We start from the raw sequence: 115,343 nt of genomic DNA, 5'->3' as shown, positions 1-115,343 counted from the left end.
CCCTCGCTTATCTGCGGGGTTATGGAGAGCCTTATGCCGACGGGCTCGCGCTGAATGGTCTGGACGGTGACGCCGCTGTCGCCGACGGTGCTCCCCGTCGGGAACGGGATGACGTCCGCGACGATGATTTCCGCGGGCTCGTTGTCCGTGGTGATGATGCTCGGCGTCGAGAGGACGTTCACGTCCGTGAGCGACGTCAGGGCCTGGAAGAGCGCGCTGAAGGACGGTATGGGCGGTATCGGGCCCGAGCCGTCCGGATCGACCTCTTCGCCCACGACGCCGAGGAAAAGCCCGGAGAGGCTTCCGAGGACGTTTATCGACGCCTCGGGGTCGGCCGCCACGCCGAGGAGGCTCGGGACGCCCGGAAGCACAGTGCCCCCGAAGCCGAGCGTGTCGTCGTTTACCGTGAACCCTATGCTGAGGTTCGTTCCGAAGGACCTCAGCTTGTCGAGGCTGACCTCGAGGATCGCGGCTTCGACGAATACCTGTTTTCTCCTGACGTCGAGCTCTTTTATGACTTCTTTTATGGTTTCGTAGTCTCTCCTGGAGCCTATTATTATCAGGGAGTTCGTTGACGGGTCGGCCGTGACGCGTATGGTCTCCGTCTCGGCGACTATGCCCGAGGTCCTTATGGCGCCCCTTTCTATCGCCTGCCGCGACTGCGCGGTGCCGGTGCCGTATGAGCCGGTACCGCCGAGCCCGCCCGTCGTCCCGGCGAGGCCGCCCGTACGCGACATCCTGTTGTCTACCCCCGTGCCGCCATATCCGCCGGCATAGCCCGAGCCGCCGAAGAGGCTGGCGAGCACCGCCACAATCTGCTCGGCGTCGGCGTTGAGGACCCTTACGACGTATATGCCCTCTTCGGGTTCGTCCGTTTCGACGTCCAGTATTTCGATGACTGCCTTGATCTTTGCCATGTCGTCGGGGTAGGCGATTACGATGAGCGAGTTCGTCCTCTCGTCCGTTATGACCTTGAACCCGACGGGGGAGGACTCGCCCGTAGACTGGGCTATTATGTTGGATGTGTCCCCGGGCTGATCGCTGCCGGGGAGGTTCCTGCTTCTCTGGGCGGTCCGCGACTGGCCGCGTGTCTGGGCGGGCTGCTGACCACCCTGGGGACGCGAGGAAGTGGTGGACGCCGTGCCCCCGAATATCTCGACCAGCTTGGCGGCGACCTCGGCCGCGTCGGTGTTGTGTATCTTTATGAATTCGATTTCCGTCTCGACGTCCAGGTTCTCGATTATAGAGAGTATCCTGTTGAGGTTGTCCGTCGTTTCGATGATTATGAGCATGTTCAGCGCTGGGTAGACGACGACGTCGCCTTCACGCGAAACGAGGGGCTTCAGTATGGCGGCGACCTCGTCGGCCTTCGTGTTCTTGAGCTGAACGAGCCTTGTCGTGAAGCTGTCGGAGGATACGCCGTAGGACGTTCCGACCTCGGTCGGTATGCTCGTTATCTTGATGTCGCGCTTGGGGACGATGATATTGACCCCGTCCTTCTTCACCACCGAAAAGCCGTTCAGGCTCAGGATCGTTTCGAAGAGCCTCATGGCGTTTTCCCTTTTGAAACCGCCCGGGGCTATAACGGTGATTTTCTTTCCCTTTACCGTTTCGTCCAGTATGAAATTCTGGCCCGTTATCTCGCTTATGGTTTGAATCAGGTCCTGGATGTCCATTTCGGACTGGAGGTTGACTATTTCGCCGTCCGTGATTACCACCTCGGGCTCCTGAACCTCGACTTCGACCTCCTGCCCGTTCTGTGGCTCCTGCTGCTGCGGCTGTTGTTGCGGCCTTTGAATCTGCTGCTGCTGCGGCTGCTGGAACTCCTTTCTCCCGCCGGTCGAGCGCTGCTGCTGTATTCCCTGCCGTCTTTTCTCTATCTCTTCCTGGCGCTCCTTTCTCCTTTGCTCGAGCTCCGTCGTGTCGAACTGCTGGGCGACTTCCCTGCCGAGCGCGCCTTCGGCGCCCGCGGCCTGGGTCATTATCACGGAGCCGTCCGAAAAACCGTCGGGGAAGCCGCCGGCCACGGAGTACGAGCCCCGGGGAGGGATCCCTATGATGTCGCCTTCAACCAGGATGTCCCTCGTAAGGCCGTTGTGCAGCTTTATGTCGGCTACCGACACGCCGAACTTCTCTCCGAGCGCGGAGAGTGTGTCGCCTTCTTTTATCGTGTACGTGATTTCACCGGCGAGGGGGTTGCCCGCGCCTTCGCCGGGCGGGAGCTCGGACGTTTCAGCGGAATTCTCCATTATGACGGGCTTTTCGTGATTCGTATTCACGTATACGTACAGCGTGAGAAGAAATCCCAGTATGACGATGTTAATGAGTAAGCCTTTAATCATGAAATCCTCGCTGTCGCGGCCCGCTGTCGTCCGTCCCGTTCATAGAAGGTCTTATCCCACGCGGGCGTGAAAGTCAATAACGAGACCACCATGCGCTCCCGCTTCTATTTAACGACGTACTGATACGAGTACTGTTTGCCCGCCCTCGTAAAATCTATCGTGAAGCTGCTCTGGGACCTCAGCTCTTCGAAAATCCCGAGCGCCCTTTCGACGTCGTTAAGCTCAACGTTGTTTATCCTGTGTAGCGTGTCTCCGTTTTTTATCCCTATTTTCCAGAATATGCTGTTCGACCGAATGCCGAAGAACCTGAGCCCGTCCTGCTGGGGTATGACGCGCGCCTGCTGGACGATGTTGGTCGGGTCGCTGAGGACGTCTTCGAGGAGCTCGCGGCTTATTTCGTATTCGTTATCGGAGATCTTGTTTATCCCTTCTTCGGTTTGCTCGCCGCCTTTCCCGGCCGGCTGAACCGTCCTGTTCGCGTTGGTCGCCATCGGCTTCGAAGATGCCACCTCTTCCCCGATGTTCTTGCACTTGATGGTTTCGTGGCCTTTCTGGCGCTGTATGACGGCCTTGCAGCCCATGACCTGGACGAGGTTCACCCTTTCGGTGTCGATTATTTTTATCTGCTCGCCGCTCGTGTAGCCCTGGACCTTGTTGTTGCCCGGGTTCTTGATTATGGCTACGGACGGGGCGTCCGGATTTATGATCGTACCGAGAAGGACTATGTTTAAAGTCGAGTCGGGAAGCGCTTCGTCGCTGCCGGGGCCCGGGCCGCCATCGGCGGGGGCGGAAGCGTCGGAAAGGTTGCTGATTCCGAATATATTTCTCGTAAGTATGAGGTCGTAGTACGAGCGCGGCCGGCGGACGCTGGTGTCTCTCTGCCTGCCCGGGTTGCCCTGATCGAGCTTCTGGGACGCTATCGCGCCGGGGGACGAAACCACGCCCTCCAGCTTTTGATTCACCGTGAGGGCCGCAAGGTATGCAAGCCCCGTGAGGAGGAGCAGGTTAATCACCCATACATATTTCTTTAGAAGCGTTACAAGCATTTAAGTAGAATGGTTAAATTTACCCTAAAAAATAAAGTTTTTTACTTTACCTGTCAAGCTAAATATCTCCCGGGGCCGGTATTTGCCCCGAGCTTCGCCGTGAAAGCCTTCTGCTTCTATATTACGATTGACTAAAAAAGCCGGATGGGCGCGATGCAATCTGACGCCGATCGAAAAAACGGTACTGTGGAACACCCCCACCTTTTCGCCTGAAAAAAGGCCCGGTTCCCCGGGATTACGTTTAATTGACTCTTCTGTTCGTTCCATTAGCCGCCCCGCAGCATTCAACCAGCTCGGTCAGAAGGCTACTCTGAAACTCCTTGGTCTTCCATCCGATCCCATTGTCGAGTATGGAAAAGACGAGCACGTCTCCCTGCTTGGTGAAAACGTAGCCGGACAGCGCCCTCACGTTGTTGAGGTATCCTGTCTTGGCCATGACCCTTCCCTGTACGCTCGATGCCTTGAATCTTTTTTTCAAAGTCCCGTCGACCCCCGCTATGGGCAGGGAATCGATGAAATCGGACGCGATGATCCTGTTCGTATATGCGTAGCTTAGAACGTCTGCGAGTGTTTCGGGGGAGACCCTGTTAAGGAGCGAGAGCCCCGAGCCGTCGACTACCCTGAACCCGTTCTTGATGCCTATGCCGTTCAGGAACTCGGATATGACCTGTGAGCCGTTGTCCCAGGAACCCGGGGCGCCTTTGAATTCGGCGCCCAGGGTTTTGATAAGGTTCTCGCCGATTATATTGACACTGTTCTTGTTGTATTCGGTGATGACCGAGGAAAGGGGGTCGGAATAGTGGGTGTAAAACACCGTGGCCCACCTCGGCGTTTCGCCCGCGACCACCGGGCCGCTGACCTTTATGCCCGCTTCCTCGAGGGCGCTCTTGAGGACGTTGCCCGTCAGGAGCTCGGGGCTGTTTACGGGTATCTTGAGCAGGACGCTCGCCTTGGGCTTTACCCTGCCGCCTATGGCTATGGTGTCGGGGCCCTGCCAGCTCGTCGTGAGCGCGCCGGCCTTGGAGCTGGTTACGGCGTTGTTGATTATCTTGATGTTCGAGCCCGCGGGGAGTATGTCGATGCGGGGCTTTTGCCCGGCCGCGGCCGCGCGAACCCTGACCTCGATAGTATTGTAATTAAAGGAAAGTGCGCTTATCGGGGGGCTGTAGAAATCGTTGACCCATTCGGCCTTCCAGCCCTCGGCCCGCCTTTCGGGCGTGAAATAGGAGTCGTCGACCGTTATGCCGCCCTTGATCTCGGTTACCCCTCTCTTTTTCAGTTGATAGACTATGAAGCCTATGTGGGGCTCGCCGAGCGTAGGGTCGCCGTAGCCCTTTACGTACAGCCCGCCGTGAAGGACGCCCTCGGATATGCCGCCGCCCGAGAAAAATTCCGTCTTGAACCTGTAATCCCGCTTTAGAAGGGAAAGGGAGGCGACGGACGTGATGATTTTCTCGTTCGAAGCCGGTATGAAGAGGTTCTGTGCGTTGTGCTCGAAGAGTGTCTCACCGGAGGTGAGGGATTTGACGACCACGCCCATCTTGCCGTTGTTGCGCGCCTCGGTCGGGAGAAGGGTCGCAATCTTGGCGGTGTACGCCCCGTTCTCCGTGCCGGCGGGTATGGCCTGGTCGTTGGTAAAGGTAAAAAGTGCAAGCGCCAGAAGGGGTACGAGAATCCATCTCATATTAGGGTTTATATTTTAACACCTAAGAGATTCTATTGCAAAGAAAGTTTGTAAAAATTTTTGGGCCCGGAGGGAGTGAAAATTTTGCGGTTCAGGGCCCGCCCGGGGGCCTCGCCTGTCCCCGGAACGGGCCCGGCAGTCTGCGGCGGCGACATGGCCAACCACGGCGCTTAATGCTATCATTTCCGGGGACGGCTCTTTGGGGGTTCGTCGGGTATCTATTTACAGATCAGCGGAAATGCGGAAATAAGGAATGGCAAAAAAGAAATTCGTATTCTTCGACCTGGGGGACACCCTCGCCTCGACGGATCCCCCTTACATACACAGGATCGCCCGGTCAATGCGTAATGCCGGCTTCGGCATATCGGACAGGGAGCTCGAAGAGGCCTACGTCGCCGCCGACTACGAGCTTTATCTGAAGCATAAGTCGGAAGGCGGGATCAATCCCGAGCAGCACAGGGCGTGGTTTCTGCCGCTTCTTTACGAGGCAATTTCACCGCCCGGGAATATAGACGAATTTCGAAGCAGGGTAAGGGAGGAGATGAGCGCGCTCAGGTTCACGCGGGCTGCCCTTCCGGGCGCGGTCGAGCTCCTGGAACGGCTCAGGGGAGAGGGATACAGGCTCGCGGTCATATCGAACAACGACGGCAATACGGTGGAGAAATGCGAGGAGGTCGGGATAAAGGATTACTTCGAGCACATATTCGACTCGACGCTCCTTAACCTCATAAAGCCGGACCCGCGCATATTCGAATACGCGGCGGAGAGGTGCGGCGTATCGCCGTCCGAGGCGGTGCACGTCGGGGACATGTTCGGCTCGGACGTTATGGGCGGAAGGGACGCCGGGCTCGACGTCATATGGTTCAACGCGAGGAATGCGCCGAGGCCGGACGCACCGCGCGTCAGGGAGGCCGGGGCGCTCGACGAAGTAGCGGACTTGATTGGCTGATTTTTCCCATTAACCTCTCTCTGTCGGCGCTTCCGACAGTATCGATACCGGAGCCGCCGATACGTCTCGATTAACAAGCCGCATATATGAAAGGCGAAATTAAAATCACCGGTGCCAGGGAAAATAACCTCAAGGACGTGAGTGTTTCCATACCCTGGCACAGCTTCACCGTGGTCACGGGCCTGAGCGGCTCGGGCAAGTCGTCGCTCGCCCTGGACACCCTTTACGCCGAGGGGCTAAGGAGATATATAGAGTGCCTGTCCACGTACGCGCGGCAGTTCCTGGAGCGCGTCGACCGCCCGGACATGGACGACATATCCGGGCTCCCGCCTGCGGTCGCCATAGAGAGCAGGAACAACGTCAGGAATTCGCGCTCGACCGTCGGCACGACGACCGAGGTGTACGACTACATGCGTCTCCTGTTCGCCAAGATAGGGAGGACGTACTGCCCCGCGTGCGGGGTGGAGGTGAGGCGGAGGTCGCCCGGGGATATAGCCGGGGAGCTGGTAGACCGTTTCGACGGGAAGAGGGCGCTCGTAACCTTCCCGCCCGGGAGCTCGACGCTGACGCCGAAGGAGCTCATGGCCGCCGGCTACACGAGGGTGGTTTCGGACGGAGAGGCGATCGACATCGAAGGGCTCGAGGCCATCCCGGCGGGGGCCGAGGTTCTCCAGGACAGGGTCGTTCTCGGGAAGAAGCTCTTCTCGAGGATAGTGGAGGCTCTCGAACAGGCGCTCGACGAGGGCAGGTACGTCCACGTCCGGATAGTGGACGGCGAGACTCTCCGCTTCTCGAAGGAGCTCGAGTGCACTTCCTGCGGGAGGACGTTCAACGATCCGTCGCCGCTACTCTTTTCGTTCAACAGCCCGCAGGGGGCGTGCCCCGCGTGCAAGGGGTTCGGAAACATACTCGGGCTCGACGCCGACCTCGTCGTGCCCAACCCGGAAAAGAGCCTCGCGCAGGGGGCGATAGAGCCGCTTACGAAGCCCTCGCTCAAGAACGAGATGAGGAGGCTCCTGAAATTCGCCGAGGAGAGGGGTGTATACACGAGCAAGCCGTACGACGAGCTGACGGACGAGGACAAGAGGCTCCTGTTCGAGGGCGGGCCGGGGTTTTCGGGAGTGAAAGGCGTCTTCAGGCACCTGGAAGAAAAGAATTACAAGATGCACGTGAGGGTGTTTCTCAGCAAGTACAGGTCGCCCTTTACGTGCGAGGAATGCGGCGGCTCGCGCCTCGTCGAAGAGGCGCTATGGGTGCGCGTCGCGGACAGGAACATCGCGGAGCTGTCGGAGCTGTCGATAGGGGAGCTCGGGGAATTCTTCGAAGACCTCGCGCTCACTGAATACGAGATCTCCGTCTCGACGGAGATACTGAAGCAGATAAGGTCGCGCCTGGATTTCCTTAACAAGGTGGGGCTCGAATACCTCACGCTGGCGAGGCTTACGCGGACGCTTTCGGGAGGCGAGGCGCAGAGGGTGAACCTCGCGTGCCAGCTCGGCGCGGCGCTTACCGAAACACTGTACATAATGGACGAGCCCTCCATCGGCCTCCATCCGAGGGACGTGGACCGCCTGGTCGCGCTCATAAAGGAGCTCCGCGACAGGGACAATACCGTCGTCGTGGTCGAGCACGACTTCGAGATGATAAGGGAGGCCGACAACATTATCGAGCTCGGTCCCCTCGCGGGCGAGAGGGGAGGGGAGATCGTCTACCAGGGGAGCGTGAAGAACCTGCTCGCTAAAAAGGCGGATTCTCTGACGAAGAAATACATGACGGGCGAGGCGAAAATCGAAGCGCCGAAGAAGCGGAGGAAGGGGAGCGGGAAGAGCCTCACGGTTTCCGGCGTCCGCGAGAATAACCTCAAGGACATAACGGTTTCGCTGCCTCTCCGGACTTTCATTTGCGTCTCGGGGGTGTCGGGCTCGGGGAAGAGCTCGCTCGTGACGGACGTCCTCTATTCCGCCCTCGCGCGGAGGTTCGACGGGAGCGCCGAGAGGGTCGGGAAGTACGGCGGGATAACGGGCGTCGAGAATATCTCGGGCGTCGTCATGCTCGACCAGGCCCCGATAGGCAGGAGCTCGCGGTCGAACCCGGTCACGTACATAAAGGCGTACGACGAGATAAGGAAGGTCATGGCAGGGACGTGGGACGCGAAGTCGAAGGGGCTTACGCCGTCACACTTTTCGTTCAACGTGGCCGGGGGAAGGTGCGAGACGTGCGAGGGGGCGGGGGTGCAGCAGATAGAGATGCACTTCCTCGCGGACGTTTACGTCACGTGCGAGGAGTGCGGCGGGAAGAGGTTTCACAAGGACGTCCTTTCCGTCAGGTACAGGAACAGGAACATCGACGACATACTGGCGCTGACCGTGAACGAGGCGATCAACTTCTTTTACGAGGTTCCGCCGCTCGGCCGTAAGCTGAAGGTGCTCCAGGATGTCGGGCTCGGATACGTCCGGCTCGGGCAGGCCGCGCCGACCCTTTCGGGGGGCGAGGCGCAGAGGATGAAGATAGCGCGGGAGCTCGGCGGGAAGGGCGGGAAGGACCTGCTGTACATACTCGACGAGCCGACCGTGGGGCTCCACGCCGAGGACGTCCGGAAGCTGCTGGACGTCATAAACAGGCTGGTCCTCGCGGGGAACACCGTGCTCGTCGTCGAGCACAACGTGGACGTCATCAAGTCGGCGGATTACGTGATAGACCTCGGCCCCGAGGCCGGTGACGCGGGCGGGTACGTCGTCACGTCGGGGACGCCGGAAGAGGTCGCCGAAGCGAAATCGTCATACACGGGGAAGTATCTGAAAAAGGCGCTTTCCGCCTGACCGGGCGGTACGGGCTCTCGCCGCGAGACGCCGCCGTTTTTGAGCCGAATCCCGTTTTCATATAAAATAATATTCCGAGTACTTTCCCGCCTGAATTTTTGTGACGGCAGTTTCCAGGACTTGTAAAACGGAAAACAGGGTTTATATAAATTCTGATACTCACAGGGGAAACAGCACATGTCTTCAGTTAGAAGGGACTATTACGAAGTGCTTGAGGTCGAAAGGACCGCGAGCCACCAGGAGATAAAAAAATCCTACCGCAGGCTGGCCATGCAGTACCACCCCGACCACAACAAGAGCCCCGACGCTGAAGAGAAGTTCAAAGAGCTGTCGGAAGCCTACAGCGTGCTGTCGGACCCGGACAAACGCGCCAGGTACGACAGGGGAGGCTTCGCGGCGCTCGACGGCATGTCGGCCGAGGACCTTTTCAGCAACATGGGCTTCGGGGACATATTCGGCCGGGGCACAGGCAGCATATTCGACGATATATTCGGCTTCGGGCGCGGAAGGAGAGGGCCCGCAAGAGGGCCGAACGTCGAGGTCGAGCTCGTCGTTCCGCTGAAGCGCATCCTCATCGGCGGCGAGGAGACTGTCCGCTACACGCGCACAGTGGCGTGCTCGAAATGCGGAGGGTCGAGGGCGCGGCCCGGCACGGAGCCGAAGGTATGCACCGAGTGCGGAGGGTCGGGGCAGAAGGTGTTTACGACCCAGCAGCTCGGCATGACCGTCCAGCAGGTCGCCGTGTGTCCCACGTGCAGGGGCCTCGGCTCCATAATCGAAGACCCGTGCCCGCACTGCAGGGGAACAGGAAGCGAAGAGCAGGAGAGCGAGATAAAGATCAGGGTGCCTGAAGGCATCGAGGAAGGGACCGCGCTGAGAGTCACGGGGCATGGCGGGTTCAGCCCCGAGCCGGGCGGAGCCCCGGGCGACCTAATCGTCGTGATCCACACCGAGGACGACCCGAGGTTCGAGAGGAGGGGCGACCACCTCCACAGGATCGAAAAGATACAGATAGCCGACGCTGTCCTGGGAATAACGCTTACCGTGCCGACACTCGTCGGCGAGGCGGAGGTGAAAGTCCCGGCGGGGACTCAGCCGGGCACCGTCATGCGGCTCGCGAACGAGGGGCTTCCCAATTTCCGCAGCGGGCGCAGGGGCGACATATACCTGCGAATTCAGGTCGAGATACCCAAAACGATCTCCGACGAGGAGAAGGAAATCTTCGGCAGGCTCAGAGAGCTCGGCGAAGGGAAGGCCGAATAGAAGCTACAGGCTGTTCGTTGCCCGAGGCCGGTGCGGCCCTCATTGCCCGCCGATTACCGCCGTCGAAGTGAACGGGAAGCTGAGCGAGCGGAACACGTCGTTCGAGCTGTTGACGTAGCCGACGTCGAGCGTCACCCGGCTCACGGTTTCGGGCAGCTCCTTGAAGTAGATAAATCCCTCTATAGACGCATTCGGATAAACCGTTCCCGGCATCAGGGCGCCGGTGACGACGTCCTTCGTGCTGACCGGAACGGGGTAGTAGTAGACCGGCGGCGGATAGTACCAGAACGGTGCGTAGGCGTAATACGGCCTGTAGAACGGGCGGTAGTATCCCCACCCGCCTCCCCACGGACCGCCCCAGCCGCCGTAGCCGAACCCCACCGAAACGCTCGGGTATGCCACGTAATTGAAGTCGGACGTCGAAAGCACGTCGGCCACCGTATTGGGGTTTATCGGGCCGTACTGTGTCCTGAACTCGTCGAACATGACAAGGTCCTTGTAGCTTACGGTTATCGGGTTGCCGGAGAAGTTCTCTATCTCGACGTAGAACGGCGTGACGAAGCTCGGCAGGTTGCGAGGGCTCCCGGGCCAGTAGGACGGGATGACGGTTACCCTTACGCCGTCCTCGGAGGTCTGTATGCTGGGCACGGGGTTGAACGATACCGCGGGCTGCCTGTATGCCGGGTAGCATCCGGCGAGCGCCGCCGAGATGAGTGTGATTCCTATGCAGATTGCGACGGTGTGTGTATTAGCGCCCTTCATTCCGTTCCCCCCGGGAGTGAGATATGAGTCAGTATATAAAAGTATAATTTATCGTCTCCCTACTTTCTATCGTTTAATGCCCCGGGCGCGCCGGGCCGCGCCGGAAATCCCGCCGGTTTATCCCCTGCGGCCCCCCGCCCGATTTGGCTTACCAGTCCTGATTTGCTACAATAAATCTTCACAAATTCCACGGGAGACAGGTAGCAGAAAATGGGAAAATATCCGCCGGGTCTGGACGTAGCGATCGATTATAAATTCATGGATGCGGTGTTCGAGAGGCGCTCGCGGAGGTTCGGCCTCGGGATGGAGATCGAAAAGGGGCCGCTCGCGTACAAGTCGAAGCACGAGCCGGTTCCCCTGTCGGAGCTCGAAGAGGCCATCATAGTCTGGAACGGGCTCGGCGTGAAGAACATCAACCTTTCGGACTTCCCCCCGCACGTCGGGCTCGACCTCGAAATGCAGTTCACGAGCAGGACGATTCCCGCCCTCGGCGACGTGCACAGGACTGAGCTCTTTTACACGAACGACGACGGCACGTACATGGTGAAGCTCCACGACAAGCAGGCCGACGACTTCAGGGGGCTCGAAGGCCTGAGCCGCGAGGCCCGGGTCGACAGGATCCTGGAGCTCTTCAGGGAGTCGCGCATAAAGCTCGAGGACAAGAGGGCCGACCTCCCGTCGAAGCCGCCCGGAATCGCGGCGCATAACCTCTGGAACGTGAACAAGCCTGGCACTACCGTTTTCATGCCCGTTACGGACCTTTCGGCCTGTATCATCAACCTATTTTTCTTCTATATGAGGGCCGACCACAGGTTTAACTTCGTGGACGAGCTCCACGGGCTCAGATATCCGGGGACGGAAGAGTGGGTGAAGAAGGGGCTCATAGACCAGGGGAAGAGGATGCCTCTCATCGAGGCCGAGCTCAGGTTCGCCAACGGCTACATAGCCGAGCAGGCGTTCATGGGGCAGAACATGGTCCTGACGCTCCAGACGCTCGGGCTCGGGGGCTGGCTCTTCAGCGGGTTCGCCAGCATGTTCATGCTGGGCGGGACGCCGTTTAACCGCGGGCTCGGGTTCAGGTTCACGACGCCGCAGCCGAAGAGCGGCGTCGGCAATCCGAACCCCGTCGCCGTCGGGAAGGACGGGCTCTTCCAGGCGTTCTGCCCGCCTTATTACAAGGACATGGGCGAGGCCGTCGAGGCCCTTAACGACATGAAGTGGTCGAACTGGGAATCCCACACGATGCCGTTCAAGGACCCCGAGGGCGTCCTTCACGAGGTCGAAAGGCCCAGCAAGGAAGAGATACAGATCGTCAAGGACATGTGCAATTACGTGTACGACACATACGGCAGGTTCCCGGCGTTTTCGGACCCGATGTTCCTCCGGTTCATGGTGCAGGCGCACCACCTGGACCTCGATTTTTACGACAAGTATTATCCGCCGGGCGCGTACACGGAGAACCACAGGAACCACTTCAAGCTATGGCACCCGGAGCTGCCGGACCCGTTCGAGAAGTGAGCGGCATGAAAAAGGTTTTCGTGAGCCTTGAGTACCCGGGCGAGGCGGTCGGAAGGCTGGCGGAGAAGTATGAAGTCGTCGTGTTCAGGGAAGAGCGCCTCCCGACGCGGAGAGAGCTCCTCGAAGGCGCGGCGGGCTCTTCGGCCGTTATCTCCACCGTCGCCGATTCCATAGACAGGGAGTTTATCGACCTCCTCCCCGATTTGAAGATAGTTTCGAACTGCGGCGTCGGGTACGAGAACGTGGACGTCGCTTACGCCACCGAGAAGGGCGTCATGGTCACCAACACGCCGGACGTGCTTACCGAAACCACGGCCGACCTCGCGTGGGCCCTTATCTTCGCCGTCGCGCGGAGGGTCGTCGAGGCTGATACATACGTCCGGAGCGGGAAATTCAAGACGTGGCACCCGTCGCTTCTCATGGGACGGAACGTCCACGGAAAGACGCTCGGCGTGTTCGGCATGGGCCGCATCGGCTCGGCCGTCGCCAGGAGGGCGTCCGGGTTCGGCATGAAGGTCCTCTACCACAACAGGCGGAGGAACGAGGTCTCCGAAAAAGAGACCGGGGCCGAGTACGCCGAATTCCCCCGGCTGCTCGAAGAGTCGGATTTCCTCGTAATCGCCTCGCCGCTAAACGACGGCACGCGCGGGCGTTTCGGGGCCGAAGAGTTCCGGAAGATGAAGCGGAGCTCGATAATCGTGAACGTCGGCAGGGGCCCTATAATAAAAGAGGCCGAGCTGGCGGCGGCTCTCGAAGAGGGGGTGATATGGGGGGCTGGGCTCGACGTTTACGAGAAGGAGCCCGAGGTTGACCCGGGGCTCCTTCACCTTCCAAACACTGTACTCCTCCCTCACATAGGAAGCGCGGCCAGGGAGACGAGGGAGGATATGATAGACATGGCCGTCACGAGCGTCGAGCTCGCGCTCGACGGCAAAACACCCGAACACATCGTAAATCCCGAAGTGCTGGAAAGGCCGAAATAGTCTCACGGGCCCGGCCTCTTAAATCGAAGGCCACGACCGCCCGGCTACTGGGAGTTCAGCGTCGGGAAGAGGTTCTTGTTCCCCGTGAGCTTCTTGATCGTTTTGAAGATGTCGCTCTCCTCGAACTGCGAGGGGTGAATCGGCTCGGACTCGTCGTCCTCGAACAGCCTCCAGTAGGAGATGAGAAGCGCCTTGGCTTTGGCTATCTGGAGCTTGGGCGACTCGTGCGGACCGCCGAGAAGGAGCTCTATGAGTTCACGCCCCTTGTCCTCGCCGTATTCCCGTATGCCCTCTTCGAGGAACTTCTCGTAGATGCCGCCGTGCGGGTCGTTGTAGGATCCGGAGGTCTCGTAAATGTCGATGAGCTTGGTCGAAAGGTCCTTGATCTTGTTCATGTCCTCATGGATTATGTCTATCTTCTCCATGAGCCCCGAAAGATCGTTATAATCCACGTCGGAGAGATCGAAGCCTCGATAGTTAACTGGAACGTCAGAATCGAACTCGTCGTAATTATCTACCATTTCCGGTTACCCTCCTTTAAGCGGTTATATATTAAGAGTGTATGAATTATTCCCCGAACTTTCAAGCCCCAATTCTTCTGCAAGCGCGGTATGAGCTCCGCCGCGGCGGGGGCTGCCCGAACGACGGCGGAAATTTCGCCATGATAATCGTTACTTGGAGCCGAAGAGCGATTTGAAGGGCAATTTGAGCAGGTAGAGAATTACAGCGGGCCTTAAGAAAATAGAGGCGAACTGCCATATGTCGGCCGGGGACATGTATATCCTGGAGTCCCAGACCCCCATCTGCCCGCTGAGCACGACGAAGTCTCCCTCTACCGACGAATCGTTTACCTTGATCTCGAAATCTCCAGCGGGACTTACTACCTTCATAAAAGGGCCTCCTTCGACGTGTATGTGCCTGGAAATTAATTATCGCACAAAGGGGGCCGATTGACCAGTGTGCGGGGGGATAAGGGCGGGGGTAAATTTAGTGCCGGCGGGAATAAACATGGATGCGGAGCCTTAACGGCCGGGCCGGGATATGGCTTTTCTCATGACGCCCACCGGGGCGGTTTCGCCCGTCCAAATCTCGAAGCTGAGGGCCCCCTGGTAGAGCAGCATTCCGAGGCCGCCGACGGCCTTGTGACCGAGCGCCTTCGCTTCCTTTACGAGCCGGGTTTCTCTCGGTTTGTATACGAGGTCGTACACCGCCGCCCCGTCTCTCAACGCCTCGATATTAAATTCGAGCTCGCGGGAGCCTTCCATGCCGCCCGACGTCGAGTTGACGATGACGTCCGTGAGGCCGAGCTCTTTCGCCACGGCCCCGGCGTCGCCGGAGTCAACGGGGTATATAGAGGTATCGGGGAAAAGCCCCGCGAATTCCTCCGCCAGTTTTTCGGCTTTGTCGCGGGTGCGGTTGGTTACGGCGATTCTCTTCGCGCCGTTCATGCCGAACGCCGAAATCACCGCCCGCGCCGCGCCGCCCGCCCCCAGAAGAAGAACGCTCGCGCCTTCGGGGGATACGCCGAGCTCCTCGCGGGCGGCGCGCATGAAGCCGCCGACGTCCGTGTTGTAGCCCGTGAGCCTGCCGTTTTCGTTCTTGACGGTGTTGACGGCGCCCGTGTGTTTCGCGTCGGACGAGACTTCGTCGAGGTGCGGGATGATCGTCTGCTTGTGAGGGATGGTGACGTTAACGCCGCTTATGCCGAGGGCCCTTATGGCGTCGGCCGCCTTGTCGATATCGTCCGGGCGGACGTCGAACGCCGTGTACACGCAGTCGAGCCCGAGGGCCGCGAAGGCGCTGTTATGCATGAGCGGGGAGAGGCTGTGGCTGACCGGGTGGCCGAATATGCCGTAGATTTTCGTGGTGGCTTTTACCTGCATTACGGTGCGTCCCGTGTTTTCCGTGATTCTATCACTTGCCGGCGGCGAGGAGGGCCTCTTTTACCTGCTCGACGTCCTTGCCTATCTGCGCGACGAGCGCGTCCACGCTTTCGAATCGCCTTTCGTCCCTTATACGCCGGACGAACTCGACGGCCAGCCTTTTATTATATATGTTGCCGGAGAAATCGAATATATGCGTTTCGATGAGGAGCCTGCTGTCGCCGAAAGTGGGGCGGTAGCCGATGTTCGTGATGCTGTCGTACTTTACGCCGTCCAGGCGGGCGCGGGTCGCGTATACGCCTTCTTTGGGGAGTATCTCCCAGTCCGTTTCGAGGTTGGCGGTGGGATAGCCTATCTGCCGCCCTCTCTTTTCGCCCTCGCCGACTGTGCCCTCGATGTAAAAGTCGTAGCCGAGGAACGCCGCCGCCTTCTTCATGTCGCCCGCCCTGACGAGGTTCCTTATGGCGGAGCTGCTGACCACCTCGCCGCCTATCGTAAACGGCTCGGCTATTTCTATCTCGAATCCGTGTTTTTCGCCGAGCTTCCGGAGAATGTCGGCGTTGCCCTCGCGGTTCTTGCCGAACGAAAAATCCGGGCCCACGATGAGGTGCCTGATGTGGAGCTTGCCGACGAGTATTTCGTTTACGAATTCCTCCGCCGTCATGGCGGCTATCTCTTTCGTGAACGTATAGCAGGCGGCGTAGTCGATGCCCTCGGCTTCGAGGAGCCTGAGCCTTTCCCTCATGGGGAGGAGGAGCGGGACGTCGATGTTGCGGAGGACTTTCTGGGGGTGCGGATGGAACGTTATCACGCACGAGCCCACACCCTTCTCGGCGGCCGACTGTTTTACGGCCGCGAGAATCCTCTTGTGCCCCATATGCACGCCGTCGAAGTTCCCGATGGTTGCGGAAGTGGGGCTGCCTATCGGCTCGTCTGCGTCGAATAAGACCTTCATGCCTGAATCGTGAGAGCGGCGGTGCGACCTTTGTGCGGAGAGACTTTGCTTCGACTTCCCGCCGCCGTCGCCGTGCGCCGGGCTGTCCGACTGTGCCGGGAAGATACCGCCCCTGCGGACAGCGAAGTGAATAGTACCATAACCTTCTGAAAGTAAAAGCTTAAATCCGGAGGATATTCGGCCGTCGCGGGCGCGTCATTTCCGCCAGAAGGGGGCCGTGAAGAGAACGAGGACGGTGAAGAGCTCGAGCCTTCCCAGGAGCATCAGGATGGCGAGGACGACCTTGCTGAAATCCGTAAGGCCGGCGAAGCTGCCGACGGGGCCGACCTCGCCCATGCCGGGGCCGACGTTGCCGAGCGCCGTAGCGCTGGCCGACGCAGCCGTCAGGATGGGGAGATTCTCGGCGGCTGTCAGCAGGAGCGTCCCGGCGACGAAGACGAATATGTAAACGAGGCAGAACGTCGAGACGCTGGAAAGGACCTCCGGCGCTACGGGCTTCTTGTCAACCCTTATCGGGATGACCGAGCGCGGATAGACGAGCTTCTGCATTTCCTGGTAGCCCTTCTTGAAGAGGACGACGAGCCTGATGTTCTTGATCGCTCCCGACGTCGAGCCCGCACAGCCGCCGGCGAACATCATCAGGAGCAGGAGGAGCTGGGACATCGTGGGCCAGAGGTCGTAATTGGCCGTTACGAAGCCGGTCGTGGTGCTTATCGAGATGACCTGGAAGCTCGAATACCTCAAGGCTTCGAGGAAGCTCGGGTAAATGGTCATCCGCACTTCGAAGGCTATGAGAAATACAACGATCAGATTGAATATCAGATAGAACCTGAACTCGGAGCTCTTCCAGAGCTTCCCCGGCTTTCCTTTCGCGAGCCAGTACAGGAGGACGAAGCTCGTCCCGCCGATGAACATGAATACGGTGAGTATGTAGTCTATGGCGGCGCTGTTGTAAGCGGCGACGCTGGCGTTCTTTATGCCGAAGCCGCCCGTCGCGAGAGTGGAGAAGGAGTGGAGGACGGATTCGAAGACCGGCATCCCGGCCAATGTGAGCAGGATGACAAGCAGGGCGGAGAGGCCGACGTATACCCCCCAGAGGCTCTTTGCGGTTTCGGCTATGCGCGGCGTTATTTTTTCGGTCGTGGGGCCCGTGGATTCGAGCCCCATGAGCTGCATGCCGCCCACAGCCAGGCGGGGGAGTATCGCGATGCCGAGGAGGATTATGCCCATGCCGCCCAGCCACTGCGTGAAGCTCCGCCAGAATAGTATGCCGTGGGGCAATACCTCGACGTCCCTGATGACGCTCGCGCCGGTGGTGGTGAACCCCGAGACCGATTCGAAAAACGCGTCGGCAGGGTTCGGAAGGACGCCGTATACAAACAGGGGCAGCGCGCCGAATATGCTGCAGCCGAGCCACGCGAGGGTAGCCACCAGAAAGCCCTCCTTCCGCCCGAGCTCGGTCACGGGCCCCAGGGGTTTCGTGAGGCGTTCGAGCGTGAAGCCGAATATCCCTGTTATGATCGCCGAAGCCAGAATCGCGACGAGGTCGTTTTCGCCGTAGAAGATCGGGAAAGCCGCGGGAATCAGCATCACGGCTCCGAGCAGCTTCAGCATGTTGCCGATTATGTGAAGTGCGAGTCTGATATTCACTGGCCCAGTATGCTCTCGACTTTTTTAACGGCTTCCGGGAGGCTGAAGACTATGACCCTGTCGCCGGGCCGGGGTACGTAATCGCCTCTCGGGATGAAGATTTCCTCCCCCCTTAGCGCGATGCCTATTATGGCCCCCTCGGGGAAGTGCGCGTCCTGGAGCGCGACGCCGCTCAGCCTCGTTTCGCTCGTGATGTTGAATTCGAGCACCTCGGCGCGGCCTTCCTCGACGAGCGCGATGTGCGCGACGCCGCCTATGTGGAGGAGGCTTAGTATTTCGTTGGCGAGCGCGAGCCTGACGCTTATGGCCCTGTCCACGCCTATCGTTTCGAGGAGGTCTATGTAGTCGGGCTTGGTGTAGAGGACCGTCGTTCTTTTAGCGCCGAGGTTCTTGGCCAGAAGGGCGCTGAGGACGTTTTCCTCGTCGTCGCCCGTGAGCGCCAGGAAGTAGTCGGCCGAATCGACTCCGGCTTCCTTGAGCGCGTCGCTGTCGGTCGCGTCTCCCTTGAATACGCGCACCTTTTCGAGCTCCTCGGCGGCCTGGCGCGCCTTTTCGGAATTGCTGTCTATGAGCTTTACCTTTATGCCCTCTTTCGTGAGCGTCCGCGCCGCGCCCTTTCCGACCCTCCCGCAGCCCATTATCACGGCTGTGCGGACGGCTTCCTCGACGACTCCGAAAAGCTGCTTCAGCTTGTGGAGGACCTCGGGGACTCCGAGCGCGAAAACGTAGTCGCCTTCCTTGAGCCTCGTCTCGCCCGTCGGGATCGTTATCTTGCCGTTTCGCGAAACGGCGACGAATATCCACGATTTCGCCGGCCCGAGGTCGGCCAGCCGCTGCCCGGTAATGGGGGCGTCGTCTTCTATCTTGAGCTTAAAGAGCTTTATCTTTCCGAGGGCGAGCGTTTCGGTTTTCCACGCGAAGGGCGAGCTTATCAGGCTCGCTATTTTTTCGGAGATAATGTCGCCGGGGTTCACGACGGAGACGTCGGCGTTCTTTATCATTTCAGGATATTTTCTGTAGCTGTGGTCTCTTACCCTGAGGATGATTTTACGGACGCCCATGGAGGCCGCGAGAGTGGATGCCAGGATGTTCGTCTTGTCGTCTCCCGACACCGCCAGAAGCACGTCGGCATCGGGGAGCCCGGCTTCTTCCAGGGCTACCGGGTTATCGCCGTCGCCTTCGATGACGAGCGCGTCGTGGGATTCCTTAAGCCTCTCGGCCGTTTCGTGGTCTTTCTCGATTATTACTATGTCGTGTTCGGTGGAGAGGTTCCTTGCCAGGAACGATCCGACCTGGCCGGCTCCGATTATGACTATATGCATTTTATCTCCGCTTTACGAAGTGCGGGCCCCCGCGGCGGACGCGGGGCGTTTCTTTATCTTTCTAAGCATTATAACGCCTATGATCACGAGGACTATGGAAATGATCTGCGCCTGGGAGAGCCCGGGGATAAAGCCCGGTGTGGTTTCTCTAAGGAATTCGACGAAGAATCTCTGCGCACCGAGCGCGATGATGGTCACGGCCGTGAGCCACCCCGTGGGGTAATCCTTTTTCCTTATCTTCCAGAGGACGGCGAACAGGATCAGCATGCAGATGGTGTCGTAGATCTGGGTGGGATGCACCCTGTCGAACGTGGGGGGCGAGCCGTTGGGAAAGGCTATCGCCCAGGGGAGATTCGTGGGGGTGCCGTAGTCGTCGCCCACGAGGAGGCAGCCGACCCTTCCGACGGCGTAGGCTATTACCAGGAGCGGCGACGCGAGGTCGGTCACGACGAGGAACGGAACGCGCTTCATCTGCGTTACGAGCCACGCCAGGAATACCGCGCCTATAAGCCCGCCCTGGAACGTGAACCCGGACGACATGTAGCGGAGCGGGTCGTGAATGAAGTCGGTGAGGGGGACCTGCTGGTAGAGGAAAAGGAGCTTCGCCCCCCCGAGGCCGCCTACGACTGCGGCGATGAGGAGGAGGTCCACCAGCCCTCCGTCGAGGCCTTTACGCTTGAATTCGGGCTCGGCCAGTATGTACGCTACCAGAAAAGCCAGGAGAACCATGACCGAAAACGAGGACACGGCTATATCTCCGACAGTGAATAGTACCGGGTACACCCATCTCTCCCTTGAACTGGACTGAGGATAAGTCTTACATGCTTTCCGGCTGTCCGCAAACTGCGTGGAGGACGGCGCGGCGCGGGAAAAAGCTGTGGTAATTTATCTCTTGATGACAAGGTTTATCGCTTTGACGGTCCTTCTCGCCGTTCTGGCCGCGCTTCCGTCTCCGGCGGAGGATACGGGGGACGCCGTGGGGGACCCGGCTATTACGGCGGGGGAAATAATGTCGCACATAAAATACCTGTCGTCGGATTATCTCGAAGGCCGTGAGGCGGGGGCTCCCGGCTCGGAGGCGGCGGCCCGCTACGTCGCGCGCATATTCGAGGAATCTGGCGTCCGCCCGGCGGGCGACGGCGGGACGTATTTCCAGGAGTTCCCGATATCGCCCAAGGTCGCCCTCGGTAAATCGAACTATTTTTACGTCTCCATAAAAGGGAAAAAGGAGGGGCTCGTACCGGGCGTCGATTATGCGCCGCTAGGGGATACGGAGAACGGGCTCAGGGCAGGGGAGATGGTGTTCGCGGGGTACGGGATAAGCGCCCCGGAGCTCGGGTACGACAACTACGGGGGCCTCGACATACGCGGCAAGATCGTCCTTGCGCTCAGGTATGCGCCTCCGGGACTCGACCGGCGGGGGAGGTATTACGAATACTCGTCGCTCAGGCACAAGATTGCGACCGCGATGGAGAAGGGGGCGCGGGCGGTGATATTCACGACCCCCACCACGAGGAGCGAGGAGGAAGACATCACGTCCGCGGCGCTCGGCACGCCGCCCGCGGTGCGAGGCATGCAGGCGCTTATCGTCAGGCGGGACGTGGCCGAGGAGATTCTGGCGGCCTCGGGGAATTCTCTCGACGGCGTGGAGGAGGCGCTCGCGGGAGAGGAGGGGAGCCCCCTTCCCCTGCCCGGGACGCGGGCCGAGATAAGGACCGAGCTCGTGAGGGGCGGGGACAGCGCGTCGAACGTCGTCGGGTACCTTGAAGGGCGCGACCCGGCGGTGAGGGGGGAGGTGATAGTTATAGGGGCGCATTACGATCACCTCGGAACGCGCCCGGGCGGCGGGACGGCCGACGATATATATAACGGGGCCGACGACAACGCGTCGGGCGTGGCGGGGCTTATGGAGCTCGCGGAGTATTTTGCCCCGGCCGGTGCGAGGCCGAGAAGGAGCCTCGTGTTCGCCGCCTTTTCGGGGGAAGAGAAGGGACTTGTGGGCTCGTCATATTACGTCTCCAATCGGGGGCGGACGCCCGGAAGGATTGTCGCGATGGTGAACCTCGACATGATAGGCAGGCTCCGGGGGGATAAACTCGCGGTTTTCGGCTGGACGTCTTCGCCCGCGTGGAGGACGCTGGTCGACGCCGCGTGCACCTCCGCCGGGCTCGAAGCGCATTACGGCGGCGCCGCGCCCGGACCGAGCGACGAGGCGGCGTTCGCCATGAACGGCATCCCCGCAGTTCATCTCTCGACAGGCGTTCACGGCGATTACCATAAACCCTCTGACGAGTGGACGAAGATAAACCCCGAGGGGACGGCCGCCGTGCTGAAGGCCGCGGCGGAGCTCGTGAGCTATATCGCGAGCTCGGGGGATGCCGGCGAGCTCAGCGGCGACGCGTTTCCCGGAGAGGGCCTCTCGGGGGCGGGGGTTTATATCGGGGCGCTCCCCGATTATTCCGGAAGCGGCCCGGGCGTAAGGCTCCTCGGCGTCGTCGAGGGCAGCCCTGCCGCGAAGGCGGGGCTCGAAGCGGGGGACAGGGTGACAGGCGTCTCGGGAGAGGAAATCACCGGTATGGACGATTACGTTCGGGCCGTCAGGGGGATGTCTCCGGGAGAGCGGCTCCGTGTGACGGTCGAGAGGGGAGGGGAGTCCCTCTCCGTCGTCCTCGTCCCGGAAAAGAGATGACGCGGACCCGCCGGCGGCGGGGCGCGGTGTCATAAGGGCGCGCCGGTTATTTCCCTTTCCACGGCGTGTAGTCTATGTTGTGAATTATTCCGAGCGAGTTGGCGACGGACAGGGACAGCCTCTCGCCGTACTGCTCTATCCATTCCTCGGGGGCGTACGTGTAAAAATGGTTGAGCGTCATCCAGTCGCCGCCGCTTAAAATCTTCCCGTCCACGACGCTTACGAGGAAGGCCGTCATGTCGCCGCCGTCCATCGCGTTTATGACCCTGCATTCGGCATAGGAATGCGCGTCGAGAAGGACCGGGCTCCCGGTGATGCCGGTCCTGTAGCCGACGTCGCGAAATTTGTCCCTTTCCCTGCCGGTATAGAATCCGAAGTTCCTTACGAGGCCGAGCTGGTCCGTCCGCAGGAGGTGTATGGTGAACGCTCCGCTCCGGGTTATGAAGCTGTGCGTGTAGTTGCCCTTCCATATGCCGACGAGGAGCCTGGGGACGGAGTGGACTATCGAGGACGCGACCGCCGTTACGGCGACCTGGCCGTTTATGTCTTCGCCCGCGGCGCTCGTTATCACCACTACGGGCGACAGGGACCAGAAAACGCCGGCTACGGCGGATGCTTCTTCCTTGCTCATGCTGCTTTCCGTGCTGCAGGGAAACGGAGAACGTTACCAGTGAAATCCTATTACGACCTGCCCGCTCACGAGGGGTGCGACGTTAACCTTGTCGCGGTCGGGGACTATGATCTTCACCGGGTTTATGACGTAGCTCACGGCCCTCAGGAAGCCGCTGTTGGTCGATTCGAGCCAGTTGGAGGTTTCCTCGAGCACCATCCCCGCCGGGACGCCTATCCCGGGGGTTATTACGAGGTCGTGGATGGAGGACGACTGTATTACCCCCTCTATCGTGTATTCGAATAGAGTGCTTTGAACCACCGAGCCGAAGGCGGACGTGAAACGGTCGTATCCCTTGGCCCTGTAGTAAAGATAGGAATAGGCCCCGAAGGCAGGGTGGGCTATCCAGTTGGTAGTGAACCTGTCGCCGTCCTCCCATTTGAAATCGCCCCTTCTTTTCCCGTCGTTCTGGAACCCGAAGAAGTTCTTCCACCACCTGACGGGGTTTATCAACATCTGGTTTTCCTTGCTGTTGTTGTCCATCATGTTGACCTGGGCTATGCGGACGAGCCAGAGTGTGAAATAGACGTTGCGGGTGTTTCTGAGAAAGTCGCCGAAATCGGCCAGGGACTTCGTATCGTCCTGCCGCCTGAGCTCTATGGACGGCTTCCTGTAATCGGTGATGTCGACGTAAGCCGATTCGTTGACGGGAACGGCGGGCAGGGGCCGCGGAATGTTATCGCTGTATATTATCTGTGAATGCGCCGGCCGGGCGCTCAGCATGAAGAGGCAGGAAACGGCCAGCAGCCCCGCACCGGTAATCCTGGCTGTTTTCCCCGAAAATCTCCTCAAGCGTCCCATAGAGGAAATAATAACATTATCGAAGCCGCAATGGTAGCGTATATATCCGTCTTGAAAATCTTCCGTTCCATGTTGTGATTTAGACTTTCCGGCATTAAAATGTCTTGACTATACAGACAAAATAATGTAATAATCTCAGGTATAAGTTTCATTTCTACCAGGAGGAATTTGATGGGAAGGCATTGGTCTGTGGCAGCGGGATTGTGTTTGGTTATAACTCTAATGTTTGCCGTAGGTTGCGGTTCCAATCTTGATAAAGAGATGGCGGATGCTGAAGCGGCGCTCCAGGCTGCCAAGGATGCGGGGGCCGAAGGGCTGCCCGAATATCAGGCCGCGGAGGAGTTGATCGAGCAGGCCAGGCAGATGATGGCCGCCGGCAACAAGGACGCTGCAAGGGCGCTCCTCGAGGAAGCCAGGTTTAAGGCGATAGAGGCCGAAGGAAAGGCCAAGAACCAGGCGTATGCGCAGACCGTAGACGTCGACGCGATGGAGGAGAGTCTGCAAAATCTCAGCCCCGCCGGCTCGCAATACGGCCTTGCCGATGTATTTTTCGATTTCGACCAGGCAGCCATTCGTTATGACGCTAAGCCTGTGCTTGATCAAAACGCGAGTATAATCCGCAGCAGCGGCGATAAATTCCAGGTAGTCGTTATAGAGGGGTACTGCGACGTCAGGGGCACCGAGGAATATAACCTCGCGCTCGGACAGAGAAGGGCCGATTCGGCGGCGAATTACCTGATCGGTCTCGGTATTTCCCCGTCGAAGGTTCAGGCTGTCAGCAGGGGGGAAACCGACCAGTTCGCGATGGGCACCTCGGAATACGATTACCAGCAGAACAGAAGGGCGCATTTCGTTCCCGCTGTGGGTTCTCCCAGTTTCTAGGAACGGTTTATGAGCATTAGGGCATTAATAGTGGTTGCTTTGGCGGTATCGGCTATGTCGGCGGGTTGTGTGGCTACTCAGGGTGACGTGAGCAGCGTATACGCCCGGCAGACCAGGCTCGAAGCCAGGATGGACAGGTTGTCGCGGGATATGCAGTCGCTGAGCCAGAAAGAGGCGTCTGCTTCCGGGACGGATGTCGAGCTGAGGGAGAAGGTGTATCAGATGGAGCAGAGCCTCAGGGATCTGAACGAGGCCTACTCGAAGCTTTCTGCCAAGGTAAACCAGATGAGCCTGGGCGGGGCGCCGCCTCCGGCAACGGAGCTCGGCTCGCAGCAGCAACCGGGTCCCGGGCCTGTGGTGCCGGTGGTCGAAGTTAACGAAGCGGATGTTCTTTTCAACAACGGGTATACGGCGCTTGGCGACGGCAATTACCAGGATTCGAGGTCGCAGTTCAAGGAATTCCTGGCCAAGTATCCCAAGTCGGCCAAGGCGAGCGACGCGACTTACTGGATCGCGGAATCGTATTACAGGGAAGGAGAGTTCGAGGAGTCGATTCTGGAGTACCAGAAGTTCATAGATACCTATCCGAAGGATGGACGGGTGCCGCTCGCATACCTTAAGCAGGGACTCTCGCTCATGGAGATCGGGAAGAACGAGGAAGCGCAGTTATTTTTCCAGACTTTAATAGATAAATACCCGAATTCCGACGAGGCGAGAACGGCAAAAGAAAAAATTACAGAGCTTGCAGTTGAGCGTTAAACTGTTTATTATTATGTACTCGTTAAGTACTCAAAAAACTCTTAAAGGAGGTGCAGTAGAATGAAAAGGGATAGGCAGATAGTTTTTCTGGGTCTACCCGTATTCCTCGTTGCATTGCTCTATTTAGCAAGCTGCGCGACACCCCCGCCGACGAATGAGTTAGCGGCTGCTGAATCTGCAACGGCTGAAGCGACAGCTACATGTGAGCAGTGTAAACAGAGAGTATGCGGAGACGATCCCACCAGAGGGGATTATTGTGGAGCCCCCTGCGGTGAGGCCGAGCTTGCAGCTGCGCAGGCCGCTCTTGCCAAGGGTAAGGCACTCGCCAGCGAATTCTGCAGCGAGCTCGAAGCCCGCAGGATGCTGATCGACGCTAAGGCAAAGGCAGACGAGGCTAAGCTGAAATGCGCAGTTCCGCCGCCGCCGCCACCACCACCGCCGCCGCCGCCCGCACCTGAGTTGAAGGACATATTCTTCGACTTCGATAAGTACAACATCAGGCCGGACGCTGCAGCGGTTCTCGAAGAGAACGCCGCTACCCTGCAGGCTGACGCTAACCTCACGGTTCTCATCGAAGGTTATGCGGACATCAGGGGTACCCCGGCTTACAACCTCAAGCTCGCGCAGAGAAGGGCCGACTCCACGAAGGCGTTCCTCGTCCAGCTCGGTATAGATCCTGCCAGGATCACGACCGCAAGCGGCGGTGAAACGACTCAGTTCGGAGCAGGTACGACGGAAGAAGCTTATCAGCTCAACAGAAGGGCTCATTTCGTTGTAACGTCCCCGACTGCGAAAGTAGGTGCAAGGCTTATCTTTCAGTACGCTAACTGATAGCCTTCACTGATTGATAGATAGAAAAAATCTCATCCTTGCAGTCAAAGGATGATGAAATGTAAAGAATGGAGAGAAACTCTTCACGGGGTTTCTCTCCGTTTTTTTTGTGCTTTGGAAACGACCGATAAGGCCCCGTATACTTGACAGTATTTTCTAATCCATGTTTACTACCTCCGGATTTACCGGCTCATATCGAACCTTAATCCTATGAAATTAAATCTCACGAAATCAAAGGCGCTTTACAAAGCCGCAGAGAAGCTCATGCCCGGAGGGGTGAACAGCCCCGTAAGGTCCTTTAACGCCGTCACGGGCTCGCCCGTGTTCGTCGCGAAGGCAAAAGGGGCGTACATATACGACGAGGACGGGAACAAGTACACCGATTATATGTCGTCGTGGGGTCCACTGATCCTGGGGCATGCCGACGCTGACGTCGTAAGGGCCGTGAAGAAGGCGGCCGAGCTCGGGACGAGCTACGGAGCGCCGTGCAGGAACGAGGTAGAGCTCGCAAAGCACGTGGTCAAGTCCGTGCCGTCCGTCGAGATGGTGAGGATGACGAGCTCGGGGACCGAGGCGACGATGAGCGCCGTCCGTCTCGCCAGGGCGTTTACGGGCCGGGATTACATAATCAAATTCGAAGGGTGTTATCACGGGCACGCCGATTATCTATTGGTGAAGGCAGGCTCTGGGGCGACTACGTTCGGAACGCCGAGCAGCCCTGGGGTGCCCAAGGCTTTTGCCGACAGGACTCTCCTCGCGACGTATAACGATCTGGCGTCGGTCGAGGAGCTTTTCGGGAATTATCCGGACAAGATAGCGGCCATAATTCTGGAGCCTGTAGCCGCCAACATGGGCGTCGTTCTCCCCGAGGAGGGGTTCCTCGAAGGGCTGAGGAGGATCGCTTCGGAGAACGGGGCGCTCCTTATATTCGACGAGGTTATAACCGGGTTCAGGATGAGCCACGGCGGCGCGCAGAAAGCGTTCGACGTGATCCCCGACATCACCTGCCTCGGGAAGATTATAGGCGGAGGGCTGCCCGTGGGGGCCTTTGGCGGGCGCCGCGACATAATGAATATGGTCGCGCCCTCGGGGCCGATGTACCAGGCCGGGACGCTGTCGGGCAACCCGCTCGCGATGGCAGCGGGGCTCGCGACGCTCCATAAGCTCGCCGGAAGAGGGAATTACCAGAGGCTCAGGGAGCTTACAGAAATGATGGTTGCGGGGATTGCCGAAATAATAGAAGAGCTCGGGGTCAGGGCCCGTATTAATTCCGTGGAATCGATGTTTACCGTCTTTTTCACGGACGAGGAGCCCAAGGATTACAGGTCGGTCCTTAAGTCCGATACGAAAATGTATTCGAAATTTTTTGAAAATTTGCTCAGGGCTGGTATTATGTTTCCGCCTTCTCAGTTCGAGGCTGTTTTTCTATCGCTGGCGCATACGGAGAAGGACGTCGACAGGACGCTCGATGCGGTGCGTAAGTCGCTGAGCGCGCTTTAGACTTTACACAGAGGAGAATGAACTCAGACGGGACAGGGCAAGTATAAATGGCTCATGTTTATCGTTATCGGGTTCGAGCTCGGCTTTTCGGTGATTGCCGGGATACTGCTCGGGCAGTACGTCGATAGATGGCTCGAAACCGATACCCCGTGGTTTACGATGCTCGGGCTTCTGGCCGGGGGTTTTGCGGGGTTCAATCTTCTCCTGAGGATGATAAAGAGAATTGACGACAGAAAGGACGGCCAGTCTGATTAATCTGCCGACGGTCGGGACAGTTGAGAAGGCCGGGCTGATCGTGACGGCTCTCCTCGTGGCCGTCAACTATTTAATAGGCTCGAAGGAGCTCGCCGTCGGAACCGCGGCGGGCGGTATTCTGTTCACCGCCAATTTCATGGCGATAAGGTTCCTCGTGAACGCCATAATAGGGAAGGCCTACACGACCGGGTTCGGCATTTTCGCGTTCGTTATAAAGATGGCGGTGTTCGTGGCGATAGTGGCCGCCATGTTCATATTCGCGAAGGTTGACCTGTTCGGCTTTTTCATAGGCGTTACGGGAGTTGTGATAGTTATAATCGGAGTAAGCTTGAAAGGGAGTAAAGATGGAACACTTTAGCTGGTTCACACTTATCGGGATGGATAAGTACGATTACGTCCTGGGCTCGATACTCGTGCTGATACTGCTCACGCTCGCGGGGCTCAGCATAAGAAGCTCACTCTCTAAAAAGGACGCAGTACTCCCCGAGGAGAAGTTTTCCATAAGGACGATATTCGAGATTCTTACGCTCGATTTCCTGTTCGACCTATTTGCCAACATGCTCGGATCGAAGAAGCAGGCGAAGAGATATTTCCCCCTTCTCGGTGCTTCCTTCTTTTTCATACTTTTCGCTAACCTTCTTGGGATCATTCCCGGGTTTTTACCGCCGACCGGTAATTTCAACGTGCCGGTGGCGTGCGCACTCGTCATATTCGTTATGTACAACTATTACGGGCTTAAGGAAAACGGCTGGGCGTATCTGAAACACTTCGCGGGGCCCGTTCTTTTCCTCGCGCCGCTCATGTTCCTCATCGAGGTAATAAGCCATTTCGTCCGTCCGATCTCGCTGTCGCTCAGGCTTTTCATGAACATAACTGGCGACCACATGGTGCTCGGAATCTTTACCAACCTCGTGCACTACATTATCCCCGCGCTCTTCGTAGGGCTCGGGATTTTCGTATCGTTCCTTCAGGCGTTTATTTTTACGGTGCTCTCGGCGATCTACATATCGCTCGCGACATCGCACGAAACGGATATTGAATAAGAGTTCAGTAGAAAAAAACCAAACAAGACCTACTCTACCAGGAGGTAAACAATGAAGAAGGCGCTATCGATTCTGTCGATATTCGGAGTAGCGGTGCTCGCCGCGCTCGTTCCTGACGCCGCTTTTGCGCAGGAAGGCACCGGCGGAGAGCTCACGAAGCTCGGACTCGCTCTCGGTGCGGGGTTGGGTATAGCAATTGCAGCCGGTGCTGCAGGCCTGGGTCAGGGAAGGGCGACGGCAGCCGCTCTCAGCGGTATTGCCAGGAATCCGGGAGCCAGCTCCAAGATTCTTACGCCGATGATTATCGGTCTCGCTCTTATCGAGTCCCTCGTTATCTATGCTCTTCTCATAGCATTTCTGCTCCAGGGAAAAATCTAAATACGTCTGCGGGGAGCCCTTTCACGGCTCCCCGCCCACGTACGGGATGGGGCGCTTTACGGGGTTTGCCATAACTTCGGAACGGTATTACCATACTGTTATGAAAGGCGCACTGTTTTCAATTCTTCTGCTGGCCCTGCTCGCCGGATGCGGCGGAGCGTCGGGTATTATCCAAAAGGACGAGCAGGAGTCCCTTACCAAATCGACCGACCTCTATTACAAGCTGATAATGTGGAAGTACTACGAGAAGGCCGCGCAGTTCGTGGACCCGGAGAAGTACGCCGAATACGAGGCGTTCGTATCGGCCAACGAGAAGGACCTCAACATTACGGGCTACGAGGTAAAGGAGATCACCTACGTCGTGGACGAGGTGCCCGGCCCCGGGGGCGAGAAACCGGATGCAGACAGCGAGAAGGCCGAGGCTGAGGTCAGGGTCGTATTCACTTACTACAAATACCCCTCTGTCTCCGAAAAGAGCGTCACGTCCGTGGATACGTGGGTGACTAAGGGAAAGAAGTGGTATATATCGTCCCCGGGTTTCGGCGGGGTGTTTAATTAGGCACTGCTTTGGATGTGAAGCTCTTCCACGTATTAATGAATCCTCATTGTTTGTCATTCCCGAGTGCTTTAATCGGGAATCCATTCTTTTAATCCGTCATCCTGGCTGTCCGGCGTAGCCTTCTTGTCGGACGAAGCTTTCTTGTCCGACGTAGCTTCAGCGAAGTCGGAAGCGGAGTCCGAAGTGAAGGCGGAATCCTAATTCAGGATATGAAGATTCAATCGAAAAAACAAAGGCAAAGGATTTCTACTTTTGGCTGACCAAAAGTAGCACACACGAATTGTGATTTACGACGTAGGATGTTCCGAGACTATAACCACGTGAAGCACGTCTGATGATAATGGCAACGACGCTGCTACTTCGAATGTCAGCGGACACAGTCCGCCGGGCCGGGGACACGTAGTGTCTTCTTCGGCATAGCGGAGGAGGTGCCAAGGCCACCCGTAGCGCGTCAGACGGTAATAGCAAGACTGCTGCTACTTCGGAATCCTGCACGCGTGGCGTGCAAAATCATCGTTCCTTCGCTAAATCCTCCACCGGCCTACAGCCCCAAGTCGGATTTTTAACGCTCATCCACCCGATGTCTTCGGCGGGGCAAGTCTGGTGATTAAATGGAACAGACGACCGGGCGATGCTATGGATTTCCAAGTCAGCTACGTCGAATTCCAGCACGCGAGGCGTGCGCGAATTTTAACGGCCCGGGAATGTATTGCTTCGCTGCTTATGCAGCTTGCAATTTTATGTGTTCGTAGACAGGCCCGAAGTTCTGTAACAGGTCCGCGCGAAGCGGACATTGAATCTCGCCACTGCTATGTTGTAATCCTGCGCACCTGATGTGCTGCTAGAGGGGGTATTTATCGGTGACGAGGCTTTCGGCTTCGCCCGGGTCTTTTATCTCCCCCTCAAGCTGCGCCTCCTCGACGAGGCTCAGTATTTCCTTGAACACGGGGCCCGGTTTGTAGCCCATCCTGATGAGATCCTTTCCGGTGATTAGCGGGGCGGGTTTTATCTCCTCGTCGGCGAGCCTGAACTCTTCCAGCTTCTCCATGACGAAATCGTAGGCGTCGAGCATGCCGTGGCTCGCGAGGCAGTCGGCCCTGTGGAGCGCCATGTGCTCCTCGAAGTCGGGCAGGCGCACGAACTTCTTGAGCGTGCTCTTCCTCATGTGAAAGACGTCCTTGAACTTTAAGTGCTCGCGGATCAGATCGCAGATTGTGTCGATCTCTTTATTCGAGAACTTGAGCCTTCTGCATATGTCCCTCGACATCTCGGCCCCTAGCTTGTCGTGGCCGTTGAATCTTATCCTGTCGGTTTCGGTGAACGTGGGGGGCTTCGCTATGTCGTGAAGGAGCCCCGCCATAGCGAGTGTCGTCGAAACCTCGCCGTCCGCGTGCTCGTAGATCTTGTCGAGCACCATGCAGGTGTGGACGAAGACGTCACCTTCCGGATGGAATTCGGGCGGCTGCTCGACCCCGCGCATGGCCTCGGCCTCGGGGAGTATGTATTCGAGGAGACCGCTTTCGCTGAGGAGCATGAGCCCCGCACCGGGGTTCTTTTGCGAGACGATCTTTACGAGCTCGTCGCGTATCCTTTCCCCGCTCACCTGCGTGATTCCGTCGGCGAGGGCTCTCATCGCCTGAAACGTTTCGTCCTCGATTTCAAAGCCATACCGTGAGGCGAATCTAACAGCGCGCACGAGCCGGAGCTTGTCCTCCGTGAATCTCGCTTCGGGGGAGCCTATGGTGCGTACGACGCGGCGCTTAAGGTCTTCGAGCCCGCCGGTGTAATCTATCACCTCTCCCGTGAACGGGTCGTAGAGCATGCCGTTGATGGTGAAATCCCGCCTGAGGACGTCCTCCTCTTCGCTGGCGCTATACGACACGACATCGGGGTGGCGGCCGTCGGAGTAGCTCTCGTCCCTCCTGAAAGTGGCGACTTCGAACCTCATGCTGCCTACGATTACAAGCATGACGCCGAAGCTCGCGCCGACGGGAATCGTGTGCTCGAAGAGCTTCTCAACCTCGTCCGGGGTCGCGCTGGTGGTGATGTCGTACTCCCTGGGGGGGATGCCGAGCGTCATATCCCTTGCGCATCCGCCGACGAAGAACGCACGGTGCCCTGCCTCTCTCAGGCGCGAGAGGAGTATTTTTCCTGTCTCGTACAATTCACTTTCGAAGGGTTTTACCCCGCGGGTCATTTTCATCGTTTAAAACTGCCGTTTTTGTAGTATATTTTACACGCTGTCAGGGAAAGGTATCCTTTTAGATTACCCGAAGCGAATAATCATGAGCGAAAATACAATATCAGGGCTTTTAAAAAGCCGTGTTAAAGAATATGGAACCAAGCTTCTCTACCAGAGGAGAGACGGCTGGAGCTGGAAGCAGATTACCTGGCTCGATTTCGACAGGAAAGTGAAGAATATCGCATCGTTCCTGATGGATCTCGGCCTCGGGCCGGGGGACAGGGCCATAGTAACGTCCTCTAACCGGCTCGAAGCGATATCGGTCGAGATAGCCGTTATGCTCGTAGGAGGGGTGATAGTTCCGCTTGAGTTTAACGCCGCGCCCGAGACTGTAACGGCCGTCGCGAACGAGACGGGGGCAAAGTTCGTCTTCGTCGAACAGGGTGAGTCTCTCGGCGCGATTATCGATTCCGCCGGGCTTATGCCCGGGGTGGAGAGGATAATCGTCTTCCCGGACGCGCACATAAAGAACGAGAAGGTCCTCGATTTCAGGGCGGTGCTAAAGTTCGGGCTGATGAAGAGGAAGAAGCTCGAAGACGAGCTCGTGAAGGTGGCGGGCGGCGTCGGCTCCGGCGACCTCGCGGCCGTTTTTATCGGCGCTGGCGGGGCGGCTACGGAGTTTACGCAGGGCGCTATCCTGGGCGCTCTCGACTCGATATCCGGGAAGTATCACAAGCTCGGCATGGAGGACCAGTCGTTCTCCTACATGACGGCCGCAAGCCCGTTCTCGAAACTGATAAACTACCTTACGCTTTACAAGATCAGCCGCGCCGCAGTCGCGGATTCGAGGAAGGACTTTTACATGGATATCGTAGAGGTGATGCCGACGCTTCTTTACGAAACCGGGGCCGACCTCGAAGTGATTTCACGCGATCTCGTTTCGGGGAAGAACGGCGTTTCGCCCGCGAAGAAGCTCCGGCTCGAGCTCGGAAACAGGGTAAGTCATGTATTCACCGACCGTCTGCCGGAGGCGGAGACTAACCGCCTCTACCGCGAGGCGGGGGTCACGCTACACGAGATAACGGAGCTTTCCGGCAAGGCCGGCTAGTCGCTCGTTTCTTCGACCTTGCAGCGGGCCGTTCCCTTGTTAAATCCTATAAGCACTTCGTCGCCCTTTTCGAGCCGGGCGGAATCCTTGACCACGCTCTTTTCGGGGAGCTTGTAAGTGACGCTGTAGCCGCGGTCCAAAACCTTGAGCGGGCTAAGGGCGTCGAGCTTTCCGGCGAGCGCGCCGTGCTCGGCCGTTACGGCTTCGAGCCTGAGCCTGAGAAGCCCTACCATGTCCGACTGGAGCTGGTCGACTTCCCTTGCGTGGAGCTCGGCGCGGCCCTGGAGCGCGAGGGCGAGCTTCGCCTTTATCTCGTCTATCTCCTTCTGTATCTCGACCTTCTCCCTTACCGCGAGCTCGGCCGCGTTCGAAGGGGTAGCTGCGCGGACGTCGGCGACGAGGTCGGCTATCGTGACGTCTATCTCGTGCCCGATGGCCGAGATGAGGGGCACGGGGGATTTCGCTATCTCGCGCGCCAGGGCCTCGTCGTTAAATACCCAGAGATCTTCCTTCGAGCCGCCGCCGCGGGCGAGTATTATCACCTCTATTCCCGGGACGCCGTAGAGCTTCCGGAGGGCCGCGATTATCTCCCCCGCCGCCACGTCGCCCTGAACCCTCGCCGGGGAGATGACTACTTCGAGGTTGGGGAACCGCCTGTCGAGGACTTTGAGTATGTCCTTGAGGGCGGCCCCGGTCGGCGAGGTTACGACGCCTATTCTGAACGGAAGAAAGGGCAGGAGGCGCTTCCGGGCTTCGTCGAAGAGACCCTCGGCGAGGAGCTTTTCCTTGAGCTGTTCCAGCGCGAGGGCCTGCGCGCCGACGCCCCGGGGCTCGATGTCCCTGACGTTAATCTGGTACGCGCCCTGTTTCTCGTAAACGCCGATCTGCCCGGCGCAAATGACGTCCATGCCGTTTTCGGGAAGGAATTTAATTCGCTGATTCGACCATTTAAAGCAGACGGCGGATATCTGGCTGCCCTCGTCCTTCAGGGTGAAATACCAGTGGCCGCTCGCGTAGTTGTTCCTGAAATTCGAAACCTCGCCCGAGACCCAGACGTATTCGAAGCCGATCTCCTCTTCGATTACTTCCTTTATGCGTGAGGTGAGCTCGGAGACCGTGTATATCCTGGCCCGGAGAAGGTCCCTGAACGATATATGATCTTCCATCGGGAGAAGTATTTTGGATAGGCGGGGGATAGTCAAGCCGGCGGCCGTACGCGGCCGTACCGCATGCCGGTCAGTCGAGGAGGCCCGGGCTGGATACGGATATCTGCTCCAGGAGGAGCGGGTCGAGCTTCGCGCCGCGAAGTGTCGCCGCCTCTTCGAGCTGCGCGGCCGTGAGCCTGGAGCAGTCCCTGAGGTCGGCGTTCTCGAAAACGGCCTCCCTCAGGTTCGCGAGCTTGAACGCCCCGCCGCTCAGGTCGGCGCCGGAAAGATTCGCGCCTATCAGGTGCGCGCCCTCGAAGTTGGCCCCGGACATTTGTGCGCCGGCGAGGCTAGCACCTTCGAGGTTCGTTCCGTAGAGGTTGGCTCCCTTGAGGATGGCCCCGTCCATCGCGCAGCCCTTGCAGAAGGCGAGCTTCATGTTCGCCCCTTCGAGGTTAGCGCCGGCCAGGTCCACGCCGGAGAGGTTCGCCCACGAGAGGTCGGGCCCGACGCCGGGGTTTTCGGCCCGCCAGTTGTTCCATTCGGCGGTGCCGCTTTTCAGGATGTTAACGTGTTCCTGGTTCGCCATTTTGCCTGTCCCGTTTCGTTACTGGCCGAAGAATTTAAGCAGCGTGCGGACAATCGATATCGCGATAAGTATGAATATGAGCTTTCGCCAGAGCCCGCCCGTTTCGGGGACCTTCATGCCTATCGGCTCGCCGCAGTTTACGCACTTCGGTGTTTTCATGCCTATCTCGAAGCCGCAGTTGTTGCATTTTGTCGTCTGCATTTCACCTGGCTCTTTTGAGCGCGGGGGCGACGAGAGCGGGATGATGCCTCCCGACCTCGGCGGCCAGCATCGCGGTCACGTTCTTTATGTCCCACTGCGCCCCTTCGGACATCCTGAGGTTAATCAGGTGATAGAGCTCCCAGAGGCTGAAGCTGCCTACGACGCGCCTGTTGTGCGCATTGGTGACGGCGTAAACGGCGGACTCGGAGAGGCCCTCGCCGACGAGCCTGCCGTAGACGCCCTCGCTCGCCCCGGCCGCCTCGTGGAGGAGCGCCGTAACGCCCGCACCCTCTACGTTCGGCGGGACGGTAATGCCGTGTGAAACGGCAGGGTCCTGGAAGAACCAGTCGGTCTTCCTGTGCCGGAGAAGCTGGTGCCAGCAGGCCTCGCTAATAACGAATTCGGCGGTGTAGCCGACGAGCCTGAGTGCGGCCACGGGGTTATCGTACTTGCCGAGCTTCTCGACGGATTTTCTGAAAATCTCCGCCTTGTCGGCAGGGCCCATGCGCGAGAGCTCTTCGCCTACGGCCTCCCAGGACTCGCCGGAGCTCTCGTAAATAAGCGCGCCGACGATCTTTCCGAGTGCCGCGTCCTCGGCGTCGGGGGTTCCCTTGCCCGTCCAGTCTATAAGCGTCACGGGGCGCGGGCTGGCTGCGTTCGAGCCCGCCCCGTTCGCGCGGGTGGCCGTTATCTGCGACAGGGCTTCCCTCGCCGCGGCGATGTACTCGTTCTCGTTCGCGTATTTTACGAGCGTCGGGACGGAGAACCTGACTTCGTCTTTTATCTCCTGCGCCCTCGTGCGCACTTCCTCGAACTTGCTGGAGAGGAGCTTCGTCAGCGAGTCTTCCATCGCGCGGGCGTTGCCCGTCATGCCGAGGTTCGTGAACGTGGCGAGCGTGAGGGCGTAGCGGGCGTCCTCGAACGCGACCTTTTCGAGCGCGCGGAAGTGCGCCTTTTCTTCTACGCCTTCCGGGACGGGCTGCGTGTCCTTGAGGTATACGAAGAGCTCGTCGTTCATCTTCGCGTAGGTGTTGTAGAGGTCGTTGTTGAGCGCCGTGAATTCTTCCTTCAGCGCCGGGCGGGAGTCGAGCTCCTTCGGGATGAAGAAGTCGCCCTTCTTCGGCTTTTGATAGCGCTGGGAATATTCCGTGAATGAAAGGTATTCGTTCGAGAGCTCCAAAAGCGACGAGAAGTGACGCGATACCCTTTCGACGCCGACGTGTACCGCCGCGTGCTCCGCCACGGACGAGTGCCCGTAGTTGAGCACCCACTTTTCGTGGAACTGGGCGGCCCTTTCGCGGCCGAGCTGCTCTTCCTGTATGACGACGCCGATGTTGTCGCGGAAGCTCTTCGCGCTCCGGCTGACGTAGGCGAATATGACGGCAATTACCTCTTCGGGGATGTTGCTTACGGTGTATATGTCCCTGTCGGTGTTGGATACGTATTTTTTAACTTCGGCGTTCAAAGGACTTCCTCGGTCATTTATTCTCCCCGGGGATCAAGGCGGCGCCGCCGCGCATGAAAGGGGAGTCGGAGAAATCTAGTATACACGTCAGGTGATTGTAATGCTTTCTTTCATCTTCTTAAGGATGTAATTTAGCACCTGTCCCGGCCTGCCCGATATGACGGCGTCCACGTATTCGTCGGCGGGGGTTTCCTTCTCGCCTATTATCACGACCTTCGCCTTGTTCTCCCTCGCGAGAAAGGGATAGGACGCTATGGGCTCGTTGTCGAGGTTCGCGCCTACGATCAGGAAAAGGTCCGCCGTGTGGAGCCTTATCCACGCCTCCCTCGCCTCCCAGTGGGGAGGGGGCTGGCCGGGAAACGAGATCATGGGCTTCATCTGGTCGCTGCCGCATTCCCTGCACGAGGGGACGTCGGCCCCTTTTTCGAGGAGGTCTATTATTTCGCCCAAGGCGTAGTCCTTACCGCAGCCGGTGCACGTGACCCAGAGGATGCTGCTGTTAAGCTCGATGACCGCCGAGCTCCCGGCCTTGTGGTGAAGGCCGTCCGTCGTCTGCGTGAAGATGCAGTCGAGACTGGTTATCATTTCGAGCTCGGCGAGGGCCTTGTGCGAAGGGCCGGGCTCCGTCGAGGAAAGGAGAGGGTAGGCGTCCCGTATCTTCTTCCAGTATTCCGCCCTTACCGCCCTGTCTTCGCGGAAATCCCTGGCGGGCGGGTTCATCGCAGGGTCCGCAAAATCGGGCAATCCGCACTCGGCCGAGAGCTCGGGCCCCGTGAGAACGACTATCTTGCGGGCCCTGGTTATCCATTCCGCGACCTTTGCCGCGACATCGGTAGCCATGTGAAGGATTATACTATTTCAGGGTGAGTGAAGTCAACGAAGGGGGCCAGCGCCGCCGATGCCGGATTCAGCATTTCGGCGGCATGCCGGTATAATAAATTATCAGCCTAACGCATGGGAGACGAGAGCAGATGAGCAATAAGCCTGCCCGGATTACGGAGTTCAGCGACAAGGTGCTTTCAATCGTCTGGGACGACGGGCACGAGAGCCTCTATATATACGAGGACCTCCGGCAGGCCTGTCCGTGCGCCACGTGCCGCCAGGAGAGGAAGGCGAGCAAGAACGGGAGGCTGCGTTTCAAGAAGACCATCCCGCTGCGTACGAAGCCGGACGGTATCAAACCTATGAGCGTCGAGTCCATCGGGCAGTACGCGCTCAAGTTTCACTGGAACGACAAGCACGACACGGGCATTTACAGCTTCGAGTTCCTCCGTGACATTTGCAGCTGCGAGGCGTGCGCCGGCTCGCGCGAAAGCTGAACTTTCCTATTCGATCTCGAAAACTACGTTTACGGTCGCGTTAATCGTGAGGTCGCCGGGCTCTATCGGGGTGGGCGGCGCGGCCGCCTCTTTGGCCATGGCGAAGTCCCTGTACACCGGCGCCGGGTAGTCGTACGAAGGCGAGAGCTGGAGTATGCGGGTTATCTTCACCCCCGCGGCGTCGGCGAGCACCCGGGCCGTCGCCTGCGCGTCCTTTACGGCTTCGGCGAGGGCCTTCTTCCTGAGCTCGGCGCTCTTCGTGGTGTCGAACCTGAGGCCCTGGATGTTGTTGAGCCCGGCCTCGGCCGTAGAGTCGATTATAGCGCCTATCTGCTTAAGGTCGTGCACCTCGACGACGATCTGGTTACTGGCCTTGTAGCCCTTGAATTCGGACTTGTTCGTCTGGTTGTTGTATTCGTGTATCGGCGTAAGGTTGTAGCCGGCCGTGGATACCTTGTCGTTCTCGCCGAGCTTCGCCTTAATCGCCTCCATGACGCTGTTCGTCTTTTCGGCGTTATCCTTCACAGCCTGTGAAGCGCTCTTTGCCGTGGTTTCGACGGCGAGGTTAAGGTAGGCGACGTCGGGTGCGGCGCTCGTCTCGCCCTTGCCGTTGACCGTAAGCGTTCTCTTGTCGTACTGCACGTTCTGTGCGCGGGACGGAAAGCTCACCGCGAGTGCCAGAACGACCGTTGAAAGTAAAAGCGCGGTTTTCGAAATCATGTCTCACCTCGTCTGTCTTTTTTTACTCCGGCGCGTACCGGAATAATTATACTCCATACGTACGATCCGGACGGCGAAAAGATTCCGGCGGTCACTCCGGCCTTGTAAGTCTTTAAATCCATTGTAAAATCAAATATAATAGGTGTTTATAGACGTTTAAAGCCGCCCGCGACGGCAGCCACAATGTGAAGATTACGTAACCCATGATCGAGAAGAAGTTAGGATATAAATTCAGGGACGAGGGGATACTCAAAACGGCTCTGACCCACAGCTCTTTCGCCAACGAAACTTCGGTCGAGAGTAACGAGCGGCTCGAATTCCTGGGCGACGCCGTGCTCGGCTTTATCGTTGCGCGCGTTCTGTACGACCTGTTTCCCGAAGCGGCCGAGGGGAGGCTCTCGAAGATGAGGAGCGCCATAGTGAGCCGCATGAATTTCGCCCATTTCGCAAAAGAGCTCAAGATAGACAAGCAGATACTCCTCGGAAAAGGGGAAGAGATAACCGGCGGGAGAAAGAGGCAGTCGAATCTCGCGGGGGCTTTCGAGGCCGTCATCGGGGCCGTGTACATCGACGGGGGGTACAGGAAGGTATACACCATCGTATCCCGTCTTTTGAAAGACTGTCTTAACGGCAAGGAAGAGATCTTCAAGGACTATAAGACGAAGCTCCAGGAAACCGCCCAGAGGCAGTTCAAGAAGGTCCCGAAGTACAAGGTCGTTTTAGAAGAAGGGCCGCCCCACGACAAGTGCTTTCACGTGGAGGTCAAGCTCGGCAGAAGGGCCATAGGAAAGGGCGTGGGGAGTAACAAGAAGCAGGCCGAGCAGGCCGCCGCGAAAGAAGGGCTCGAAGAGATCGAGCGCGGCGTGAAAAATTCCTGAGCTGTTCCCGTCAGTCGTCTTCCTGGACGTTAAGCCCGAGCTCGTCTATTTTCTTGGATAGCGTGTTTCTGTTTATGCCCAGTACCTGGGCTGCCTTTTTCTTGTTGCCCCTGGTGACCTGGAGTATGGATTGTATGAGCGGCTTTTCTATCTTCTTAAGTATTATCTCGTAGACCGAGCCCTCGGCGTCCCCCGGGCCGAGAAGGTATTTCACTTCGCTGGAAATTATCTCGGAGAGGTTTTCGTCCTCCTGCCTTCCGCTGTCTTCCATGTGAGGGGCGGCGACGAGAAGCGTCTCTTTCGTTATGACAGTGTCGGACGTGAGTATGAGGAGCCGTTTTATCATGTTCTCGAGCTCGCGCACGTTGCCGGGCCAGTTGTAGCTCTTTGCCATCTCCTTCGCTTCGTCCGAAAGCGTCCTCGTGGCGACCTTGAGCTCTTTCGAGTATTTTGCGAGGAAGTGCTCGATGAGCGGGATGACGTCTTCGAGCCTTTTCCGGAGGGGCGGGATTTTAATCGTTATCGCGTTTAGGCGGTAGAAGAGGTCTTCCCTGAACCTCCCCTCGGCGACTTCCTTTTCGAGCTCTTTGTTCGTCGAGGCGATTATTCTCACGTCTACGGGCGTCGGCCTCTCGCTCCCGAGGCGGTAGAACTTCCTCTCTTCGAGTATCCGGAGGAGCTTCGTCTGGAGCTCGGCGGGCATGTCGCCGATTTCGTCCAGGTGAAGCGTCCCCCTGTGCGCTTCTTCGAAGCGGCCCTGCTTCGAAAGCGCAGCCCCGGTGAACGCGCCTTTCTCGTATCCGAAGAGCTCGCTTTCGAGAAGGTCCTTCGGTATGGCCGCGATGTTTACGGAGACGAGCTTTTCGTCGCGCCGCGTGCTGTTGGAATGTATGGCCTTCGTGACGAGCTCCTTTCCCGTGCCGCTCTCGCCGATGATGAGGACGGTGATGTCTCTTTCGGCCACCCTACCTATCATCTTGTATATGTTGAGCATGGCCTGGGACTTGCCGACTATGTCGTGAAGGGAGTCCGTTTCGCCGGCCTCCTGCTTTAAGAATTCGAGCTTCTTCGCGTTCTCGTAGCTTTCGATGGCGCGCTGGACCGTTATCCTGACCTCGTCGAGGTCGAAGGGCTTTGCCAGGTAGTCGTATGCCCCCTGCTTCATGGCGTCTATGGCGTTCTTGACCGTGTTCTGCGCCGTTATGATGATAACGGGCGGGTCGATGTGCCTTTGCCTGAGCTCGTTAAGGACGTCGAAACCCGTCATGCCGGGCATGGTTATGTCAAGGATGATGGAGGAGAAGGCCCCGGAGGACGCCGACTCTATGGCCTGTGCGCCGTTTTCGGCGTACCGGACCTCGAAGCCCGCCTTCTCGAGGCATTTGCCCAGCACCCATCTTATGCTTTCTTCGTCGTCCGCTACGAGTATCTTCTTTTTCATTATGCCGAGTTCCGATCATGGCAACCGGCGAGCCGTCGCATACTTAATCATAACCGCAATCCGCCGGAATTTGCATCAGTTTCCGGAAATCGGAAGAAAGACCTTGAACGCCGCGCCTTCGCCCGGCTGGCTGTCCACTATTATTGCGCCGCCGTGCTTGGCGATAATCTGGTAGGCGAGAAAAAGGCCGAGGCCCGAGCCTTCTTTCTTCGTCGTGTAGAACGGGCTGAATATCTTTTCGGCGATGTGCTTTTCGATGCCCGCGCCGCTGTCCCTGATTTCGACGGACATCGTTTTCTGGCCCTTCAGATGCTCGGTCATCCACTTGGTGGAAATGTCTATGCGGCCCCTTTCCCCCACGGCCTCGTATGCGTTTTTAATGAGGTTGAGGAAGACCTGCTTCAGGGAGTTCCTGTCGCCCTGTATCGGCGGGAGGGTGACGTCGTAGTTCTGGCGTATCTCGACGCCTTCGCGCGATTTCGGCATGGATTCGAGGTATATGATTTCCATGAGGAGCTCGTGTATGTCCACCGGGACGAATATGTCCTTGGCGAAGGGCTCGAGCTGTTTCAGGGTGTCGAGGAGCTCCTTCAGCCTGTCGGCTTCCCTTATGATGAGCTCGGCGCATTTCATGGTTTCCCTGTTGTCGCTGTCCTCGGCTATGAGCTGCGCCGCCCCCCTTATGCCGCTCAGCGGATTCTTGAGCTCGTGGGCGAGGCCGAGGATGAGGTGCTCGAACTTGAAGGCGGATATTTCCTGCGTGTTCTTGCTGCTGAGGAATTTGCTTCCCGAAAGGTCCTTTATCTGGAGTATGACGCCCTTTAACTCGCCGCTGAGGGCGAAGAGGGGCGTGGCCACCGGCTGGATAGCGATTCTTTCACCGCCCCGGAGGGCCGGGTTTATCTCGTCGCCGAATATCGTGCGGGATTCCTCCATCGCCATGAGGGCCACTTCTTCCAGCTCCTTCGGCATGAAGGTGCTGGAGTGTTTGCCGTACGCCTTTTCCCTCGATATGCGGAACGTGCCTTCGGCGTAGTCGTTCATTTCGAGGACTGTGAAGCTTTTATCCACTATGACTATCGACTCGGGCAGCGTGTCGAATATCTCTTTGTGGCTGGTCTTCTTTCTCATGTATGCGCTATCCCCTCGCCGGCGCCCGTATTCCGTCCCGAATTCGTTTTCGGCCGACCTGCCCGGCCGGCCCGGCGGGCTGCCGGCCTTTGCCACGGCGTCTTGCCAGGGGCTTTGCGCGATGAGGAGCGGCTAGAGGTCTTCGATGCGGAGGAACATCGTCCCCGGCCTTATGCTCGACAGCCGTCCTATCTGCCTTAGCGCCTTGAGGAGGTCCTTTTCCCTGGCTTCGTGCGTCATTATGACGACGGGAACGTCGCCGCCGCCGTGGTGTCTTCCCTTTTGTATGACCGATTCGATGCTTATGCCGTTCGAGCCGAGCCCGCCGGTAATCTTCCCCAGGACCCCGGGCCTGTCCTCGGCCTGGAACCTGATGTAGTACTTGTTCACCGTGTCGCTCATTTTTATGAGCGGGAGCGAGCTCTTTTCGGCGTAGAACCTGGGCGGGGACAGGTGCTCGTTGCCGAGGGAGAGGTGCTTTCCGATCTGGAGGACGTCGCTCACTACGGCGCTGGCCGTCGGCATCATGCCCGCGCCCTTGCCGTAGAGCATTGCGGGGCCGAGCGCGTCGCCGACGATGTAGATGGCGTTAAATGCCCCGGATACGTCGGCGAGCTGTGTGCCTTTCTTCACGAGCGCCGGGTATACGCCGGCCTCGAGCCCCTCGCCGCTCGCCTTGGCTATGGCCAGGAGCTTTATCTTGTATCCGAGCTCGTCGGCGAAGGATATATCGACCGGGGTGATGTTCCTTATGCCCTCGACGTGTATTTTGCCGAAGTCGATGAACCTTCCGAAGGCGAGCATTATGAGTATCGAGAGCTTGTGCGCGGCGTCTATGCCGTCTACGTCGAAGGACGGGTCGGCCTCGGCGTAGCCCTCTTTCTGCGCTTCCGCGAGGACGGCTTCGAATTCGGAGCCCTCGTCGGTCATCCTCGAAAGTATGTAGTTCGAAGTGCCGTTTATTATGCCGTGTATGGAGAGTATGTTGTTCGCGGCGAAGCTTTCGAGGGTGGACTTTATTATCGGGATGCCGCCGCCGACGCTGGCCTCGAAGCCTACCTCGACGCCGTTTTCGGCGGCCGCGGCGAATATCTCCTTGCCGTGGTGGGCGAGGAGGGCCTTGTTGGCCGTGACTACGTGCTTTTTATTCCGGAGTGCGGCGAGGACGAGGTCTTTGGCGATTGTCGTTCCGCCTATGAGCTCGATGATTATGTCGATAGAGGGATCGTTTATAAGCTCCCCGGCGTCGCGGGTTATTTTGCCCCTGGGTATCCTGACCGGCCTTTTCCTGTCGGGGTCGATGTCGGCTATTTTCCTGAGGTCGGGAGTTATGCCAGTCCTCTTTTCTATTATCTCTTTATTCTGTTCGAGGATCTTTATAACACCGCAGCCCACTGTACCTGCGCCTATCAGGCCGACATTTACCACGCTCATGAAACAGCCTCCTTGTTTTATCCCGGGTTTCAGGGCAAAAATTATACATTATAATATTTGACTTTAAACGAACGGACGCTTAAATTATTACCTTTCTCGGGGCCGTAGCTCAGTTGGGAGAGCGCATGAATGGCATTCATGAGGTCGAGGGTTCGAATCCCTTCGGCTCCACCAGTAACTTATCCATGCTGCTGGACTTCTGCATTTTATTATTCTTCACGATTCGGTTAGAATTTGTTGTTATAGAGGAGCCGGACAGACACTATCGATATGGAAAGAGCGGTAAAGCATATTGAGTCAAGGGTAAAAGACAAGCAACTTATAGAAGTCCGGAGAATGGAGATAGTGAAAGCTGCGGTAGAGCTCTTCGTTCGAAAGGGATTTCACAGAACTACTGTGCGGGAAATCGCACAAAAGTTCGGAATGAGCATAGGAACGTTGTATGAATATATTAGAACCAAGGAAGATATTCTCTACCTTGTCATCGATTATATTCATTCGAGTGTCAGCAAGAGGGTGAGGCCCTCGCTCAAAATCAACGGCACTTCCAGAGAGAGACTCGAAAACGCTATCAGGTCTTACTACGCGATTATCGACGAAATGCAGGACTACGTGCTGTTTCTCTACCAGGAAACAAAATCGCTGTCGTATAATGCGAGAAAGTACATATTCAAGTCCGAGGAAGAAATGACGTCGATATTCGAGGAGATCATTCTCCAGGGTATCGAGGACGGAACATTTTCCATCAGCAAGAAAGACGTCAATCTTCTGGCCAACGAAATCATGGTTACCGGGCAAATGTGGGCTTTCAGGCGCTGGATAGTGCAAAAGAACTACACCCTCGAAAGGTTTATAGAGCTAAAAAGCTGCCTCGTCATAAAGGAGCTGGGCCTCTCGTAATTGACATCCCGTCCGTCGTCCGTTTATAGTCTCAGGTCTTAAATAATTTTCGCTTTGCGCATAAATTATGCGGGAAAATGGATAGGTTATGACTCTATATACATTATCGAACGATCGTTCAGTCAGTATCCGCGGGATATGGAATCAATACAGCTTCTCCCATAGCCCGATATACATGCGCGCTGCTTGTATGGTGTAACCGGCTGTCAATATTGTATTACCGTAAACACTTCAAGTTGTGGCCGGAAAAAAGGCTTGACATGCGGAAAGGAAATATATTAAGATGCATATACTGAACAAGCGCTCAGTCGCCGGGCGCCGGTTGAGAATAGCACACAGGAGGGTTAGTAACATGGGATTGCAAGCCAATGAATACAGTAACCCTTGGTTGAGCGATGGGGAGGTGCCGCCCTTGCCGCTCGACAGAGATCGAATTCACATTATCAGTCAGGGTGTCGCGGACCCGCAGTATGACTACGACGTCATTCCCCTTACGTACACGGAAAGCCGCTGGATGGCGTTCGTAATCCGGGCCGACATCGAGGCCATGAAGGCCGTCGTGCCGGATCCGATCAAGGTGGAAGACGACGTAATAGAGTTCTGGTACGTGATACACAGGAATACGATGATCGGGCCGTACATGGAGATGGGCGTAACTTTCGCCACTTCCCTGGAAGGGGGAGATGGTACAAAATACCTGGGTGGATACTACCCGTACATGTACCTTTCGAACGATTCGGGCATATCCGCGGGAAGAGAGCCGTTCGGGTTTCCAAAGAAGGGTGCGTATATCGCTGCGTACGAGCATGGAATCAATGGTAACTATTTTAATATGCTTATGGAAAGGCGCGGTTATGTTCTTCACACTGCCAATGGCCGTTATTCCGATAAGCCCCTCTCGGCAAGGCCGGCATTTTACGGTAAAACCGACTGGGGCCGTATGAACTACCGAATTACTACATCCCCGGATGTCTCGAACAGCATTCATGAAGTCACTTATCTTCCGTCCGATCTCCCCCCGGGGTTCGGCTCGGGTCACCGGTTTATGATGGACGCTGCAAGCATCCGTACCGCAACCGGCGCCGATGTTCGTTCCTGGTTTATGCAGGGGATGCCTTTCGATTACATGGGCGGCCAGATACCGGCTACCGAGGTTGTGGGGCTCATCAGCTTTACCTTCAACCTGATAATCCCGGGGGCCAGGACCATATGGTCGAAGAAGGTTGAAAGAGAGGAGAGTGATTTGGGTCAGATTCTTTATTCGACTCCCTTCAAGTATACGATGCGTCACCGCTTCCTCCTCCCGCAGTACAGTCAGGGGGGAGTGTTATAACAGGATGTGCGGATGTTTTGAGCTTTATCACGGATTTTCCGCCGTAGGCCCATTGCCGGATTGCTTCTGGTTCCTATCCTGTAGCGTCCCCACGGGGGCTGCAGGATAGGAATTTAATGCGGGCCGGGGCTACGGATGTTGCGAAAGCGGAATGAAAGAAATGCTTCGCGGACATGGAAAGTTAAGTCAGGGATGCATTTTCTGCATACGGGGTTGTCTTCGAAAGAAGATGAGGGCGTAACCAGGCCGGAAATAATTCCGGCGGGTTCTCGTATCGGTCCGGCAATTAAATCAAAATTGCTTTGAAATAAGCTGACGGAACGTTGATTAGAGCCGCGATTATGCGATTGACAGACGAGTTTAACATTTACATGGAGAGGTATTCATGAATTTGGAAGACAGGAAGACGGAAAGACTGAAGAAGGCCAGGGAGGACTGGGAAAGCGAGTACCGGAGCGGACGGAAAAGGGAGGCCGACTATACGACCATCTCGGGAATGGAAGTCCCGCCCCTGGCAACGCCGCTTGACCTGAACGGGTTCGATTATGAAAAGGAGCTCGGCTTCCCGGGCTCCTATCCGTATACACGGGGCATACATAGCTCCATGTACAGAGGCAAGCTCTGGACGATGCGCCAGTTCGCCGGCTTCGGGGCGCCGGAGGACACCAACAGGAGGTTTAAATACCTGCTTCAGCACGGCCAGACCGGCCTCAGCACGGCGTTCGACATGCCCACGCTCATGGGTTACGATGCGGACCACGAGCGGGCGCGGGGGGAGGTCGGAAGGGAAGGGGTCTCGGTTTCGTCGCTTCAGGACATGGAGGTTCTCTTCGACGGCATAGACCTCGACGCTGTAACCACGTCCATGACCGTGAACTGCACCGCCTCCATCATCTTCGCCATGTATATCGTTATGGCGGAGAAGAAGGGGGTGAGCCGGGACAGGCTGGGGGGAACGCTTCAGAACGATATGCTGAAGGAGTTCATAGCCCAGAGGGAGTGGATATCGCCCCCGGTGCCTTCCGTAAAAATAAATGTGGACGTGATAGAATTCTGCGCCCGGGAGGTGCCGTTATGGCACCCGGTCTCGATCTCCGGTTATCACATCAGGGAAGCCGGTTCCACGGCGATCCAGGAGCTGGCCTTCACGCTCGCCGACGGCGTCTGTTACGTCGAGGAAGCGCTGAAGCGCGGCCTCGATATCGACGCGTTCGCGCCGCGCCTCTCCTTTTTCTTCAACGTCCATAACGACTTTCTGGAAGAGGTAGCCAAGTTCAGGGCTGCGAGAAGGATGTGGGCGAAGATAATGAAAGAACGCTTCGGGGCGAGGAGCCCCAAATCCATGATGCTGAAGACGCACGCCCAGACCGCGGGCGCGAGCCTCACAGCGCAGCAGCCCCTGAACAACGTGGCCAGGGTCACGATTCAGGCCCTCGCCGCCGTGCTCGGCGGCACACAGTCGCTCCATACGAACTCGATGGACGAGACCCTGGCCCTCCCGACCGAAGAGGCCGTGACCGTCGCGCTCAGAACGCAGCAGATCATCGCCGAGGAAAGCGGGGTCGTGAATTCCATAGACCCGTTCGGCGGGAGTTATTTAATGGAGGCACTCACCGATAAAATGGAAAAGGAAGCTTTTGTATATATAGACAGGATCGACAAAATGGGCGGGATGATCAGGGCCATAAGTGAAGGTTATCCGCAGAAAGAGATAGCGGACGCCGCCTACAAGTATCAGAGAGAGCTGGACACGGGGATAAAGACGATAGTCGGGGTTAACAAGTATTCGGTGGACGAGGAGCTCCCGATACAGATCCTCAAGATCGAAGAAAAGGTGGAAGCGGAGCAGAACGAAAGGCTCGGGTCGCTGAAAAGAAGCAGGAATAACCGGGAAGTCGGCGCGAGGCTCGGGGACATCCTGATCGCTGCCAGGCAGGGGAAAAATTTGATGCCTTACATTATCGAAGCCGTAAGGGAATATGCGACTCTCGGCGAGATCAGCGACATATTCAGGGAAGCTTACGGCGTGTACACCGACCCCGGATATTTTTAGACGGAGCATGAATAGATACGAGGGCGCGTCATGAAAAACGAGAGAGCAGTGAGAATTCTTATCGGGAAGGTCGGGCTGGACGGCCACGACAGGGGGGTTAAGATAATTTCGAGGGCCTTGAGGGACGCGGGCTACGAGGTGATCTACACCGGGCTCCATAACTCTCCGCAGGTGGTTGCGGAAGCGGCCGTCCAGGAGGATGTCGATGCGGTCGGGATAAGCATTCTTTCCGGTGCGCACAACTATGTGTTCCCGGAGCTGATAAGGCTCTTTAAGGAGAAAGGGATCGACGACGTAACGTTATTCGGGGGCGGCATAGTGCCGAAAGAAGATATCGAGCGTCTCAGGGAGAAAGGCGTCAAAACGATATTCGAGCCCGGCTCTTCGACGGATGAAATCGTCAGGTGGGTGAGGGACAACGTAGCGGTCAGGGAATTATGACCTTATACACCGGCGCAGCCGGGAGCACGCGCCCCGGGCCGGTATTGGCAGGATGCGGGTAATTATGAAATAATTAACTGCCGCCTTACAGACTTTTCAGGCCGGGAGCGCACCCGCGTTGAGTTATTTTGCCAAGAGGTTTTGCCTCGTTGTTTTTGCTTTTATCGCCGCCCTTCTTGTTGCCGAGGGGGTAGCCAGGATTTTCATCGACCCGGTGGATTATCTCTGGAGACGTCTGTCGTACGACCCGGTGCTCCGGTACAAAATAGAGCCGCATTCCGCCGGGCACGATTCCCGGGGCTACAGGAACAGGCATGTACCGGAAAGGGCCGATATCGTAGCCCTGGGCGATTCGCAGACCTACGGCGAGAGCGCGCCGGCGAAATACTCCTGGCCGTCCATACTCGGCTCGCTCACGGGCAAAGTGGCGTATAACATGGGGATAGGCGGCTACGGGCCGGCGGAGTATTTTTATCTTTTCGGGAACGGGGCGCTGGAATTGAAACCCGGGGTCGTTGTTGCGGGATTTTATCTGGGCAACGATCTGGCCGACACGTACACGGCCGTCTATACGGTAGAGCGCTGGCGGCATCTTCGTAAGCCCGGAGCCGGGCCCGGCCCCGGCCCCGGCGGTAACGACGAGACAAAAGCAGGTGATAAGCCCCAGGTCGAGGAAACCCCGCCTGTAAAGAAGCCCTTTGCGTACGAACTGAAGCGGAGGGTGTATGGCGCTGCGGGCTGGTTTGCGGAAAACAGCGTTCTCTACCGGGTTATAACCGCTTCTTACCTGGGCGACGGGATGAGACAGAAAATGATGCTCGATCGCGGGGAAAAGATCACCATGCTCGAGGTCCGGGAATACGGCATCCATACCGGCTTTACGCCCGTAAGGCGGCTCGAAGCCCTCGACATGGACAGGCCCGACGTGAGGGAGGGGCTCAGGCTCGCCCTTGATTTCTTTAACGAGATGAATTTGCTCGCCGAAAAGAACGGCGTACGCTTTCTGGTCGTGATACTGCCGACCAAGGAGAGCGTCTACGGCCGGTTTATAGAAGGGAACACCGGTCTTCGGTATTCCGCCGAAATAGACCGTCTACTACGGAACGAGCGGCGGGTGAGCGAGGAGGCCGAGTCGTATTTCGAGGGGCACGGCATTCCGTATATAAACCTCCTCGGGCCGCTCGGGGAAGCCGCCCTGCATGAGGAGATATATCCGAATAATTACAGCGGGCACTTCAACGGAAACGGCAACCGCGTGATAGCCGAATCCATAAAGCGGCGTCTGGATGAGATGCAAGGTGGAAGGTAAATAAAAAACGGGCGCCATGCTTTTGCAGGACGCCCGTTTTTGAATCGCTTCCAGCTTCTATCGTTACTTCGTTATGTTCCTCTTTATAGGCTGATACTGCTGGCTCTGCCTCCTTGCGGGAAGGGGCTTCGGAGCGGCGACTGCCGTCTCTTCGGCGCGGGCCTTTCTGACTTCGTACTCGGCGAGCATAGCGAGAGCCGGGGCCGCGAGGTATTCGCTCCCCTTCATTACGATGATGCTGGCGAGCATGAAGTGAAAGCCGAGACCGGGCATGAGCAGGAACGCCGCGCTTCCGGCCATTACTATGAAGAGGCCGACGAGGGCCTCCGTCTGCGCGGAGCTGAGGGCCCCGAGGCCGAGCGGGAGCGACTTGAACTTGTTCGTTCTCTGCCACGGTATCTCTTTGGTGAAGAGACACGTTATGCTGGCGACGATGTACGTGTGCGTGAGCGCGCTGTTGGCTATGAAAGCGCCTATCGTGTCCCTGAAGGGGCATTTGAGGTAGACGTGATACGTAAGCCATCTCAGGATGATCCCGCACACGAGCACGGCCAGGGACGACACCCAGAGGGCCTTGGGAACCGCGACGACCTCGTTCTGGATCGTCATCGAAGCGAGGGCCGCAAGTCCGAACGGTATGAACAGCGCCCCGAGGCCGATGTTGAGGTAGCCGAGCCCGTGGTTCAGATGATGAACCTTCTGGAGCGTCGTCATTGCCGAAGGCTTCGCAAGGAACTTCGGCAGGTAGAACCTGAAATGACGCTTGAGCTCCTGTACGGGGCCGTACGTCCACCTGTAGCGCTGCTTTTTGTAGCCGAGGAATGTTTCGGGGATGAGCCCTCGCCCGAAGGTTTCGTTCGTATAGACCGAGGAGTACCCCGCCGCGTGTATGCGGATGGAAAGCTCGGAGTCTTCTGTCTGGCACCATTCGGCCCAGCCGCCGGCGTCTTCGAGGGCCTTCTTTCTTATGAGGCACATAGTGCCTACGGTTAGCCCGGCGTCGCGCTCGTTAAGGCTCGGCATGACCGTTTCGAAGAAATATTTATATTCCCAGTAGCACATCCTCTGGTAGAGGCTCCGGCCCCATTCCCTGTAGTCGTGAGGGGTCTGGACGAATCCCATTTTCGGGTCTTCGAAGTAGCCTACGAGACGGTCGAGAAAATCGGGCTCGACCTGGTAGTCGCTGTCTACGACGCCTATGATCTCGACCTCGGAGGACGTGTGCTTGAGCGCGAAGTTGAGCGCCCCGGCCTTCGCGCCTTTTATAGGGTCTACGTGGAAGAACCTGAACCTCTCGCCGAGCTTTTTGCAGTGCGCCTCGACGGGCTTCCAGAGGTTCGGGTCTTTAGTGTTGTTGTCTATGACCATGACTTCGAAATTCGGATAATCGAGCCTCGCTATGCTGTCGAGCGTTGCTATTACCACGTCCGGCGGCTCGGAATAGGCCGGCACCTGGAGGCAAACCCTCGGGTAGCTCCCGAGGCCTCCCGGCGGGAGGGGGCTGTTGGGCCTGTCCCACTTTACCTTGCCGAGGACTTCCCACTGCTCGAAAGCGGTTATGATTCCGCCGAAAAGCGTGACGAAGAGGAGCGGGTAGCCGATGTACATGAGCACGCGCGTTATGGTGCTCACGTCAATGGACGCGATGAACCAGAATCCCCAGACTATCCCGAACAGGGAGAGAAGGGAGTACGTGACCAGGAGAAGGCGTCCCGCAATCGTGAAATTCCTCAGCCCCCTGTGCGCAACGGCCATCAGAGCCATGCTGCCCGCCGTGACGGCCAGTATCGCCGGGGCCGGATAGCCGATGAGCCATACGATGAGGGCGGCCACAACGTTCACATTCAAATACTCGAGAATGCTGAAGTAGTGTCTATCCTTGCCTATAAGGTTTTTAAACGTAATCAGCAGCGTCGAAACCACGAACGCGACGGCTGTGTATATGTAGCCTACTGTTATTAACTCACCAAAATTAAACATCAGAGTTCAAGCCTCCTGTGACTTCGCAGTCGTACGTGAATTGGTCTTAAATGCATCATCCCTTGATCCGGATTGTATTCGTTGTTTTTAATCGAGAAATCGGGGAACCCTTACCCCGACATTATGAAAAAAGAGGTGATCATAAGAGGGCGGACAGCCAGAGCCGGGTTAGCGATACGGTCTCGAATCCGAAAACTGCAGCCTGGCTTCTAACGGCTCTTATTTGCATTTGCGTTATATAGATTGCAAGTGCTGTGCCAACCCTTTATAATCGCATGTTTCCAGTGATTGCAGCCGGTTATGGGAAAACGGTGTGTGTATAGGTGCGGAGCTGTGTAGTATTACACTAAAATCCTGTGCGCAATTACACAATCGGGGCCGGAAAAGAGGGGAATGGGCGGCCTATTTGCCTTAAATTAAATAATTTTTAGAGAGCTGAGCCTGTCATCCCCCCCTGCTTATCATAAGAACGGGGCGGGGGCTCTCGCGTATGATACGGAGGGGGGGACCGCCGAGGGAGCGTTTCCGGCTCCCCGACTGGTGGATGCCGAGTATGACGAGGTCGTTTTCCTCGGCCAGCTTTATTATGCGCCCGGCGATGTCGTCGGATTTTTCGATCCTTACCTTGAAGTTTACGTGCCCGGCGTGGTCTTCCGCATAGCGGAAAAGCTCGTTCCGGGCCTTTTTGGCCGCTCTCCAGTCGGTGTCTTCGGGGAGTATGCGGAGGAACGTGACCTCGGTCCCGCCGGCGCGGGAGATGCTTCCCAGTATACGGGCCAGGAGCTCTCCGTGGCCCCCCCTGCCCCCGACAGGGACGAGTATGCGCTTGGCCGTGTGTATGTGCCAGCCCCGTGGGGCTTTCAGCATGACCACGTTGCTCGGGACGGCGTTTACGAGCCTTTCGAGGTTCCTTTCGGCGGATTTCTGGGTGAGCGACGTGAGGCCGATGAGAAGGCTCTCGCACCTGTACGTCCGGGCGACGCGCACTATTTCGGGCCACGGCCTTTCGGCTATCGTGATGAGGGCCTCGGGGCTGAGGCCGATTTCGAGGGAGGTCGATATCGCCTCCCTCAGCACCGCCTGTGCGCTGAGCACGCGGTCTTCTTCGTAAACCGGGGTTTCTTCGCCGGTGGTAACGACGGAAAGTAAAAGCACCTTACCGTATTCGGGCGGGGCGAGCGCGGCCGCGACCTCTATCGTGGCCTTGGCGCTCGTCGGATTCGCGATGGGGACGAGGAAGAGCGGATTCCTTCCGCGGAGCCTGACCAGCTCGGGGTCGTAGCCCTCGGACGAGGCGTCGAAAATCCTTGCGCTCCGGCCGAAGCGTATGTAATAGAGAACGCCGCCTATTGCCAGCCAGATAGCGGCGATGATTCCGGCCTCGGGGACTTTGATACCCTCGAATATGACTATGCCCGAGCAGATCACGATGCCGGCGAGGGGGAGGTAGGGAAAGAAAGGTATCCGGAACGCATCCGGCCTCGGGGTTCTCCTTTTACGTGCGAGTATGGCTATCCCCTGCGTGAGGGCGAAGGCCAGGAGAAATATGAGGCTCGCGGCGGCTCCGGCGGCGTTGACGTCCGGCACGAGTATCAGGGTCGCGATTATTATTGCAGAGGTCGCCAAAAGCGCCTTGTCGGGCGTTCCCCATTTGCTGCTGACCTCGCCGAGCGGCCTGGGGAGCGTCCTGTCGCGGGCCATGCTCTCCGCTATGCGCGAGGGGGCGAGTATATTCGCGTAGAGCGCCGAGAGCATCGAGAGTATGCCCGCTATGACGACGACCCAGTAGCCGGCCTTGCCCATGTACCTTTCGGCCGCGACGGCTATGACGGACTCGGGATTCTGCATGCTGAGATCTACTATGGACTGCCCGGGCGCTGTCCCGGCGATCGTGACGATGAATACGAGCGGGACGTATATGGCGAGCGATATGAGAATCGATATTATCATCGCCCTCGGTATCGTCTTGTCGGGGTCCTTGACCTCGCCGGCGACGGCGGCTATGAGCTCGAAGCCGTGAAAGGCTATGAAGGTGTACCCCATGGCCTCGACGACGCCGAGGAATCCGAACGGGAGCAATGGAGAAAAGTCTTTCCGGATGCTCGCCGGGCTCTCGCCCGTCATTGCCCAGACGCCGCCCAGTATCAGGACCGAGAAGGCTATTATCTTCCCTATGTTGGCGAACGCGCCTCCGCTGGCGGGCTTTAGCATGAGGCTGACGGTGTAGTAGACTATGGCCGCCCCGGCTATGACCTGCGAAGCGCGCGCCGTCGTCAGCCAGTCGGCGCTCATGCCCGGAAAGTAGCCGAGTACCCCCTTTATGAGGAGGGTCGTGAAGTAGCCCGCCCCGAGCGCGTAGAGGACGGACGCCACCATCGACGCGAACCAGAGGAGCCAGCCTATCGCGAAGGCCGCTTTAATCGAGAGGAGTTTTTTTGCGTATACGTACGGGCCGCCCGATTCCGGGAACGCCGCCGAAAGCTCGGCGAAGCTGAAAGCCGTGATGATGGCTATGAGTCCGTTCAGTATGAAGGCGAATATCGCGCCCGGCCCGGCGGCCGTGTAGGAGATGCCCGTAAGGACGAGGATGCTGCCCCCGACTATCGAGCCCACGCCTATGCCTATCGCTCCGAATAGTCCGAGGTTGCGTCTTCCGGTTGTTACTATTTCTCCCATTTGCAGAGCCGGGTGCGAACGAGCCGAAGTATTCGCACCCCGCCGCGGACGATTATAACGTCTTATGCGCTCGTTTCAAAACGCGTTCCCGAGGCGGCGCCGCATCCCCCTGAAAACCGGCCCCGGTGAGGTCGTTAGTCTTCCCAGATGTCGAAGCGTTCCAGGAGGTAGGATTTATTCTGCTCGAATATCTTGGCCTGCTGCTGAACGACCTCCTCGGCCTCGTCGCTGGACATGTTCATGACCTCCTGGCAGTAGCTCTTCACGCGCCCGAAGTAAAGGGGCGTTATGATGTCGACGAGGCGACGCTTGTTCCTCTGCCACTGCTGGTACGTGTAGGCGAAATCGTAGAGTATCTTGCTCCAGAGCTCGGCGTCGAATTCCTTCTCTTCGTTGGACGTCCATGCCTCGTAGATTTCGTCGAGCCTGGCCATATTGTTGTCGTTCAGTATCTCGTCGTACATGGGCCTGAAATGGCGGAAGCCCTCGACGAACTCTTCGAGAAGGTCGTTCATACTGACGGAGACCGCTTCGAGCTTGGGCTCTTCGTCTATCTTGTTGTTTATCTGAATCGCCTGGAACGGGTTGTTCCTGTCCCAGTTGCGCTCGTACTTGCCCATGAGATAGAAGACGGTGCTCACGACCTGCCTGAACATCGGGCCGAGGTCGGACGCCGGGTCCTTCGCGCCGTGTATTTTCGTGCCGAGGTACGTCTGGACTACCTTGAAGCCCTCGTTTATCGCGCAGGTCGTCATCCATATGTCGATTCCGAACCGGGCGACGTCGGTATCCCAGACATCTTCCTTCATGAAGAAGGCCGCGAGCTCGGGGCAGAAGCCGAAGTCGCCGCCGATGGGCTGCCTTATGTCCACGCCGTAAAGGGCGCGCGTCATCGGGTAGACGATCTGGTTCGTTATGGTCCCGTCGAACTTGTGTCTCCTGTAGTAGGGGGCTACGAAGCCCGCGGAGCCGTCGAGTATGGGCTCGACGATGAACTTGACCCATTCGGGGGTTATGCTCCTGAGGTCGGCGTCGAAGACGGCTATCGCCTTTACCTTGAGCATTATGGCGAGCTCGAACACCGCCCTGAAAGAAGTTCCCTTCCCCGGTAGGCCCCTGTAGATGGTTACCCTTCGGAGAACGTGCTCCGGGATTTTCGCCTGGTAGGCGTTTTCCCTCGTGTCGTCGAGCGACCCGCCGTCGCTTATGAATATGGCCGAGGTATGGTCCGGGAAGTGCTCCGCCAGCCCCCTGGCCACCTGCTCCACGACAAACCCTATGGAGTCTTCGCAGTTGTAACACGGAATTCCGACCAGTATGTCCACGCTCTTTACCTCGTCAACCCACCAAAGAACGTTTTTCCTGATCGCGGACTCGTATTTTCTCATCTCTTGATCAGCCCCTCATAATTTTAGTAACAATAAATAATATAGCATTCCGTTTCCAGTATAAAATCCGGCCTTCCCACGAACGGGACCCGAGCCGGGCGTCTCTTTTATGTCGAATTTATTTAGAAAGAGGGATTATTTATCAGCGCTATTATACATGATATGTCCGTGCGTCCAGCCGTGACGAGGGCGATTTTAATAAGCCCTAACCCCCGGTGAAAAGGTCCTTGTAATAAGCCAGGTATTCCCGGCTCGAACGCTTCCACGAAAAATCCTGCCCCATGGCGTTCCTGACGAGGCGCTTCCATTCGGGCGGGTTGTGATACGCGGTTATGGCCCTTTCGATCGTGTTCAGCATGCTCTGCTCGCTGAAGTGATCGAAGATAAATCCGTTTGCGTTATCCCTGTTTTCGTCGTAGTCGATGATCGTGTCGAGGAGCCCGCCCGTCGCCCTTACGACCGGTATGGCGCCGTACCGGAGGGCGATCAGCTGGCCGAGGCCGCAGGGCTCGAACCGGGAGGGCATGAGGAACATGTCGCTCCCGGCGTATATGCGCCTGGCCTTGGCTTCGTTGTAGCCTATTACGGCCCTGAAATTGTCCACGTAATCGTCCGAGACCTGCTTCAGAAGCCTCTCGTATCCCTTGTCGCCCGTCCCCAGTATCACGAGCTCGGCCCCGAGGTCGAGTATCCTGTGGAGCGCCCTTACGATGAGATCGATGCCCTTCTGGTGGGCGAGGCGCGATATGACGCCTATGAGCGGGACGTGGCCGTTGGTGTTAAAACCGAGAAGATTCTTGAGCCGGGCCTTGTTCTCGTACTTGCCCGCGAGGTCGCGCGAGTCGTAGCGGGCGTAGAGCGCCCTGTCGGTTTCGGGGTTCCAGTCCTCGTTGTCTATACCGTTGAGTATCCCGGCGAGCCTCCCTGAGCGCGCGACGGCCCTGAGGACGCCGTCGAGACCGTAGCCGTATTCCTTCGTTTGTATCTCGTGGGCGTATGTGGGGCTTACGGTCGTTACGAGGTCCGAAGTCAGTATGCCGCCCTTAAGGAGATTCACCCTGCCGTAGAATTCGAGCTGCTCGGGGTTGAAGAGCGAGTGCGAGAGGCCGAACTTGTCGAGGAGGTCTTTTCCGAAGAGGCCCTGGTAGGAGATGTTGTGAATCGTGAATACCGTTTTCGAGTTTTTGAAAAAGAGGTCGTTGTTGTAGTGCTTCTTCCATTTGAGGGCGATGGGCACGAGCCCGGACTGCCAGTCGTTGCAGTGGATGATGTCGGGCCTGAAATCGAGGGCCTTGGCGATTTCGAGTGCGCCTATGGAGAAGAATCCGAACCTGAGGTCGTTGTCCCTGTAGTCGCCGTGGGGGGTGGTGTAGAGATGGTCGCGGTCGTAAAAATTGTCGTTCGCGAGGAGGTATACCTTTACCCCCTCGACGGTCGTTTCCTTTATGCGGCCCTTGTACGGGAGCCAGTCTATCGTGACGATGACGTCGCGGTTAAGGTCCTTGACCTTGAGCTTAAGGCGCTTGAGGTTCTTCCGGACTTCCTTGTAATAAGGCAGTATGACCCTGACTTCGCACCCTATTTCGTTTAACTTTTTGGGCAGTACCCCTATGACGTCCGCGAGGCCCCCCGTTTTCGCCAGGGGCTCAATTTCGGAGGCAATGAATAGAACTTTAATCAACCGCTTTCACCTTCCGCGCTGCCCGAAGCTGAGGCAGCAACGGTAACCCGCACCCTAGATGATATTAACGCATTTTTCGGAGAAATAAATAAAGCGGCCGTCAATTTCTGCTACTTTCGCGGGTGATTCCGAGGATATAGTCCGCGAGCTCCCCGCCCGCGTATCCGGGTTCGAGCCTCCATTCCCAGTTGCCCTTCCGGACGGCAGGGGTGTTCATGCGGGCCCCGGCCCCGAGCCCGAGCACGTCCTGCATCGGTATGACCGCCATGTCCGCCGGGGAGAGCATGGCGAGCTTAATGAATTCGGAGCTTATTTCGCCGGCGCTTATCTTTTTCCCGAGGTATTCGAAGACCCGGTTTTTCTCTTTGTTCCCGGCCTCGTCCTCCCACCATCCCCGGACCGTGTTGTTGTCGTGTGTGCCGGTGTAGACGATGCAGTTTTCCTTGAATACGGACGGGAGGTACTCGCCGTAGGGGAAGTCGTCGCCGAACGCGAAGAGGAGTATTTTCATCCCGGGCAGGTCGTAGCGCTTTATTATCTCCCTTACGTCGGGGGTTATGTCGCCGAGGTCCTCGGCGATGAAGCGGCCCTTGTCGTAACGTGAGAAGAGCGCGTCGAAAAACGGGACTGCGCCCGCGCCGGCCCATTTACCGTTGAGCGCCGTTTTCTCGCCGGCCTCTATTTCCCAGTATGCGACGAAGCCCCTGAAGTGGTCGAGCCTGAGCACGTCGAACAGGGAGAGGTTGTGGCCTATCCTGTCCATCCACCACTTATATCCCGTCCGCCGGAGCTCGTTCCAGTCGTAGACGGGGTTCCCCCAGAGCTGGCCGGTCTTGCTGAAATAGTCGGGCGGGACGCCGGAGACGTAGAGCGGCCTCTTTTCGGCGTCGAGCTTGAACGCGCCGGGGCTGCTCCAGACCTCGGAGCTGTCGAAGTTGACGTAATACGGTATGTCGCCGATGAGTTTTACGCCCCTCTCGCGGCAGTGGCCTTCGAGGGCATGCCACTGCGAGAAGAAGAGGTGCTGGACGAATTCGTGGTAAAGGGTTTCGGCCCGCATTTTCTCGCGCCATTCGGCGAGGGCGGACTCGTCCCTGTCCCTGAGCTCTTTCGGGAAATCGCGCCACGTCGCCGAGTGCAGTTTTTCCTTGAGCACCGTGTAGAGACAGTAATCTTCGAGCCAGTATTTATTCCGTTCGCGGAATTCAGCGAACGAGGCGTCTTCGAGAAGCCCGTCGCGGGCGTTTTCGAACGCGGATTTGAGGAGCGCGGACTTGTACGAGACCGCGGCTTCGTAGTTTACCCTCTTCCGCCCGAAGCGGGGTTTCTTCCTTATCGCGTCCGGCGCGAGGCGGCCCTCTTCCGCGAGCCTCTCGGGGCTTATGAAGAGCGGGTTCCCGGCGTAGGAGGACGGGCCGCTGTAGGGGGAGTTGCCGTAGGGGAGCTCCGTCGGATTGAGCGGCAGGACCTGCCAGTACGTCTGGCCCGAATCGCGGAGAAAGTCCGCGAATTTAAACGCTTCGGGGCCGAGGTCCCCTACGCCGAAGGGGGAGGGGAGGGACGATATGTGCAGGAGTATGCCGCTTTTTCTTTCTCTCATGACGCGCCGGGCCAACCCTGGACCGAGAGAATTATTATCCGGTTTTAGCGGACGGTTTCAAAAGTGCGAGAGACCTTCCCGCGAGGGTGTAGTGCTTTCCGGCGCCGATTGTCTTGCCGCCGGGCCTTTCGCGGCTCGTGTCGAATATCACCTGCCACAGGGGCGATATGTGTCCGTCGGGGACCGTGAAAACGACCCCGTTGGGCTCGGCGTTGAGGAGGAGCATGAGGGCGTTGTCGTGGAGTGCTTTTTTCGGTTTCGCCGTCTGTTCGAAGGTGTTTTCGACCTTCACGATGCTTATCGAGCGGAGGCGGGGATTCTGCCAGTCGGCGTCCGTCATCTCCCTCGCGTCGGGGAGGAACCACGAGAGATCCTTGTGGCCGAACATCGCGTGCGGGACCCCGGTGAAAAATATGCCGCGCCTGAGGACGGGGTAGGATTTTCTGAGAGCGGCGAGGAACCTCGTGAAAAGGAGGAGCTTTTTGCCGCGGGCGTCGAAGCCCCAGCTCATCCACGACGTTTCGTTGTCCTGGCAATAGGCGTTGTTGTTTCCCCGCTGCGTCCTCCCCGCCTCGTCGCCCATGAGCAGCATTGGGACGCCCTGCGACAGGAAGAGGGTCGCGAGGAAATTCCTCTTCTGTTTTTCGCGCTCCTTTATTATCGCGGCGTCGTCCGACGGCCCTTCGACGCCGAAGTTAAAGGCGTAGTTGGCGTTGTTCCCGTCGGCGTTGTCTTCGAGGTTGGCCTCGTTGTGCTTGTGCTCGTACAAGACGAGGTCGCTCAGCGTGAAGCCGTCGTGGGAGGCGACGTAGTTTATGCTCGCGTAAGAGCCCTTTTCCCTCGTGCCGTAGAGGTCGCTCGACCCGCTTATCCTGTAGGCCATGTCCGGGATGACGCCCTCGTCGCTCCGCCAGAAGCGCCTGACGGTGTTCCTGTACCTGTCGTTCCATTCGGACCAGGGGTCGGGGAAGCCGCCCGTCTGGTAGCCGCCGGGGCCGAGGTCCCAGGGCTCGGCTATGAGCTTTACGCCGGAGAGGACGGGGTCGGCCGCTATTTCCTTAAAGAGCGGGTGCGAGCGGTCGAAGCCGTTTCCGTTCCTGAACAGCACGGGGGCGAGGTCGAGCCGGAAGCCGTCCACGCGCATCTCTTCGGCCCAGTACCTGAGGCTGTCGAATATGAGCTTTACGACCGCCGGATGGGACGAGTTTATAGTATTCCCCGTGCCCGTGAAGTTCAGGTAGTCCCCATTTTTGCCGGGGTCGAGGCGGTAGTACGTTTTATTGTCGAGACCCCTCAGCGAGAGCGTGGGGCCGCCGCTCCCGCCCTCGCACGTGTGGTTGTAGACGACGTCGAGTATCACCTCGAATCCCTCTTTGTGGAGGGCCTTTACCATTTCCTTGAATTCGTTGACCTGCCCGCCGGGCCGCCCGCCGCCCGCGGAGCCCCGGGAATATCTTATGTCGGGCGCGAAGAAGCCGAGGGTGTTGTAGCCCCAGTAATTGACGAGCCCGTTTTCGAGGAGCCTGCACTCGGAGACTGAGTGGTGGACGGGCATGAGCTCGACGGCCGTCACGCCGAGCGAGCGGAGGTGCGAGATCACGTCCGGCGAGGCGAGGCCGGCGTACGTCCCCCGGAGCTCCCCGGGCACTTCGGGGTGGAGCATCGTGAGCCCCCTCACGTGGGCCTCGTATATCACGGTGTCGGACCACGGCACCCCGGGAGGCGAGTCGCCGCCCCAGTCGAACGAGCCGTCCACGACGACCGATTTCGGCATGTAGGCGGCGCTGTCACGGGAATCGATGACGAGCTTGTGCGCGCGCCGGTATATCTTGTGGTCGTGGTGTATGCTGTCGAGCATGACCGCCCCGGATATTGCCCTGGCGTAGGGATCGACGAGGAGCTTTGCGGGGTTGAACCGCTGGCCGGAGGGCGGGTCGTAGGGCCCGTATGCCCTGTAGCCGTAGAGCTGCCCCGGCCCGAGGCCGCGCACGTAGGCGTGGTGGACGTTATGGGTTTTGGATTCGAGCTTTATCCTGCCGGTCTCGGTTTCGGGGAGGCCGGGGGCGTAGAGGCAGAGCTCGATGTACTGGGCGTTCTCGGAGTAGACGGCGAAGTTGACGCCGCGCCCGTCCCACGTCGCCCCGAGCGGCCGGGGAGAGCCGTGCGTTGTCTTCAGCCTTGCCTGGGACGTGCCGTGTCTATTCAAATCTTTCCGCCTGCCGCGCCTCCTGCCCGGGATTAGAGGGAATTATATACCATTAACCTTCGTGTTTGAAAAAGAGGACGCCGAGAGGGGGGAGGTCTATCCGGAGGCTGCCGCGATCGCCGGAGGGCTCGGCCCACGCGCCGCCGCCGTTGCCGACGCCGCTCCCGCCGTAGAAGTGCGAATCGCTGTTCAGCTCCTCGTTCCATCTCCCGGCGCGGGGGACGCCGAGGGCGTAGCCGCTTCGCGGGACGGGCGTGAAGTTGCAGACGACGAGCACCATTTCGCCCTTCGCGCTCTTCCTGACGAAGCTTATGACGCTCTGGTTATAGTCCCTGAAGTCGACCCACTCGAACCCTTCGTGAGAGAAGTCGATCTCGTAGAGCGCGGGCTCGCGCCTGTAGAATTTGTTGAGGTCCGACACCCACGCCTTGAGCCCGCCGTGGAGCGGGAAGCCGAGGAGGTGCCACTCGATGCTGGAGTCGTGGCTCCATTCGTTCCACTGGCCGATTTCGTCGCCCATGAAGAGGAGCTTTTTCCCGGGATGGCCGAACATGTATCCGAAGAGCGCGCGGAGGTTGGCGAACTTCTGCCATACGTCGCCGGGCATTCTCCCGATGAGGGAGCCCTTTTCGTGGACGACCTCGTCGTGCGACAGGGGTAGGACGAAGTTCTCCGTGAAGGCGTAGAGTATGCTGAACGTGAGTGCGTTCTGGTGGTGCTTTCTGTGCACCGGGTCGCGCGAGAAATAGCCGAGCGTGTCGTTCATCCAGCCCATGTTCCACTTCATCCCGAAGCCGAGGCCGCCGAGATAGGTCGGACGCGACACCATCGGCCAGGAGGTCGATTCCTCGGCAATGGTCTGGACGTCGCCGTGCTCGGAGTAGACGGCGAGGTTGAGGTTCTTGATGAACTCTATGGCCGGGAGGTTCTCGTTGCCGCCGTATTCGTTGGGCACCCATTCGCCTTTTTTCCTGCTGTAGTCCAGGTAGAGCATCGAGGCGACTCCGTCGACCCGGAGCCCGTCGGCATGGTACATGTCGAGCCAGAGCATGGCGCTCGAATTGAGGAAGACCTTCACTTCGTTCCGCCCGTAGTTGAATATGCAGGACTTCCAGTCGGGGTGGAACCCCTTCCTGGGGTCGGAGTGTTCGTAGAGGTGCGTGCCGTCGAAAAAGGCGAGCCCGTGCTGGTCGTTCGGGAAGTGGGACGGCACCCAGTCGAGTATGACGCCGATGCCGTTTTGGTGGAGCGTATCGACGAGGAACATGAAGTCCTCGGGCGCGCCGTACCTGCCGGTCGGGGCGAAGTATCCCGTCACCTGGTACCCCCAGGATCCGTAGAACGGGTGCTCCATCACGGGGAGGAGCTCGACGTGCGTAAAGCCCGTCGATTTTACGTAGTCGGCGAGCCTGGGGGCGATTTCCCTGTACGTGAGCCGCCGGCCGCCCTCTTCGGGGACGCGCATCCACGAGCCGAGGTGCACTTCGTATATAGAGAGCGGCGAGGAGAGCGAGTTCGGATCGCGCCTCGTCTTCATCCAGTCGCCGTCGCCCCATTCGTAGCCGGGCTCCCATACTATCGAGGCCGTTTTCGGGGGGGCTTCCTGGCGGAAGGCGTAGGGGTCGGCCTTGTCCACCCTGTACCCCTTCACCCGGGACGAGACGTGGTACTTGTATACCTCGCCCCTGCCGATGCCGGGGACGAACCCTTCCCATATGCCGGATTCGTCCCACCTGGGGTTCAAGGGATGTGCGCCACGGTTCCAGCCGTTCCAGTTGCCGATGACGGAGACGTATTCGGCGTTGGGGGCCCAGACGGCGAAACGGACGCCCGCTTTCCCGTCCACGGAAACCAGGTGGGAGCCGAGCTTCTCGTACATTTTGCGGTGCGCGCCCTGTTTGAAAAGATAGACGTCGAAATCGCTTATAAATCTTCTGCCGTCGTTCGTTTTTCGTGTGTCCGACATGGCCTTCCGGTACGGGCGGTTTGTTGGTATTTCGAATTTTTATTATACACTGTTAGCGTTCGCGCGGAACAAAAATCCCGTGTTCGCATCCGCAAAATCAGCGTATAGTTATCTCTGGCGGGACTGAATTCCCGCCGCAAGCACCCGAAGGATAAAGAGGCAACATGAGCGATCGCAGTCCTTACCTTAAAGATTCGGCGGATTCCTCGGCTTTCAGGACGAGGATCCTCTATCACCTGAAGTATTCGCTCGGAAAAAGGATGTCCCAGGCTTCGAGCGAGGACCTCTTTCGTTCCGTTTCGCTCGCCGTGAGGGAGCTGTTGATAGACGGGATGTTCGACACGGCGGAGAAGTACGACAGGACCGACCCCAAGCGGGCGTATATTCTCTCGCTCGAATACCTTACGGGGAGGGCGCTTGCGAATAACCTGATCAACCTGGGCGCCTTCGACATGTGCGCCGACGCGCTCAAATCCCTCGGCATCGATCTGACGGACCTGGCCGAGACGGAGGGCGACCCCGCGCTCGGCAACGGCGGCCTCGGGAGGCTGGTCGCGTGCTTCCTGGATTCGATAGCGACGCTCAGGCTCCCGGGATTCGGGTACGGGATAAATTACGATTACGGCATATTCAGGCAGACGGTCGTGGACGGCTACCAGGTGGAGCAGCCCGACCACTGGCTCGGCGAGGAATCGCCGTGGCTCATCGAGAGGGGAGACGAGATATGCGTCGTGCCCATATACGGCCGGGTCAAGATAGAAAAGGACGTGAGCGGCAATTACAGGCCGTTCTGGCGGGACTGGAAGTTCCTCTACGGCGTGCCTTACGACATGCCGGTCGCGGGGTACGGAACGGGGACCGTGAATTATCTCAGGCTCTACTCGGCGAGGTCGTCGAACGAGTTCGACATGAAGATATTCAACAGCGGGGACTATATGAAGGCCGTCGAGCAGAAGATGACGTCGGAGACGATATCGAAGGTGCTCTACCCGTCGGATACGGTCGAGCAGGGGAAGGAGCTCAGGGTCGTGCAGGAGTACTTCCTCGTCGCGTGCGCCGTGAGGGATATCGTGAGGCGCTTCACCGCCTCGCATTCCGGTTTCGGCAGCTTTCCGGCCAAGGTCGCCATCCAGCTCAACGACACGCACCCGGCGCTGGCCATCGCCGAGCTCATGAGGATACTCGTCGACGAGAACGGTATGCAGTGGAACGCGGCGTGGCAGATAACGGAATCGACGTTCGGGTTCACGAACCACACGCTTCTGCCCGAGGCGATGGAGAAATGGCCGGTGTCGCTCCTGGAGCGCGTGATACCGAGGCACCTCGAAATCATATACGGCATAAACGACAGGTTTCTTAAAAAGATCAAGCAGAAATGGCCGGACTCGGTAGAGCGTATAAGGAAAATGTCGCTCATCGAAGAGGGGCACGCTAAGCAGGTCAGGATGGCGCACCTGTCCATCGTGGGGAGCCATTCGGTGAACGGGGTGGCGGAGCTCCACTCGGAGCTCATAAAGACCGATCTCGTGCCGGACTTCTACGAGCTCTGGCCCGAGAAATTCAACAACAAGACGAACGGCATCACGCAGAGGAGGTGGCTCCGCCTGTGTAACCCCGGGCTGTCCAGGCTCATAGACGACACCGTCGGCGGCGAATGGGTTACGGACCTCTACAGGCTGAAGGCGCTCGAGCCCTACGCGGACGACGCGGGATTCCGGGCGGACTTCATGGGCGTCAAGCGGAGGAACAAGGAGGCGCTCGCCGGAATGATACAGAGGATGACGAGGGTGGCCGTCGACCCGGGGAGCCTGTTCGACGTCCAGATAAAGAGGATCCACGAGTACAAGCGCCAGCTCCTCAACATAATGCACATCATCCACCAGTACTTCAGCATCGTCGAGGACGGGAAGGAGATCGACGTCCCGAGGACGTACATCTTCGCGGGGAAGGCCGCCCCTGGGTACTGGGCGGCGAAGCAGATCATAAAGCTCATAAACAGCGTCGCCGCCGTCATAAACGCCGACCCGAAAGTGAAGGACCGGATAAAGGTCGTGTTCATGCCGGATTACAGGGTGACGCTCGCCGAAAAGATCATCCCGGCGGCGGACCTCAGCGAGCAGATATCGACCGCGGGCAAGGAGGCGTCGGGGACGGGGAACATGAAGCTCGCGCTCAACGGCGCGCTGACGATCGGGACGATGGACGGGGCGAACATAGAGATAAGGGAGGAGGTCGGGGAGGAGAATATCTTCATATTCGGCCTCGGGGCGGAGGAGATAAAGGAGCTCAAACGGACGCACGGCTACAACCCGAGCCAGATGTGCGCCGGGAACCCGAACCTGAAGAGGGTGATGGATTCCTTCGAGTCGGACGTTTTCTGCAGGGACGAGCCCGGGCTCTTCAAGTGGATCTACGAATACCTCGTCCTGAACGGGGACGTATTTTTCCACGTCGCGGACTTCGAGTCGTACAGGGAAACGCAGGAGCTGGCCGGGGCCGAGTACAGGAAGCCGGACACATGGGCGCGGAAGGCGATACTCAACGTCGCACGAATGGGGAAATTTTCGAGCGACAGGACTATATCGGAATACGCGGGCGGCATATGGGGGCTCGAGCCGCAGGGCGACTGAGATTTACACGCGGCGCGTTCGGCGCCGGCACAAAATTCACGCACACGGATAACGGACAATGGATACGAAGAACAGGGAAAGGCTCAAGGAAATACTGGCCAGGAATTCGATACTGAGGGGCGAGTTCACGCTCGCCTCGGGCAAGAAGAGCAGCTACTACATCGACGCGCGCCTTACGACTCTCGACCCCGAAGGGGTGAGCCTCGTGGCCGGCATATTCCTCGAAGAGATATTGAAGGACCCTGGCATTAACGCGGTCGGCGGGCCGACGATGGGGGCCGACCCGATAGTCGGCGCGCTTATAGCCGAGAGCCACAGGATAGGGAAGCCGCTTAACGGGTTCCTGGTGAGGAAGCGGGAGAAGGAGCACGGGACGGGGAAGGTAGTCGAAGGGGGGGTCAAATCCGGGGACGTCGCCGCCGTCGTGGAGGACGTCGTTACGACGGGCGGGAGCGTCCTGACGGCGGTAGACGCCGTCAGGTCGATAGGGGTAGAGGCGAGAAAAGTCCTCGTCATAGTGGACCGCGAGGAGGGCGGCGACGAGATCTTCCGGGAAATGGGAATGGAGCTCTACTCGATATTCAGGATCTCTGAGCTATTGTGAGCGCGGGCCCCGCGGAAGGCTAGTCGCTTTCGGCGGCGTGCTCGCCGCCGATGCCGTATTCCTCTAATTTCCTTCGGAGCGTCAGCCTGTTGATGCCGAGCACCCTCGCGGCCTGCGAGCGGTTCCACCCGCTCGCCTGGAGGGCCTCTTCGAGGAGAATTATTTCGGCTTCCCTGACTATCTTGCCGTATACGTCCTCGCTGCCGTCGGAGCCGAGGAGGTTCTTTACCGAGCTTCGGAGCGCGTCCTGGTACGAGACGTTGCCCACGACGGGTTCGAACGTCTGCCTTCGCGGGCCGAGCTCGAGGTCGTACGACGTGAGGTAGGGGGTTTTCGTGAAGGCTATCGCCTTGCGTATGACGTTTTCGAGCTCCCTCACGTTGCCCGGCCAGTCGTGCTCGACGAGCATCTTCTGGAACTTCGAGCTCACGCCCTTTATCTCCTTCCCTATTTGGCTGCTGTGTCTCTTGGTGAAGCACTCGTAAAGGAGCGGGATGTCCCGCCTTCTTTCCCTGAGCGCGGGGAGGTGTATGCGGACGACGTTTATACGGAAGAAGAGGTCTTCCCTGAACTTCCCTTCCTTGACCATCTTGTCGAGGTTCTTGTTCGTAGCCGAGATTATCCTGACGTCCACCGAAATCTCCCTGTTCGAGCCGAGCCTGTGGAACGTCCCGCTCTGGAGGACGCGGAGCACCTTGGCCTGGAGCGAGAGCGGCATGTCGCCGAGCTCGTCGAGAAAGATCGTTCCCCCGTCGGCCTCCTCGAACTTCCCGGTGCGGGATGAGCTTGCGCCGGTGAACGCGCCCTTTTCGTACCCGAAGAGCTCGGCCTCGAGGAGTGCCTCGGGTATCGCGGCGCAGTTTAGTATGACGAACGGCTTTTCCCACCTGGTGCTGACCTTCCACACCGATTCGGCGACGAGCTCCTTGCCGGTGCCGCTCTCGCCCGTGATGAGGACGGGGACGTCCACCCTCCCGACCTGGCCTATGAGCTTGCAGACTTCCTGGAGCATGGGCGAGTCGCCCACTATGGCGCAGGTTACGCTCGACGCCCCCTCGACGCTCGCGTGAAAGTTCGTCAGGCTCTCGTCGAGCTCGGCGCTTATGCCTAGCGCCCGCTTTATGGAGTCTTCGAGCCCGGAATCGTCGAACGGCCTGAATATGCAGTCGAACGCGCCGAACGTCATGGATTCTATGAGGTATCTCGTGCCGCGCTGGTTCGTGACGACGATGACGAAGTGGTCGTCCTTGAGCGCGGAAAGGTTGGATATGCCCGAGGTGTCGGCGTCGAGTATGAGGACGTCGGTATCTTTTACGTCTTCGGCCCTGGAGAAAACGGCCGGTTTCTCGAAATCGATCGCGCTCTCTATTTCGCCCGGGAGGCTCGGGTCTTCGGTGAGAATTCCAATTCTTCCTGTCATGTGCGGGTGCTGTTCCTGGATTTAATTTATTGTAACAAAAATATACGGGTTGGTAATGATGTAATCAAGGAAGCGGAGCCCCGACTGATGCAACAGGCTGAAATTACTCGATATTGCAAGTGGCCCCCAAATTGCCAAATTATTCTGTAACCATTTCTCGTGTGTGAGAGGCGGCTTCCATGAAATCGTGCGCTTTCCCGGCCCGAATCCGGGAAAAAGAGGCGCGGGGGTTCCATGGAGAAATGAATCGCGGCGCGGTATATATTTATCATAACTTTAGTGACGGGACGCCCGGCAGGGCGCTTACCCCCGGGCCTGCTTCGGGTATACTAGGGTTTTCGGGGCTGAAGGGCCGGGAGGGCCCGCCGGATTCGGAGAATCCGGCGGTATCGGCACCGGGAATCGGGGCGCGGACGCCGGTGTGATCGGACACGGCAGAGAAAATTTTTCGATATATAATAAGACGGTTGACAGCGTTTCCAGGGAGGTAGACGGCAATCGGCATTTCAACAACTGCCAGCAGCAGCCAGGAGATAGAAGCGGCTCCGAAAAGGGGCTTCGGGAAGGAAGAGGCGGCGGCCCTTAACCTCGAATTCGAGGGCAGGGGCGCGAGAGAGGTCCTCAAGTGGGCCGTGGATAACCTCCATCCAAGGGTTGCCCTTGCCACGAGCTTCCAGGTGCAGGGCATGGTGCTTATAGACATGATCATGGATATAAGCCGCGACGCGAGGATATTCACGCTCGACACGGGGCGGCTGAACCAGGAGACCTACGACGTGATGGACGAGGTGAGGAAGAGGTACGGCGCCAGGGTGGAGGCGCTTTTCCCGGACGCGAAGGAAGTCGAGGACATGGTGAGGGAGAAGGGGCCTAATCTCTTTTACAGCGGGAAGCCGAACCGGATACTCTGCTGCGAGATAAGGAAGGTAAGGCCGCTCCGTAAGTACCTCGCGGGGCTCGACGCGTGGATAACCTCCATCAGGCGCGACCAGACCGAGAGCAGGGCCGGGGCCGAGAGGTTCGAGATAGACGAGCAGAACGGCGGAATACTCAAGATTAACCCCCTCGTAGACTGGACGAACGAAGAGGTATGGGATTACATCCGGAAGAACAGGGTCCCCTACAACAAGCTCCACGACATGGGGTATCCGAGCATAGGGTGCGCCCCGTGCACGCGGGCCGTAAAGCCGGGCGAGGACGAGCGGGCCGGAAGGTGGTGGTGGGAGTCGGGCTCCGACAAGGAATGCGGCCTTCACTTCAGCCACGACGATAACGATAATTCCCGAGATGTTTCCAAACCCGGCGCGGCCGGGAATCCGAAGACAAATTAAAGGACGGCGGGCGCACTCTCGGATGTGAAGAGTCCGAGCCGGGCATTCCCTATTGGATATTCCTGCCGGGGGAGCTCTTCTCGTTCACGAAGGGCACGGGCGAGGCGTGGTGAATCACCATGAGCCAGCCGGATTCCGTCTTCTCGAATATATTCGTCGAGACGGAGACGTTCATCGTGACGGGTTCGCGGCGTATGTACGTCAGCTCCTGGATGCACGTGACGCATGCGGCGTCGCCGGCGACGTCCACCGTTACGTTGTGGAGCCTTATGCGGAGTCTGTCCTCGGGGTCGAAGATGTTCTCCCAGCTCTGCATTATGGCTTCCCAGCCGCGGAGCATCATCCATCCAGGGTGCGTGCAGCCCGCCCTCTCGTCCCTGACGAACGCGGCCTTCATGAGGGCGAGGTCGCGCTTGCCGAGGGCCTCGTAGAACCTCATGTTGGCTTCGAGTATCCTGTCCTTTTCCGTGTCTTCGGGCATCTGAGTAAATCTATATATATACCTGAATTCGGCCGGTTTTTCTTCCCGTCATGTACGCACGGGCGGGGCAGTGCGCGGTCTTTGGTGCGGCGGGCTTTATTTGCCGAAGAGGGCCAGGTACGCCAGGACGGGGCGCGGGGACCTGCCGATACGGGCCTGCGAGAATGTCCTGTCGGGGGCGATGAATTCGACCTCGAACCCCCTCTTCAGGAGCTCGACTACGAGGGATGCGAGGCGGCTTATCTGGTGCTCCAGCCTCCGCTCGTCGGTTTCGGGGTCGAACTTTATCACTGCGCCGGGCGACTCGTTGTCTTCCATTTCCTTCACCATGAGCTTCCCTGTCCGCGCGGTCGTCTTCCAGTGGATGAGCCTCGGGTTGTCGCCCTCGGCAAATTCCTTTATCGACCTGAGGTCGTCGCCGACGCCGGATTTCTCGACCTCCCTTTCTCCGTATTTTTCCCTGAACCCCCCGGAGCCGGGGTCGACGTTTTCTATCTTCGGGTAGACGAGTATCTTTTCGCCGCCAAGGTCGGCCTTTATCCACTTTTTAAAGAAGCCGAAGGGGAACCTGGTCGATACCCTAGCCGGAGGGGGTGCGTTGTAGCCCCTTCCGGTAAAAAGGTGGTTCAGTGTTACTGTGCGGGATGTCCCGGCGGGGATGTGCGGCACGTAGGCGCTCTTGTCGTCTATCTCGACGGTGAGCGAGTAGGACGGGAGGAGGCTCTTCTTGTTGACGAGGGTTATCCTGAGCGGCGCCGGAGTCATGGCGAAGACGTCGCCCGTCTGCTTCATCGATACCTCCATACGGGATAGGTCTATCATCGACAGTATCCCCGAGGCGACGACGAAGCTCATCATTATGCCGAAGGTGAGATAAAGGAGGTTGTTGCCCGTGTTGATCGCGGCAAAGCCGACGAAGAGGCTTATCGCGAGGAACGCCGCGCCTTCTTTCGTCGGGCTCGTGCGGGCCCAGTTGTCCTTACCGAGGCTGAATATCTTCATGGCGTAAAACTTCGTGCGGGGAGTTTACATCTTCCGGTCCCGCCGGGGATAAGTATATATCCCCGGCGGGCGGACGGGGCTTTCTATTCTGTCTGGAATATCTTGTTTACGGAATTCACGATGTCGCCCTTCACCCTCGAAATGTCGTTGTAGATGGCGAGGAACATGATGAAGATGAGGAGGGTGAGCCCGATCCTCTGGCTGATTTCGAGCGACCTCTGGCTGAGGGGCTTTCTCTTTATGGACTCGATTGCGAGGTAGAGAACGTGCCCGCCGTCGAGCATCGGTATCGGGAAGAGGTTTATCACCGCGAGGTTGATGCTGATGAAGCATGTGAACTGGAGTAGCTGCGCTATTCCCGTTTCCGCCGCCGAGCCCGAGACCTTGGCGATGAGTATCGGCCCCGCGAGGCTCTTGCCCGCCGTGCCGAGGGCTATCTTCCCCGTGACGAGCTTGTAGAGGAAGCCGAAGAGGAGCGTCACGACCTCTATTATCATGTTGGCCGCCTCTTTGACGCCGTTCACTATGGCGTCGAAGAATCCGTACTTCTTTACTATCTCGTCCTGGTAGGGGGAGATACCTATGGCGCCCTTGCCCGTTTCGGGCGAGGTTTCGGGGATTATATTCTGTGTTATCTCGTTTCCGTTCCTGTCGATGAGGAGGGATATCTCCTTCCCGGCGTGCTCCTTGATTACGGCCGACATCTGCTCCCAGTCGGCGACGGGGGCGCCGTCGATGGCGAGTATCCTGTCGCCCTTTTCAAGATGCGCCTGGTCGGCGGGAGTGCCGGGGATTACCTTCCCGACCCGGGCCTTTATCGGCTCGCCGAAGCCTATGGCCACTATGCCCTCGGGCGAGGCGACGGCCTTTACCGGGATCGTTTCGAGCGAGCCGTCCCTGTCCACCGTGATATTCAGCATGGCGTCGGGGTTCGTCTGGAGCTCGATGTTGACGTCCTTCCAGTTCGAGACCCCGGAGCCCTCTATCTCGACTATCTTGTCGCCCTTCTGAAATCCCGCCTCGGCCGCCGGAGAATTCGGTGCGACGAATCCTATGACCGGCGACTGTTCGAGGTACGCCGGGACCGTGATGCCTATCATGAACACTATCGGAAGGAATATGAACGGCAGGAGGAAGTTCATGAACGGCCCGGCCACGACTATAAGGAGCCTGTTCAGAATCGGCTGGTTCGAGAAGCCCCTCGGGTATTCCTTTTCGGAATACGTCCTGGCGGGGAGGCTGTGGGGAGCCGCGCTTATTTCTACCTTCCTGTCGTCCCTTTCGACGGTGAAGTGAAATTCCCTTTCGGGTTCTTTTTCGAGGACGGCTTCGAGGGACTTCCATCTCTCGAAGGATTTCTGCTCTATGCCGTCTATCTCGACTATCCTGTCGCCGCCCCGGAAGCCCGCCTTTTCGGCGTCCGATCCCGGGTCGACCCTGTCCACTATGAAATTGCCCTCCGAGCCCTCGCCGTACATCTTGACGTAGCCGCCCAAGGGGAGCATGCAGACGAGATATTCCGTCTCGCCGCGCGTGAATCCGAAGAGCTTCTTCCCGAAGCCGAGCGAGAATTTTTCGACCCTGACGCCGCTCCACTTTGCGACGAGGAAGTGGCCGAGCTCGTGTATGAATACCAGAATTCCAATCACGAATATAAATGCGATAATCGCGGTCATTTGCTGTCTTCTCCTAGTTTCTGATGATGGCGAGAGCGGTTTCCCTCGCCCAGGCGTCGCTTTCGAGCACGGCTTCGAGCGAATCCGCCGGCCGGGTTTTGTGAAGCCCCATCACCTTTTCGACTGTATTTACTATACCCGTAAAGCCGAGCCTCTCCGATAGGAACTCGCGGACGGCGACTTCGTTGGCTCCGTTCATCACAGCCGGCATCGTGCCGCCCTCTTCGAGCGCGTCGAACGCGAGCGGGATGGAGGGGAACCTCTCGGGGTCCACCTCGGCGAACGTGAGCTCGCCGAAGCTCCCGGGCGTGGCCTCGTGGCCGTCGAGCTCTATGCGCTCGGGGTAGGTGAGCGCGTAGGCTATTGGTATTCTCATATCGGGTTTACTCATCTGCGATATCAGTGAGCCGTCTATATATTCTACCATAGAGTGGACGATGCTCTGGGGGTGAATCCACACCGAAATGCTGCGGGCGGAAAACCCGAAGAGCCAGCGGGCCTCTATTACCTCGAACCCCTTGTTCATCAGTGTAGCGGAATCTATCGTGATTTTGCTCCCCATTTTCCACGTAGGGTGGCGGAGGGCGACCTCGACGGGGACGTTTTCCATCTCTTCGCGCGAAGCGTTCAGAAAAGGGCCGCCCGACGCCGTGAGTATTATGCGCTTTACCTGCGAGCGTATCCCGCATTCGAGGGCCTGGAATATGGCGCTGTGCTCGCTGTCCACGGGGATTATTATGGAGCCGCGCCTCTCGGCCTCGCGCGTGATTATCTCGCCCGCGACGACGAGGGATTCCTTGTTGGCGAGCGCGACGTCCTTCCCGGCCTTTACGGCCGTCAGCGTGGGGAGGAGCCCCGACGCGCCGACCATGGACGAGACGACCTGCTCGGCCCCTTCCATGCCCGCGACGGCGCAGGCGCCCTCCTCGCCGTGGAGTATCTCGGTCTTCTCGCCCGGAATCATCCCGCGCAGCGAATCGGCGAGGGATTTGTCGCGGACGGAAACCGCCTCGGGCCTGAATTGCCGAATCTGCCCGGCGAGGAGCCCGATGTTTTCACCCGCCGTGAGCCCGACGACGCGGAATTTGTCCGGGTGCCGGGAGACTACGTCAAGGGTTTGTTGTCCTATGGAGCCTGTCGAGCCGAGTATGGAGATATTCTTCAAATCACTTCCCTTATCTTCACCTGCTCCCCGGTAAGCCCGAATCTCCTCTCGCGTTTCTGGTAGTTGAGTATGGCCTTTACGAGGTGCCCCTTCCGGAAATCGGGCCAGAGGGTTTTCGTCACGTAGATTTCGGTGTAGGCGAGCTGCCAGAGCATGAAGTTGGATATCCTCATCTCGCCGCTCGTGCGTATGAGGAGGTCGGGCTCGGGCAGGTTGGCCGTGTACAGGCAGGACGAAAAGTTCGCGGTGGTAAGGTCTTCCGGGGACACTATGCCGTCCGATACCACGCGCTTAACGGCGTCGATTATCTCTTCCCTCCCGCCGTAGCTCAATGCGAGCGTCAGCGTCATATCGCGGCAGTGCCCGGTCTTTTCCATCGTGTCGTCGAGCGCGGCGAGAACGTCCCCGGGAAGCTCGTGGAGCCTCCCTATCGCGTTCAGCCTGATGCCGTTTTCGACGAGCTTGCCGCTCTCCGTAGAGAGGTAGTGCTTGAGGAGCTCCATCAGGGCGTTTACCTCTATTTCGGGCCTCTGCCAGTTCTGGGCCGAGAAGGCGTAGAGGGTTATGTATTTGATTCCGATGTCGCGCGCCGCCCTTACGACGGAGCGGACCGATTTCATCCCCTCCCTGTGGCCGCTGATACGGTCGAGGTTCTTGACCTTCGCCCACCTGCCGTTCCCGTCCATGATAATGGCTATGTGGCCGGGGAGCTTTTCCGGGAGTATAGACGATTCGAGTTTCCCCTTCATTGGCATAAATTATAACACCTCACGTTTATTAAAAAAGCGATATATGGGGCCTCCGGAAAGGACCCGGGGGGACCGCCGCGGCGCTACTGGTTAAACAGCAGCTTCGAGGCGTAGGAGAGGGGGCACGCGATGAAAATCACTATGAGCATCACCGTCGATACCACGAGGAACGTAAGGCAGTAGAAGTAAAACGATAGCGGCACGAACAGCACCCTGAGCGGGAGCGGCCAGTGCCTTGCGAGCTGTAGCACGACGGAGGTGTAGCTTTTGATGAATCTGCTGAGAACCGTATATATCATATCTATCATATGCGTTCGCCCGGATTAAATTTATACGATTCGCCGCCTCCTTACAACCTGCCCGGAAGCGCTCCGCTTCGGGAGGGGCCCGGAGGGCCCGGAATGGCGCGGACGACTGGCTGCCCGGGGGCGTTCGGGCGGCGCGCCGTGGGCCGGGGCCCATACGCGGCGGACGGCGCTCAAATATGATTTGATACTGGTTTCATGTTTGGTTAATCTCTAATGAAGGGGTGAACTTAGGTGAAGATAAAAAGAATCTCGTTAGTTCTTTTGCTTTTACTGTCATTTGCCGTCGGGGCGGCGGCCGACGACGCCACGTACCAGGGGCTCTCCAACTTTACTCGCGTGCTGGACCTCGTGGAGAGGAACTACGTCGAGGAAGTCGATTCCACGGAGCTTACGAACAGCGCCATAGACGGCATGCTGAAGACCCTCGATCCGTATTCGGCTTACCTCAGCCCGGAGCGCTACCGCGAGCTCGAAATAGGGACGTCCGGGGAATTCGGCGGGGTCGGGATGGAAGTCACGGTCGAAGAGGGCGTGCTGACCGTGATAGCCCCCATAGAGGGCACGCCGGCCGAAAGGGCGGGCATAAAGCCCCGCGACCGGATACTGGCCATAGAGGGGCAGTCAACGGAAGGGATGGTCGTCCAGGAGGCCGTTAAGCTCCTCCGCGGCCCGAAGGGAACCCCCGTCAAGATCACGATTAAAAGAGAGGGCGAGGAGTCGCCGAGGGACGTTACGCTCGTAAGGGACAAGGTAGTCGTAAAGAGCGTAAAACCCGAGCTCCTCGACAACAACATTGGATATATAAGGGTTACGCAGTTCCAGGACCACACCGCGCAGGAGCTCCGGACGGCGATAGAGCGGCTCGAAGCCGAGAACGGAAAGCCGCTTAACGGGCTCGTCCTCGACCTCAGGAATAACCCGGGCGGGCTTCTGGCCGAGGCCATAGACGTCGTCGACGAATTCATAGACAACGGGCTTATCGTGAGCGTCAGGGGAAGGGCGGCCGACCAGACGCGCGAGTATTACGCGACGAAGAAGGGGACGTTCCAGAAGTTCCCGATCGTCGTAATCGTGAACGAAGGCAGCGCGAGCGCGTCGGAGGTCGTGGCCGAAGCGCTCCAGGACAGCCGGAGGGCTACGATACTGGGAACCAAGACGTTCGGGAAGGGCTCGGTCCAGACGATAATAAAGCTCGAAGACGGCTCGGGGCTCAAGCTCACCACCGCGAAATTCTACGCGCCCAGCGGAAGGTCCATCAACAAGGTCGGCGTCACGCCGGACATAACCGTCGAGGTTACCGATCAGGACCAGGGGGACAAGCAGCTCGAAAGCGCGGTAAATATCCTCAAGAACCCGCAGGCCGTGAAAGCGGGGACGAGGGGTTAGGGGCGCCTTGGCGAAATCACGAAAGGGCGGCGGGAGAAGGCCGCGGAGAAGATACAAAAGGGGGGGCGGCTCCCCCGGAAGGATATTCGCCCTTTCGCTGGTTCTGATAGCCGCGGTCGCACTCGGGCTCTACGCCCTTTACGTATCGGGCGACAGGCCGGCCGGGCAGGCGCCGGGGACGGCGCGGACGGAGCCTGTTAAAAAGTCCCCGGTAAAGCAGCCTGTAAAAGAAGCCCGTAAAAAACCCGCCGAAGAGGCCACGAAGCCCCCGAAGAAACCCGGCGAAAAGCCTGGGGCCGTAAAGGCCGAAGCCCCCGTGCCGACTGCCGGGCCCGAACCCGGGGGCGAAAAGAAAGCCGAATCCAGGGATAAGAAGGCCGTTCACGACGGCGGGATCAGGCCCCGGGTGGCCATTATCGTGGACGACATCGGCCAGCACAAGGAGCCGATAGACAGGCTGCTAAAGCTCGAAGGGCCGCTCACGTTCGCAATACTGCCGAACCTCCCCTATTCGAAATACGCCGCCGAAAAGGCGCACGCCCGGGGCTGGGACGTGATACTCCACCTGCCGATGGAGCCGATGGAGTCCTCGGGCTATACGGGGCAGGACGCGGGCGAGGACGCGCTCCTCGTGGGGCAGTCGAAGGAGGCCATACTGGCGCAGCTCGACAAGAACCTGGCATCGTTCCCCAACATCGAAGGGGTGAACAACCACATGGGGTCCAAGTTCATGGAGAACGACGAGCTCATGGAGCTCGTCCTCGAAAGGATAAACTCCAGGGGGCTTTATTTCGTGGACAGCCTGACGACGCCTAGGAGCGTAGGGTATAAAAAGGCGGCGCACATGGGCATGAGGACGGTGAAGAGGGACGTGTTTTTGGACCTTTCGTCGAAGGGGCCGGATTACGTTAAATCCCAGCTCGACAGGCTGGTAAAAATATCGGAGAAAAACGGACACGCCGTAGGTATCTGCCACCCCTACGGCGCGACCATCGAGGCGCTTACCGAGTACATGCCCGTCCTCGAAAAGGAGGTCGAGATGTCGAACGCTTCGGACGTGGTTTCGAGACGGAAAGAGGTCAGCGAGAGGTAGGAATTTCCCCCGGGTAGAGTATACTTTAAAAAACGGAGGCTGAAGTTAATGGGACTTATAGACGAAGTCAGGAACAGGCGCGACTCGTGGACGAAGAGATTCGAAGAGCACAGGGATTTCGACGACAGTGCGTGCGAAGACGATCCCGAGGCGGAGGAAAAGCGGATTCTGGAGAACCGGAGAAAAGTCGGGGTCTTTTCTCCCAAAAAGCCCAATGACAAGTGAAGCCGCGGCCCCCTCGATGCGGGGCGCACGGCCTTGACAATTCAGCCGTATTAATTTAATTTTTTCTAGATGATGTATAGAAACCGGGAGGAGTGTTAATGCCAGGAATTGTGGTCGGAAATAACGAAAGCATAGACAGCGCGCTTAAGAGATTCAAGAAACAAGTCGAGAAAGGAGGTGTACTGTCTGAGGTAAGAAGAAGAGAGTATTACGAAAAGCCCAGCGAAAGAAAAAAGAAGAAGCTTTTTGCCGCGAAAAAACGTGTCATCAAGCGCTCGAGAAGAAGCTAGCCTTATTCATATATACATATAGACGTACTCGCACTAATACTGGTAGGGGGACACTACTTTGTACTCGGCGATCCATGGGACACGGTCTCATGCGTATTCCTGCTATAGTCCTATTTCCACGTTAAAATTAGAAGTCCGCTTAAATGGCAAATTTTAACGATGACGGCCTTGTTAACGAGATAAAGAGGAGGTTAAGCATTATAGACCTCATTGAGAGCTACACATCCGTTAAAAAAACCGGAAGAGGTTATGTGGGGCTCTGTCCGTTTCATGACGACCGTAACCCGTCCATGCATATAGACGAGGAAAAAGGACTCTTTCATTGTTTTAGCTGCGGGGCGGGGGGAGATATCCTTGGGTTCTATATGAGGTATAACAACACGACATTCCCCGAAGCCCTCCAGGAGCTTGCGAAGAGGGCGAACATCCCGATAGAAAAGACGGCGCCCAGGGCCAGGGGCTCGAGTGCAGCCGGAGCACTCTTCAAAATCAATTCCATCGTATCGAAATATTATCAAAAGACGCTCGAGAGCGCCAAAGGGAAGCCCGCCCTCGAATACCTCGAAAAGAGGGGCATTCCGCGCGACGTGGCGACGGAATTCGGCCTCGGCTACGCGCCCGAGGGGTGGGACAACTTGGCCAAGTTTCTAGCGAAGCACAAGGCGCCGCTCGGGCTTGCCGAAAGGGTCGGTCTCCTCGTACGGCGGAATAGCGGCGACGGCCACTACGACAGGTTCAGGGGACGGCTTATGTTCCCCATAGTGAACGTGGACGGCAAGGTCATAGGGTTCGGCGGAAGGATAATAGACGGCGAGGGCGAGCCCAAGTACATAAACTCGCCGGAATCCGAGATCTATCACAAGCGGAGCAGCTTCTACGGGCTCGACAAGTCGCGGGACCACATAAGGCGCTCGCGGCGGGCGATTATCGTCGAGGGGTATATGGATTTTCTCTCGGTGTATGCGTCCGGCGTCGGGAACGTCGTCGCGACGCTGGGGACGGCGCTTACGAGGGGCCATGTGGGTGTGCTGAAGCGCTACACCGACAGGTACGTCGTAATCTTCGACGGAGACGAATCGGGCATAAAGGCGGCCGTAAGGTCGCTGGACGTCTTCCTCGAAGAGGGGCTCCTGCCGAACGTCGTCATACTCCCCGAGGGCGAGGACCCGGATTCGTTCATCTCGAAAAGGGGCAGGGACGCGCTCCTTTCGCTGATAGAGAACGCCCTCGGGCTTCTGGATTTTTACATTGACAATACGGTGAGGGAGTACAGGTCGGGGGCGATTACGCTTAACCGGAGCGTAAAGGAAATCGCCGACGTCCTGACGAAGGTGAACGACCCCATAGCGAAGAACGGATACGCGAGGAGGGCGGCGGAAAAGCTCGGAGTCAGGGAAAACGAGGTGATGTCTCTCATGAGATTCGGCAGGGGCAGGGCGGCCCAGGTCGCGAGCGCTGTGAGCACGTCCGGAGCATCCCATGCAGTTGCCGGCAATAGCGAGAAGACGCTTCTCGCCGTGCTTCTGAAATTCCCCGAGCTCTCCGAAATTGCGCGCGCCGGGGGCGTGGCGGGCGACGTAACCAACCCCGATATCAGGGCCGTTCTCGAAGAGATGCTGGTGCGTGACGTGCTCGACGCGTCGGCGCTTCTCCAGGTATTCCAGGGCAGCCCGGCGCAGGCGATCATCACGGAGGCGCTCTTTTCTTCTCCCGGCATTTCCGACAGGGAAACCGCGGGCAGGACGATCGAAAGGTGCATTAAAAAGGTGAAACAAAGAAAGCTCGACGACAGGCTCAAGCTTCTCAGGCTCAGGATCGACGAGGCCGTAAGGAACAAGGATTCCGAGCTGGAGAAGGAGATTCTTAAAGAGTACAGCGAGCTGAGAAAGTTAAAATAACCGGAAGGTAGGAGAGCCCGATGCGAAACAAGAAAAAGAAGGATTTCCAGATCGAGATGATCGACGACGACAGCCTTTCCGGCCAGGCGCTCGACATAGAAGACATGGACGACGATAACGTCGATAGCGCCGCTTTCTCTCCCGAGGGGGAAGACTCCGCCGAATTCGACCAGGACGAGGACGCGGAGGCGGAAGAGGAAGAGGGGGAAGCGCAGTACGGGCTCAAACCGAGCGAAGCGCGCGAAAACGCCAACGAATACGATTTGATAAGGTTCTATCTTCACGAGATAGCGGACCATTCCCTCCTCACGCGGGAAGAGGAGATTAAAATCGCGAAGGAGATAGAGACGGGGAAGAGGGTCATCGCGAGGGCTATACTCAACTCGACGCTCATGATGAGGGAGATAATAAGGCTCGGCGAGGACCTCCAGAAAGGGAGCCTCAGCATACGCGACATCACGAGCTCGCTCGACGACTCCGAGGGCGCGGACAACGCCGCCGAGGAGGACGTCCAGCTCGGGATAAGGAATTCGCTCAACGCGATAATCGGGCTTTACGGGGACAACGAGCAGGCCAGGGCCCAGCTCGAAAAGGCCGCTCAAAAGAACAGGAAGCAGCTCCAGGACAGGATACGAAGGAATAACAACAGGATGCTCGTATACCTCGAGGACATTAACCTCAAGGGGACGCAGATGGAGAAGATGCTCTCCGTCGCGCGCACGTACATCGAGCGTGTCGAGAGGCTCCAGAGGGAGCACGACTCGCTCGAAAAGCAGAAGGGCGCGGCGGCGACGAAGGCCCGGAAGGCCCTTAAGGGAAGGCTCGAGGATTTCCTCAAGATGTCGGAGACCGATACGGCGACGCTCAGGAAGTCGCTCAAGAGGATAGAGCTCGGCGAGCAGATGACTCACAGGGCGCGAAGAAAGCTCATCGAGTCGAACCTCCGCCTCGTCGTCAGCATAGCCAGGCGCTACATCAACCGCGGCCTTCCGTTCCTCGACCTCATACAGGAAGGGAACATGGGGCTCATGCGCGCCGTCGAAAAATTCGAATACAACAGGGGATACAAGTTCTCGACCTACGCCACGTGGTGGATAAGGCAGGCCATAACGAGGGCGCTGGCAGACCAGTCGAGGATCATCCGAATCCCCGTTCACATGACGGAGACCATAAACCGCATCGTAAGGACGTCGAGGCTCCTCGTGCAGGACCTCGGGCGCGAGCCTCTCCCCGAGGAGATCGCGGACAAGGTGGGCATGACGGCGGACAAGGTGGCCCGCGTTCTCAAGATATCGAAGGACCCGATATCGCTCGAAACCCCTATAGGGGACGAGGAGGACAGTAAGCTCGTGGACCTCATCGAGGACGCGAACACGACGTCGCCCGTGAAGGTGCTCGAGATGAGCGAGCTGAAGGAGATAATAAACAGCGCGCTCTCGTCCGTCCTCAACACCAGGGAGGAGAGCATCGTAAGGCTCAGGTTCGGCATCGACGACGAGAAGGAGCACACGCTCGAAGAGGTCGGGCAGGAGTTCCAGGTTACCCGCGAGAGGATAAGGCAGATAGAGGTGAAGGCCATAAAGAAGCTAAAGCGCGCGGGCAGGGTCTATCCCATCAAGAGCTACCTCGAAAAGGCGTAAGCCGCCGCGCCGCACGGCGGCGGGCACGGCTTCGTTTCCGCAATTATCCCTTTAAAAACTCTTTCGCCTCGTCGAAATACACGAGCGCGGATTCCGTCGTTTTAAGGTGCATCATGCGCTTTATGTCGGACACCGTCGCTCCTTCGGCTATGGCCAGCATGGCGGCGGTGTGCCGGAGGCTCAAGGGCTTGATCCCCTTCCGCCTGAGCCCCGAAACGTCGAGGTAGTGATTCACGCGGGCCCTTACGCCGCGCGTCGTAATCCTCTCGCCCAAGGCCCGGTTGCCTATGCCCCGGAACAGCGGCCCGTCCGAAGGGCCTTCCCGCACTTCGATGTAGGCGTTCAGGACATCGGAGGCTGCAGGGTTTAAAACGATGTACTCGTCCTTCTTGTCCTTGTTCTTCCCCTGGACGTACATGGCCGTCTTGCCGCCTTTGGGGCCCACGTCGCAAAGGTCGGCGCGGACGATCTCGATTTCGCTAAGGCCAGCGAGTGCCATGAGGCTCAGGATGGCGAGGTCCCTTTTCCCGAGCGGGGACGAGGCGTCGACGGAGCCGAGGAGCGTCTCCAATTCGCCGCGCGTGAGGGCGGGGGTGAGATGCTTTTCGGGCCTTGCGGCTCCCTTGACCTTCCTCGCCGGGTTCTCGGCCGTCATCTCCTTCGAGACGAGGTAGTCGTAGAACCTCCTTACGGCTGTAAGGTACGCGGACATCGAGGTCGGGGAGAGGTTCTTCGAGAGGATGTAGTCTTTATACCGCTGTATGTCGTCCTGGCCGAGCGCCTCGGGCCCGGCGCCGCCGGCCCACCTGGAAAACTCGCGGAGCGCCTTTCTGTACGTCTCTTTCGTGGTGTCTCTCCTGTCGAGTGAAGCGACGAAATCGTCGATTAAACGCTCCATTCACATGATTAAATCATCTTTGCAGGATTAATTCAAATTCCGCCTTGACAATCCTCGGGGATAGTGTAATTTATTACTCCAGAATCCAGGTGGTAATACTGAAGAGGTCACACCCGGTCCCATTCCGAACCCGGAAGTTAAGCTCTTCGAGGCCGATGATACTGCATTCGATCGAGTGTGGGAAAGTAGGAAGCTGCCTTGGTTCTTTTTTTTTGCCCTTTTCAGTTCTTTCCGCTAAATATACACGATTCCGAGGCCGGATATGGCCGGCGGGATTACCCCGGGCCGGTCTTGAGTTGTGATACCCGCTTGTGTAGTATCTTCGCCTGAAGATGTGCTCCCACGGGACAGGAAAATCACGATGAAAAAAATGCGCATTGCGGTATTCGTTTCGGGGAGCGGCTCGAACCTCCAGGCTATAATCGACGCGTCGATTCCGTCCATAGAAATTGCCCTCGTATTCAGCAACAACCCCGACGCCTACGCCTTAAAGCGGGCCGAAGAGCACGGCATCCCGACGCTCGTCATAAACCACAGGGATTTTAAATCGAGGGAGGAGTTCGAGGGCGAGATACTGAAGCATCTAGAGCCCCTCGGCATAGAGCTCATAGTCCTGGCCGGATTCATGAGGATACTCTCGCCGGTTCTGGTGAGGGCGTACAGCAACCGAATGATAAACCTCCATCCGGCGCTCCTGCCGTCCTTCCCGGGTATTCACGCTGCCCGGCAGGCCATAGAGGCGGGGGTCAAGTTCACGGGATGCACGGTGCATTTCGTGGACGAGGGTGTGGATTCGGGGCCGATAATCCTCCAGGCTGTCGTGCCCGTCGAGGACGACGACGACGAGGATAGCCTGCTCCGGAAAATCCACGCGGAAGAGCACAGGATATATCCCGCGGCTATAAGGCTTATTTCAGAGGGAAAAATTAAAATAGAAGGAAAGAGGGTGCTCCGGAAGATCTGAGCACCCCCGTGATTTTTCGGTTTAGATTTCTCTTCCGACGGCCTTCGCTACCGGGGCCGCCTTTTCCATGAGCGTGGCGAACTTCTTCGGCTTTAGCGACTGACCGCCGTCGCTTATCGCCACTGCGGGGTTGTTGTGGACCTCGATGATGAGGCCGTCCGCGCCTGCCGCAATAGCCGCGAGCGCCATGGGGGTCACGTACTGCCAGTAGCCCGTTCCGTGGCTCGGGTCGGCGAATACGGGAAGGTGCGTTTTTTCCTTAAGCACCGGTATGGCGTTTAAGTCGAAGGTGTTCCTGGTCGCAGTTTCGAACGTCCTGATCCCTCTTTCGCAGAGCATGACGTTTTCGTTGCCCTCGGAGAGGATGTACTCGGCGCACATGAGGAATTCCATTATGGTCGTGGACATGCCTCTCTTTAAGAGAACGGGCTTCTTCGACTTTCCGACCTGCTTCAACAGCGCGTAGTTCTGCGAGTTGCGCGCGCCTATCTGGAGGACGTCAGCGTATTCGACGACGGCGTCGAGGTCGTGGGGGTCGAGAATTTCCGTGACTATCGGAAGGCCGGTAATCTCCTTTGCCTTGGCGAGGAGCTTAAGGCCCTCGATGCCGAGGCCCTGGAACGCGTAGGGGGAAGTCCTGGGCTTGTATGCGCCGCCCCTCAGCATCGTTGCGCCCGCGTCCTTTACCGCCCTGGCTATCTCCAATATCTGCTCTTCGCTTTCGACGGAGCACGGGCCCGCGATTACGGGGAGCTTGTTGTTGCCGATTACGGCGCTTCCTATTTTGAATTCTGTGTTTTCGGTCCGGAATTCGCGGCTCGCGAGCTTATAGGGCTGGAGTATGGGCATTACCTTCTCGACGCCCTCCAGAATGCTCAGCGTTTCCACGTCCTGCGGTTTTCCCCTTTCGTCACCGACGGCGCCGATCACCGTCCTCAGCACGCCTTCGATGAGGTGGGCCTTATATCCGAGCTCGTCGAGGGTGGATACGGCCTTTTCGATCTGCTCCTTCGATGCACCGCTTTTCATTACGACAATCATTTTGGAATTCTCCTCCCGGTCTGTTCAGGGCTCATATATATAGAATAGAAAAGTTATGCTACATGAAGGCCGGTTGATGTCAACATTTGGAAAAGCCGCCTGATACCGGGGGTATCGGCGTCCGGCAGGCCGGGGGACGTCGGGCTAAACGCACGCCTGCTATTGATTCTTTCCGTATTGCGTACAATAATAATGTTCCTTGCAGTCAGGGCAGGTGGCGGAACCGGCAGACGCGACGGCCTCAAAAGTCGTTGGGCTCACGCTCGTGAGGGTTCGACTCCCTCCCTGCCCATACTGAATGAAGAGTACGGGGCTCACGTTCGTTTTCCGTGCTCACCGCCTCTACAACTCTCCGAATTCCCGCCGTATCCGTTCACCGCACTGTATATAAATAGGAGCTGTGTTTCCCGCAGGCATTACGACACTGCGGACGGGCTGTATTTTCTCGATAACGTATCCGGATTTATTCTTCGGCGGCTGCACGGCTATCCGGGCCGGGCTCGGGGGAGGAGGGAATTGCCGGTCCGGGGCGGGCAGCCTGGCCCGCTCGTTGGGTGGGGGGAGGGCCTAACCGTCAAACCCCGGGACCGGCGTCGGTGCTCTGTTTTAAGATCCTGCCGCCCTCTCTTCTCCCGCGAAGAGCTTAAGACGCCTCGGCCGGATGAATACCCTGTCGCCCTCTGAAAGATCGAGGTCGCGGTACTGGTCGCGGCTTATCTCGGCCTGTATGGGCTCGTCGCTGTCGGGCCTTTTCAGGTCGAGCCGAGCCACCGGGCCTACGGCCAGGAGCTGGTCTATCGTGGCTTCGAGCCACGAGTTACCGCCGCCGTTCCTCGTCTTCGATATCTCGAAGTCGTGCGGCCTTACGTACGCGACGGCCGGCGTGTGGACGGCGTCGGCGTGCTCGGGCGCATCGACCTCGATGTCGCCTATCAGGGCGCGGCCGTGATGCACGCGGCCGTGGAAGAGGTTCACGTTCCCGAGGAACTGGTAGACGAAGGGCGTCTGCGGATGGTCGTAGACTTCCCCGGGCGTGCCTATCTGCTCTATCTTGCCTTCGTTCATGACGACGACTTTATCGGCCACTTCGAGGGCTTCTTCCTGGTCGTGCGTGACGAAGATGCTCGTCACGTGGATCTCCTTGTGAAGCCTCCGGAGCCAGTGCCGGAGCTCCTGCCTCACCCTGGCGTCGAGCGCGCCGAACGGCTCGTCGAGCAGCAGCACCTTGGGCTGGGCCGCTAGCGAGCGTGCGAGCGCGACGCGCTGGCGCTGGCCGCCCGAGAGCTGGCCGGGATAGCGCGAGCCGAGCCCTTCGAGGCGTATGAGCCGGAGGAGCTCCCTCACGCGCTCTTCTATCTTCGCCTTCGGGACCTTCCTCATCCTGAGGCCGAAGCCTATGTTCTCGGCGACGGTCATGTGGCGGAAGAGGGCGTAGTGCTGGAATACGAATCCGACTTTCCTGTCGCGCGGGGGGTGGTGGGTTATGTCCTCGTTCTGGTGGACTACGGTCCCCGCGTCGGCGATTTCGAGCCCGGCTATAATGCGGAGAAGGGTTGTCTTCCCCGAGCCGGACGGCCCGAGGAGCGCCAGAAGCGAGCCGTCGGGCACCTCGAGGCTCACGTTGTCGAGCGCCTTAAAGCCGCCGAAAGTTTTCGAAACGTTGTTGATTAAGATGCTCATAAGTCCTCCTCATTCGTTTTCCGGTTTCATAGGCCCGGGCAGGGCGGCCGAGGCCGGCACCTTCCTTTCGAGCCGGGTTTTGATTATCAGCGTAAGTATCGCCAGGAGGGTCAGCACGGAAGCGACGGCGTAGGACCCTTCGAGGTTAAATTCCTGGAACAGCTTTTCTATACGGAGCGGCATGGTGTCGGTCTTTCCTGCAATGTGCCCCGAGACGACGTAGACCGCGCCGAACTCGCCCATCGCGCGGGCGTTACAGAGGATGATTCCGTAGGCGAGCCCCCATTTTATGTTGGGCACCGTTACGTGCCGGAACATCTGCCATCCGCTCGCGCCGAGGGTTACGGCGGCGAGCTCTTCGTCCGAGCCCACGGCCTCCATCGTCGGAATGAGCTCCCTCGCTATGAAGGGGAACGTTACGAAGGCTGTCGCCAGGACGAGGCCCGGGAGGGCGAATATGATCTTCAGGCTCTGGTTCCTGGGCCATATACCGAAATGCTGCTGAAGGAAGAAGAGCGCTGCGAACGTGATAACCGCAAAGGCTATCGCCGCCCAGGGATATTTCCACACACCCTTACGCGCGGCCGGATTACCGGGGAGAAGGAGGAAGTAGACGAGCCCGGATACGAGCGCGCCGACGCCGGAGAGGAGATACGGCATCGCGGAATAACCGTCCTCTCTCAGGAACGGGCCGAAATATCCCTGGAGCCCGAATATGAGTACGAAGCTGAGGCCGGCGACGACGGGCGAGACGGCGAAGGGGAGTTCTATCAATGCAGTCAGGAGCGCCCTTCCGGGGAAGCTGAAGCGGGCTATCGCCCACGCCGCCGATATGCCGAATACGAGGTTCGCCCCGACGGCTATGGGGACGACGGTCAGCGTCAGTTTTATCGCGTGGAACGTGTCCTTGTTCGCAAAGAGGTTGTCCAGATAAACCCCGACGCCGTGGCCAAGGGCGACCGTGAATACGTTTACCACCGGGATTATGACGAGTATCCCTATCACGGCGAGCGTCACGAACGTGAGCCCCCACCTGACTATCGGCGGGTCTTCCTGGGCCTTTCTTATTTTAGTCGCCACGGCAGCCGTCCCGGCCGGAACCTTTTGCGATATGGCGTCAGTGCTCATGGCGTACGCTCCACCTTTCGAGCATGTTTATGAGGACGAGCATGGCGAAGGAGATCACGAGAAGCACGACGGCTATTGCCGTGGCCTCGCTGTAATTGAATTCCTCTAGCCGCGCAACGATGAGTATCGGGGCTATCTCCGTTTTGAACGGCATGTTCCCCGAGACGAATACTACGGCCCCGTACTCGCCGATACCGCGTGCGAAGGCCAGTGCGAACCCGGTTATGAGCGCCGGGAGGAGCGTGGGTAGAATAACGCTCCGGAAGCTCTGCCACCTGGTGGCCCCCAGCGAGGCAGCGGCTTCTTCGGACTCGGGGTCGAGGTCTTCGAGTATCGGCTGTACGGTCCGCACTACAAAAGGCAGTCCTATGAATATGAGTACGAGTACTATTGCAAGGCGGCTGTAGGCGGCGTCGATTCCAATCGGCACGAGATACCGGCCGAGCCATCCGCTCTCGACGTAGAGGCTCGAGTATACGAGGCCGGCGACCGCCGTCGGCAGGGCGAGCGGGAGGTCTACCAGCGAGTCTATGAATTTCTTCCCCGGAAACGAGTAGCGCACGAGCACCCACGAGATTATGAGCCCGAAAAAGAGATTGACGACGGCGGCTATGACCGCTGCGCCGAACGTGAGAAGGTACGCCGCGCGGGCGCGGTCGGTCCAGACCGCGTTCCAGAACTCGCCGAAGGAGAGCGAGCCCGCTTTGAGAAAGCATGCCGCGACGGGCATCAGCGCCAGAAAGCTGAGGTAAAAGACGGTGTAGCCCAGCGTGAGCGAAAATCCCGGAAGCACTTTGCGGTTACTTGCCATGTCCTGTTCGTTCCTTTTCCTGTAATGCTCCCCCGCACCGAGGCTGGAGGCGCCGGCGCGGGGGGTGAGGGTTTAATGAAGGAGTCGATTATGAGCCTTTTTTCGTCTGGTATATGGTGTCGAAAACACCGCCGTCGCTGATGAATCGCTTGTGAGCGGCCTGGAAGTTCTCGGCGATTTCGGTGATGTTGAAGAGCTTTATACTCGGGAACCTGTCCCCGTACTTTTCGAGAATCTTCCGGTTGCTCGGGCGGTAGTAATGCTTCGCGATTATCTCCTGTGCCTCGTCGGTGTAGAGGTATTCGAGGTAGGCCTGGGCGGCCGCTCTCGTTCCCTTCCTGTCGACGTTGGCGTCGACGAGCGTGACGTGCGGCTCGGCGAGGAGGCTTATCGGGGGATACACTATTTCGAGCTCGCCGTTCGACTGCTGCACCTGGAGGTTGGCCTCGTTCTCCCACGCTACGTTGACGTCGCCTATCTTCTTCTGGACGAAGGTGGTCGTCGCGCCGCGTGCGCCGGAGTCGAGCACGGGAACGTGCTGGTAGAGGCTCGTAACGTAATCGACGGCGTCCTGATCCGAGCCCCCGCGAAGGACCACCGAGCCCCACGCCGCGAAGAAGGTGAGGTAGCCGTTACCGGAGGTCTTCGGGTTCGGCGTTATGACCTCGACCCCAGGCTTTACGAGGTCGGGCCAGTCTTTTATCCCCTTCGGATTACCTTTCCTCACGATGAAGACGAGCGTGGAGGTGTAGGGGAGGGACCTGTTCGGAAGCTCCTCGACCCACCCGTCTTTGATGAGCCCTTTCTCGCGAATCGCATCGGTGTCGATTATGGAAGCTATAGTCACGACGTCGGCGTCGAGCCCGTCGATAACGGCCCTCGCCTGCGAGCTCGAACCGCCATGCGACTGGTCGATCGTGAGCTTTGTCCCCGTCTGTTTTTCGTATAGCGGGATGAAGTGCGCGTTGATATCCCGCCAGAGCTCGCGCGTCGGGTCGTAGGAGACGTTAAGAATCGTCAGCTCTTCCTGAGCGGAAGCCTGAAACGGCCTGCCTAAACCGATAAGCAGGCCCAATATCGCTATGAAAATCCCGATTCTCGTAACCATGTTTGTAAATCCTCCGTGTCTTGATTTTTTATCCTCCATGCCTTCGCGATGGAGATACAGCCTTGCCCGAGCATTGCCGGGCGGTTCGAGCTTTCATCTTTACGAGTTGTCCATGCAGCGCTGCGTAGGGTGAAGCTGGTGTTTTTGTAACCAGATTCCCACCGCAAAGATTTGGAAGGACAATTAGCAATAAGCGTGCCGGATGAAAAATGTGTAGAATTTCAGATGGTTATGAAAATGGGAGAAATTTCGTGGTGCTTAAGTAGCCAGCCTCTTGTTTGAGGTGTATATTTTTGTAGCAGAATTTATTTGGCTGGCTCGTGTCGAGAGCGTCGAGCTCCACGAACGGGACTGGGCGCACGCCCGGGACTACCTCGAACGGAAACGCTTGTCGTTATCGATCTGCCCGTAGGGAGAGGCGGCGGGCATGGGCTTTACCCGGCGAGCCGGTCCCCGTGCCGATGATGGACGTGGATAGCCTGACCGTGCTGAACGAAACGCGCGGTGAGCGGGGCTGTCAATTCCGTCTATTTTACGTAGCCCGAGAGCTGTTCGAATTCTTCTCAAAAGCCGGCACGGAGGCGAATCGACGGCTCCCCTCGAAACAAAAAAGCCGCCCCGGGCGGCTTCGAATCGCGCTGCCCGGGGCGGCCTGATCTTTCATTCTGGAAACGGGCTTTGAGCCCGGATGGTTTTCAATACCTCGGCATGTCGGGGTCGAACTTTTCGGCCCACTCGTCGATGCCGCCCCGGAGGTTCTTCACCTTTTTAAAGCCCATGTTCCTAAGGAGCCTCGTCGCCCTCATGCTCCTCCCGCCGGAGTGGCAGTGGATCACTATCTCGTCGGCGGTGTCAAGCTCGTTCACCCTTTGGGCGAGCTCGCCGAGCGGGATGAGCTTTGCGCCGAGGTTGCATATCTCGTACTCGTGGGGCTCTCTTACATCTATGAGAACGAGGTCGCCGTTCTTCGTCCTTAGCTCCTGGAAGTCCTCGACGGATATTTCGAGCTCGTCGTCGTGGGCGTAATCCGCGTCGGTTTCGCCCCTTCCGAGCCCGCAGAACTCTTCGTAGTCGATGAGCTCGGTTACAGTCGGGTTCTCGCCGCAGACGGGGCAGTCCGGGTCCTTCCTCAATTTAAGCTCGCGCGGCTGCATTTCGAGAACGTCGAGGAAGAGGAGCCTCCCTATAAGCGGAGTGCCCTTTTCGAGTATGAGCTTTATGACCTCGGACGCCTGGAGCGTGCCTATTACGCCCGGGAGGATTCCGAGCACCCCGCCCTCGGCGCAGCTCGGTACGAGCCCCGGTGGAGGCGGCTCGGGATAGAGGCAGCGGTAGCAGGGGCCTTTCCTGGCGTCGAAAACGCTTATCATGCCCTCGAACCTGAATATGCTCCCGTAAACGTTGGGCTTGCCGAGGAGGACGCATGCGTCGTTTACGAGGTAGCGCGTCGCGAAGTTGTCCGTCCCGTCGACGATTATGTCGTAGTCCTTGAATATCTCGAGTGCGTTTTCGGAAGTGAGCCTTTCATTATGCGTGACTATGTCTATGTCGGAGTTGAGCTCCAAAAGCCTGTTCTTCGCGGATTCCACCTTGAGCTCGCCCAGGGTCTCTTCACTATGTATTATCTGCCTCTGGAGGTTACTGAAATCGACGACGTCGAAGTCGAGTATCCCGAGCTTTCCGACCCCGGCGGCCGCGAGATAGAGCGCGAGAGGCGCTCCGAGCCCGCCGGCCCCTATACATAATACCTTGGCGTTAAGGAGCTTTTCCTGCCCCTCCACGCCCACCTCGGGCATAATGAGATGCCTCGAATACCGTCTTATCTGCTCGTTCGTTAACGCCATTTTTCTACCTTCCTTTTTTTGTCTGGAGTGGAGAATAAAACTAATACAGAAACTCCGCCTTTTCAACTTCACGCAATTTTCAAAAAATTTTTCCTCCCCTATTACATCTTCGGAAAAGTCGTGTACAATTCATTCCAAGGTTGAGGAGTTTTTGACGAATTAGATTCAATCAGTTGCCTGATGGATTCTTTCATTCGCGCTTTAAATTCCCCCCACAAAAGCAGTCGGACAGAATTTTTGAAAATTTGATTTTTTGCTCTTGACAATGCTTTTGGATGATTTATATTATTGGTCCCTTTGACGAAATGTCCTTGAGACATTTTCTGATCTTTGAAAGTTGAATAGCAGATAAGCGGGCGAAGTAGAGCAAGCAATCCTTTCATAAAATTTTATGAAGAGTTTGATCCTGGCTCAGAGCGAACGCTGGCGGTATGCTTAACACATGCAAGTCGAGCGAGAAAGTGGCTTCGGCCACGAGTACAGCGGCGGACGGGTGCGTAACACGTGGATAATCTGCCTTCAGGTCCGGGATAACACTGGGAAACTAGAGCTAATACCGGATAAGACCACAGGTTCCATGGAACCAGGGGTAAAAGGCGGCCTTCGGGCTGTCTCCTGAAGATGAGTCCGCGTCCCATCAGGTTGTTGGTGAGGTAACGGCTCACCAAGCCTAAGACGGGTAGCCGACCTTAGCGGGTGATCGGCCACACGGGGACTGAGACACGGCCCCGACTCCTACGGGAGGCAGCAGTGGGGAATCTTGGGCAATGGGCGAAAGCCTGACCCAGCAATACCGCGTGAGGGATGAAGGCCTTCGGGTCGTAAACCTCTGTCAGCAGGAACGATGGGTCTCCGTGCTAATACCACGGAGACTTGACGGTACCTGCAAAGGAAGCCCCGGCTAACTCCGTGCCAGCAGCCGCGGTAATACGGAGGGGGCAAGCGTTGCTCGGAATTACTGGGCGTAAAGGGTCCGCAGGTGGCCTCGTAAGTTGAATGTGAAATCTCAGGGCTTAACCCTGAAACTGCATCCAATACTGCGGGGCTTGAGTCCAAGAGAGGTTGGCGGAATTCCCGGTGTAGCGGTGAAATGCGTAGATATCGGGAGGAACACCAGTGGCGAAGGCGGCTTTCTGGACCAATACTGACGCTGAGGCGCGAAAGCGTGGGTAGCAAACAGGATTAGATACCCTGGTAGTCCACGCCCTAAACGATGTCAACTGGTTGTTGGGGATTTATTTCTTCAGTAACGAAGCTAACGCGTGAAGTTGACCGCCTGGGGAGTACGGCCGCAAGGTTAAAACTCAAAGGAATTGACGGGGACCCGCACAAGCGGTGGATGATGTGGATTAATTCGATGCAACGCGAAAAACCTTACCTACCCTTGACATGTCCGGAATCCTGCAGAGATGCGGGAGTGCCCGAAAGGGAATCGGAACACAGGTGCTGCATGGCTGTCGTCAGCTCGTGTCGTGAGATGTTGGGTTAAGTCCCGCAACGAGCGCAACCCTTGTCATTAGTTGCTACGAAAGGGCACTCTAATGAGACTGCCGGTGACAAACCGGAGGAAGGTGGGGATGACGTCAAGTCCTCATGGCCCTTATGTCCAGGGCTACACACGTGCTACAATGGGCGGTACAAACCGTTGCGATCCCGCGAGGGGGAGCTAATCGGAGAAAGCCGCTCTCAGTTCGGATTGCAGGCTGCAACTCGCCTGCATGAAGTTGGAATCGCTAGTAATCGTGGATCAGCACTGCCACGGTGAATACGTTCCCGGGCCTTGCACACACCGCCCGTCACACCACGAAAGTCGGTTCTGCCCGAAGTGGTTGAGCTAACCCGCAAGGGAGGCAGGCTCCTAAGGTAGGGCTGGTGATTGGGGTGAAGTCGTAACAAGGTAGCCGTAGGGGAACCTGCGGCTGGATCACCTCCTTTTATTACGGAGAAAGCTGCTTTCTCTATCTTACGTTCGCTTTATCTGCTATTAAATTTTGGTGCTTTCTTGAAGTTTAAGTGGAGTCGCCTGCAGTTAGATGAAACCGAGGGCCTATAGCTCAGCTGGTTAGAGCGCACCCCTGATAAGGGTGAGGTCGGTGGTTCGACTCCACCTAGGCCCACCAGACGGTTTCAGGCCGGCTCGCAGGATGCTCCGCATCTCGCAAGGTTTGCTTTCGAAATCGGGGGTGTAGCTCAGCTTGGGAGAGCGCCTGCCTTGCAAGCAGGAGGTCGGCGGTTCGATCCCGCTCACCTCCATAAGACTGCAAACCTGCAAACGAGTGTTTGCATCGATCTTTGACAATTACATATTGTGCTGAGTATAAATTGAAGCGTGCTTTATTATGCTGCGGTGATTTTTATACCTTGCAGTTAAGATATTTAGGGCAAATAGTGGATGCCTTGGCGACGGACGGCGATGAAGGACGTAGTAAGCTGCGATAAGCCTCGGGGAGCTGCTAAACAAGCTGTGATCCGGGGATTTCCGAATGGGACAACCTAACCGAGCAAACCTTGGTTATGTTAGGGTGAATACATAGCTCTAACAGGCGAACGAGGGGAAGTGAAACATCTCAGTACCCTCAGGAAGAGAAATCAACCGAGATTCCCTTAGTAGCGGCGAGCGAAAGGGGAATAGCCTAAACCACGCATGTGTAAGCTTACGGGCGTTGCATGCGCGGAGTCGTGGGATACGGTTTGGGAGATCCGTAAATCTCCCGGGAAGTTACAAAACTTCATGCTAGTAGAAGCATCTGGAAAGTTGCACCATAGAAGGTGACAGTCCTGTAAACAAAAGCATCGAAGTCTTCCTTATCGTATTCCCGAGTACCCCGGACCACGTGCAAGTTTGGGGGAATTTGGGGGGACCACCCTCCAAGGCTAAATACGTGCCGTCGACCGATAGTGTACAAGTACCGTGAGGGAAAGGTGAAAAGAACCCCGTTGAGGGGAGTGAAATAGAACCTGAAACTGTTTGCCTGCAATCGGTGGAAGGGCTATATCCAGGTTCGCCTGGAAATGCCTGACCGCGTACCTTTTGCATAATGGGCCAGCGAGTTATCTTCAGTGGCGTTAGGTTAAGCCGAGAGAGGCGGAGCCGTAGCGAAAGCGAGTCTGAACAGGGCGCAGAGTCGCTGGAGATAGACCCGAAGCGAGTCGATCTATCCATGACCAGGGTGAAGCAGAGAGAAAACCTCCGTGGAGGCCCGAACCGGTTAGGGTTGAAAACCTATCGGATGAGTTGTGGATCGGAGTGAAAGGCTAAACAAGATTCGTGATAGCTGGTTCTCCCCGAAATATATTTAGGTATAGCCTCGCATGATGGCGGGCGGAGGTAGAGCACTGAATGGGCTAGGGGGTTGAAAGATCTACCAAACCCAATCAAACTCCGAATGCCGCCTTGCTTAGTGCGGGAGTCAGTCCGAGGGAGATAAGTTCCTCGGGCGAGAGGGAAACATCCCAGATCGTCAGCTAAGGCCCCCAAATTCGGGCTAAGTGGTAAAGGATGTGAAGTCGCATAGACAGCCAGGAGGTAGGCTTAGAAGCAGCCACCCTTTAAAGAGTGCGTAACTGCCCACTGGTCGATGCGGCTTCGCGCCGAAAATGAATCGGGGCTTAAGCCCGGTGCCGAAGCTACGGGTTGTATCTCTAGATACAGCGGTAGGGGAGCGTTCTCAACGGGCTGAAGGGTTACCGTAAGGAGGCCTGGACTGTTGAGAAGTGAGAATGCTGGCATGAGTAGCGATAAAGGTGGTGAGAATCCACCTCGCCGTAAGCCTAAGGTTTCCTGGGGAAGGCTCGTCCTCCCAGGGTAAGTCGGGACCTAAGGCGAGGCCGAAAGGCGTAGTCGATGGAAAACGGGTTAATATTCCCGTACCACTCAATCGGAGCGATGTGGTGACAGAGGAGGGTAGGTCGGCCGGGTGTCGGATTACCCGGTTCAAGCCGGTAGAGGGAAGAGACAGGCAAATCCGTCTCTTCTTAACCTCGAGAGGCGAGTACGAGGGGCAATAGCCCCGCAAAGCGATTGAGCCCAAACTCTCGAGAAAAGCCTCTAAGCGTTGATGATTGAGTGCCCGTACCGTAAACGGACACACGTAGGCGAGTTGAGTATACTAAGGCGCGTGAGAGAACTTTGGCTAAGGAACTCGGCAAATTAGCCCCGTAACTTTGGAATAAGGGGTGCCCGCCGTAGGTGAAAATCCTCGCGATTGGAGCCGAAGCGGGTCACAGTAAAGAGGCGGTAACGACTGTTTACTAAAAACACAGGGCTCTGCAAAGTCGCAAGACGACGTATAGGGTCTGACGCCTGCCCGGTGCCGGACGGTTAAGGGGATGGGTCATCCTGGTTCGCCAGGAGAAGCTTTGAACCGAAGCCCCGGTAAACGGCGGCCGTAACTATAACGGTCCTAAGGTAGCGAAATTCCTTGTCGGGTAAGTTCCGACCTGCATGAAAGGCGTAACGATTGCCGCGCTGTCTCGGCCAAATGCTCAGCGAAATTGTGGTTCCGGTGAAGACGCCGGATACCCGCTGCGGGACGGAAAGACCCCGTGCACCTTTACTATACCTTAGCACTGAATTTTGGTGCTGCATGCGTAGCATAGGTGGGAGTCTATGAAACTCTGCTTCAGGGCGGAGTGGAGACATCAGTGAAATACCACCCTTGTAGTATTAGAATTCTAACTGAAGCCCGTTATCCGGGTTCAGGACAATGTTAGGCGGGTAGTTTGACTGGGGCGGTCGCCTCCTAAAGAGTAACGGAGGCGTACAAAGGTTCCCTCAGCCTGATTGGAAACCAGGCGTAGAGTGCAAAGGCATAAGGGAGCTTGACTGCGAGACTGACAGGTCGAGCAGATGCGAAAGCAGGTCTTAGTGACCCGGTGATCCCACGTGGAAGGGTCATCGATCAACGGATAAAAGGTACGCCGGGGATAACAGACTTATCTCCCCCAAGAGTCCACATCGACGGGGAGGTTTGGTACCTCGATGTCGGCTCATCGCATCCTGGGGCTGGAGAAGGTCCCAAGGGTTTGGCTGTTCGCCAATTAAAGCGGTACGCGAGCTGGGTTTAGAACGTCGTGAGACAGTTCGGTCCCTATCTGCAGCGGGCGAAGGAGACTTGAGAGGATCTGCTCATAGTACGAGAGGACCTGAGTGGACGAACCTCTAGTGTACCAGTTGTCACGCCAGTGGCAGCGCTGGGTAGTTATGTTCGGACGGGATAACCGCTGAAGGCATCTAAGCGGGAAACCCACCTCAAGATTAGGTCTCCCAAATCTTAAGATTTCTAAAGGTCCCTGGAAGACGACCAGGTTGATAGGCTCTGGGTGTAAGTGCAGCAATGCATTGAGCTGAAGAGTACTAACTGACCGTGTGGCTTAACTGCGGGGTTTAAAAGTTACCGCGCATTGAGCGCGCTTTGAAATATCTCAGCACAATATGTAATTGTCGAAGATCGTGTTTGCATCTTTCTTAGTTTCACACATTCCATGCAAAAAACGATTTTTGTGATCCCTTTCCCGGGATTGGTGTATCTCCGGGAGGGGGAGGGGTGCGTTCAGAGTCCGCTTCGCTTGTTTTTCTTTGTCTGTCATCCTGAATTTGATTCAGGATCTAATCTTTTACTATGCTTCAGCTTATGCCCTCCTACGTTTATATAATGTCCAACAAACGCCGGACCACGCGTAACGAACAATCTCGAAAGGAGAGTTCTTGAACACAAGCTCGGGGAAGCCGCGGGATTCACAAATCGCTACAGACTTACTGACCTCGTGTACCTCGAGGAAAGCGAGTCAATAACCGATGCCATAGCAAGAGAGAAACAGTTAAAATCCTGGAAGAGAGACTGGAAGCTGGATTTGATACGGGCGACTAATCCTGACATGGCCGACTTGTCCGAGGGCTGGTACGACAAGGAAACGCTTGAAAAACGAGATCCTGAATAGATCCCGGATCGAGTCCGGGACTTCGGTTCAGGATGACGGAAGTATGGGATTCCTCGCTCGCTCGCAATCGCTGCGAGCACAGGATTGCGTTTGCGTCCGAAGTGCGGGAGGTATCAAAGGTGGCAACGATTCGCTTCTGATATTGAGGCCGTCCCGGGAGTGGGAGAGTCTCAACCTGCCCTGGCGTGCAAAGTGTGACCGTTTTCAGAAATACCGGTTCTCTTTCCAGTGATAATCATTGTTGTTACATTATCTTGATATAATTACCATGCCGGTTATGTAATCATGGGAAGGATGAATCGGCGCTGCGGAGATCGCATGACTGTAACGGACTATGGGATATCCGCGCTCACAAGGAGAAAATTATGATAAAAATCAGGATACTGGCATCGCTCGCCCTGCTGTTACTCATCGCATGCGATTCCTCATCGAAGGCAAACGGGCCTCCTCCCGTGCCTCAGCTCCCGCAAAATTTTAACTGGGAAGGCAGGTGGGTTGTCCGGGATCTCGGCGTGGATGTTCCTTTTATCTGGACAGGGAAAGACGGCAACGTTCAGATGATTGCCGGCGGCCCGGAGTATCCGATACATTTCACAAATCTTATTTACAACGACGAGCTCTATACCCTTACCTATAAATGGCCCGATACGGTCCCGCCCGGCCCCGTTGCCGATAGACAGGATCCCGATCATGCAGGGTGATTTTTATGTAGACCAGGAAAATCCGCAAAGGATTTGGAAAGTGCTGCATTTCGGTCTTCAAAACATCCTCGACCCGGCGCTGGACGAGTGGGCCATAATGCAGGAGTTTAAAGATACCCCGGGAGAGGTTACGCTGCCTGAAGCGTGTGTCGATAAATGTAAGAATGACGATCCCGCTTTTGGCGAGGGCTTTTTCTGCAAGTGAGAGATGGATGGTATTAAAATCCCTCTATGTCCCCCCGGCTACGCAATGCTTCCGACTTCGCTAAAGCTTCGTCGGACAAGTCGCCGCGACGGGCCTTTTTCTAAGGGGGATGAAAAGCAAAATCTGAGACTGGATTCCCGACGAGGGCCTTTGGGAATAACAGAAAATGAATGGATTCCTGTCTGTCCGGCTACGGCTTGACTGCCTACGCCGCGACAAGCACAGGAATGACGGAGTAAAAGAATAAATCCCCCCTACCCCCTTTTCCTAAGGGGGGATGAAAGGCAAAGGCTGGATTCCCGACCCGGCTTCGCCCTCTGGGCTACGCCGCGGCAAGTACAGGCTTGATACTAAAGATGGCAGGTTGCGAGCGGTACTGGATGAACGTTTGTGTAATAAATCAGCGGCGTCCGATTCCTCGCTCCCTCGAAATCGTTGGGAGTGACAACGATTGAAGTAACCCCCACCCGTGCCCTCCCCCTGACAGGGGGAGGGAAAACTCTTGACGAATTGCATGCGGAAATGGATTCCCTATACACGCATTAGGGAATGACAGTAGTTGAGTCGCGCAGTCGGTGGAAAGTTCTCCGTCGCTGCTACGCCGGTTTCCTGCAGGCGTGGCCTGTCTCGCTCGCTCGAAATCGTTACGGAATGACAGGATAGAGGAGGATTTCGCACTATACACGGCCGCTATGCTGCAGAGGTAATCCGTCCTGGTAAAAAGAGTCGTAAGTAAAACCAGGAACTAGCTCACTTATGGTTGAATTGAATAATAAGAATGCTGATTGACAAGGAAAGGGCAATAACCTATGATGGCTAGACTGAATCAGGGGTGGAGGAAGAAATGAAGATGTGGACTAAACCGGGTTTGATAATTCTTGGTATTTTCCTGACGGCGGTGTTCATGGGCTGCGATTCCAAGAACAATAACGATAACGACTTCGCCGGCCTGGTCGACATAGGCAACGGCCGCAAGATGTACATCGAGTGCCGCGGCACGGGGAGCCCGACAGTCGTGTTCATATCAGGGCTGCTGGACCGCACCGAATCATGGACCACGTCGCGAGTCCCTTCGGAAGAGGCCGTTTATCCCGCGATCACCAAAACTACGCGGGTATGCGCCTACGACCGTCCGGGGACTATAGTCGCGACCGGCGACGGACCGAACGACTTTGAGAAGAGCCGCAGCGACGCGATCCCCCAGCCTATCACCCTCGAAGAATCGATAGCGGACCTTCGCGCCCTGCTGACCGCATTCGGAGAGCCCGGCCCATACGTCGTGGTCGCGCATTCCTGGGGAGGCGCCATGGCCAAGTACTACACGAGCAACTTCCCCGAGGAAGTCTCCGGGCTCGTCCTCGTCGACTATCTCCCCTACAAGCTCCGCAGCGCGCTCACCGACGAGGAATGGGAGGACTGGAAGAAGGTGCAATCGCCGACTGAAGAGGGCCTGAGCGTATATCCGGAGCAGGAGTGGCTCGAAAACCAGACGAATCTCGAACAGGAATTGGCCTCCCCTCCGTTCGGGCCTCTGCCCCTTGTAGTGTTCTCCTCGACCGAGCCGTTCGCCCTTGCCGCCGCCGATGCCCTGAACCTGCCGCCGGATGAAGCGCGTGCGTTCCTGGATAAAATTTTTCAGGCCGTTCCGGATGCCAGGGCCGGGTTCGTGAGCGAGGTGCCGGGTTCAAAGTACGTCACCGACACGGACAGCGGTCATTACATACACCAGGAGCATCCGAATCTCATATCCGATGCCGTACGAGAGGTCGTAGACGCCGTCCGCAATGGGTGCTCGACGCCTGCGTGTGAATGATCTCCTTCGAAGACAGGCCCCGCTTGAACCAGGCTTGAGAAAAGGGGGCAGTACACCATTCCCAAAGAGGCATAGATTCAGGAATACAGGGTAGCACCAGCGCCTGTTTTGCTATACAGTTTATTTAGTTTTTCATACGTCGCGAGTAAAATTATAAGACGTCCCGGTCGGCTCGGTAGCAATTCGTAGGGCTATCCGGGATGAAGCCGAATATATGGGCTGGAAAACGAAAGCGAAGATTCAGAACGCCGTTTCTATATTGCCGCAGGCGTTCGCCTACAATATTTACTACTGGATTCAGCGTCATTACGGATCGCTCCGTAACGTGAACCCGGTTATCGGATTGAAGGCGGGTATAAAGACCAGCGAGATGATAGAGGCTTCGGGCAGAAGCGTCCGGGACAGCTCTATTCTCGAGATCGGGACGGGCTGGAGGATAAATACCCCGATCGCGCTCTGGCTGCTCGGCGCGGAGAGAATAATAACGGTCGATTTAAACCCATATCTAAAGCCCGAGCTCGTAAGGGACGACCTTAGATACATAAGCCGGAACGAGGGTGAGATAAGGGCGCTGTTCGGGGACCGGATGGTCGAGGACAGGTTCTCGCTCCTCATGGACACGGCCGGCAGGGACCCGGGCCAGGCCGAGCTGCTCGAACTGTTCCACGTCGAGTACATGGCCCCGATGGACGCTTCGAGGCTCGATCTGCCCGAAAAGACGGTCGATTATCTCACATCGTATAACGTGTTCGAGCATATACCACCCGAAGTTATAGCCTCGATACTCGTCGAGGGCGCAAGGGTTATTCGCGACGACGGCCTGTTCGTTCACAGGGTGGATTTCTCGGACCATTTCGCGCACCACGATAAATCGATTCATTTCGTCAACTTCCTCGGCTACGAGGACGGCGAGTGGGACAGGATCGTTCACAACCATTTCATGTACATGAACAGGCTCCGCGTGGACGACATGGAGGAATTGTTCCGGCTGGCGGGACTGGGCATCGTGTCATCGTACCATTACGAGCATCCCGGCGTTGTGGACCTGTATAAGCGCGGCGAGATCAGGCTGGCCGAAAAATACAAGCACAAATCGGAGCATGCCGTGTGTACGATCGACAGCTGGATCATAGCGGAGAAGCCGCACTGATGCCCTGCGGGCCGGCGCGCCCGGTAAATTGCCCCGGGTCCCGGGGGCGTTATTTTAAAACGCGGGCTCAAGGTGCTATTATCTGATTCCCATGAATATAGGGATTCCGAAAGAGAGAAAGATCCAGGAGTACAGGGTGGCGCTTACGCCGGATGCCGTGCACGTGCTCGCGGGGCGGGGGCATGAAGTCTACGTCGAGAAGGGCGCGGGAGCGGGGAGCGGGATAGCGGACGCTGCATACACCGAAGCCGGCGCGCGTATAGTAGCCACCGGGAAGGAGCTCTTCCAAAAGTCCGAGCTGATAGTAAAAGTGAAAGAGCCGCTTCCCTCCGAATATCCGTTAATAAAAGAGCGCCACGTCATATTTTCCTACCTTCACCTCGCGGCCGCGCCGGGGCTCGTCACGGCGCTCAAGAAGACCGGGTGCCGCGCCGTCGCCTTCGAGACCGTCGAGCTCGAAGACGGGTCGCTCCCTCTCCTCGCCCCGATGAGCAAGGTCGCCGGGAGGCTTTCGGTGCAGGTCGGGGTGCATTTTCTCCAGAAATCGAAGGGAGGGAAGGGCGTGCTCCTCAGCGGCGCGGCGGGCGTCAGGAGCGGGAGGGTTACTGTCATAGGGGGCGGGGTCGTCGGGCTAGCGGCGGTTCTTTCCGCCGTCGGGCTCGGGGCCGAGGTCACCGTCATCGACAACAAGCCGGAGAAGCTCGAATTCTTCTACGCGGAGTTCGGCGGCAACGTCAGGACGCTGCCGTCTTACCCCGACGTCGTTTCCGAATCCCTTGCCGCGTCTGACCTCGTCGTCGGCGCGGTGCTCGTCACGGGCCTCAGGGCGCCGAAGGTTATAACGAAGGAAATGATCGCGGGGATGGAGCCGGGTAGCGTATTCGTAGACGTCGCGATAGACCAGGGCGGGTGCTCGGAGACGAGCAAACCGACGACACACGACGCACCCGTGTACGTGAGGCACGGTGTGACGCATTACTGCGTGACGAACATGCCGGCGCTCGTGTCGCGTACGTCCACGTACGCCCTTTCGAATGCCATACTGCCTTACGTCGTCCTCGCCGCGGACGGCGGGGCGGACGACACCCCCGCGCTCCGAAAGGGGATAAATATAGACGCCGGCGAGCTCAGGATCGCACTCTCCTGAGGCCTCGATTCTAACTTTCACCGTGTGCAATTTTTGGACAGATATGACGCATATTGTCTCAGCACCGCGATATTTGTAAGCCGATTGAAGTATTCGCCATCGGCGACGCCGCTAATCATCTGTAAATACATTGCTTTTATACCTCTGTAAAATGGCACGAACATTGCACTATTTTAAAACGAGAATAGTTATTTTAATATATAGGGCAAGAAAGGCGCCGGCGTAGCTCCGTCTCACCGGTTCTAATGGAGGATATTAATGTCACTCAAATCACGGTGGTTTGTAATTCCGGGCCTGCTTCTTATTTTGTCCGTGTCTTTTACGAGGGTCTCATCGGCCGAAGGGGGCTATGTTCCGGACGAGCTCATCGTCAAGATGAAAGACAGCGGGACGGATATTTCTACCAGAGGCATACGGGGCATGGACCGCGCTACCGTCAAGCGGTCGTGGAGAGAGCTCGGAATGGTCGTTTTGAAGACGCGCTCGGGGGGTTCTCTCGAAGCGCTCGAAGCCGAGCTCAGGAGCGCCCCCGACGTAGAGTACGTGGAGAAGAACTACTATGTTTGGGCGGATGCGACACCCAACGACCCGGGCTACAGCCGCCAGTCGTATCTTGGCAAGATAGCCGCGCCCGGGGCGTGGGATAAAACGAAGGGCAGCTCGAACGTCGTAATAGCCGTTCTCGACACCGGCGTGGAATCGTCTCACGACGACCTCGGGACGAAGCTCCTTCCGGGGTGTAACGTGGTGGGCATGCCCAACGAGGAAAACTGCAGCGCGAATACCGAGGACGGGCACGGCCACGGAACCGGCGTCGCCGGAACGGCCGCCGCCGCGACGAACGAGCGCGTCGGCGTGGCCGGCGTGTGCTGGAACTGCCGCGTGCTTCCCGTAAAGGTGCTCACGGACGGCGGGGGCGGCACAGTCACGGACATGGTGCAGGGGATGATGTTCGTGCGCGAGTACGCGCTTCGGAATCCTTCGAAAAGGGTGATCGTAAACCTGAGCCTCGGACGGGAATGCAATTCTTCCGGGCCGACCAGGGCGGAGCAGGACGCGATAAACCTTGCATGGCAGAGCGGTATCCTTATAGTGGCGTCGGCCGGCAACAGCGGGAACAGTCTAAGGCAGTGCCCGGCGTCGGCCGATAACGTAATCGCCGTATCGGCGACCACCAACGGGGACGTGAAGGCGTCGTTCTCCAGCTACGGGAGCTTTATCGACCTCGCGGCCCCCGGCGTCAGCATCTACAACGCCATAGGGACGTCGGGCACGCCCGGGAGCTTTTACACGTACTGGTCGGGGACTTCCTTCTCTTCCCCGATCGTAAGCGGCATCGCGGGGCTCGTATGGTCGGCGGACATGTCGCTGACCAATGCGGAGGTCGAGGAGATTCTCAAGGATACGGCGGAAAATATCGGACCCTCGAATTACTTCGGGGAGGGCAGGGTGAATGCGGATTTTGCAGTGACGCTCGTGTCAGGCGGGGGCTCTCCGCAGCCGACACCGGCCCCGACCGCGGCGCCGACGTCGCCGCCGGCTCCTTCTTCGGGCAACGCCGCCCTGTCGCCTCTCGACCCGGGCGCGGCGGGCGTACCCAACACGATAAACGTCACGGGGGTTCCCCCGGGGGCCAGGGTCAGGTTCAACTATTCGACGGCAGCCGGCAGAACGGCTATAACGAGCGGCGCATGCAGGGGGAAATCGCTCGATCTTTCGAGGCCCGCGGGCCTTGGGACAGCGGTCGCGGACGGGTCGGGCAACGCCTCCTTGAGCGTGAGCCTTTCGAGGACCTCGTCCGGGCGGACGCTTTACATACAGGCTTATTCCGAGTCGGGCGGCTCCTGCCAGATAACGAACCGCGTCAGGCAGACGATACAGAGGTCGGTCAGCAGGGGCGGACGCGGCGGCGGTGGAGGTGGGGGGTCGGCCCCTCCGTCCAGGGGACGGATGCCCTCGTCGAGGAACCCGTACGGCAGGTTCTGACGCTGCGGTAATCCCGGCCATACTCCCGGAGCGGCGGGCCGGGCTCGCGTTAATATAAAGACGGGCCGTCTCGAACGGGCGGCGGCATACATAAATAATATCCGGACGCCTCTCCCGGCGGGGGGTGCGGAGGATACGCGGGCCGGGATTCCCACGGCCGCTGCGCCCCGTTTATTCCCCGTCCCGGGCCGTCAAGCGCGGCTCGTTCCGTCGTGCGGTCACCGTTTAACATCCGGGCTGTTTCCGTATATACTTGACACCGATATTTTTATCAAAATACTATAGGACTTCATGACGAAAACCATTGCCCTTCTGACGTTGACCATTTCTCTCCTCTTCGTGGTCAATTGCGGTACTCTGAAGGTCCCGAGGGATATGTCCGACCAGGAGCTTTACGACACGGCCGTCGAGGAGCTAAACGCGGACAAGGGAGGCTTCCCCTGGATATTCAGGGGAAGGGATTACGACCTCATCCTCGCATACCTGAAGGAGATTCAGCTCAGGTACACGTACAGCCCGTACGCCGCCCTCGCCGAGGTGAGAACGGCGGACACCTTCTACAAGCGGGGCGATTACGAGCAGGCAGCGATAGAATACGAGGAATTCTTAAAGCGCCATCCGGGCAACGCCGAAGCGCCGTATGCAACGTTCCAGGTCGGGATGTCGTATTACAAGGAAATAAAGAGCATCGACCGCGACCCCACGAATACGAGAATGGCGCTGCAGTGGTTTAATACATTCGTCGAAAAGTACCCCGACGCACCCGATGTCCCGCAGGCAATGGAGAACATACACCGCTGCAGGAACAGGCTCGCCAGAAGGGAGATATATATCGGCAACTTCTACTCGAAAAGGGACAACTACAAGGCGGCCGCGGGCAGGTACAGCATAGTGGTAAACGATTACAGCGACACCGACAAGTACCAGGAAGCGCTCTGGCTCCTCGGAAGGGCCTACGCCAGGGACGAGAAGTACGAGCTTGCGCGCGAGACCCTCAACACGCTCGTCCAGAAATTCCCCAACGAGAAGTATTCCGGCAAGGCGAGCTCGCTTCTGAGCGACATACAGGGCAAGACCACGCCGCCGCCCGAAGAAAACGCAGAGCCCGCAGCGCAGCCAGGATAATGCTCCGTTCACGCCTTATCGTATTTCTTTCCATCCTCTTCGTCGCGGCCGTATCCTGCGGAGGCGGCGGGGACAAGGAGATAGACCGCGTCCTCGACGCCCGCACGAAGGCGTTCGAGACCAAGGACGCCGCGCTCTACATGACGCTCGTCTCCCCGGATTACGAGCAGGAAAAGAAGGGGAAGACCGTCGGGCCGGAAGAGGTCGAAAAGAATTTCAGGATAAACGTCGATCTCTTCGACAAGCTCTCCGTAAGGAACGCCGACAGGACGATTACCTCCGACGGCAAGAAGGCGCACGTCGTCCAGAAGACGTACGTCGATGCCTCGATAGAAGGCAGCAAGAGCAAGTTCAGGATTATAGAAAGGATTTCTCTGGCGAAGATAGATGGAAAGTGGCTTATAGTTGAAGAGTCGGACGCCGATTTCTTTACGGGCTACGTCTTCGGCGGGCAGTAGACGAACCCGGCGCCGCCCGCGCCGTAACCGTTACATCCCGAACTGCTTTTCCACTTCTTCCTGCTCTTCCTTACAGCTTATGCAGAGCGTCGTTTCAGGACGCACCTCGAGCCTGTCCTCGGTTATCTCTTCGCCGCATACCTCGCAAATGCCGTACGTACCGTCTTCGGTTCTTTGAATAGCCTTTTGTATCTTTTGAATGAGCTTTCGCTCCCTGTCGCGTTTTCTGAGCTCTATGGTCCTGCTCGATTCCGAAAGCGCCCTGTCGAGGGGGTCGGGGAAGGTGCCGTCCCCTTCGCTCATCTCCGTTACCGTGTCTTCGGCCGTGCCCATCAGGCCGTCGATTTTACTTTGTAGAACCTGTCTGAAATGCTTGAGCTTCTCGTCATTCATAGGGGAAAATTATAGCACCTGAAGCATAAGGTGCAAAGCGCGGGTTTCGCCGCGCGCGAAGGGGATACGCCGCCGGGCCGAGGGTTAGAAGTTCCTGAATAATTGGTTATGATTATGAGAGGTTTTTATATTCATGCCGCACGAGAATCCCGAACTGCTCAAGGTGTCGCAGCTAACGTTCGAAACGACGGAAAACGCCGTGGAGCTCCTGTCCGATTTTCTTTTGGGCGCGGGCTCGCTCGGCGTGGCCGAGGACATAAAGCCCGGAGGCGGGTACGAGCTGTCGTCGTACTTCCCGATGGATACGGATCTCTCCTCGCTAATGGAGGATCTAAGGGGGTTCATAGCCTTCGTCCTCGAGACGATTCCCGGGGCCGAGGTGGGGCCCGTCCGGGCGGAGCTCCTCGACAGGACGAGCTGGGAGGTCTGGAAGACGCTCCTCGGGAAGGTGAGGGCGGGGAAGAGGGTCGTCGTGGTCCCGCCGTGGGAGGAGCACGAGCCCGGGGGCGGCGAGGTAGTCGTGGAGATAAACCCTTCGCTTGCGTTCGGGACGGGGCACCACGAGACGACGCGCCTTTGCATAGCGGCTATAGAGCGTCATCACGAGGGCGGGCGTGTGAAAAGGATGCTCGACGTCGGCTGCGGGAGCGGCATACTGGCCATAACGGCTTCGAAGCTCGGGGTCCCCGACGTAACGGCCTTCGACACGGACCCTGTCGCGATGAAGGAATCCGTAAAGAACGCGGAAAGGAACTCCGTCGCGGGGAAGGTGAAGCTCTTCTGCGGATACATTCAGAGCGTCACCGGGGAGTACGACCTCATCGTGGCCAACGTGTACCTGGAGCCCATATTCCTCATGCGCGAGGAGTTCAAAAAGCGGCTCGCCCCGGGGGGGACGCTCGTCCTTTCGGGCATCCCTGCGATGAGAAGGGGCGAGGCCGTCGAGGGCATGCTGAAGGCCGGGTTCACGCTTTCGGCGGAGCACGTGGACGGCGAGTGGGTCGCACTGGAGCTGGCGCTGCACCGCGACGCCGGGGCGTAATACGTAGTTACGGCGTGAACGGGGCCTGATTTTATAGCCGGTATTCTAATAATAAGGTGGAAAAAATGTCTTCATTTAAAACGATAGAGTGGAAAGACGGCCGCGTCGTGATGATAGACCAGACGAGGCTCCCGGACGAGGAGGCGTACGTCGAGTGCCTGACGTACGAGGACGTGGCGGACGCCATAAAGAGGATGGTCATACGCGGGGCCCCGGCGATAGGGGTGGCGGCCGCGATGGGCGTCGCCCTCGGTGCGCAGGGCATAGAGACCCGGGACAGGGGCGTGTTCAAGTCGCGGCTGAAGGAGATCTCGGCCGTTCTTCTCGCGACGAGGCCGACGGCCGTCAACCTCGCCTGGGCGATAAAGAGGATGGGGAATCTCGTCGAGGGCGAGGCGGGGAGCGTCGCCGAAATGAAATCGCGTCTCGCCGAGGAGGCGGTCCGCGTGCTCGACGAGGACGTACGGACGTGCATGGACATAGGCGAGTGGGGCGCGGGGCTCATAAAAGAGGGCTCCGTCGTCATGACCCACTGTAACGCGGGCGCTCTGGCGACGGGCGGCTACGGCACGGCGCTGGGCGTAATACGCGCGGCGCGGGAGGCGGGGAAGGATATAAAGGTAATCGCCACCGAGACGAGGCCGTTCCTCCAGGGCGCGAGGCTCACGGCGTGGGAGCTCGACAGGGACGGCATACCCGTAACGCTGATAACGGACAACATGGCCGGGCACGTGATGCGTAGCGGCATGGTGGACGCCGTCGTAGTCGGGGCCGACAGGATAGCCCGTAACGGCGACGTCGCCAACAAGATAGGGACGTACACGATATCAGTCCTGGCGAAGACGCACGGGATTCCCTTTTACGTCGCCGCGCCTATCTCGACCGTGGATTACGAATGCGCGGACGGCGGGGGGATACCAATCGAGGAAAGGAGCCCCGACGAGGTGACGCACGTTTCGGGGAAGAGAGTGGCCGCCGGCGTAAAGGTGTTCAATCCGGCATTCGACGTTACGCCGCACGAGAACGTGACAGCCATAATCACGGAAGCGGGCGTCGCCGGGGACCCGTACGAGGGGAGCCTCGAAGGACTCGGAAAGCGGTAATTCCCTTTACAGCGGACGACGTGCCGGGCTTACGCGGCGCGGCTCTCGATACCTCGCTAAACGTCTCCCGGCCGGGCAGTGTCTTACGCCCCGGCGAGGGCCTTAACCGGAGCCTGCGCCCCACGGTTTACCGTGCGGTTCCGCGCGGTAAACGGGTCCTGTACGCGCCGCGCTCTGAAACCTCGTGCGGATAAAGCTCCGCCGCCGCGCAGCGCCCGGCGCGCCGGTCTAAATCACGCGGGCACCCTTGCGGGCCGCCGTTACTGTCTTTCGAGGTCTTCCTGGCAGGAGAGACAGAGCTTCGTGAACGGCATGGCCGCGAGCCTTTCCCTGTCTATCTCTTCCTCGCAGGATTCGCAGATGCCGTACGTGCCGTTCTCTATCCTCTTGAGGGCGTCGTCCACGAGGGTGAGCTTCTCCCTTTCGCGGTCGGCAAGCATGAGCGCAAGCTCCCTGTCCCTGTCGGTCGAGGCGTGGTCGTAAAAGTCGCCTATGTCGAACTTGAGGTGGTCGGATTCGGCCCGCATCGACTGTGAGACGTCCTGGAGGAGCTCCTTTCTCATCTGGAGTAGCATGAGCCTTATCTCCTCGCGCCAATCAGTCCTGGGCTTCTTCGCCGCGGGTTTCTTTTTAGCTTCTGCTGCCTTTTTGCTGGTCGCCATACTCGGGGGGGTCTCCTCAATCGTTTAGTGGTGATACGGCTTCGGATACGTTCTGTCCGTGCCGTTTCGAGGCGTCCGCGCGGCGGACGCCGTCAATCGATCGGGCCATTGTAATTGCCTTTGCTCTCTTGATAAAGCTGACTCCGAAGGACTATTAAGATAAGGACATTGGCGGGTTTGTCAAGGTGTAATTTTCCCGCGGCATCGGGGGATGGGAGGACATACGCTTAAAAAGCGGCGGTGCGGCCTTCCGGGCGCGGCGGCCGCGGCCGGAAGGCGCTCGTACGCCTACTGTTTATAAAAGTCTTTTTCCCACTTCTTGTGCCTGACCTCGGCCTCTTTTATGAGGGGCGCGAAGGACGCGGCGTTAATCAGGAATTCGTTAAAAAGGTTGAACGGGAACATGACCGGGCGGACGAAGTCCACGAAAAGGACGGCCCTGAACCCGTCTGTGTCGTTCCATACCTCGTGCTCGAACGTGTCGTCGAATACGATGCTGTCCCCTTCGTCCCAGTGCGTTATCTTGTCTTCGATTCGAATCCTGCACATTTCCTTCGGCTCGGGCACTATGAGCCCCAGATGATAGCGGAGAACGCCGTTGTAGGGCCCCCTGTGCGCCGGGATGTGCTTTTTCGGCGCGAGAATCGAGAAAAACGCCGTCTTCATGCCCGGAATCCGCTTCAGGATTTCGATGGTGTCGGGGCATCGCCTGGAATTCTCGTCGCTTTCGAGGCCGTACCCGGCGAGGAAGAACGTCTTCCACATGTTGTCGCTGGTTATGGTCCTTACCTCGTCCATGATGTCGTGGAAATTCGGGAGGTCGTCCCTTCTTTCCATGACCTTGTCGAGCTCGGCCCTTATCTTCTTCCAGTCTTTTTCAACCTCGGCTACCCAGGGGAATGTCGATTTGGGATAAATCGGTAGATTGCCTTTTTTCGCGAACGCCACGTTCGTCTTTTCGACCATCTTGATCACTGTGGTCATCAGGCCCGGCATGTACTCCTTGACCTCGTAGTCGGCTACGGAGGGGCCGTTCTGCCCGTTCTTCGGGGCGTCTGTTCCATTTTTCTTCTCTTCCATGGTGAGCTTCCTTCCCGCAAGGTGTTATTTTAAGAGATTGCTGCTCTCTGGATTAATTTTACGCAATTTAATTATATCTTCCAGTTGATGGATGAAAAACAGTATGAGGCCGGCCGTGGTAAATCCAAGGACGAGCGGGTAGCCGCTTACTATTGCAAAGCAGAGAAAAGCGAGGGAGTAGACGTTCCGCCTGCTGACCGGGCGGAAGAATTTTATCACTTTGCGTACCGTCGAAGTCTTGCTCTTCTCCACGAGCTTGTCCACTTCGAAATAGGTGACGAGGCTTCCGGAGTCCGTATATTTCTTCAGGAAGTAAAAGGACCATATTACAAAAAATATAAAAATAGAGAGGTTTATACCCCCCAGAACGAGGGCTATCGGGTTATGTGTGAGGGAATAGTAGCCTATGGGGACGCCGAGAATGAACGAAAGCACCGTAACCTGGTCCGAGATGGTGTCCACCCATTGCCCCTTTTTAGTTTCCATTAACTTGACCCGGGCTATTTCCCCGTCGCACCTGTCGAGTATGGTGGCGGCCTGCATGCAGAGGGCGCCGATCACCGGATGCCCGATTGCGTAAAATACCCCGCAGAGAGCGCCGATGACGTTTATCAGGACGCTTATCATGTTGGGAGTGAGGGGGGTTTTGACGAGAAGCTTGCTCGTGGGGAGCGATATTTTGCTGTTCACCACCCTCGCGAGCCAGCCCGTCGCGGTTTTGCCAACGTAGCGGAATATCAGCTCTTCCGCCTTCTTCGCGGAATCCTTGTCGTTGGAAGAGAGCCTCATCCAGTAGCTGTCGCTGAATTTACGGAACTTGACCTTTTCCCTGCTTATGTGCTCTTTGACGAATGTGCCTATGGACATGGAGTCCATGATCGACTTTTCGAGGAGCCTGCCCTGGGCCATGAACGCCCCCACGGCCCTGCCGCCGCTCGAATAGAGGTCGGTGACCTCGTCGCCGCTCGCCTTTATCCACGCGTCCTTCGATTCGTCCACGAGGACGGATATCTCGCCAGGGGCGGGCTCTTCCTCCATGAAATTGGAGAGCGCCTTCGGGGTGGTGATGAGGTTCGATTGTATGATGAGCGATGGGGAGTCGCCGAGTGTGATATCCGCGCCGAGAGTGTGCCAGCTTATGCTGCTGTCGATGCGCTTGTCGCCGGCGAGGAGCCCCTTAAGCGGGGTGTCGGGCCTGTCGGTGATGATGGTGAAATACCTGATGCCGGCCCGCTGCGCGGTTATGACCAGCCGCTTGATTTGGGGCAGAGAGCCGAACTCCGTCTCTCCGCAAGCGCTCAGATTTTCTCCTTCTATACCGGTGCCGGCGGCTACGAGTATTGCATGGTCCATTGTGTCAGCTTGTTTCTACAACTCGGAGGACCCTTTCCTGATAGGATTTCTTGATGAATTTGTTTGAATTGAACCTGGCTTTGAAGAGATCGCTCGGGTAATCGACGTCCATCCAGAAAAGATCGTTAATATCGAGGGATTTAACCTTGTATCCCTTTTTGATGAGCCTGTGTATGGCCGATATGTACCACTTGTTTTCGGCCCCGACGGTCCTCATTTCTTCCTCTATGGCCCTTTTCATGAGCTCGACGCCCGTGTCCCTGAACACCCTTACGCCCACGGATTCGGCGGACGCGCGGTTTGTGAGCGTTTTGCTTATATCCACGATTTTGGTTTCTTTTATGACGACCTTCATGTCCTCGTCTTCGTAGCTGGACTTGCGCTTGATGGGAAGGCATATCTTCTCGTCACGCATGCGGAGAGCCTGCTCCAGGACGTCTATTTCGAAGACGTCGTCCCCGTTCATGACCACTATATCGTCGTCCATCTCTCCGCGCGCTATCCAGAGAGAGATGAGGCTGTTCGTCGTCTGGTAAAAAGGGTTGTAGAGGGTCTTTATCCTCATGCCCAACCCATCGTAATTCCTTAAGAAATTTTCGACTTTTTCGAATCCGAACCCGACGACTATGACGACCTCGTCAATGCCGCAGTCCCTGATGTGATTTATCTGGTGCTCAAGGATGGTTTCGCCGCCGATATCAAGGAGGCACTTCGGAATGTATTTTGTATAGGGATAAAGCCTTTTGCCTCTACCGGCTGCAAGTATGACGGCTTTCATAGTATGTTCTCCACTTCAGAAGGCTCGAATTTGATGTCAGCTAGAAGTGATTATAGAAGGATGCGTCGAATACAACTCACGTATCCTTTCTCCTCCTTTATAGCTAACATTTATAACCTCCATAACAGCGTCTGTCAATATTTTTGATGTAATTTATACGGTTAAGCTTCAGGTCAATTCAAATTTTTTTGATTCAACAATATCGATGCTTATACGATATTCCCGGCCCGGGGGATTCAAAAAGGCCCCCGGAGAAGTTGTATATGCCTGTGTTTCCGGGTTTCTTCGCAAATGCTCAGCTCCCGGCAACCTGGAGCCTGTCCACGGCCGGCTTTATCTTCGTGATCTTGTTCGCGCCGTCCACGTAAACGAGCCTGGGGCTGTGCACCATGCACTCGGCCTCGTTGTAGGCCGAAAAGCTCGCGACGATGAGGATGTCGCCTTTTTTCGCCAGGTGGGCCGCCGCGCCGTTAACGCATATGTCGCCCGAGCCGCGCCCGCCCTCTATGACGTAGGTTACGAACCTGTGGCCGTTAGTCACGTTGAATATGTGGACCTGCTCATATTCGTTCATATCGGCCGCGTCCATGAGATCCCTGTCTATTGTGATGCTGCCCTCGTATTCGAGGTCGGCCTCCCTGACCGTGACCCTGTGGATCTTGGACTTCAAAAGCGTTCTCTGCATTACTATAACCTCCCCTGTGGAAATTAAAGCTCTATGTTGTCTATAAGCCTTGCACGGCCCACCTTTACGGCCAGCGCGGCGACGTCGCCCGGCGAAGCGAGCTTCACCTCTTCGAGCGTATCTCCGTTTCTTATTTCGAGATAATCTATGTCCCCGGCGGACGAGTCCGTGAGAACCCGCCTTCCGGATTCGAGGAGCGCCGCGGCGTTTCTTTCCCCGCCGTCGAATTTCCTTTTTATCTCTCCGAGCGCCCTGGAGAGCGCGCCGGCCCTCGTCCTCTGTTCTTCCGAGAGATAGGCGTTCCGCGAGCTCATGGCGAGGCCCGAGGCTTCCCTTACGACAGGCATGCCGACTATCTCGACGTCGAGGTCGAGGTCCCTGACCATTCTTTTGATAACCTGTAGCTGCTGGTAGTCCTTTTTGCCGAAGAGTGCGGCGTCGGGCCTTACTATATTGAATAGCTTCAGCACGACAGTGGCAACGCCCCTGAAGTGGCCCGGGCGCGAGGCCCCGCAGAGGGGCTTCTCAAGCTCCGTCACTTCTACGTACGTCTGGAAGCCCGGCGGGTATATCTCGCCCGGTTCGGGGAAGAAAGCGACGTCAACGCCTATGCGCCGCATCTTGTCGAGGTCGCCCTCGGTGTCTCTCGTGTATTTTTTGTAATCTTCGCCGGGGCCGAACTGCGCGGGGTTGACGAAGACGCTGGCGACGAGCACGTCCGCGCGCTTTTTGCCCTCGGCCATTAGAGTGAGGTGCCCCTCGTGGAGAGCCCCCATCGTCGGGACGAACGCTATCGTCTTCCCGTCCTTCCGGAGGGCGCGGGAAACGGCCTTCATCTCGTCTACGCCTTTTACGACCACCATTCGCGTGCTCTCAGTCATAGGAGTGTTCGCTCGACGGGAAAATCCCTCTCCTGACCTCGTCTATGAATTTACGCGTGGAGCTGTCCACGACTTCCCTCAGGTTGGCATACTTTTTCACGAATTTCGGCAGCGGCTCGGGCGATAGCCCGAGGAGGTCGTTTACGACGAGCACCTGCCCGTCGCACCCCGGCCCGGCGCCTATGCCTATCGTCGGCACCTTGACGGCGTCGGTTATCTCCTTGGCGACGGACTGCGGCACGGTTTCCATCAGTATGCAGAACGCGCCCGCGCTTTCGACGGCCTTTGCGAGCCGGACGAGCTTTTTGCCTTCCTCCTCGCCCCTCCCCTGGACGACATAGCCGCCCATTTCGAGGACGGCCTGCGGGCGGAGGCCGATGTGGCCGACGACGGGTATGCCAGCGCCGTGGACGGCGTAGACGGTATCGAGGAGGTCTTCCGTAACCTCGAACTTTACCGATTCCGCGCCGGATTCCTTTATGAACCTGCCCGCGTTACGCACCGCCTCTTCCTTGGACGCCTGGAACGACATGAAGGGCATATCGGCGCAGAGGTGGGCCGTTCGGACGCCCCGTGACACTATCTTCGTGTGGTAGAGCATCTCGTCCATCGTCACGGGGAGCGTCGTAGAATGCCCCTGCATGACGTTGGCGACCGAATCGCCGACGAGGATCATATCCACGCCGGCCTCGTCGAGCATGCGTGCGGTAGATGCGTCGTAGGCCGTTACCATCACGATCTTGACGCCGTCTTCCTTCATCCGCCTGAACATCGGAACCGTTTTTTTCTTCATGATCCCCGCCTGAAACAAAAAAAGCCGGACAGAGAGCGAAAAACGTCTCCACCGGCTTTCGTAGTAGTCATTTTATTGTGGGGTACGGACATCGTTCCGTCCCGGCTGTCTCTTTTCAAATTCTCCTCCGTCCCGGTCCCGAAAATCAGGATCCAGGCGGCACAGCGTTCGCTTCCGCGTAGGGCTTTAATTGCGAGAGCCCTATTAAAATAAAGAAATAATCCGAATTGTCAAATGTTTTCCAATTCGGCTCTTCGTGTATGCTTACATTTATAAGCTTACGTTATACCGGCGAAAACCCCAAGATAACGGGCGTAAAAAGCGGCAATCGCACGAGAGAAGGCCGGATTTCCCGGCGATGCGGCCGGGCCGGGGAACGAGGCCGAATTCAGCCCCGAGGTGCATGGAAGATGAATCTCGATATATATCACGTAGACGCCTTTACCGACAAGCCGTTTTCGGGGAACCCGGCGGCCGTGTGCATTATGACCTCGCCGGCGGACGAGGGGTGGATGCAGGGGGTCGCGGCGGAGATGAACCTTTCGGAGACGGCGTTTCTATATAAGGAAGACGGCGGGTTTCGCCTGAGGTGGTTCACGCCGACGACGGAGGTCAGGCTCTGCGGGCACGCGACGCTCGCGAGCGCGCACGTCCTGTGGGAGGCCGGATACATGGCCCCAAACGAGACGGCTGTTTTTCATACGCTGAGCGGAGACCTCACGGCTAGAAAAGACAGCGGGCTTTTGTCCATAGACCTCCCGGCCGATCCGCCCGTCGAGGTCGAAGCACCGAAGGCGCTTATCGACGCATTCGGCCTGGAGCCGCTCTACTGCGGCAAGGGGGTTTTCGGGTATATCGTCGAGGCGGAGTCGGAGGACGTGGTCAGGAATCTTGCGCCGGACTTCGTGCTCCTTAGGACGATCCCAGTCACGGGGATGATGGTGACGAGCGCAGCGTCGTCGCCCGGGTACGATTACGTCGCCCGCGCGTTCGCCCCCGGCTCGGGGATAGACGAGGACCCCGTCACGGGCGCGGCGCACTGCTGCATGGGGGTTTACTGGACGAAGAAGCTCGGAAGGCCCGAGCTCCGGGCGTACCAGGCGTCCCCGCGCGGGGGTGTCGTGAACGTCCGCATAGAGGGCGAGAGGGCTATACTCACGGGTGCGGCGGTGACTGTCCTGAAAGGGCAGCTATATGTGTGACGGCGGGCAATGAGAAGCGGAGAAAAATACGCGCGCGGGGAGGGCTTTCGGAGGGTTCGTCCTCGCCCGCGCTTGAAAAACACGAAATGTTATTCATAATTTACAGTCCGAATAAAAGGGCGGCGTAGCCAAGTGGTAAGGCAGCGGTCTGCAAAACCGCAATGCCCCGGTTCGAATCCGGGCGCCGCCTCCAAAATTCCCCCCTCGAAAGTAAATTCCCCCATTGAGCAAAACCCCTCGCTGGTTTAACCTCTGAATATAGGCGCAGAGGCGCGGCTGTATTCGTCCCAAGCGCCGGACGCTGGAGGATAAGAGGAAGGGGGATATGCCCGGCGCGCGCGTGGGCGGCCGGGGATTGCATTTGATTTGAACAGTCATTCAGGGCCCGAAGGGGGCCTGCTTCAGAAGGGTGGGGGATATTTCCAGGTGCCCGACCTCGTATTCGACCTGGAGCTTACGGCGAACGAAAAGCTCGTCCTCATATATTTCATGCGCCGCGCCGACAGGGAGGGGCGGTCGTTCCCGTCCGTCGAGAGGATCTGCAGGGACTGCGGGTTTAAATCGGAGAACACTGCGCGCAAGGCGGTCAGGAATCTCGTAGAGCGCGGTCTCATACGGATGGAGTCCGTTCCGGGCCGCTCGTATAACTTTTTCGTTTCAAGAGAGCTTCGCCGTGTAATTGAGAACGCGAAAGCCGGATACGCAAAAAACGGGATTGCTTCGCCTGCGGCTCGCAATTGTAGATGTTAAGTAATTCGGGGCAGGAATTCTCCGGGATAGAATAA

At 57.8% G+C, this 115,343-nt stretch carries 98 protein-coding genes, 5 tRNA genes, 3 rRNA genes and 1 pseudogene (1 of these 107 running past the window's edge); 54 read left to right on the top strand and 53 right to left on the bottom strand.

Annotated elements, in window-relative coordinates; all coding sequences use genetic code 11:
• The 4 genes from gspD to dacB all read right to left on the bottom strand — a co-directional run.
• Nucleotides 1-2,342: the 5' portion of a type II secretion system secretin GspD gene (gene gspD / locus PKC29_08375; GenBank protein HML95426.1), read on the bottom strand. The gene continues 391 nt to the left of window position 1, outside the view; the window shows 2,342 of its 2,733 coding nt (coding positions 1-2,342); the start codon lies at nt 2,340-2,342; its stop codon lies beyond the left edge, outside the window.
• A 104-nt stretch (nt 2,343-2,446) separates the two neighbouring features.
• Nucleotides 2,447-3,388 (bottom strand): type II secretion system protein GspC, encoded by a 942-nt coding sequence (gene gspC, locus PKC29_08370; GenBank protein HML95425.1) that lies wholly within the window; start codon nt 3,386-3,388, stop codon nt 2,447-2,449.
• A gap of 24 nt (nt 3,389-3,412) precedes the next feature.
• Nucleotides 3,413-3,655 carry a hypothetical protein gene (locus PKC29_08365; GenBank protein HML95424.1) on the bottom strand — a complete coding sequence of 81 codons (243 nt, stop codon included), beginning with the start codon at nt 3,653-3,655 and terminating at the stop codon, nt 3,413-3,415.
• A complete protein-coding gene (gene dacB / locus PKC29_08360; GenBank protein HML95423.1) occupies nt 3,630-5,072 on the bottom strand; it encodes a D-alanyl-D-alanine carboxypeptidase/D-alanyl-D-alanine-endopeptidase in 1,443 nt (480 codons plus the stop codon). Before dacB ends, PKC29_08365 begins: the two co-directional genes overlap by 26 nt.
• Nucleotides 5,073-5,325: 253 nt before the next feature.
• Between dacB and PKC29_08355 the strand changes: the two genes are divergently transcribed.
• The 3 genes from PKC29_08355 (at nt 5,326) to dnaJ (ending at nt 10,103) form a co-directional block, all read left to right on the top strand.
• Entirely contained in the window at nt 5,326-6,021 is a 696-nt protein-coding gene (locus PKC29_08355) for an HAD family hydrolase (protein HML95422.1), read from the top strand.
• An 86-nt stretch (nt 6,022-6,107) separates the two neighbouring features.
• On the top strand, nt 6,108-8,840 hold the full coding sequence (gene uvrA / locus PKC29_08350; GenBank protein HML95421.1) for an excinuclease ABC subunit UvrA: 2,733 nt from the start codon (nt 6,108-6,110) through the stop codon (nt 8,838-8,840).
• Between the two features lie 177 nt (nt 8,841-9,017).
• Nucleotides 9,018-10,103, top strand: coding sequence for a molecular chaperone DnaJ (gene dnaJ / locus PKC29_08345; protein HML95420.1), 1,086 nt, complete (start codon nt 9,018-9,020; stop codon nt 10,101-10,103).
• Between the two features lie 39 nt (nt 10,104-10,142).
• Here dnaJ and PKC29_08340 read toward each other — a convergent pair whose 3' ends face one another.
• The gene (locus PKC29_08340) at nt 10,143-10,865 is read right to left on the bottom strand and encodes a hypothetical protein (protein HML95419.1); all 723 of its coding nucleotides are present in this window, start codon (nt 10,863-10,865) and stop codon (nt 10,143-10,145) included.
• Between the two features lie 210 nt (nt 10,866-11,075).
• Here PKC29_08340 and PKC29_08335 point away from each other — a divergent pair, with 210 nt between their 5' ends.
• Together PKC29_08335 and PKC29_08330 are read left to right on the top strand one after the other, a co-directional pair.
• Nucleotides 11,076-12,383 (top strand): hypothetical protein, encoded by a 1,308-nt coding sequence (locus tag PKC29_08335; protein ID HML95418.1) that lies wholly within the window; start codon nt 11,076-11,078, stop codon nt 12,381-12,383.
• Nucleotides 12,384-12,388: 5 nt separating this feature from the next.
• Nucleotides 12,389-13,366, top strand: coding sequence for a D-glycerate dehydrogenase (locus PKC29_08330; protein ID HML95417.1), 978 nt, complete (start codon nt 12,389-12,391; stop codon nt 13,364-13,366).
• A 44-nt stretch (nt 13,367-13,410) separates the two neighbouring features.
• On the opposite strand, the gene PKC29_08325 is transcribed toward PKC29_08330, so the two are convergent.
• The 7 genes from PKC29_08325 to PKC29_08295 form a co-directional block, all read right to left on the bottom strand.
• A complete protein-coding gene (locus tag PKC29_08325; GenBank protein ID HML95416.1) occupies nt 13,411-13,887 on the bottom strand; it encodes a hypothetical protein in 477 nt (158 codons plus the stop codon).
• Between the two features lie 150 nt (nt 13,888-14,037).
• Nucleotides 14,038-14,256 (bottom strand): hypothetical protein, encoded by a 219-nt coding sequence (locus PKC29_08320; GenBank protein ID HML95415.1) that lies wholly within the window; start codon nt 14,254-14,256, stop codon nt 14,038-14,040.
• A 132-nt stretch (nt 14,257-14,388) separates the two neighbouring features.
• Entirely contained in the window at nt 14,389-15,249 is an 861-nt protein-coding gene (locus PKC29_08315; protein HML95414.1) for a shikimate dehydrogenase, read from the bottom strand.
• A 31-nt stretch (nt 15,250-15,280) separates the two neighbouring features.
• Nucleotides 15,281-16,204 (bottom strand): bifunctional riboflavin kinase/FAD synthetase, encoded by a 924-nt coding sequence (locus PKC29_08310; protein HML95413.1) that lies wholly within the window; start codon nt 16,202-16,204, stop codon nt 15,281-15,283.
• A 195-nt stretch (nt 16,205-16,399) separates the two neighbouring features.
• Nucleotides 16,400-17,854, bottom strand: a complete 1,455-nt coding sequence (locus PKC29_08305) for a TrkH family potassium uptake protein (protein HML95412.1) — start codon at nt 17,852-17,854, stop codon at nt 16,400-16,402.
• Entirely contained in the window at nt 17,851-19,176 is a 1,326-nt protein-coding gene (trkA, locus tag PKC29_08300; GenBank protein ID HML95411.1) for a Trk system potassium transporter TrkA, read from the bottom strand. Before trkA ends, PKC29_08305 begins: the two co-directional genes overlap by 4 nt.
• A gap of 12 nt (nt 19,177-19,188) precedes the next feature.
• Nucleotides 19,189-19,959: a prolipoprotein diacylglyceryl transferase gene (locus PKC29_08295; GenBank protein HML95410.1), complete on the bottom strand. Its 771-nt coding sequence runs from the start codon at nt 19,957-19,959 to the stop codon at nt 19,189-19,191.
• Between the two features lie 112 nt (nt 19,960-20,071).
• On the opposite strand from PKC29_08295, the gene PKC29_08290 reads away from it, so the two are divergent.
• Nucleotides 20,072-21,865, top strand: a complete 1,794-nt coding sequence (locus PKC29_08290; GenBank protein ID HML95409.1) for a M20/M25/M40 family metallo-hydrolase — start codon at nt 20,072-20,074, stop codon at nt 21,863-21,865.
• Nucleotides 21,866-21,911: 46 nt separating this feature from the next.
• Here the strand turns inward: PKC29_08290 and PKC29_08285 are convergent, their stop codons facing one another.
• Entirely contained in the window at nt 21,912-22,496 is a 585-nt protein-coding gene (locus tag PKC29_08285) for a flavin reductase family protein (protein HML95408.1), read from the bottom strand.
• Nucleotides 22,497-22,529: 33 nt separating this feature from the next.
• The gene (locus PKC29_08280; protein HML95407.1) at nt 22,530-23,336 is read right to left on the bottom strand and encodes a DUF3943 domain-containing protein; all 807 of its coding nucleotides are present in this window, start codon (nt 23,334-23,336) and stop codon (nt 22,530-22,532) included.
• Between the two features lie 261 nt (nt 23,337-23,597).
• On the opposite strand from PKC29_08280, the gene PKC29_08275 reads away from it, so the two are divergent.
• The 9 genes from PKC29_08275 to PKC29_08235 all read left to right on the top strand — a co-directional run bounded on the left by PKC29_08275 (nt 23,598) and on the right by PKC29_08235 (nt 29,543).
• Nucleotides 23,598-24,218 carry an OmpA family protein gene (locus PKC29_08275; protein HML95406.1) on the top strand — a complete coding sequence of 207 codons (621 nt, stop codon included), beginning with the start codon at nt 23,598-23,600 and terminating at the stop codon, nt 24,216-24,218.
• Between the two features lie 69 nt (nt 24,219-24,287).
• Entirely contained in the window at nt 24,288-24,977 is a 690-nt protein-coding gene (ybgF, locus tag PKC29_08270) for a tol-pal system protein YbgF (protein HML95405.1), read from the top strand.
• Nucleotides 24,978-25,037: 60 nt separating this feature from the next.
• Complete coding sequence (locus tag PKC29_08265) at nt 25,038-25,808, top strand: OmpA family protein (GenBank protein HML95404.1); 771 nt, start codon at nt 25,038-25,040, stop codon at nt 25,806-25,808.
• A gap of 210 nt (nt 25,809-26,018) precedes the next feature.
• Complete coding sequence (gene hemL / locus PKC29_08260; GenBank protein ID HML95403.1) at nt 26,019-27,308, top strand: glutamate-1-semialdehyde 2,1-aminomutase; 1,290 nt, start codon at nt 26,019-26,021, stop codon at nt 27,306-27,308.
• A gap of 54 nt (nt 27,309-27,362) precedes the next feature.
• Entirely contained in the window at nt 27,363-27,563 is a 201-nt protein-coding gene (locus PKC29_08255; protein ID HML95402.1) for an AtpZ/AtpI family protein, read from the top strand.
• The gene (locus PKC29_08250; protein HML95401.1) at nt 27,532-27,921 is read left to right on the top strand and encodes a hypothetical protein; all 390 of its coding nucleotides are present in this window, start codon (nt 27,532-27,534) and stop codon (nt 27,919-27,921) included. The genes PKC29_08255 and PKC29_08250 overlap by 32 nt, the downstream gene beginning before the upstream one ends.
• Entirely contained in the window at nt 27,908-28,606 is a 699-nt protein-coding gene (gene atpB, locus PKC29_08245; protein HML95400.1) for a F0F1 ATP synthase subunit A, read from the top strand. The genes PKC29_08250 and atpB overlap by 14 nt, the downstream gene beginning before the upstream one ends.
• A gap of 51 nt (nt 28,607-28,657) precedes the next feature.
• On the top strand, nt 28,658-28,984 hold the full coding sequence (locus PKC29_08240) for an ATP synthase F0 subunit C (GenBank protein HML95399.1): 327 nt from the start codon (nt 28,658-28,660) through the stop codon (nt 28,982-28,984).
• 100 nt (nt 28,985-29,084) lie between these two features.
• Nucleotides 29,085-29,543, top strand: a complete 459-nt coding sequence (locus PKC29_08235; GenBank protein ID HML95398.1) for a hypothetical protein — start codon at nt 29,085-29,087, stop codon at nt 29,541-29,543.
• Between the two features lie 841 nt (nt 29,544-30,384).
• Here the strand turns inward: PKC29_08235 and PKC29_08230 are convergent.
• Nucleotides 30,385-31,746 carry a CCA tRNA nucleotidyltransferase gene (locus PKC29_08230; protein ID HML95397.1) on the bottom strand — a complete coding sequence of 454 codons (1,362 nt, stop codon included), beginning with the start codon at nt 31,744-31,746 and terminating at the stop codon, nt 30,385-30,387.
• Nucleotides 31,747-31,828: 82 nt separating this feature from the next.
• Here PKC29_08230 and PKC29_08225 point away from each other — a divergent pair, with 82 nt between their 5' ends.
• On the top strand, nt 31,829-32,833 hold the full coding sequence (locus PKC29_08225) for an AMP-binding protein (protein ID HML95396.1): 1,005 nt from the start codon (nt 31,829-31,831) through the stop codon (nt 32,831-32,833).
• On the opposite strand, the gene xseA is transcribed toward PKC29_08225, so the two are convergent.
• The 5 genes from xseA to PKC29_08200 all read right to left on the bottom strand — a co-directional run bounded on the left by xseA (nt 32,830) and on the right by PKC29_08200 (nt 37,073).
• Entirely contained in the window at nt 32,830-33,999 is a 1,170-nt protein-coding gene (xseA, locus tag PKC29_08220) for an exodeoxyribonuclease VII large subunit (protein HML95395.1), read from the bottom strand. The genes PKC29_08225 and xseA overlap by 4 nt on opposite strands.
• Nucleotides 34,000-34,069: 70 nt before the next feature.
• Nucleotides 34,070-34,567, bottom strand: coding sequence for a pentapeptide repeat-containing protein (locus PKC29_08215; protein ID HML95394.1), 498 nt, complete (start codon nt 34,565-34,567; stop codon nt 34,070-34,072).
• An 18-nt stretch (nt 34,568-34,585) separates the two neighbouring features.
• A complete protein-coding gene (locus tag PKC29_08210) occupies nt 34,586-34,768 on the bottom strand; it encodes a hypothetical protein (GenBank protein ID HML95393.1) in 183 nt (60 codons plus the stop codon).
• 1 nt (nt 34,769) lies between these two features.
• Complete coding sequence (locus PKC29_08205) at nt 34,770-36,233, bottom strand: FAD-dependent thymidylate synthase (protein HML95392.1); 1,464 nt, start codon at nt 36,231-36,233, stop codon at nt 34,770-34,772.
• A gap of 87 nt (nt 36,234-36,320) precedes the next feature.
• Nucleotides 36,321-37,073 (bottom strand): NAD-dependent deacetylase, encoded by a 753-nt coding sequence (locus PKC29_08200; protein HML95391.1) that lies wholly within the window; start codon nt 37,071-37,073, stop codon nt 36,321-36,323.
• A gap of 131 nt (nt 37,074-37,204) precedes the next feature.
• On the opposite strand from PKC29_08200, the gene PKC29_08195 reads away from it, so the two are divergent.
• Nucleotides 37,205-37,552: a DUF971 domain-containing protein gene (locus tag PKC29_08195; GenBank protein ID HML95390.1), complete on the top strand. Its 348-nt coding sequence runs from the start codon at nt 37,205-37,207 to the stop codon at nt 37,550-37,552.
• A 6-nt stretch (nt 37,553-37,558) separates the two neighbouring features.
• On the opposite strand, the gene PKC29_08190 is transcribed toward PKC29_08195, so the two are convergent.
• A complete protein-coding gene (locus PKC29_08190) occupies nt 37,559-38,272 on the bottom strand; it encodes an SIMPL domain-containing protein (protein HML95389.1) in 714 nt (237 codons plus the stop codon).
• Nucleotides 38,273-38,475: 203 nt separating this feature from the next.
• Between PKC29_08190 and rnc the strand changes: the two genes are divergently transcribed.
• Complete coding sequence (rnc, locus tag PKC29_08185; protein ID HML95388.1) at nt 38,476-39,150, top strand: ribonuclease III; 675 nt, start codon at nt 38,476-38,478, stop codon at nt 39,148-39,150.
• Nucleotides 39,151-39,160: 10 nt separating this feature from the next.
• On the opposite strand, the gene PKC29_08180 is transcribed toward rnc, so the two are convergent.
• The 3 genes from PKC29_08180 to PKC29_08170 all read right to left on the bottom strand — a co-directional run bounded on the left by PKC29_08180 (nt 39,161) and on the right by PKC29_08170 (nt 43,156).
• A complete protein-coding gene (locus PKC29_08180) occupies nt 39,161-40,591 on the bottom strand; it encodes a sigma-54 dependent transcriptional regulator (GenBank protein ID HML95387.1) in 1,431 nt (476 codons plus the stop codon).
• 75 nt (nt 40,592-40,666) lie between these two features.
• Nucleotides 40,667-41,722, bottom strand: a complete 1,056-nt coding sequence (locus tag PKC29_08175; GenBank protein ID HML95386.1) for an ATP-binding protein — start codon at nt 41,720-41,722, stop codon at nt 40,667-40,669.
• 132 nt (nt 41,723-41,854) lie between these two features.
• A complete protein-coding gene (locus PKC29_08170; GenBank protein ID HML95385.1) occupies nt 41,855-43,156 on the bottom strand; it encodes a homoserine dehydrogenase in 1,302 nt (433 codons plus the stop codon).
• A gap of 98 nt (nt 43,157-43,254) precedes the next feature.
• On the opposite strand from PKC29_08170, the gene PKC29_08165 reads away from it, so the two are divergent.
• The 6 genes from PKC29_08165 to PKC29_08140 all read left to right on the top strand — a co-directional run bounded on the left by PKC29_08165 (nt 43,255) and on the right by PKC29_08140 (nt 49,192).
• Nucleotides 43,255-43,330, top strand: a tRNA-Ala gene (locus PKC29_08165).
• Between the two features lie 162 nt (nt 43,331-43,492).
• Nucleotides 43,493-44,056 (top strand): TetR/AcrR family transcriptional regulator, encoded by a 564-nt coding sequence (locus PKC29_08160; GenBank protein HML95384.1) that lies wholly within the window; start codon nt 43,493-43,495, stop codon nt 44,054-44,056.
• A gap of 283 nt (nt 44,057-44,339) precedes the next feature.
• On the top strand, nt 44,340-45,389 hold the full coding sequence (locus PKC29_08155; GenBank protein ID HML95383.1) for an acetoacetate decarboxylase family protein: 1,050 nt from the start codon (nt 44,340-44,342) through the stop codon (nt 45,387-45,389).
• 385 nt (nt 45,390-45,774) lie between these two features.
• Nucleotides 45,775-47,442: a methylmalonyl-CoA mutase family protein gene (locus PKC29_08150; protein HML95382.1), complete on the top strand. Its 1,668-nt coding sequence runs from the start codon at nt 45,775-45,777 to the stop codon at nt 47,440-47,442.
• A 30-nt stretch (nt 47,443-47,472) separates the two neighbouring features.
• Nucleotides 47,473-47,883 (top strand): cobalamin B12-binding domain-containing protein, encoded by a 411-nt coding sequence (locus PKC29_08145; protein ID HML95381.1) that lies wholly within the window; start codon nt 47,473-47,475, stop codon nt 47,881-47,883.
• 118 nt (nt 47,884-48,001) lie between these two features.
• A complete protein-coding gene (locus tag PKC29_08140; protein HML95380.1) occupies nt 48,002-49,192 on the top strand; it encodes an SGNH/GDSL hydrolase family protein in 1,191 nt (396 codons plus the stop codon).
• A 63-nt stretch (nt 49,193-49,255) separates the two neighbouring features.
• Here the strand turns inward: PKC29_08140 and PKC29_08135 are convergent, their stop codons facing one another.
• The 7 genes from PKC29_08135 to glgB form a co-directional block, all read right to left on the bottom strand.
• Entirely contained in the window at nt 49,256-51,172 is a 1,917-nt protein-coding gene (locus tag PKC29_08135) for a glycosyltransferase (protein HML95379.1), read from the bottom strand.
• Between the two features lie 444 nt (nt 51,173-51,616).
• Nucleotides 51,617-53,848 carry an amino acid permease gene (locus PKC29_08130; GenBank protein HML95378.1) on the bottom strand — a complete coding sequence of 744 codons (2,232 nt, stop codon included), beginning with the start codon at nt 53,846-53,848 and terminating at the stop codon, nt 51,617-51,619.
• Between the two features lie 134 nt (nt 53,849-53,982).
• Nucleotides 53,983-55,236: a glycosyltransferase gene (locus PKC29_08125; protein ID HML95377.1), complete on the bottom strand. Its 1,254-nt coding sequence runs from the start codon at nt 55,234-55,236 to the stop codon at nt 53,983-53,985.
• Between the two features lie 205 nt (nt 55,237-55,441).
• Nucleotides 55,442-56,917, bottom strand: coding sequence for a glycogen synthase GlgA (gene glgA, locus PKC29_08120; GenBank protein HML95376.1), 1,476 nt, complete (start codon nt 56,915-56,917; stop codon nt 55,442-55,444).
• Between the two features lie 100 nt (nt 56,918-57,017).
• Nucleotides 57,018-58,517 (bottom strand): 4-alpha-glucanotransferase, encoded by a 1,500-nt coding sequence (gene malQ / locus PKC29_08115; GenBank protein HML95375.1) that lies wholly within the window; start codon nt 58,515-58,517, stop codon nt 57,018-57,020.
• A gap of 34 nt (nt 58,518-58,551) precedes the next feature.
• Nucleotides 58,552-60,723 carry a glycogen debranching protein GlgX gene (glgX, locus tag PKC29_08110; protein ID HML95374.1) on the bottom strand — a complete coding sequence of 724 codons (2,172 nt, stop codon included), beginning with the start codon at nt 60,721-60,723 and terminating at the stop codon, nt 58,552-58,554.
• 52 nt (nt 60,724-60,775) lie between these two features.
• Complete coding sequence (gene glgB / locus PKC29_08105; GenBank protein ID HML95373.1) at nt 60,776-62,689, bottom strand: 1,4-alpha-glucan branching protein GlgB; 1,914 nt, start codon at nt 62,687-62,689, stop codon at nt 60,776-60,778.
• A 164-nt stretch (nt 62,690-62,853) separates the two neighbouring features.
• Between glgB and PKC29_08100 the strand changes: the two genes are divergently transcribed.
• Together PKC29_08100 and pyrE are read left to right on the top strand one after the other, a co-directional pair.
• Nucleotides 62,854-65,319 (top strand): glycogen/starch/alpha-glucan phosphorylase, encoded by a 2,466-nt coding sequence (locus PKC29_08100; GenBank protein ID HML95372.1) that lies wholly within the window; start codon nt 62,854-62,856, stop codon nt 65,317-65,319.
• Nucleotides 65,320-65,377: 58 nt separating this feature from the next.
• The gene (pyrE, locus tag PKC29_08095; protein HML95371.1) at nt 65,378-65,923 is read left to right on the top strand and encodes an orotate phosphoribosyltransferase; all 546 of its coding nucleotides are present in this window, start codon (nt 65,378-65,380) and stop codon (nt 65,921-65,923) included.
• A gap of 19 nt (nt 65,924-65,942) precedes the next feature.
• Here pyrE and PKC29_08090 read toward each other — a convergent pair whose 3' ends face one another.
• Entirely contained in the window at nt 65,943-67,343 is a 1,401-nt protein-coding gene (locus PKC29_08090; protein HML95370.1) for a sigma-54 dependent transcriptional regulator, read from the bottom strand.
• Between the two features lie 533 nt (nt 67,344-67,876).
• On the opposite strand from PKC29_08090, the gene PKC29_08085 reads away from it, so the two are divergent.
• The gene (locus PKC29_08085) at nt 67,877-68,674 is read left to right on the top strand and encodes a phosphoadenylyl-sulfate reductase (GenBank protein ID HML95369.1); all 798 of its coding nucleotides are present in this window, start codon (nt 67,877-67,879) and stop codon (nt 68,672-68,674) included.
• 49 nt (nt 68,675-68,723) lie between these two features.
• Here PKC29_08085 and PKC29_08080 read toward each other — a convergent pair whose 3' ends face one another.
• The 6 genes from PKC29_08080 to PKC29_08055 form a co-directional block, all read right to left on the bottom strand.
• Complete coding sequence (locus PKC29_08080) at nt 68,724-69,155, bottom strand: nuclear transport factor 2 family protein (GenBank protein HML95368.1); 432 nt, start codon at nt 69,153-69,155, stop codon at nt 68,724-68,726.
• A gap of 96 nt (nt 69,156-69,251) precedes the next feature.
• The gene (locus PKC29_08075) at nt 69,252-70,157 is read right to left on the bottom strand and encodes a DUF58 domain-containing protein (protein HML95367.1); all 906 of its coding nucleotides are present in this window, start codon (nt 70,155-70,157) and stop codon (nt 69,252-69,254) included.
• Between the two features lie 83 nt (nt 70,158-70,240).
• Nucleotides 70,241-71,833: an RIP metalloprotease RseP gene (rseP, locus tag PKC29_08070; protein ID HML95366.1), complete on the bottom strand. Its 1,593-nt coding sequence runs from the start codon at nt 71,831-71,833 to the stop codon at nt 70,241-70,243.
• 13 nt (nt 71,834-71,846) lie between these two features.
• The gene (locus PKC29_08065; GenBank protein HML95365.1) at nt 71,847-72,998 is read right to left on the bottom strand and encodes a 1-deoxy-D-xylulose-5-phosphate reductoisomerase; all 1,152 of its coding nucleotides are present in this window, start codon (nt 72,996-72,998) and stop codon (nt 71,847-71,849) included.
• Entirely contained in the window at nt 72,995-73,747 is a 753-nt protein-coding gene (locus PKC29_08060; protein ID HML95364.1) for an isoprenyl transferase, read from the bottom strand. The genes PKC29_08065 and PKC29_08060 overlap by 4 nt, the downstream gene beginning before the upstream one ends.
• An 83-nt stretch (nt 73,748-73,830) precedes the next feature.
• On the bottom strand, nt 73,831-74,055 hold the full coding sequence (locus PKC29_08055) for a hypothetical protein (GenBank protein ID HML95363.1): 225 nt from the start codon (nt 74,053-74,055) through the stop codon (nt 73,831-73,833).
• Nucleotides 74,056-74,286: 231 nt separating this feature from the next.
• Here PKC29_08055 and PKC29_08050 point away from each other — a divergent pair, with 231 nt between their 5' ends.
• The 6 genes from PKC29_08050 to rpoD all read left to right on the top strand — a co-directional run bounded on the left by PKC29_08050 (nt 74,287) and on the right by rpoD (nt 80,587).
• Complete coding sequence (locus PKC29_08050; protein ID HML95362.1) at nt 74,287-75,441, top strand: S41 family peptidase; 1,155 nt, start codon at nt 74,287-74,289, stop codon at nt 75,439-75,441.
• Between the two features lie 7 nt (nt 75,442-75,448).
• Nucleotides 75,449-76,534 carry a divergent polysaccharide deacetylase family protein gene (locus tag PKC29_08045; GenBank protein HML95361.1) on the top strand — a complete coding sequence of 362 codons (1,086 nt, stop codon included), beginning with the start codon at nt 75,449-75,451 and terminating at the stop codon, nt 76,532-76,534.
• 48 nt (nt 76,535-76,582) lie between these two features.
• Nucleotides 76,583-76,759: a hypothetical protein gene (locus PKC29_08040; GenBank protein HML95360.1), complete on the top strand. Its 177-nt coding sequence runs from the start codon at nt 76,583-76,585 to the stop codon at nt 76,757-76,759.
• Between the two features lie 98 nt (nt 76,760-76,857).
• Nucleotides 76,858-77,049, top strand: a complete 192-nt coding sequence (gene rpsU / locus PKC29_08035) for a 30S ribosomal protein S21 (protein HML95359.1) — start codon at nt 76,858-76,860, stop codon at nt 77,047-77,049.
• Between the two features lie 143 nt (nt 77,050-77,192).
• The gene (gene dnaG / locus PKC29_08030) at nt 77,193-78,947 is read left to right on the top strand and encodes a DNA primase (GenBank protein ID HML95358.1); all 1,755 of its coding nucleotides are present in this window, start codon (nt 77,193-77,195) and stop codon (nt 78,945-78,947) included.
• Nucleotides 78,948-78,967: 20 nt separating this feature from the next.
• Entirely contained in the window at nt 78,968-80,587 is a 1,620-nt protein-coding gene (gene rpoD, locus PKC29_08025; protein ID HML95357.1) for an RNA polymerase sigma factor RpoD, read from the top strand.
• A gap of 43 nt (nt 80,588-80,630) precedes the next feature.
• Here rpoD and PKC29_08020 read toward each other — a convergent pair whose 3' ends face one another.
• On the bottom strand, nt 80,631-81,485 hold the full coding sequence (locus PKC29_08020; protein ID HML95356.1) for a phage integrase N-terminal SAM-like domain-containing protein: 855 nt from the start codon (nt 81,483-81,485) through the stop codon (nt 80,631-80,633).
• Nucleotides 81,486-81,570: 85 nt separating this feature from the next.
• Between PKC29_08020 and rrf the strand changes: the two genes are divergently transcribed.
• Nucleotides 81,571-81,687, top strand: a 5S ribosomal RNA gene (rrf, locus tag PKC29_08015).
• 159 nt (nt 81,688-81,846) lie between these two features.
• Nucleotides 81,847-82,449: a phosphoribosylglycinamide formyltransferase gene (purN, locus tag PKC29_08010; GenBank protein HML95355.1), complete on the top strand. Its 603-nt coding sequence runs from the start codon at nt 81,847-81,849 to the stop codon at nt 82,447-82,449.
• 21 nt (nt 82,450-82,470) lie between these two features.
• On the opposite strand, the gene aroF is transcribed toward purN, so the two are convergent.
• Nucleotides 82,471-83,490, bottom strand: a complete 1,020-nt coding sequence (gene aroF, locus PKC29_08005; protein ID HML95354.1) for a 3-deoxy-7-phosphoheptulonate synthase — start codon at nt 83,488-83,490, stop codon at nt 82,471-82,473.
• 208 nt (nt 83,491-83,698) lie between these two features.
• On the opposite strand from aroF, the gene PKC29_08000 reads away from it, so the two are divergent.
• Nucleotides 83,699-83,782: transfer RNA gene (locus PKC29_08000), tRNA-Leu, on the top strand.
• A gap of 314 nt (nt 83,783-84,096) precedes the next feature.
• Here PKC29_08000 and PKC29_07995 read toward each other — a convergent pair.
• From PKC29_07995 to moeB, 5 genes are all read right to left on the bottom strand, one after another.
• Nucleotides 84,097-85,170 (bottom strand): sulfate/molybdate ABC transporter ATP-binding protein, encoded by a 1,074-nt coding sequence (locus PKC29_07995; GenBank protein ID HML95353.1) that lies wholly within the window; start codon nt 85,168-85,170, stop codon nt 84,097-84,099.
• 9 nt (nt 85,171-85,179) lie between these two features.
• On the bottom strand, nt 85,180-86,298 hold the full coding sequence (locus PKC29_07990; protein ID HML95352.1) for an ABC transporter permease subunit: 1,119 nt from the start codon (nt 86,296-86,298) through the stop codon (nt 85,180-85,182).
• Nucleotides 86,288-87,109 (bottom strand): sulfate ABC transporter permease subunit CysT, encoded by an 822-nt coding sequence (cysT, locus tag PKC29_07985; GenBank protein HML95351.1) that lies wholly within the window; start codon nt 87,107-87,109, stop codon nt 86,288-86,290. Before cysT ends, PKC29_07990 begins: the two co-directional genes overlap by 11 nt.
• Nucleotides 87,110-87,197: 88 nt before the next feature.
• Nucleotides 87,198-88,217, bottom strand: a complete 1,020-nt coding sequence (locus tag PKC29_07980) for a sulfate ABC transporter substrate-binding protein (protein HML95350.1) — start codon at nt 88,215-88,217, stop codon at nt 87,198-87,200.
• 695 nt (nt 88,218-88,912) lie between these two features.
• Entirely contained in the window at nt 88,913-90,061 is a 1,149-nt protein-coding gene (gene moeB, locus PKC29_07975) for a molybdopterin-synthase adenylyltransferase MoeB (protein HML95349.1), read from the bottom strand.
• 388 nt (nt 90,062-90,449) lie between these two features.
• Here moeB and PKC29_07970 point away from each other — a divergent pair.
• From PKC29_07970 to PKC29_07910, 13 genes and pseudogenes are all read left to right on the top strand, one after another.
• Nucleotides 90,450-91,996 (top strand): 16S ribosomal RNA (locus PKC29_07970).
• 108 nt (nt 91,997-92,104) lie between these two features.
• Nucleotides 92,105-92,181: transfer RNA gene (locus PKC29_07965), tRNA-Ile, on the top strand.
• A gap of 59 nt (nt 92,182-92,240) precedes the next feature.
• A tRNA-Ala gene (locus tag PKC29_07960) sits at nt 92,241-92,314 on the top strand.
• 112 nt (nt 92,315-92,426) lie between these two features.
• Nucleotides 92,427-95,442 (top strand): 23S ribosomal RNA (locus PKC29_07955).
• Together the 16S and 23S rRNA genes with 2 tRNA genes alongside form the textbook arrangement of a ribosomal RNA operon.
• A gap of 252 nt (nt 95,443-95,694) precedes the next feature.
• Nucleotides 95,695-96,001, top strand: a pseudogene (locus PKC29_07950) (GIY-YIG nuclease family protein).
• Between the two features lie 365 nt (nt 96,002-96,366).
• Nucleotides 96,367-96,702, top strand: coding sequence for a hypothetical protein (locus tag PKC29_07945; GenBank protein HML95348.1), 336 nt, complete (start codon nt 96,367-96,369; stop codon nt 96,700-96,702).
• Complete coding sequence (locus PKC29_07940) at nt 96,692-96,907, top strand: hypothetical protein (protein HML95347.1); 216 nt, start codon at nt 96,692-96,694, stop codon at nt 96,905-96,907. The genes PKC29_07945 and PKC29_07940 overlap by 11 nt, the downstream gene beginning before the upstream one ends.
• Nucleotides 96,908-97,751: 844 nt before the next feature.
• Nucleotides 97,752-98,720, top strand: coding sequence for an alpha/beta hydrolase (locus PKC29_07935; GenBank protein HML95346.1), 969 nt, complete (start codon nt 97,752-97,754; stop codon nt 98,718-98,720).
• Between the two features lie 214 nt (nt 98,721-98,934).
• Nucleotides 98,935-99,870: a class I SAM-dependent methyltransferase gene (locus tag PKC29_07930; protein HML95345.1), complete on the top strand. Its 936-nt coding sequence runs from the start codon at nt 98,935-98,937 to the stop codon at nt 99,868-99,870.
• 91 nt (nt 99,871-99,961) lie between these two features.
• On the top strand, nt 99,962-101,017 hold the full coding sequence (ald, locus tag PKC29_07925) for an alanine dehydrogenase (protein ID HML95344.1): 1,056 nt from the start codon (nt 99,962-99,964) through the stop codon (nt 101,015-101,017).
• 258 nt (nt 101,018-101,275) lie between these two features.
• Complete coding sequence (locus PKC29_07920) at nt 101,276-103,003, top strand: S8 family serine peptidase (protein HML95343.1); 1,728 nt, start codon at nt 101,276-101,278, stop codon at nt 103,001-103,003.
• Nucleotides 103,004-103,294: 291 nt separating this feature from the next.
• The gene (locus tag PKC29_07915; protein HML95342.1) at nt 103,295-104,128 is read left to right on the top strand and encodes an outer membrane protein assembly factor BamD; all 834 of its coding nucleotides are present in this window, start codon (nt 103,295-103,297) and stop codon (nt 104,126-104,128) included.
• On the top strand, nt 104,128-104,586 hold the full coding sequence (locus tag PKC29_07910) for a nuclear transport factor 2 family protein (protein ID HML95341.1): 459 nt from the start codon (nt 104,128-104,130) through the stop codon (nt 104,584-104,586). The genes PKC29_07915 and PKC29_07910 overlap by 1 nt, the downstream gene beginning before the upstream one ends.
• A gap of 30 nt (nt 104,587-104,616) precedes the next feature.
• On the opposite strand, the gene dksA is transcribed toward PKC29_07910, so the two are convergent.
• The gene (gene dksA / locus PKC29_07905) at nt 104,617-104,979 is read right to left on the bottom strand and encodes an RNA polymerase-binding protein DksA (GenBank protein ID HML95340.1); all 363 of its coding nucleotides are present in this window, start codon (nt 104,977-104,979) and stop codon (nt 104,617-104,619) included.
• Nucleotides 104,980-105,112: 133 nt separating this feature from the next.
• On the opposite strand from dksA, the gene PKC29_07900 reads away from it, so the two are divergent.
• Both PKC29_07900 and mtnA read left to right on the top strand, forming a co-directional pair.
• On the top strand, nt 105,113-106,021 hold the full coding sequence (locus PKC29_07900; protein HML95339.1) for a 50S ribosomal protein L11 methyltransferase: 909 nt from the start codon (nt 105,113-105,115) through the stop codon (nt 106,019-106,021).
• Nucleotides 106,022-106,086: 65 nt separating this feature from the next.
• Nucleotides 106,087-107,124 (top strand): S-methyl-5-thioribose-1-phosphate isomerase, encoded by a 1,038-nt coding sequence (mtnA, locus tag PKC29_07895; GenBank protein HML95338.1) that lies wholly within the window; start codon nt 106,087-106,089, stop codon nt 107,122-107,124.
• 260 nt (nt 107,125-107,384) lie between these two features.
• Here mtnA and PKC29_07890 read toward each other — a convergent pair whose 3' ends face one another.
• The 7 genes from PKC29_07890 to panB form a co-directional block, all read right to left on the bottom strand.
• Complete coding sequence (locus tag PKC29_07890) at nt 107,385-107,786, bottom strand: TraR/DksA C4-type zinc finger protein (protein ID HML95337.1); 402 nt, start codon at nt 107,784-107,786, stop codon at nt 107,385-107,387.
• A gap of 288 nt (nt 107,787-108,074) precedes the next feature.
• The gene (locus PKC29_07885) at nt 108,075-108,866 is read right to left on the bottom strand and encodes an aspartyl/asparaginyl beta-hydroxylase domain-containing protein (GenBank protein ID HML95336.1); all 792 of its coding nucleotides are present in this window, start codon (nt 108,864-108,866) and stop codon (nt 108,075-108,077) included.
• 24 nt (nt 108,867-108,890) lie between these two features.
• Complete coding sequence (locus tag PKC29_07880) at nt 108,891-110,219, bottom strand: CDP-alcohol phosphatidyltransferase family protein (GenBank protein ID HML95335.1); 1,329 nt, start codon at nt 110,217-110,219, stop codon at nt 108,891-108,893.
• A 4-nt stretch (nt 110,220-110,223) separates the two neighbouring features.
• Nucleotides 110,224-110,997, bottom strand: coding sequence for a phosphocholine cytidylyltransferase family protein (locus tag PKC29_07875; protein HML95334.1), 774 nt, complete (start codon nt 110,995-110,997; stop codon nt 110,224-110,226).
• 295 nt (nt 110,998-111,292) lie between these two features.
• Nucleotides 111,293-111,682 carry an aspartate 1-decarboxylase gene (locus tag PKC29_07870; GenBank protein ID HML95333.1) on the bottom strand — a complete coding sequence of 130 codons (390 nt, stop codon included), beginning with the start codon at nt 111,680-111,682 and terminating at the stop codon, nt 111,293-111,295.
• A 23-nt stretch (nt 111,683-111,705) separates the two neighbouring features.
• Complete coding sequence (gene panC, locus PKC29_07865; GenBank protein HML95332.1) at nt 111,706-112,545, bottom strand: pantoate--beta-alanine ligase; 840 nt, start codon at nt 112,543-112,545, stop codon at nt 111,706-111,708.
• A 10-nt stretch (nt 112,546-112,555) separates the two neighbouring features.
• Nucleotides 112,556-113,356, bottom strand: coding sequence for a 3-methyl-2-oxobutanoate hydroxymethyltransferase (gene panB / locus PKC29_07860; GenBank protein ID HML95331.1), 801 nt, complete (start codon nt 113,354-113,356; stop codon nt 112,556-112,558).
• Nucleotides 113,357-113,766: 410 nt separating this feature from the next.
• On the opposite strand from panB, the gene PKC29_07855 reads away from it, so the two are divergent.
• From PKC29_07855 to PKC29_07845, 3 genes are all read left to right on the top strand, one after another.
• Entirely contained in the window at nt 113,767-114,558 is a 792-nt protein-coding gene (locus tag PKC29_07855; GenBank protein HML95330.1) for a PhzF family phenazine biosynthesis protein, read from the top strand.
• 118 nt (nt 114,559-114,676) lie between these two features.
• Nucleotides 114,677-114,751, top strand: a tRNA-Cys gene (locus tag PKC29_07850).
• A 173-nt stretch (nt 114,752-114,924) separates the two neighbouring features.
• On the top strand, nt 114,925-115,308 hold the full coding sequence (locus tag PKC29_07845) for a helix-turn-helix domain-containing protein (protein ID HML95329.1): 384 nt from the start codon (nt 114,925-114,927) through the stop codon (nt 115,306-115,308).
• Nucleotides 115,309-115,343 lie beyond the last annotated feature (35 nt).

The organism is Thermodesulfobacteriota bacterium (assembly GCA_035325995.1).
Classification (GTDB): Bacteria; Desulfobacterota_D; UBA1144; order Nemesobacterales; family UBA2774; genus JADLGH01.
Note: the sequence above shows the minus strand (reverse complement) of the source record. Positions and strands in the feature narration are given on the sequence as shown.

What these genes read in the sequence shown, in the direction of transcription:
- panB (HML95331.1), bottom strand. Translation starts at nt 113,356, where the DNA reads ATGAAGAAAAAAACGGTTCCGATGTTCAGGCGGATGAAGGAAGACGGC.
- PKC29_08075 (HML95367.1), bottom strand. Translation starts at nt 70,157, where the DNA reads ATGAAGATATTCAGCCTCGGTAAGGACAACTGGGCCCGCACGAGCCCG.
- dnaG (HML95358.1), top strand. Translation starts at nt 77,193, where the DNA reads ATGGCAAATTTTAACGATGACGGCCTTGTTAACGAGATAAAGAGGAGG.
- PKC29_08175 (HML95386.1), bottom strand. Translation starts at nt 41,722, where the DNA reads ATGAGAAAGAAGACCAGCCACAAAGAGATATTCGACACGCTGCCCGAG.
- PKC29_08280 (HML95407.1), bottom strand. Translation starts at nt 23,336, where the DNA reads ATGGGACGCTTGAGGAGATTTTCGGGGAAAACAGCCAGGATTACCGGT.
- PKC29_08190 (HML95389.1), bottom strand. Translation starts at nt 38,272, where the DNA reads ATGATTTCGAAAACCGCGCTTTTACTTTCAACGGTCGTTCTGGCACTC.
- PKC29_07945 (HML95348.1), top strand. Translation starts at nt 96,367, where the DNA reads ATGATAAAAATCAGGATACTGGCATCGCTCGCCCTGCTGTTACTCATC.
- PKC29_08160 (HML95384.1), top strand. Translation starts at nt 43,493, where the DNA reads ATGGAGATAGTGAAAGCTGCGGTAGAGCTCTTCGTTCGAAAGGGATTT.
- mtnA (HML95338.1), top strand. Translation starts at nt 106,087, where the DNA reads ATGTCTTCATTTAAAACGATAGAGTGGAAAGACGGCCGCGTCGTGATG.
- PKC29_08200 (HML95391.1), bottom strand. Translation starts at nt 37,073, where the DNA reads ATGGCTACCGATGTCGCGGCAAAGGTCGCGGAATGGATAACCAGGGCC.
- trkA (HML95411.1), bottom strand. Translation starts at nt 19,176, where the DNA reads ATGCATATAGTCATAATCGGAGCCGGCCAGGTCGGATCGTTCCTGGCA.
- PKC29_08210 (HML95393.1), bottom strand. Translation starts at nt 34,768, where the DNA reads ATGCAGACGACAAAATGCAACAACTGCGGCTTCGAGATAGGCATGAAA.
- PKC29_08215 (HML95394.1), bottom strand. Translation starts at nt 34,567, where the DNA reads ATGGCGAACCAGGAACACGTTAACATCCTGAAAAGCGGCACCGCCGAA.
- PKC29_08155 (HML95383.1), top strand. Translation starts at nt 44,340, where the DNA reads ATGCATATACTGAACAAGCGCTCAGTCGCCGGGCGCCGGTTGAGAATA.
- PKC29_08145 (HML95381.1), top strand. Translation starts at nt 47,473, where the DNA reads ATGAAAAACGAGAGAGCAGTGAGAATTCTTATCGGGAAGGTCGGGCTG.
- PKC29_08355 (HML95422.1), top strand. Translation starts at nt 5,326, where the DNA reads ATGGCAAAAAAGAAATTCGTATTCTTCGACCTGGGGGACACCCTCGCC.
- PKC29_08340 (HML95419.1), bottom strand. Translation starts at nt 10,865, where the DNA reads ATGAAGGGCGCTAATACACACACCGTCGCAATCTGCATAGGAATCACA.
- PKC29_08310 (HML95413.1), bottom strand. Translation starts at nt 16,204, where the DNA reads ATGAAGGTCTTATTCGACGCAGACGAGCCGATAGGCAGCCCCACTTCC.
- gspC (HML95425.1), bottom strand. Translation starts at nt 3,388, where the DNA reads ATGCTTGTAACGCTTCTAAAGAAATATGTATGGGTGATTAACCTGCTC.
- PKC29_08130 (HML95378.1), bottom strand. Translation starts at nt 53,848, where the DNA reads ATGGGAGAAATAGTAACAACCGGAAGACGCAACCTCGGACTATTCGGA.
- dksA (HML95340.1), bottom strand. Translation starts at nt 104,979, where the DNA reads ATGAATGACGAGAAGCTCAAGCATTTCAGACAGGTTCTACAAAGTAAA.
- PKC29_08235 (HML95398.1), top strand. Translation starts at nt 29,085, where the DNA reads ATGAAAGGCGCACTGTTTTCAATTCTTCTGCTGGCCCTGCTCGCCGGA.
- PKC29_07920 (HML95343.1), top strand. Translation starts at nt 101,276, where the DNA reads ATGTCACTCAAATCACGGTGGTTTGTAATTCCGGGCCTGCTTCTTATT.
- panC (HML95332.1), bottom strand. Translation starts at nt 112,545, where the DNA reads ATGGTGGTCGTAAAAGGCGTAGACGAGATGAAGGCCGTTTCCCGCGCC.
- PKC29_08320 (HML95415.1), bottom strand. Translation starts at nt 14,256, where the DNA reads ATGAAGGTAGTAAGTCCCGCTGGAGATTTCGAGATCAAGGTAAACGAT.
- PKC29_07900 (HML95339.1), top strand. Translation starts at nt 105,113, where the DNA reads ATGCCGCACGAGAATCCCGAACTGCTCAAGGTGTCGCAGCTAACGTTC.
- PKC29_08255 (HML95402.1), top strand. Translation starts at nt 27,363, where the DNA reads ATGTTTATCGTTATCGGGTTCGAGCTCGGCTTTTCGGTGATTGCCGGG.
- PKC29_07855 (HML95330.1), top strand. Translation starts at nt 113,767, where the DNA reads ATGAATCTCGATATATATCACGTAGACGCCTTTACCGACAAGCCGTTT.
- PKC29_08315 (HML95414.1), bottom strand. Translation starts at nt 15,249, where the DNA reads ATGCAGGTAAAAGCCACCACGAAAATCTACGGCATATTCGGCCACCCG.
- aroF (HML95354.1), bottom strand. Translation starts at nt 83,490, where the DNA reads ATGATTGTCGTAATGAAAAGCGGTGCATCGAAGGAGCAGATCGAAAAG.
- PKC29_07940 (HML95347.1), top strand. Translation starts at nt 96,692, where the DNA reads ATGCAGGGTGATTTTTATGTAGACCAGGAAAATCCGCAAAGGATTTGG.
- PKC29_07980 (HML95350.1), bottom strand. Translation starts at nt 88,217, where the DNA reads ATGGTTACGAGAATCGGGATTTTCATAGCGATATTGGGCCTGCTTATC.
- PKC29_08040 (HML95360.1), top strand. Translation starts at nt 76,583, where the DNA reads ATGGGACTTATAGACGAAGTCAGGAACAGGCGCGACTCGTGGACGAAG.
- PKC29_08285 (HML95408.1), bottom strand. Translation starts at nt 22,496, where the DNA reads ATGAGCAAGGAAGAAGCATCCGCCGTAGCCGGCGTTTTCTGGTCCCTG.
- PKC29_08265 (HML95404.1), top strand. Translation starts at nt 25,038, where the DNA reads ATGAAAAGGGATAGGCAGATAGTTTTTCTGGGTCTACCCGTATTCCTC.
- malQ (HML95375.1), bottom strand. Translation starts at nt 58,517, where the DNA reads ATGAGAGAAAGAAAAAGCGGCATACTCCTGCACATATCGTCCCTCCCC.
- PKC29_08135 (HML95379.1), bottom strand. Translation starts at nt 51,172, where the DNA reads ATGTTTAATTTTGGTGAGTTAATAACAGTAGGCTACATATACACAGCC.
- uvrA (HML95421.1), top strand. Translation starts at nt 6,108, where the DNA reads ATGAAAGGCGAAATTAAAATCACCGGTGCCAGGGAAAATAACCTCAAG.
- PKC29_08225 (HML95396.1), top strand. Translation starts at nt 31,829, where the DNA reads ATGAGCGAAAATACAATATCAGGGCTTTTAAAAAGCCGTGTTAAAGAA.
- glgB (HML95373.1), bottom strand. Translation starts at nt 62,689, where the DNA reads ATGTCGGACACACGAAAAACGAACGACGGCAGAAGATTTATAAGCGAT.
- PKC29_08100 (HML95372.1), top strand. Translation starts at nt 62,854, where the DNA reads ATGAGCGATCGCAGTCCTTACCTTAAAGATTCGGCGGATTCCTCGGCT.
- PKC29_08150 (HML95382.1), top strand. Translation starts at nt 45,775, where the DNA reads ATGAATTTGGAAGACAGGAAGACGGAAAGACTGAAGAAGGCCAGGGAG.
- purN (HML95355.1), top strand. Translation starts at nt 81,847, where the DNA reads ATGAAAAAAATGCGCATTGCGGTATTCGTTTCGGGGAGCGGCTCGAAC.
- PKC29_08330 (HML95417.1), top strand. Translation starts at nt 12,389, where the DNA reads ATGAAAAAGGTTTTCGTGAGCCTTGAGTACCCGGGCGAGGCGGTCGGA.
- PKC29_07930 (HML95345.1), top strand. Translation starts at nt 98,935, where the DNA reads ATGGGCTGGAAAACGAAAGCGAAGATTCAGAACGCCGTTTCTATATTG.
- hemL (HML95403.1), top strand. Translation starts at nt 26,019, where the DNA reads ATGAAATTAAATCTCACGAAATCAAAGGCGCTTTACAAAGCCGCAGAG.
- PKC29_08170 (HML95385.1), bottom strand. Translation starts at nt 43,156, where the DNA reads ATGAGCGTGGTAAATGTCGGCCTGATAGGCGCAGGTACAGTGGGCTGC.
- PKC29_07935 (HML95346.1), top strand. Translation starts at nt 97,752, where the DNA reads ATGAAGATGTGGACTAAACCGGGTTTGATAATTCTTGGTATTTTCCTG.
- atpB (HML95400.1), top strand. Translation starts at nt 27,908, where the DNA reads ATGGAACACTTTAGCTGGTTCACACTTATCGGGATGGATAAGTACGAT.
- PKC29_07880 (HML95335.1), bottom strand. Translation starts at nt 110,219, where the DNA reads ATGGACCATGCAATACTCGTAGCCGCCGGCACCGGTATAGAAGGAGAA.
- PKC29_07915 (HML95342.1), top strand. Translation starts at nt 103,295, where the DNA reads ATGACGAAAACCATTGCCCTTCTGACGTTGACCATTTCTCTCCTCTTC.
- PKC29_08125 (HML95377.1), bottom strand. Translation starts at nt 55,236, where the DNA reads ATGAGAAAATACGAGTCCGCGATCAGGAAAAACGTTCTTTGGTGGGTT.
- PKC29_08325 (HML95416.1), bottom strand. Translation starts at nt 13,887, where the DNA reads ATGGTAGATAATTACGACGAGTTCGATTCTGACGTTCCAGTTAACTAT.
- PKC29_07910 (HML95341.1), top strand. Translation starts at nt 104,128, where the DNA reads ATGCTCCGTTCACGCCTTATCGTATTTCTTTCCATCCTCTTCGTCGCG.
- pyrE (HML95371.1), top strand. Translation starts at nt 65,378, where the DNA reads ATGGATACGAAGAACAGGGAAAGGCTCAAGGAAATACTGGCCAGGAAT.
- PKC29_07995 (HML95353.1), bottom strand. Translation starts at nt 85,170, where the DNA reads ATGAGCATCTTAATCAACAACGTTTCGAAAACTTTCGGCGGCTTTAAG.
- PKC29_08335 (HML95418.1), top strand. Translation starts at nt 11,076, where the DNA reads ATGGGAAAATATCCGCCGGGTCTGGACGTAGCGATCGATTATAAATTC.
- rpoD (HML95357.1), top strand. Translation starts at nt 78,968, where the DNA reads ATGCGAAACAAGAAAAAGAAGGATTTCCAGATCGAGATGATCGACGAC.
- PKC29_08055 (HML95363.1), bottom strand. Translation starts at nt 74,055, where the DNA reads ATGATAGATATGATATATACGGTTCTCAGCAGATTCATCAAAAGCTAC.
- PKC29_07990 (HML95352.1), bottom strand. Translation starts at nt 86,298, where the DNA reads ATGAGCACTGACGCCATATCGCAAAAGGTTCCGGCCGGGACGGCTGCC.
- PKC29_08290 (HML95409.1), top strand. Translation starts at nt 20,072, where the DNA reads ATGACAAGGTTTATCGCTTTGACGGTCCTTCTCGCCGTTCTGGCCGCG.
- PKC29_08090 (HML95370.1), bottom strand. Translation starts at nt 67,343, where the DNA reads ATGACAGGAAGAATTGGAATTCTCACCGAAGACCCGAGCCTCCCGGGC.
- cysT (HML95351.1), bottom strand. Translation starts at nt 87,109, where the DNA reads ATGGCAAGTAACCGCAAAGTGCTTCCGGGATTTTCGCTCACGCTGGGC.
- PKC29_08060 (HML95364.1), bottom strand. Translation starts at nt 73,747, where the DNA reads ATGAAGGGGAAACTCGAATCGTCTATACTCCCGGAAAAGCTCCCCGGC.
- PKC29_07870 (HML95333.1), bottom strand. Translation starts at nt 111,682, where the DNA reads ATGCAGAGAACGCTTTTGAAGTCCAAGATCCACAGGGTCACGGTCAGG.
- ald (HML95344.1), top strand. Translation starts at nt 99,962, where the DNA reads ATGAATATAGGGATTCCGAAAGAGAGAAAGATCCAGGAGTACAGGGTG.
- PKC29_07885 (HML95336.1), bottom strand. Translation starts at nt 108,866, where the DNA reads ATGGAAGAGAAGAAAAATGGAACAGACGCCCCGAAGAACGGGCAGAAC.
- PKC29_08180 (HML95387.1), bottom strand. Translation starts at nt 40,591, where the DNA reads ATGAAAAAGAAGATACTCGTAGCGGACGACGAAGAAAGCATAAGATGG.
- PKC29_08080 (HML95368.1), bottom strand. Translation starts at nt 69,155, where the DNA reads ATGCCCGAAGACACGGAAAAGGACAGGATACTCGAAGCCAACATGAGG.
- rnc (HML95388.1), top strand. Translation starts at nt 38,476, where the DNA reads ATGATCGAGAAGAAGTTAGGATATAAATTCAGGGACGAGGGGATACTC.
- PKC29_08195 (HML95390.1), top strand. Translation starts at nt 37,205, where the DNA reads ATGAGCAATAAGCCTGCCCGGATTACGGAGTTCAGCGACAAGGTGCTT.
- PKC29_08230 (HML95397.1), bottom strand. Translation starts at nt 31,746, where the DNA reads ATGAAAATGACCCGCGGGGTAAAACCCTTCGAAAGTGAATTGTACGAG.
- moeB (HML95349.1), bottom strand. Translation starts at nt 90,061, where the DNA reads ATGGCGTTAACGAACGAGCAGATAAGACGGTATTCGAGGCATCTCATT.
- xseA (HML95395.1), bottom strand. Translation starts at nt 33,999, where the DNA reads ATGGAAGATCATATATCGTTCAGGGACCTTCTCCGGGCCAGGATATAC.
- PKC29_08240 (HML95399.1), top strand. Translation starts at nt 28,658, where the DNA reads ATGAAGAAGGCGCTATCGATTCTGTCGATATTCGGAGTAGCGGTGCTC.
- PKC29_07890 (HML95337.1), bottom strand. Translation starts at nt 107,786, where the DNA reads ATGGCGACCAGCAAAAAGGCAGCAGAAGCTAAAAAGAAACCCGCGGCG.
- rseP (HML95366.1), bottom strand. Translation starts at nt 71,833, where the DNA reads ATGACCGCGATTATCGCATTTATATTCGTGATTGGAATTCTGGTATTC.
- PKC29_08365 (HML95424.1), bottom strand. Translation starts at nt 3,655, where the DNA reads ATGGAACGAACAGAAGAGTCAATTAAACGTAATCCCGGGGAACCGGGC.
- dnaJ (HML95420.1), top strand. Translation starts at nt 9,018, where the DNA reads ATGTCTTCAGTTAGAAGGGACTATTACGAAGTGCTTGAGGTCGAAAGG.
- PKC29_08275 (HML95406.1), top strand. Translation starts at nt 23,598, where the DNA reads ATGGCGGATGCTGAAGCGGCGCTCCAGGCTGCCAAGGATGCGGGGGCC.
- PKC29_07875 (HML95334.1), bottom strand. Translation starts at nt 110,997, where the DNA reads ATGAAAGCCGTCATACTTGCAGCCGGTAGAGGCAAAAGGCTTTATCCC.
- dacB (HML95423.1), bottom strand. Translation starts at nt 5,072, where the DNA reads ATGAGATGGATTCTCGTACCCCTTCTGGCGCTTGCACTTTTTACCTTT.
- PKC29_08020 (HML95356.1), bottom strand. Translation starts at nt 81,485, where the DNA reads ATGGAGCGTTTAATCGACGATTTCGTCGCTTCACTCGACAGGAGAGAC.
- rpsU (HML95359.1), top strand. Translation starts at nt 76,858, where the DNA reads ATGCCAGGAATTGTGGTCGGAAATAACGAAAGCATAGACAGCGCGCTT.